General features: G+C 70.7%; 120 protein-coding genes and 1 tRNA gene (2 of these 121 only partly in view). 26 read left to right on the top strand and 95 right to left on the bottom strand.

Annotated features, from left to right (window positions below; translation table 11 throughout):
* On the top strand, positions 1-742 hold the 3' portion of the coding sequence (locus OIE75_RS23005; protein WP_122615802.1) for a nucleotide sugar dehydrogenase. Its footprint begins 467 nt before the window's first position; the window shows 742 of its 1,209 coding nt (coding positions 468-1,209); the start codon falls outside the window, past its left edge; the stop codon is at positions 740-742.
* 106 nt (positions 743-848) lie between these two features.
* On the opposite strand, the gene OIE75_RS23000 is transcribed toward OIE75_RS23005, so the two are convergent.
* The 4 genes from OIE75_RS23000 to OIE75_RS22985 all read right to left on the bottom strand — a co-directional run bounded on the left by OIE75_RS23000 (position 849) and on the right by OIE75_RS22985 (position 5,453).
* Positions 849-1,973, bottom strand: a complete 1,125-nt coding sequence (locus OIE75_RS23000; protein WP_114530049.1) for a GuaB3 family IMP dehydrogenase-related protein — start codon at positions 1,971-1,973, stop codon at positions 849-851.
* A gap of 115 nt (positions 1,974-2,088) precedes the next feature.
* Positions 2,089-3,594, bottom strand: coding sequence for an IMP dehydrogenase (gene guaB, locus OIE75_RS22995; RefSeq protein WP_329471997.1), 1,506 nt, complete (start codon positions 3,592-3,594; stop codon positions 2,089-2,091).
* Between the two features lie 149 nt (positions 3,595-3,743).
* The gene (locus OIE75_RS22990) at positions 3,744-4,331 is read right to left on the bottom strand and encodes a sigma-70 family RNA polymerase sigma factor (RefSeq protein WP_064729392.1); all 588 of its coding nucleotides are present in this window, start codon (positions 4,329-4,331) and stop codon (positions 3,744-3,746) included.
* 510 nt (positions 4,332-4,841) lie between these two features.
* Complete coding sequence (locus OIE75_RS22985; protein ID WP_003948568.1) at positions 4,842-5,453, bottom strand: response regulator transcription factor; 612 nt, start codon at positions 5,451-5,453, stop codon at positions 4,842-4,844.
* A gap of 406 nt (positions 5,454-5,859) precedes the next feature.
* Between OIE75_RS22985 and OIE75_RS22980 the strand changes: the two genes are divergently transcribed.
* Positions 5,860-6,198, top strand: a complete 339-nt coding sequence (locus OIE75_RS22980) for a WhiB family transcriptional regulator (protein WP_307014642.1) — start codon at positions 5,860-5,862, stop codon at positions 6,196-6,198.
* A gap of 72 nt (positions 6,199-6,270) precedes the next feature.
* On the opposite strand, the gene OIE75_RS22975 is transcribed toward OIE75_RS22980, so the two are convergent.
* Positions 6,271-7,221 (bottom strand): LysR family transcriptional regulator, encoded by a 951-nt coding sequence (locus OIE75_RS22975; RefSeq protein WP_307014640.1) that lies wholly within the window; start codon positions 7,219-7,221, stop codon positions 6,271-6,273.
* Positions 7,222-7,303: 82 nt separating this feature from the next.
* Between OIE75_RS22975 and OIE75_RS22970 the strand changes: the two genes are divergently transcribed.
* Complete coding sequence (locus OIE75_RS22970; RefSeq protein WP_329471996.1) at positions 7,304-7,972, top strand: MOSC domain-containing protein; 669 nt, start codon at positions 7,304-7,306, stop codon at positions 7,970-7,972.
* Positions 7,973-8,067: 95 nt separating this feature from the next.
* Positions 8,068-8,841: an SDR family NAD(P)-dependent oxidoreductase gene (locus OIE75_RS22965; RefSeq protein WP_307014637.1), complete on the top strand. Its 774-nt coding sequence runs from the start codon at positions 8,068-8,070 to the stop codon at positions 8,839-8,841.
* A 180-nt stretch (positions 8,842-9,021) separates the two neighbouring features.
* Here OIE75_RS22965 and groL read toward each other — a convergent pair whose 3' ends face one another.
* The 4 genes from groL to OIE75_RS22945 all read right to left on the bottom strand — a co-directional run bounded on the left by groL (position 9,022) and on the right by OIE75_RS22945 (position 13,074).
* On the bottom strand, positions 9,022-10,644 hold the full coding sequence (gene groL / locus OIE75_RS22960) for a chaperonin GroEL (RefSeq protein ID WP_161327667.1): 1,623 nt from the start codon (positions 10,642-10,644) through the stop codon (positions 9,022-9,024).
* A gap of 133 nt (positions 10,645-10,777) precedes the next feature.
* On the bottom strand, positions 10,778-11,086 hold the full coding sequence (gene groES, locus OIE75_RS22955) for a co-chaperone GroES (protein ID WP_003974211.1): 309 nt from the start codon (positions 11,084-11,086) through the stop codon (positions 10,778-10,780).
* A gap of 297 nt (positions 11,087-11,383) precedes the next feature.
* Entirely contained in the window at positions 11,384-12,112 is a 729-nt protein-coding gene (locus tag OIE75_RS22950) for a polysaccharide deacetylase family protein (protein WP_329471995.1), read from the bottom strand.
* The gene (locus OIE75_RS22945) at positions 12,109-13,074 is read right to left on the bottom strand and encodes a polysaccharide deacetylase family protein (protein ID WP_329471994.1); all 966 of its coding nucleotides are present in this window, start codon (positions 13,072-13,074) and stop codon (positions 12,109-12,111) included. Before OIE75_RS22945 ends, OIE75_RS22950 begins: the two co-directional genes overlap by 4 nt.
* Positions 13,075-13,164: 90 nt before the next feature.
* On the opposite strand from OIE75_RS22945, the gene OIE75_RS22940 reads away from it, so the two are divergent.
* Positions 13,165-14,346 (top strand): class I SAM-dependent methyltransferase, encoded by a 1,182-nt coding sequence (locus tag OIE75_RS22940; RefSeq protein WP_307014632.1) that lies wholly within the window; start codon positions 13,165-13,167, stop codon positions 14,344-14,346.
* A gap of 21 nt (positions 14,347-14,367) precedes the next feature.
* Here OIE75_RS22940 and OIE75_RS22935 read toward each other — a convergent pair whose 3' ends face one another.
* The 12 genes from OIE75_RS22935 to tsaB all read right to left on the bottom strand — a co-directional run bounded on the left by OIE75_RS22935 (position 14,368) and on the right by tsaB (position 28,045).
* Positions 14,368-15,618: an RNA polymerase sigma factor gene (locus OIE75_RS22935; RefSeq protein ID WP_329471993.1), complete on the bottom strand. Its 1,251-nt coding sequence runs from the start codon at positions 15,616-15,618 to the stop codon at positions 14,368-14,370.
* A 44-nt stretch (positions 15,619-15,662) separates the two neighbouring features.
* The gene (locus OIE75_RS22930) at positions 15,663-16,019 is read right to left on the bottom strand and encodes a YciI family protein (RefSeq protein WP_307014630.1); all 357 of its coding nucleotides are present in this window, start codon (positions 16,017-16,019) and stop codon (positions 15,663-15,665) included.
* 141 nt (positions 16,020-16,160) lie between these two features.
* Positions 16,161-17,192, bottom strand: coding sequence for an LCP family protein (locus tag OIE75_RS22925; RefSeq protein ID WP_329471992.1), 1,032 nt, complete (start codon positions 17,190-17,192; stop codon positions 16,161-16,163).
* Between the two features lie 211 nt (positions 17,193-17,403).
* Positions 17,404-18,456: a LacI family DNA-binding transcriptional regulator gene (locus OIE75_RS22920; RefSeq protein ID WP_122615789.1), complete on the bottom strand. Its 1,053-nt coding sequence runs from the start codon at positions 18,454-18,456 to the stop codon at positions 17,404-17,406.
* 136 nt (positions 18,457-18,592) lie between these two features.
* Complete coding sequence (locus OIE75_RS22915) at positions 18,593-21,925, bottom strand: SAV_2336 N-terminal domain-related protein (protein WP_329471991.1); 3,333 nt, start codon at positions 21,923-21,925, stop codon at positions 18,593-18,595.
* Positions 21,926-21,927: 2 nt separating this feature from the next.
* Positions 21,928-22,878, bottom strand: a complete 951-nt coding sequence (locus OIE75_RS22910) for an AAA family ATPase (protein WP_122615788.1) — start codon at positions 22,876-22,878, stop codon at positions 21,928-21,930.
* Positions 22,875-25,019 carry a VMAP-C domain-containing protein gene (locus tag OIE75_RS22905; RefSeq protein WP_329471990.1) on the bottom strand — a complete coding sequence of 715 codons (2,145 nt, stop codon included), beginning with the start codon at positions 25,017-25,019 and terminating at the stop codon, positions 22,875-22,877. The genes OIE75_RS22910 and OIE75_RS22905 overlap by 4 nt, the downstream gene beginning before the upstream one ends.
* Before the next feature lie 3 nt (positions 25,020-25,022).
* Positions 25,023-25,418 carry a CU044_2847 family protein gene (locus tag OIE75_RS22900; RefSeq protein ID WP_307014625.1) on the bottom strand — a complete coding sequence of 132 codons (396 nt, stop codon included), beginning with the start codon at positions 25,416-25,418 and terminating at the stop codon, positions 25,023-25,025.
* A gap of 81 nt (positions 25,419-25,499) precedes the next feature.
* The gene (locus OIE75_RS22895; RefSeq protein ID WP_307014624.1) at positions 25,500-25,754 is read right to left on the bottom strand and encodes a hypothetical protein; all 255 of its coding nucleotides are present in this window, start codon (positions 25,752-25,754) and stop codon (positions 25,500-25,502) included.
* On the bottom strand, positions 25,751-26,863 hold the full coding sequence (gene tsaD, locus OIE75_RS22890; protein ID WP_329471989.1) for a tRNA (adenosine(37)-N6)-threonylcarbamoyltransferase complex transferase subunit TsaD: 1,113 nt from the start codon (positions 26,861-26,863) through the stop codon (positions 25,751-25,753). Before tsaD ends, OIE75_RS22895 begins: the two co-directional genes overlap by 4 nt.
* Positions 26,856-27,341: a ribosomal protein S18-alanine N-acetyltransferase gene (gene rimI / locus OIE75_RS22885; RefSeq protein WP_329474035.1), complete on the bottom strand. Its 486-nt coding sequence runs from the start codon at positions 27,339-27,341 to the stop codon at positions 26,856-26,858. Before rimI ends, tsaD begins: the two co-directional genes overlap by 8 nt.
* A gap of 50 nt (positions 27,342-27,391) precedes the next feature.
* Positions 27,392-28,045 carry a tRNA (adenosine(37)-N6)-threonylcarbamoyltransferase complex dimerization subunit type 1 TsaB gene (gene tsaB, locus OIE75_RS22880; protein ID WP_307014620.1) on the bottom strand — a complete coding sequence of 218 codons (654 nt, stop codon included), beginning with the start codon at positions 28,043-28,045 and terminating at the stop codon, positions 27,392-27,394.
* 149 nt (positions 28,046-28,194) lie between these two features.
* On the opposite strand from tsaB, the gene OIE75_RS22875 reads away from it, so the two are divergent.
* Complete coding sequence (locus OIE75_RS22875) at positions 28,195-28,749, top strand: hypothetical protein (protein ID WP_329471988.1); 555 nt, start codon at positions 28,195-28,197, stop codon at positions 28,747-28,749.
* Positions 28,750-28,768: 19 nt separating this feature from the next.
* Here the strand turns inward: OIE75_RS22875 and OIE75_RS22870 are convergent, their stop codons facing one another.
* From OIE75_RS22870 to alr, 4 genes are all read right to left on the bottom strand, one after another.
* Complete coding sequence (locus OIE75_RS22870) at positions 28,769-28,942, bottom strand: hypothetical protein (protein WP_185832419.1); 174 nt, start codon at positions 28,940-28,942, stop codon at positions 28,769-28,771.
* Positions 28,943-29,088: 146 nt separating this feature from the next.
* On the bottom strand, positions 29,089-29,622 hold the full coding sequence (gene tsaE / locus OIE75_RS22865) for a tRNA (adenosine(37)-N6)-threonylcarbamoyltransferase complex ATPase subunit type 1 TsaE (RefSeq protein WP_307014614.1): 534 nt from the start codon (positions 29,620-29,622) through the stop codon (positions 29,089-29,091).
* A gap of 89 nt (positions 29,623-29,711) precedes the next feature.
* Positions 29,712-30,956, bottom strand: coding sequence for an alpha/beta fold hydrolase (locus OIE75_RS22860; protein WP_307014612.1), 1,245 nt, complete (start codon positions 30,954-30,956; stop codon positions 29,712-29,714).
* Between the two features lie 109 nt (positions 30,957-31,065).
* Positions 31,066-32,232 carry an alanine racemase gene (gene alr / locus OIE75_RS22855; protein WP_307014610.1) on the bottom strand — a complete coding sequence of 389 codons (1,167 nt, stop codon included), beginning with the start codon at positions 32,230-32,232 and terminating at the stop codon, positions 31,066-31,068.
* A gap of 89 nt (positions 32,233-32,321) precedes the next feature.
* Here alr and OIE75_RS22850 point away from each other — a divergent pair, with 89 nt between their 5' ends.
* Positions 32,322-32,693, top strand: a complete 372-nt coding sequence (locus OIE75_RS22850; protein ID WP_329471987.1) for a holo-ACP synthase — start codon at positions 32,322-32,324, stop codon at positions 32,691-32,693.
* Positions 32,694-32,854: 161 nt separating this feature from the next.
* Here the strand turns inward: OIE75_RS22850 and OIE75_RS22845 are convergent, their stop codons facing one another.
* Positions 32,855-33,463 (bottom strand): helix-turn-helix domain-containing protein, encoded by a 609-nt coding sequence (locus tag OIE75_RS22845; RefSeq protein ID WP_329471986.1) that lies wholly within the window; start codon positions 33,461-33,463, stop codon positions 32,855-32,857.
* Between the two features lie 72 nt (positions 33,464-33,535).
* On the opposite strand from OIE75_RS22845, the gene OIE75_RS22840 reads away from it, so the two are divergent.
* Both OIE75_RS22840 and OIE75_RS22835 read left to right on the top strand, forming a co-directional pair.
* Entirely contained in the window at positions 33,536-35,002 is a 1,467-nt protein-coding gene (locus OIE75_RS22840; protein WP_329471985.1) for an NAD(P)H-hydrate dehydratase, read from the top strand.
* 196 nt (positions 35,003-35,198) lie between these two features.
* Positions 35,199-35,660, top strand: coding sequence for an ASCH domain-containing protein (locus OIE75_RS22835; protein ID WP_307014603.1), 462 nt, complete (start codon positions 35,199-35,201; stop codon positions 35,658-35,660).
* Positions 35,661-35,672: 12 nt separating this feature from the next.
* Here OIE75_RS22835 and glmS read toward each other — a convergent pair whose 3' ends face one another.
* Positions 35,673-37,520 (bottom strand): glutamine--fructose-6-phosphate transaminase (isomerizing), encoded by a 1,848-nt coding sequence (gene glmS / locus OIE75_RS22830; RefSeq protein WP_307014601.1) that lies wholly within the window; start codon positions 37,518-37,520, stop codon positions 35,673-35,675.
* A gap of 96 nt (positions 37,521-37,616) precedes the next feature.
* Positions 37,617-38,411, bottom strand: coding sequence for a hypothetical protein (locus tag OIE75_RS22825; protein WP_307014599.1), 795 nt, complete (start codon positions 38,409-38,411; stop codon positions 37,617-37,619).
* 229 nt (positions 38,412-38,640) lie between these two features.
* Here OIE75_RS22825 and coaA point away from each other — a divergent pair, with 229 nt between their 5' ends.
* Positions 38,641-39,630, top strand: a complete 990-nt coding sequence (gene coaA / locus OIE75_RS22820; RefSeq protein WP_122615773.1) for a type I pantothenate kinase — start codon at positions 38,641-38,643, stop codon at positions 39,628-39,630.
* 31 nt (positions 39,631-39,661) lie between these two features.
* Positions 39,662-40,603, top strand: coding sequence for a DUF389 domain-containing protein (locus OIE75_RS22815; RefSeq protein WP_329471984.1), 942 nt, complete (start codon positions 39,662-39,664; stop codon positions 40,601-40,603).
* A gap of 78 nt (positions 40,604-40,681) precedes the next feature.
* On the opposite strand, the gene glmM is transcribed toward OIE75_RS22815, so the two are convergent.
* The 4 genes from glmM to OIE75_RS22795 form a co-directional block, all read right to left on the bottom strand.
* Positions 40,682-42,040 (bottom strand): phosphoglucosamine mutase, encoded by a 1,359-nt coding sequence (glmM, locus tag OIE75_RS22810; protein ID WP_234955374.1) that lies wholly within the window; start codon positions 42,038-42,040, stop codon positions 40,682-40,684.
* 157 nt (positions 42,041-42,197) lie between these two features.
* On the bottom strand, positions 42,198-42,710 hold the full coding sequence (gene rpsI, locus OIE75_RS22805) for a 30S ribosomal protein S9 (protein ID WP_043380984.1): 513 nt from the start codon (positions 42,708-42,710) through the stop codon (positions 42,198-42,200).
* 42 nt (positions 42,711-42,752) lie between these two features.
* A complete protein-coding gene (gene rplM, locus OIE75_RS22800) occupies positions 42,753-43,196 on the bottom strand; it encodes a 50S ribosomal protein L13 (protein ID WP_122615770.1) in 444 nt (147 codons plus the stop codon).
* 207 nt (positions 43,197-43,403) lie between these two features.
* A complete protein-coding gene (locus tag OIE75_RS22795) occupies positions 43,404-44,609 on the bottom strand; it encodes a glycosyltransferase 87 family protein (RefSeq protein ID WP_307014597.1) in 1,206 nt (401 codons plus the stop codon).
* A 74-nt stretch (positions 44,610-44,683) separates the two neighbouring features.
* On the opposite strand from OIE75_RS22795, the gene OIE75_RS22790 reads away from it, so the two are divergent.
* The gene (locus OIE75_RS22790) at positions 44,684-45,577 is read left to right on the top strand and encodes a hypothetical protein (RefSeq protein ID WP_307014595.1); all 894 of its coding nucleotides are present in this window, start codon (positions 44,684-44,686) and stop codon (positions 45,575-45,577) included.
* On the opposite strand, the gene truA is transcribed toward OIE75_RS22790, so the two are convergent.
* From truA to map, 8 genes are all read right to left on the bottom strand, one after another.
* Positions 45,578-46,432, bottom strand: coding sequence for a tRNA pseudouridine(38-40) synthase TruA (gene truA, locus OIE75_RS22785; RefSeq protein ID WP_329471982.1), 855 nt, complete (start codon positions 46,430-46,432; stop codon positions 45,578-45,580).
* 164 nt (positions 46,433-46,596) lie between these two features.
* Entirely contained in the window at positions 46,597-47,094 is a 498-nt protein-coding gene (gene rplQ / locus OIE75_RS22780) for a 50S ribosomal protein L17 (protein ID WP_122615766.1), read from the bottom strand.
* Positions 47,095-47,302: 208 nt separating this feature from the next.
* On the bottom strand, positions 47,303-48,325 hold the full coding sequence (locus OIE75_RS22775; protein ID WP_003966937.1) for a DNA-directed RNA polymerase subunit alpha: 1,023 nt from the start codon (positions 48,323-48,325) through the stop codon (positions 47,303-47,305).
* A 139-nt stretch (positions 48,326-48,464) separates the two neighbouring features.
* On the bottom strand, positions 48,465-48,869 hold the full coding sequence (gene rpsK / locus OIE75_RS22770) for a 30S ribosomal protein S11 (protein WP_007443997.1): 405 nt from the start codon (positions 48,867-48,869) through the stop codon (positions 48,465-48,467).
* Between the two features lie 67 nt (positions 48,870-48,936).
* Positions 48,937-49,317, bottom strand: coding sequence for a 30S ribosomal protein S13 (gene rpsM / locus OIE75_RS22765; RefSeq protein ID WP_003974244.1), 381 nt, complete (start codon positions 49,315-49,317; stop codon positions 48,937-48,939).
* Positions 49,318-49,504: 187 nt separating this feature from the next.
* Positions 49,505-49,618, bottom strand: a complete 114-nt coding sequence (rpmJ, locus tag OIE75_RS22760) for a 50S ribosomal protein L36 (protein ID WP_003974245.1) — start codon at positions 49,616-49,618, stop codon at positions 49,505-49,507.
* 68 nt (positions 49,619-49,686) lie between these two features.
* The gene (infA, locus tag OIE75_RS22755) at positions 49,687-49,908 is read right to left on the bottom strand and encodes a translation initiation factor IF-1 (protein ID WP_003948620.1); all 222 of its coding nucleotides are present in this window, start codon (positions 49,906-49,908) and stop codon (positions 49,687-49,689) included.
* 511 nt (positions 49,909-50,419) lie between these two features.
* Entirely contained in the window at positions 50,420-51,256 is an 837-nt protein-coding gene (map, locus tag OIE75_RS22750; protein ID WP_307018080.1) for a type I methionyl aminopeptidase, read from the bottom strand.
* A gap of 282 nt (positions 51,257-51,538) precedes the next feature.
* Between map and OIE75_RS22745 the strand changes: the two genes are divergently transcribed.
* Entirely contained in the window at positions 51,539-51,925 is a 387-nt protein-coding gene (locus OIE75_RS22745) for a hypothetical protein (RefSeq protein WP_307014592.1), read from the top strand.
* Between the two features lie 185 nt (positions 51,926-52,110).
* Here OIE75_RS22745 and OIE75_RS22740 read toward each other — a convergent pair whose 3' ends face one another.
* The 29 genes from OIE75_RS22740 to OIE75_RS22600 form a co-directional block, all read right to left on the bottom strand.
* Complete coding sequence (locus OIE75_RS22740; RefSeq protein ID WP_329471980.1) at positions 52,111-53,304, bottom strand: hypothetical protein; 1,194 nt, start codon at positions 53,302-53,304, stop codon at positions 52,111-52,113.
* An 87-nt stretch (positions 53,305-53,391) separates the two neighbouring features.
* A complete protein-coding gene (locus OIE75_RS22735) occupies positions 53,392-54,042 on the bottom strand; it encodes an adenylate kinase (RefSeq protein ID WP_307014590.1) in 651 nt (216 codons plus the stop codon).
* On the bottom strand, positions 54,042-55,355 hold the full coding sequence (secY, locus tag OIE75_RS22730; protein WP_307014589.1) for a preprotein translocase subunit SecY: 1,314 nt from the start codon (positions 55,353-55,355) through the stop codon (positions 54,042-54,044). The genes OIE75_RS22735 and secY overlap by 1 nt, the downstream gene beginning before the upstream one ends.
* Before the next feature lie 240 nt (positions 55,356-55,595).
* Entirely contained in the window at positions 55,596-56,051 is a 456-nt protein-coding gene (gene rplO / locus OIE75_RS22725; RefSeq protein ID WP_023547373.1) for a 50S ribosomal protein L15, read from the bottom strand.
* A 2-nt stretch (positions 56,052-56,053) separates the two neighbouring features.
* Positions 56,054-56,236: a 50S ribosomal protein L30 gene (gene rpmD / locus OIE75_RS22720; protein ID WP_006140898.1), complete on the bottom strand. Its 183-nt coding sequence runs from the start codon at positions 56,234-56,236 to the stop codon at positions 56,054-56,056.
* A 2-nt stretch (positions 56,237-56,238) separates the two neighbouring features.
* Positions 56,239-56,844, bottom strand: coding sequence for a 30S ribosomal protein S5 (gene rpsE, locus OIE75_RS22715; protein ID WP_004927232.1), 606 nt, complete (start codon positions 56,842-56,844; stop codon positions 56,239-56,241).
* A gap of 43 nt (positions 56,845-56,887) precedes the next feature.
* The gene (rplR, locus tag OIE75_RS22710; protein WP_064729360.1) at positions 56,888-57,271 is read right to left on the bottom strand and encodes a 50S ribosomal protein L18; all 384 of its coding nucleotides are present in this window, start codon (positions 57,269-57,271) and stop codon (positions 56,888-56,890) included.
* Between the two features lie 3 nt (positions 57,272-57,274).
* Entirely contained in the window at positions 57,275-57,814 is a 540-nt protein-coding gene (gene rplF, locus OIE75_RS22705) for a 50S ribosomal protein L6 (protein ID WP_055418362.1), read from the bottom strand.
* Positions 57,815-57,838: 24 nt separating this feature from the next.
* On the bottom strand, positions 57,839-58,237 hold the full coding sequence (gene rpsH / locus OIE75_RS22700) for a 30S ribosomal protein S8 (RefSeq protein WP_064729359.1): 399 nt from the start codon (positions 58,235-58,237) through the stop codon (positions 57,839-57,841).
* Positions 58,238-58,449: 212 nt separating this feature from the next.
* Positions 58,450-58,635 carry a type Z 30S ribosomal protein S14 gene (locus OIE75_RS22695; RefSeq protein ID WP_003948630.1) on the bottom strand — a complete coding sequence of 62 codons (186 nt, stop codon included), beginning with the start codon at positions 58,633-58,635 and terminating at the stop codon, positions 58,450-58,452.
* A gap of 5 nt (positions 58,636-58,640) precedes the next feature.
* The gene (gene rplE, locus OIE75_RS22690; RefSeq protein ID WP_122615762.1) at positions 58,641-59,198 is read right to left on the bottom strand and encodes a 50S ribosomal protein L5; all 558 of its coding nucleotides are present in this window, start codon (positions 59,196-59,198) and stop codon (positions 58,641-58,643) included.
* Entirely contained in the window at positions 59,198-59,521 is a 324-nt protein-coding gene (rplX, locus tag OIE75_RS22685) for a 50S ribosomal protein L24 (RefSeq protein WP_122615761.1), read from the bottom strand. The genes rplE and rplX overlap by 1 nt, the downstream gene beginning before the upstream one ends.
* Positions 59,522-59,523: 2 nt before the next feature.
* Positions 59,524-59,892 (bottom strand): 50S ribosomal protein L14, encoded by a 369-nt coding sequence (gene rplN, locus OIE75_RS22680; protein ID WP_003992364.1) that lies wholly within the window; start codon positions 59,890-59,892, stop codon positions 59,524-59,526.
* A 106-nt stretch (positions 59,893-59,998) separates the two neighbouring features.
* Positions 59,999-60,286 carry a 30S ribosomal protein S17 gene (gene rpsQ / locus OIE75_RS22675; protein WP_122615760.1) on the bottom strand — a complete coding sequence of 96 codons (288 nt, stop codon included), beginning with the start codon at positions 60,284-60,286 and terminating at the stop codon, positions 59,999-60,001.
* Positions 60,286-60,510, bottom strand: coding sequence for a 50S ribosomal protein L29 (gene rpmC / locus OIE75_RS22670; protein ID WP_003998824.1), 225 nt, complete (start codon positions 60,508-60,510; stop codon positions 60,286-60,288). The genes rpsQ and rpmC overlap by 1 nt, the downstream gene beginning before the upstream one ends.
* Complete coding sequence (rplP, locus tag OIE75_RS22665; RefSeq protein ID WP_003974260.1) at positions 60,510-60,929, bottom strand: 50S ribosomal protein L16; 420 nt, start codon at positions 60,927-60,929, stop codon at positions 60,510-60,512. The genes rpmC and rplP overlap by 1 nt, the downstream gene beginning before the upstream one ends.
* A 5-nt stretch (positions 60,930-60,934) precedes the next feature.
* On the bottom strand, positions 60,935-61,765 hold the full coding sequence (gene rpsC / locus OIE75_RS22660; RefSeq protein ID WP_122615759.1) for a 30S ribosomal protein S3: 831 nt from the start codon (positions 61,763-61,765) through the stop codon (positions 60,935-60,937).
* The gene (gene rplV / locus OIE75_RS22655) at positions 61,765-62,112 is read right to left on the bottom strand and encodes a 50S ribosomal protein L22 (protein WP_003974262.1); all 348 of its coding nucleotides are present in this window, start codon (positions 62,110-62,112) and stop codon (positions 61,765-61,767) included. The genes rpsC and rplV overlap by 1 nt, the downstream gene beginning before the upstream one ends.
* A gap of 44 nt (positions 62,113-62,156) precedes the next feature.
* Complete coding sequence (gene rpsS / locus OIE75_RS22650) at positions 62,157-62,438, bottom strand: 30S ribosomal protein S19 (RefSeq protein WP_055418366.1); 282 nt, start codon at positions 62,436-62,438, stop codon at positions 62,157-62,159.
* 12 nt (positions 62,439-62,450) lie between these two features.
* Positions 62,451-63,287 (bottom strand): 50S ribosomal protein L2, encoded by an 837-nt coding sequence (gene rplB, locus OIE75_RS22645; protein WP_019329639.1) that lies wholly within the window; start codon positions 63,285-63,287, stop codon positions 62,451-62,453.
* A 38-nt stretch (positions 63,288-63,325) separates the two neighbouring features.
* On the bottom strand, positions 63,326-63,745 hold the full coding sequence (gene rplW / locus OIE75_RS22640) for a 50S ribosomal protein L23 (protein ID WP_122615758.1): 420 nt from the start codon (positions 63,743-63,745) through the stop codon (positions 63,326-63,328).
* Entirely contained in the window at positions 63,745-64,410 is a 666-nt protein-coding gene (gene rplD, locus OIE75_RS22635; protein ID WP_307014585.1) for a 50S ribosomal protein L4, read from the bottom strand. Before rplD ends, rplW begins: the two co-directional genes overlap by 1 nt.
* A gap of 8 nt (positions 64,411-64,418) precedes the next feature.
* The gene (gene rplC, locus OIE75_RS22630) at positions 64,419-65,063 is read right to left on the bottom strand and encodes a 50S ribosomal protein L3 (protein ID WP_064729355.1); all 645 of its coding nucleotides are present in this window, start codon (positions 65,061-65,063) and stop codon (positions 64,419-64,421) included.
* Positions 65,064-65,079: 16 nt separating this feature from the next.
* Positions 65,080-65,388, bottom strand: a complete 309-nt coding sequence (gene rpsJ, locus OIE75_RS22625) for a 30S ribosomal protein S10 (protein WP_003948644.1) — start codon at positions 65,386-65,388, stop codon at positions 65,080-65,082.
* 580 nt (positions 65,389-65,968) lie between these two features.
* The gene (locus OIE75_RS22620) at positions 65,969-66,394 is read right to left on the bottom strand and encodes a hypothetical protein (RefSeq protein ID WP_329471978.1); all 426 of its coding nucleotides are present in this window, start codon (positions 66,392-66,394) and stop codon (positions 65,969-65,971) included.
* A gap of 83 nt (positions 66,395-66,477) precedes the next feature.
* On the bottom strand, positions 66,478-66,993 hold the full coding sequence (locus OIE75_RS22615; RefSeq protein ID WP_329471977.1) for a hypothetical protein: 516 nt from the start codon (positions 66,991-66,993) through the stop codon (positions 66,478-66,480).
* Positions 66,994-66,997: 4 nt separating this feature from the next.
* The gene (locus OIE75_RS22610) at positions 66,998-67,423 is read right to left on the bottom strand and encodes a hypothetical protein (protein ID WP_329471976.1); all 426 of its coding nucleotides are present in this window, start codon (positions 67,421-67,423) and stop codon (positions 66,998-67,000) included.
* Positions 67,420-68,406: an SUKH-3 domain-containing protein gene (locus OIE75_RS22605; protein ID WP_329471975.1), complete on the bottom strand. Its 987-nt coding sequence runs from the start codon at positions 68,404-68,406 to the stop codon at positions 67,420-67,422. The genes OIE75_RS22610 and OIE75_RS22605 overlap by 4 nt, the downstream gene beginning before the upstream one ends.
* A gap of 11 nt (positions 68,407-68,417) precedes the next feature.
* Entirely contained in the window at positions 68,418-69,065 is a 648-nt protein-coding gene (locus tag OIE75_RS22600) for a hypothetical protein (protein ID WP_307014579.1), read from the bottom strand.
* A gap of 528 nt (positions 69,066-69,593) precedes the next feature.
* Here OIE75_RS22600 and OIE75_RS22595 point away from each other — a divergent pair.
* Positions 69,594-69,950, top strand: coding sequence for a MerR family transcriptional regulator (locus OIE75_RS22595; protein ID WP_307014578.1), 357 nt, complete (start codon positions 69,594-69,596; stop codon positions 69,948-69,950).
* 49 nt (positions 69,951-69,999) lie between these two features.
* Positions 70,000-70,359 (top strand): hypothetical protein, encoded by a 360-nt coding sequence (locus OIE75_RS22590; protein WP_307014575.1) that lies wholly within the window; start codon positions 70,000-70,002, stop codon positions 70,357-70,359.
* 33 nt (positions 70,360-70,392) lie between these two features.
* Here the strand turns inward: OIE75_RS22590 and gdhA are convergent, their stop codons facing one another.
* The 3 genes from gdhA to OIE75_RS22575 form a co-directional block, all read right to left on the bottom strand.
* Entirely contained in the window at positions 70,393-71,754 is a 1,362-nt protein-coding gene (gene gdhA, locus OIE75_RS22585; RefSeq protein ID WP_307014574.1) for an NADP-specific glutamate dehydrogenase, read from the bottom strand.
* 106 nt (positions 71,755-71,860) lie between these two features.
* Complete coding sequence (locus OIE75_RS22580; RefSeq protein ID WP_329471974.1) at positions 71,861-72,100, bottom strand: 4-oxalocrotonate tautomerase family protein; 240 nt, start codon at positions 72,098-72,100, stop codon at positions 71,861-71,863.
* Position 72,101: 1 nt separating this feature from the next.
* A complete protein-coding gene (locus OIE75_RS22575) occupies positions 72,102-72,872 on the bottom strand; it encodes an SDR family oxidoreductase (RefSeq protein WP_329474034.1) in 771 nt (256 codons plus the stop codon).
* Positions 72,873-72,975: 103 nt separating this feature from the next.
* On the opposite strand from OIE75_RS22575, the gene OIE75_RS22570 reads away from it, so the two are divergent.
* The gene (locus OIE75_RS22570; RefSeq protein WP_443078450.1) at positions 72,976-73,872 is read left to right on the top strand and encodes a helix-turn-helix transcriptional regulator; all 897 of its coding nucleotides are present in this window, start codon (positions 72,976-72,978) and stop codon (positions 73,870-73,872) included.
* Here OIE75_RS22570 and OIE75_RS22565 read toward each other — a convergent pair.
* From OIE75_RS22565 to OIE75_RS22555, 3 genes are read right to left on the bottom strand one after another with little or no spacing between them, the layout of a single operon-like run.
* Entirely contained in the window at positions 73,823-74,008 is a 186-nt protein-coding gene (locus tag OIE75_RS22565) for a DUF397 domain-containing protein (RefSeq protein ID WP_329471972.1), read from the bottom strand. The genes OIE75_RS22570 and OIE75_RS22565 overlap by 50 nt on opposite strands.
* 5 nt (positions 74,009-74,013) lie before the next feature.
* Entirely contained in the window at positions 74,014-74,217 is a 204-nt protein-coding gene (locus OIE75_RS22560) for a DUF397 domain-containing protein (RefSeq protein WP_307014568.1), read from the bottom strand.
* Positions 74,214-75,071: a helix-turn-helix domain-containing protein gene (locus OIE75_RS22555; RefSeq protein WP_307014567.1), complete on the bottom strand. Its 858-nt coding sequence runs from the start codon at positions 75,069-75,071 to the stop codon at positions 74,214-74,216. Before OIE75_RS22555 ends, OIE75_RS22560 begins: the two co-directional genes overlap by 4 nt.
* A 158-nt stretch (positions 75,072-75,229) precedes the next feature.
* Between OIE75_RS22555 and OIE75_RS22550 the strand changes: the two genes are divergently transcribed.
* The 4 genes from OIE75_RS22550 (at position 75,230) to OIE75_RS22535 (ending at position 79,950) form a co-directional block, all read left to right on the top strand.
* A complete protein-coding gene (locus tag OIE75_RS22550; RefSeq protein ID WP_329471971.1) occupies positions 75,230-75,661 on the top strand; it encodes an ATP-binding protein in 432 nt (143 codons plus the stop codon).
* A 15-nt stretch (positions 75,662-75,676) separates the two neighbouring features.
* Positions 75,677-77,431 carry an NlpC/P60 family protein gene (locus OIE75_RS22545; protein WP_329471970.1) on the top strand — a complete coding sequence of 585 codons (1,755 nt, stop codon included), beginning with the start codon at positions 75,677-75,679 and terminating at the stop codon, positions 77,429-77,431.
* A gap of 90 nt (positions 77,432-77,521) precedes the next feature.
* A complete protein-coding gene (locus OIE75_RS22540) occupies positions 77,522-78,469 on the top strand; it encodes a LysR family transcriptional regulator (protein WP_307014562.1) in 948 nt (315 codons plus the stop codon).
* Between the two features lie 107 nt (positions 78,470-78,576).
* Positions 78,577-79,950 (top strand): carbohydrate-binding protein, encoded by a 1,374-nt coding sequence (locus OIE75_RS22535; RefSeq protein WP_329471969.1) that lies wholly within the window; start codon positions 78,577-78,579, stop codon positions 79,948-79,950.
* Between the two features lie 107 nt (positions 79,951-80,057).
* Here the strand turns inward: OIE75_RS22535 and OIE75_RS22530 are convergent, their stop codons facing one another.
* From OIE75_RS22530 to OIE75_RS22520, 3 genes are all read right to left on the bottom strand, one after another.
* Positions 80,058-81,224: a hypothetical protein gene (locus tag OIE75_RS22530; RefSeq protein ID WP_329471968.1), complete on the bottom strand. Its 1,167-nt coding sequence runs from the start codon at positions 81,222-81,224 to the stop codon at positions 80,058-80,060.
* Between the two features lie 140 nt (positions 81,225-81,364).
* Entirely contained in the window at positions 81,365-81,997 is a 633-nt protein-coding gene (locus tag OIE75_RS22525) for a response regulator (RefSeq protein WP_307014559.1), read from the bottom strand.
* Positions 81,997-83,286, bottom strand: a complete 1,290-nt coding sequence (locus tag OIE75_RS22520; RefSeq protein WP_307014557.1) for a sensor histidine kinase — start codon at positions 83,284-83,286, stop codon at positions 81,997-81,999. The genes OIE75_RS22525 and OIE75_RS22520 overlap by 1 nt, the downstream gene beginning before the upstream one ends.
* 171 nt (positions 83,287-83,457) lie before the next feature.
* Between OIE75_RS22520 and OIE75_RS22515 the strand changes: the two genes are divergently transcribed.
* From OIE75_RS22515 to OIE75_RS22505, 3 genes are read left to right on the top strand one after another with little or no spacing between them, the layout of a single operon-like run.
* Complete coding sequence (locus OIE75_RS22515; RefSeq protein ID WP_329471967.1) at positions 83,458-84,204, top strand: ABC transporter ATP-binding protein; 747 nt, start codon at positions 83,458-83,460, stop codon at positions 84,202-84,204.
* Positions 84,198-84,341: a hypothetical protein gene (locus OIE75_RS22510; RefSeq protein WP_329471966.1), complete on the top strand. Its 144-nt coding sequence runs from the start codon at positions 84,198-84,200 to the stop codon at positions 84,339-84,341. The genes OIE75_RS22515 and OIE75_RS22510 overlap by 7 nt, the downstream gene beginning before the upstream one ends.
* Positions 84,335-86,782: an ABC transporter permease gene (locus OIE75_RS22505; protein ID WP_329471965.1), complete on the top strand. Its 2,448-nt coding sequence runs from the start codon at positions 84,335-84,337 to the stop codon at positions 86,780-86,782. The genes OIE75_RS22510 and OIE75_RS22505 overlap by 7 nt, the downstream gene beginning before the upstream one ends.
* 109 nt (positions 86,783-86,891) lie before the next feature.
* Here OIE75_RS22505 and tuf read toward each other — a convergent pair whose 3' ends face one another.
* From tuf to OIE75_RS22480, 5 genes are all read right to left on the bottom strand, one after another.
* Positions 86,892-88,085 carry an elongation factor Tu gene (gene tuf, locus OIE75_RS22500; RefSeq protein WP_064729336.1) on the bottom strand — a complete coding sequence of 398 codons (1,194 nt, stop codon included), beginning with the start codon at positions 88,083-88,085 and terminating at the stop codon, positions 86,892-86,894.
* 168 nt (positions 88,086-88,253) lie between these two features.
* A complete protein-coding gene (gene fusA, locus OIE75_RS22495) occupies positions 88,254-90,380 on the bottom strand; it encodes an elongation factor G (RefSeq protein ID WP_125492299.1) in 2,127 nt (708 codons plus the stop codon).
* Positions 90,381-90,419: 39 nt separating this feature from the next.
* Entirely contained in the window at positions 90,420-90,890 is a 471-nt protein-coding gene (gene rpsG / locus OIE75_RS22490) for a 30S ribosomal protein S7 (protein WP_003974303.1), read from the bottom strand.
* Between the two features lie 2 nt (positions 90,891-90,892).
* Positions 90,893-91,264, bottom strand: a complete 372-nt coding sequence (gene rpsL, locus OIE75_RS22485; RefSeq protein ID WP_003948652.1) for a 30S ribosomal protein S12 — start codon at positions 91,262-91,264, stop codon at positions 90,893-90,895.
* A gap of 218 nt (positions 91,265-91,482) precedes the next feature.
* Positions 91,483-92,541 (bottom strand): glycosyltransferase family 2 protein, encoded by a 1,059-nt coding sequence (locus tag OIE75_RS22480; RefSeq protein WP_329471964.1) that lies wholly within the window; start codon positions 92,539-92,541, stop codon positions 91,483-91,485.
* 101 nt (positions 92,542-92,642) lie between these two features.
* Here OIE75_RS22480 and OIE75_RS22475 point away from each other — a divergent pair, with 101 nt between their 5' ends.
* Positions 92,643-93,935 (top strand): hypothetical protein, encoded by a 1,293-nt coding sequence (locus OIE75_RS22475; protein WP_329471963.1) that lies wholly within the window; start codon positions 92,643-92,645, stop codon positions 93,933-93,935.
* Between the two features lie 24 nt (positions 93,936-93,959).
* Here OIE75_RS22475 and OIE75_RS22470 read toward each other — a convergent pair whose 3' ends face one another.
* The 12 genes from OIE75_RS22470 to OIE75_RS22415 form a co-directional block, all read right to left on the bottom strand.
* A complete protein-coding gene (locus OIE75_RS22470) occupies positions 93,960-94,361 on the bottom strand; it encodes a DUF3592 domain-containing protein (protein WP_307014549.1) in 402 nt (133 codons plus the stop codon).
* Between the two features lie 135 nt (positions 94,362-94,496).
* The gene (locus tag OIE75_RS22465; protein WP_307014548.1) at positions 94,497-98,396 is read right to left on the bottom strand and encodes a DNA-directed RNA polymerase subunit beta'; all 3,900 of its coding nucleotides are present in this window, start codon (positions 98,394-98,396) and stop codon (positions 94,497-94,499) included.
* Between the two features lie 97 nt (positions 98,397-98,493).
* Positions 98,494-101,979, bottom strand: coding sequence for a DNA-directed RNA polymerase subunit beta (gene rpoB / locus OIE75_RS22460; protein ID WP_125492303.1), 3,486 nt, complete (start codon positions 101,977-101,979; stop codon positions 98,494-98,496).
* A gap of 588 nt (positions 101,980-102,567) precedes the next feature.
* Entirely contained in the window at positions 102,568-102,957 is a 390-nt protein-coding gene (gene rplL / locus OIE75_RS22455; protein WP_064729330.1) for a 50S ribosomal protein L7/L12, read from the bottom strand.
* Between the two features lie 117 nt (positions 102,958-103,074).
* Positions 103,075-103,605, bottom strand: a complete 531-nt coding sequence (gene rplJ, locus OIE75_RS22450) for a 50S ribosomal protein L10 (protein ID WP_064729329.1) — start codon at positions 103,603-103,605, stop codon at positions 103,075-103,077.
* A gap of 307 nt (positions 103,606-103,912) precedes the next feature.
* Positions 103,913-104,758, bottom strand: coding sequence for a DUF1396 domain-containing protein (locus OIE75_RS22445; protein ID WP_307014546.1), 846 nt, complete (start codon positions 104,756-104,758; stop codon positions 103,913-103,915).
* 128 nt (positions 104,759-104,886) lie between these two features.
* On the bottom strand, positions 104,887-105,723 hold the full coding sequence (locus tag OIE75_RS22440; RefSeq protein WP_329471961.1) for a hypothetical protein: 837 nt from the start codon (positions 105,721-105,723) through the stop codon (positions 104,887-104,889).
* A 144-nt stretch (positions 105,724-105,867) separates the two neighbouring features.
* Positions 105,868-106,593, bottom strand: coding sequence for a 50S ribosomal protein L1 (rplA, locus tag OIE75_RS22435; protein WP_064729326.1), 726 nt, complete (start codon positions 106,591-106,593; stop codon positions 105,868-105,870).
* A gap of 81 nt (positions 106,594-106,674) precedes the next feature.
* Positions 106,675-107,109, bottom strand: a complete 435-nt coding sequence (gene rplK / locus OIE75_RS22430; RefSeq protein ID WP_003974315.1) for a 50S ribosomal protein L11 — start codon at positions 107,107-107,109, stop codon at positions 106,675-106,677.
* A gap of 179 nt (positions 107,110-107,288) precedes the next feature.
* Positions 107,289-108,140 carry a transcription termination/antitermination protein NusG gene (nusG, locus tag OIE75_RS22425; protein WP_307014542.1) on the bottom strand — a complete coding sequence of 284 codons (852 nt, stop codon included), beginning with the start codon at positions 108,138-108,140 and terminating at the stop codon, positions 107,289-107,291.
* A gap of 80 nt (positions 108,141-108,220) precedes the next feature.
* On the bottom strand, positions 108,221-108,499 hold the full coding sequence (secE, locus tag OIE75_RS22420) for a preprotein translocase subunit SecE (RefSeq protein ID WP_307014541.1): 279 nt from the start codon (positions 108,497-108,499) through the stop codon (positions 108,221-108,223).
* 108 nt (positions 108,500-108,607) lie between these two features.
* A tRNA-Trp gene (locus tag OIE75_RS22415) sits at positions 108,608-108,680 on the bottom strand.
* Between the two features lie 271 nt (positions 108,681-108,951).
* Here OIE75_RS22415 and OIE75_RS22410 point away from each other — a divergent pair.
* Both OIE75_RS22410 and OIE75_RS22405 read left to right on the top strand, forming a co-directional pair.
* The gene (locus OIE75_RS22410; protein WP_329471960.1) at positions 108,952-110,178 is read left to right on the top strand and encodes a pyridoxal phosphate-dependent aminotransferase; all 1,227 of its coding nucleotides are present in this window, start codon (positions 108,952-108,954) and stop codon (positions 110,176-110,178) included.
* A gap of 124 nt (positions 110,179-110,302) precedes the next feature.
* On the top strand, positions 110,303-111,220 hold the 5' portion of the coding sequence (locus OIE75_RS22405) for an adenosine deaminase (protein WP_307014538.1). The gene runs 114 nt beyond the window's last position; 918 of the gene's 1,032 nt are visible here — the first part of the coding sequence; it begins with the start codon at positions 110,303-110,305; its stop codon lies off the right edge, out of view.

The following is a 111,220-nucleotide window of genomic DNA, read 5'->3' as shown; positions in this document are numbered from 1 at the left end:
TCCGAAGGTCATCGGCGGCCTCACCCCGGCCTGCACCGAGTCGGCCGCCGCCTTCTACGGCCGCCTCACCGACAAGGTGGTCCGCGCGCGAGGCCCCCGGGAGGCTGAGACGGTGCAGCTCCTGGAGACCAACTTCCGCCACGTCAACATCGCCCTCGTCAACGAGATGGCCGTCCTCTGCGACGACCTCGGCGTCGACCTGTGGGACGTGCTGCGCTGCGCCGAGACCAAGCCCTTCGGCTTCCAGGCCTTCCGCCCCGGCCCCGGCGTCGGCGGCCACTCCGTCCCCCAGGACCTGACCGGCCAGGCCCCCCACAGCCTGCGCATGGTGGAGGTCGCCCAGCGGGTCAACGCGCAGATGCCCCGCTACGTCGTCCAGCGCGCCGCCGCCCTCCTCAACGAGCACGGCAAGTCCGCGCGCGGCGCCCGCGTCCTGCTCCTCGGCGTCACCTACAAGGCCGACCTCGCCGACCAGCAGGCCACCCCGGCCGAGGAGATCGCGACCCGCCTGATGGGGCTGGGCGCCGCCGTCAGCTACCACGACCCGCACATCCCATCCTGGAACGTCGCGGAGCGCCCGGTCCCCCGCGCGGACTCCCTCTACGAGGCGGCCGCCGACGCCGACCTGACGATCCTCCTCCAGCAGCACCGCACGTACGACCTCCAGGGCCTGTCGGTGAAGGCCCAGCTCCTGCTGGACACGCGCGGGGCGACGCCCACGGGGGCGGCGCACCGGCTCTGAGCGCCCGCCGCCGCTGAGCTCCCGCCGCAGCCTCTGAGCGGGACCGCAGACGCGAAGGGGCCCGGAGCAGTCCGCTCCGGGCCCCTTCACTACGCCGTCCGGGTGATTACCGCCGGTGCTGCGAGTCCGCCACGGTGACCTCGACCCGCTGGAACTCCTTCAGCTCGCTGTAACCGGTCGTGGCCATCGCGCGGCGCAGCGCCCCGAAGAAGTTCATCGAGCCGTCCGGGGTGTGGGACGGGCCGGTGAGGATCTCCTCTATGGTGCCGACCGTGCCGAGGTCGACCTTCTTGCCGCGGGGCAGCTCCTCGTTGACGGCCTCCATGCCCCAGTGGTTGCCCTTGCCCGGCGCGTCGGTGGCGCGGGCCAGCGGGGAGCCCATCATGACGGAGTCGGCGCCGCAGGCGATGGCCTTGGGCAGGTCGCCGGACCAGCCGACGCCGCCGTCAGCGATGACGTGCACGTACCGGCCGCCGGACTCGTCCATGTAGTCGCGGCGGGCCGCGGCCACGTCCGCCACCGCCGTCGCCATGGGCACCTGGATGCCCAGCACGTTGCGCGTGGTGTGGGCGGCGCCGCCGCCGAAGCCGACGAGGACGCCCGCCGCGCCGGTGCGCATCAGGTGCAGGGCGGCGGTGTAGGTGGCGCAGCCGCCGACGATGACCGGGACGTCCAGCTCGTAGATGAACTGCTTCAGGTTCAGCGGCTCGTGCGAGCCGGAGACGTGCTCCGCCGAGACCGTCGTACCGCGGATGACGAAGATGTCCACGCCCGCGTCCACGACGGCCTTGGAGAACTGAGCGGTGCGCTGCGGGGAGAGCGCGGCGGCGGTGACCACGCCCGAGTCGCGCACCTCCTTGATGCGCTGCCCGATCAGCTCCTCCTTGATGGGAGCCGCGTAGATCTCCTGGAGGCGGCGGGTCGCGGTCTCCGCGTCGAGACCGGCGATCTCGTCGAGCAGCGGCTGCGGGTCCTCGTGCCGGGTCCAGAGCCCTTCGAGGTTGAGCACGCCGAGGCCGCCCAGCTCGCCGATGCGGATGGCGGTGGCCGGGGAGACGACCGAGTCCATGGGAGCGGCCAGGAACGGCAGCTCGAAGCGGTAGGCGTCGATCTGCCAGGCGATCGAGACCTCCTTCGGGTCCCGCGTACGGCGGCTGGGGACGACGGCGATGTCGTCGAAGGCGTACGCCCGGCGGCCGCGCTTGCCGCGCCCGATCTCGATCTCAGTCACGTCTGTGGCCTTTCCCTGATGCGTTGCAGCGCCTTCCAGTATCCCCGACGGGCACGGCGGGGCACCGCAGAGGGCGGCCCCGGATGGTCCGGGGCCGCCCTCGGGAGGCTGCTGCCTACTTGCTGCGGCTGTAGTTCGGTGCTTCGACCGTCATCTGGATGTCGTGCGGGTGGCTCTCCTTGAGGCCGGCGGAGGTGATCCGCACGAACCGGCCCTTGGACTCCATCTCCTCGATGGTGCCGGCGCCCACGTAGCCCATGGTCTGGCGCAGACCGCCGACGAGCTGGTGCAGCACGTTGCCCAGCGGGCCGCGGTAGGGCACCTGGCCCTCGATGCCCTCGGGCACGAGCTTGTCGTCGGAGGCCACCTCGGCCTGGAAGTAGCGGTCCTTCGAGAACGACTTGCCCTGGCCGCGGGACTGCATGGCGCCCAGCGAGCCCATGCCGCGGTACGACTTGAACTGCTTGCCGTTGATGAACTGCAGCTCGCCCGGCGACTCCTCGCAGCCCGCGAGCAGGCTGCCCAGCATCACCGTGTCGGCACCGGCGGCCAGCGCCTTGCCGATGTCGCCGGAGTACTGCAGGCCACCGTCGCCGATCAGCGGGACTCCGGCGGGCCGGGCGGCGAGGGAGGCCTCGTAGATCGCCGTGACCTGCGGGACACCGATGCCGGCGACGACGCGGGTGGTGCAGATGGAGCCGGGGCCCACGCCCACCTTGATGCCGTCGACACCCGCGTCGATCAGCGCCTGGGCACCGTCACGCGTGGCGACGTTGCCGCCGACGACGTCGATGCCGACGCTCGACTTGATCTTCGACATCCAGCTCAGGGCGTTGCTGTTGTGGCCGTGCGAGGTGTCGACGACCAGGAAGTCCACCCCGGCCTCGGCGAGCGCCTGGGCACGGTCGAGCGCCTCGGGGCTGGCACCCACGGCGGCGCCGACGATCAGGCGGCCCTCCGCGTCCTTCGCGGCGTGCGGGTACTGCTCGGCCTTCACGAAGTCCTTGACCGTGATCAGGCCCTTCAGGACACCGTCGCCGTCGACCAGCGGAAGCTTCTCGATCTTGTGGCGGCGCAGCAGCTCCATGGCCTCGACGCCGGAGATGCCGACCTGGCCGGTGACCAGCGGCATCGGCGTCATGACCTCGCGCACCTGCCGGGAGCGCTCGCTCTCGAAGGCCATGTCGCGGTTGGTGACGATGCCGAGCAGCCTGCCCGCCTCGTCGGTGACGGGTACGCCGCTGATGCGGAACTTGGCGCACAGCGCGTCGGCCTCGGCGAGGGTGGCGTCCGGGTGGATGGTGATGGGGTTGGCCACCATGCCGGACTCGGAGCGCTTGACCAGGTCGACCTGGTTGGCCTGGTCCTCGATGGACAGGTTCCGGTGCAGGACGCCGACACCGCCCTGGCGGGCCATGGAGATCGCCATGCGGGATTCGGTCACCTTGTCCATCGCCGCCGAGAGCAGCGGGATGTTGACCCGCACGTTGCGGGAGATGCGGGACGAGGTGTCGACCGCGTTCGGGAGCACCGCGGAGGCGCCCGGCAGCAGCAGCACGTCGTCGTAGGTCAGCCCGAGTGTCGCGAATTTTCCGGGCACTCCGTCGACGTTGGCAGTCATGACACCTTCCCCAAATGGCCTTGATCGGTGCGGATGTCCATGCTAACGGGAAGCGGACGTGGCTCATTCCACGATCAGGAAGGCCTGCGATCTTCGTAGTTTTGTACGGACAGGTGCCGCCGTCCGTTCACAGCGGCAACCGGCGGAGATCACTGCTCCGCCAGCGCCCGCAATCGGCTCAGCGCCCGATGCTGGGCGACCCGCACGGCACCGGGTGACATTCCCAACATCTGGCCGGTCTCCTCGGCCGTGAGCCCGACCGCGATGCGCAGCAGGAGCAGCTCACGCTGGTTCTCGGGCAGGTTGGCCAGCAGTTTCTTGGCCCAGGCGGCATCGCTGTTGAGCAGCGCGCGCTCCTCCGGGCCCAGGGAGTCGTCCGGCCGCTCGGGCATCTCGTCGGACGGGACGACGGTCGAGCCGGGGTGGCGCATCGCCGCGCGCTGGAGGTCGGCGACCTTGTGGGCGGCGATGGCGAAGACGAACGCCTCGAAGGGCCGGCCGGTGTCCTTGTAGCGGGGCAGCGCGAGCAGCACCGCGACGCAGACCTCCTGGGCGAGGTCCTCGACGAAGTGGCGGGCGTCGCCGGGCAGGCGCGACAGACGGGTACGGCAGTAGCGCAGCGCCAGGGGGTGGACATGGGCGAGCAGGTCGTGCGTGGCCTGCTCGTCCCCGTCGACGGCGCGGTGGACGAGCCCACCGACCGTCCCCTGGTCGCGGGGCGCCTCGTCGTCACGCATCGGTCCATCGTGCCTTGCGGCCGTCCGATCCGTGGCTCCGTGCCCGCTGTTGTGCACCGAAGCGTTATGAGCAGGTGCGCCGGAACTCATCCCCTGCGCCCTCCCCTTCCGCTTGACCGACTGGTCCCCGAGGAACTCCACACCTCAAGGATGCGGCATCGGCGGCGAAACGAGCAGCGGGCACCCGGCGGGTCGCCTTGTCGCCCCCGCTCACCTCGCGATAAGCGGGGAATGTCACGCCCCCGACGGGGCCTTTCCGCGTCCATCGCGTGGGTGCCCCACCGGGCCTCCACCGCACGGGTGCCCCTAGGGCCTGCTGCGACAGTCCCGTCGTCCGCCCGAAGGGCGGGCCGGGCGGCGTCAGGTGCGTGCTCTCGGCGTGCCGGGCGCTGGGCCTCGTACTGGAGGTACTTGGCGCAAGGCCCGGTGCGGCGAGAGTGCGTGCATGGCGTCGCCCGGCTGGGGGCACCTCCCGGCCGGAGACCGGGGAAGGGACTTTCGCAGCAGGCCCTAGCGGACCAGGCCCCACCGGAAGCCGAGCGCCACGGCGTGCGCGCGGTCCGAGGCGCCGAGCTTCTTGAAGAGCCGCCGGGCGTGGGTCTTGACGGTGTCCTCGGAGAGGAACAGCTCGCGGCCGATCTCCGCGTTGGACCGGCCGTGGCTCATGCCCTCCAGGACCTGGATCTCACGCGCGGTGAGCGTGGGCGCGGCGCCCATCTCGGCCGAGCGCAGCCGGCGCGGGGCGAGCCGCCAGGTCGGGTCGGCGAGGGCCTGGGTGACGGTGGCGCGCAGCTCGGCGCGCGAGGCGTCCTTGTGCAGATAGCCGCGGGCACCGGCGGCGACCGCGAGGGCCACGCCGTCCAGGTCCTCGGCGACGGTGAGCATGATGATGCGCGCCCCGGGGTCGGCGGACAGCAGCCGCCGGACGGTCTCGACGCCGCCCAGGCCGGGCATGCGCACGTCCATCAGGATCAGGTCCGAGCGGTCGGCACCCCAGCGGCGGAGGACTTCCTCGCCGTTGGCGGCCGTCGTCACGCGCTCGACGCCGGGCACGGTCGCCACCGCGCGGCGCAGCGCCTCTCGGGCAAGCGGGGAGTCGTCGCAGACGAGGACGGAAGTCATGGCCGTCCTCCGCAGCTCTTGCGCGTCACGTTGAGCCTCCAGGCTGGTACGAAATCGTCACCTGTGCGGTCGACCGTCCCGGACGCCCGCCCGAGCACTTGTTCCTTCAACCGCCTCCGCACTCTCAACGATGGTCACTCGAAAGAGTTACGGGGCTGTGTGTCGTCTTCGGCACTCTACGTGAGGGGGCGGCCACGCAGCAGACATGCGCGTCGGACCCGCGCCGTTTCATCACAACCGGTGCCCCATTTAGCCGCTTTTCTTCCACTTCGGCGGTGTCTGAGGCTAGATTCGCAATGAGTCATATTTTCATCTCCTTAGATCGTAGTTGTACGGTCGTGGATGCTGGGTCGCCGCATCGCCGCATCGCCGGGATTCACCCATATCGGCAACAAGGGGTCACGCAATGGCAGATTTCTCCCGCCTTCCAGGACCGAACGCGGACCTGTGGGACTGGCAGCTCCTGGCTGCGTGCCGCGGGGTGGACAGCTCGCTCTTCTTCCATCCGGAGGGCGAACGCGGTGCGGCACGGAGTGCTCGTGAGAACTCGGCCAAGGAGGTCTGCATGAGATGCCCGGTCCGCGCCGAGTGCGCGGCGCACGCGCTGGCGGTGCGTGAGCCGTACGGCGTGTGGGGCGGGCTGACCGAGGACGAGCGCGAGGAGCTCATGGGACGGGCGCGCCACCGCCTGGTGTCGGCGTCGGCGTCCGGACCGGCCGGCGGGGACGAGTCCGCCCACCACTGAAGGAACGTTTCTTTGCGGGGGTTCTCAGACCAGAGGGTTCTCAGACCAGAGGGTTCTCAGCGCACGGGGTTCTCAGCGCAGGGGATTCTCAGAGGGGTTCGGCCCACGTGCCGCCGACAGGCGCGCGGCCGCACGGGCCAGCTCGTCCAGCGTCGCCGCCACCGCGGGCACCTGGGCCAGGTCGGGCAGGCTGAGCGCGACGATCTCCCGCCGCACCGCCGGCTCCAGCGTCACCGTGCGCACACCGCGGGGCCGTACGGACTCGACGGCGAGCTGGGGCAGGACGGCCACGCCCAGGCCGGCGCCGACCAGGCCGACGACGGCCGGGTAGTCGTCGGTCGCGAAGTCGATGCGGGGGGTGAAGCCGGCTCCCTCGCAGACCTCGACCAGCTGGCCCCGGCAGCGGGGGCAGCCCGCGATCCAGGACTCCCGGGCCAGCTCTCCGATGGCCACGGGCCCGGCGGACTCCGCGCGGGCCAGCCGATGCCCGTCGGGGACCAGCGCCACCAGGCGGTCGGTCAGCAACGGCCGTACGACGAGGTCGTCCCACTCCTCCGCGCCCGCCGCACCCTCGTAGCGGAAGGCGAGCGCCACGTCGCAGTCGCCCTCGCGGAGCAGCTCGACGGAGTTCGGCGGCTCGGCCTCCTCCAGGGAGACCCGGGTGCCGGGGTGCGCGGCACGCAGGGCGGCCAGGGCGTTGGGTACGAGGGCGGAACTGCCGCTGGGGAAGGAGACCAGCCGGACCCGGCCGGCGCGCAGCCCGGCGATGGCGGCGACCTCCTCCTCGGCGGCCGTGAGCCCCGCGATGATCCCGGCGGCGTGCCTCACCAGCGCCTCACCGGCCTGGGTGAGGCGCATCTCACGCCCGGTGCGGACGAGCAGGGGGGTGCCGACGGAGGACTCCAGGGCCTTCATCTGCTGGCTGACGGCGGGCTGGGTGCAGCCCAGCTCGCGCCCGGCGGCGGAGAAGGAACCGGTCGATGCCACGGCGCGCAGCACACGGAGATGACGAGCCTCGATCACACCCACGAGGATAAGTGACCCTTTGAACCGAACGACGAATATCGCGTCGACACTTTGATGAGGATTGTCCTACCGTTCGGCCATGAAGCTTCTGTCTGTCAACCTCGGCCGCGCGAAGACCGTGCCGTACACGGACCACCCGGAGGGCGTCACCGGCATCGACAAGCGCCCGGCCGACGGCCCCGTGCGGGTGGCGGCGCCCGGGCCGACGGGCGTCGGGGCGAGCGGGCTGGCCGGCGACACGGTGTGCGACACCCGTCACCACGGCGGCGAGGACCAGGCGGTCTACGCGGTGGCCCGCGAGGACCTGGACGACTGGGAACGCGAACTGGGCCGTGCGCTGCCCAGCGGCTCGTTCGGCGAGAACCTCACCACCACGGGCCTGGACGTCTCCGGCACCTTGATCGGCGAGCGCTGGCGGGTCGGTCCCGACCTGCTCCTCGAAGTGACCTCCGGGCGCATCCCCTGCCGCACCTTCCAGGGCCACATGGGTGAGCAGCGCTGGGTGAAGCGCTTCACGGAGAAGGCCGCGCCGGGCGCGTACTTCCGGGTGGTGGAGCCCGGCGAGATACGGGCGGGCGACCCGGTCCGCATCGTGCACCGGCCCGACCACGAGGTGACGGTGGCCCTGCAGTTCCGGGCCGTCACCACCCAGCGGGAGCTGCTGCCGCAGCTGCTCGCGGCGGGCGGGGCGCTGCACCCGGAGGCGCTGGCGCAGGCGCGGAAGTACGTGGCGAGGTACGGCGGCTGACCGCTCCTCACCAGTACTTTCTTCACGGTCCCTTCACCGGTGGCGGGACCGGTGAGCGAAGTGGACCTGTCCACTTCTCCGCCTAACCTTGCGCCATGACAACGGCATTGATTACGGGATCGACGGCGGGCATCGGCGCCGCGTTCGCCCGCCGGCTGGCGGCCGACGGACACAACCTGGTGCTGGTGGCCCGCGACACCAAGCGGCTGCACGAACAGGCCACCGAGCTGCACGACCGGCACGGCATCGAGGCGGAGGTGCTGACGGCCGACCTGTCCACGGACGCCGGCATCGAGGCGGTGGCCTCCCGGCTGGGCGAGCGCAGGCACCCCGTCGACCTGCTGATCAACAACGCCGGCTTCGGCAACAAGGGCAAGTTCCTCGACGTCTCCATGGCCGACGAGCTGACCATGCTCAAGGTGCACTGCGAGGCGGTGCTGCGGCTGACCTCGGCGGCGGTGGAGGCGATGCGGGAGCGCGGCCGCGGCGGCGTCGTCAACGTGGCCTCGGTCGCCGCCTTCGTACCGCGCGGCACCTACGGCGCGTCCAAGGCGTGGGTCGTGCAGTTCACCCAGGGTGTGGCGAAGGACCTGGCCGGCAGCGGCGTACGCCTGATGGCCCTGGCCCCCGGCTTCGTCCGCACGGAGTTCCACGAGCGGGCCGGCATGGGCACGGACAACATCCCGAACTGGATGTGGCTCGACGCGGACAAGGTCGTCGCGGCCGCCCTGGACGACCTCTCCCGAGGCAAGTCCCTCTCGATCCCGGACCCCCGCTACAAGACCCTGATGGGCGCGGCGAAGCTGGTACCGCGGGGAATGCTGGGCGGGATCAGCTCACGGACAGGGCGCAAGTACGGGCCGCAGTAGACGAAGGCATCCCCCAGAGGGGCGCCCCGAAGGGGCGCGGGGAACTGCGCGAGCAACCACGACCGTGCCGCACCCGGCACCAGACCCGCCGGGGCAGACGCGGCCCCGCCGCCGGCGCCCCAAAGAAATAGCGCCCAGCCCCCCGCAGGGGACTGGGCGCCGTTCCGCTCAGCGCAGCGCTCAGTGGGCGTGGCCGTGGCCGTGGCCCGCCTCGGCCGGCTCCTCTTCCTTCTTCTCGACGACCAGGGTCTCGGTCGTCAGGAGGAGGGAGGCGATGGAGGCCGCGTTCTCCAGGGCGGAGCGGGTGACCTTCACCGGGTCGATGACGCCGGCCTTGACCAGGTCGCCGTACTCGCCGGTGGCGGCGTTGAAGCCCTGGCCCTTGTCCAGCTCGGCGACCTTGGAGGTGATGACGTAGCCCTCCAGGCCGGCGTTCTCGGCGATCCAGCGCAGCGGCTCGACGGCGGCGCGGCGGACGACCGCGACACCCGTGGCCTCGTCGCCGGTCTTGCCGAGGTTGCCGTCCAGCACCTTGACGGCGTGGACCAGCGCGGAGCCACCACCGGAGACGATGCCCTCCTCGACCGCGGCGCGGGTCGCGGAGATGGCGTCCTCCAGACGGTGCTTGCGCTCCTTCAGCTCCACCTCGGTGGCGGCGCCGACCTTGATCACGCACACGCCGCCGGCCAGCTTCGCGAGGCGCTCCTGGAGCTTCTCGCGGTCCCAGTCGGAGTCCGTGGACTCGATCTCGGCCTTGATCTGGTTGATGCGGCCCTCGACCTCGTCGCGCTTGCCGGCACCGTCGACGATCGTGGTGTCGTCCTTGGTGACGGTGATGCGGCGGGCGGTGCCGAGCACGTCCAGGCCGACCTGGTCGAGCTTGAGGCCGACCTCCTCGGAGATGACCGTGGCGCCGGTGAGGACCGCCATGTCCTGGAGCATCGCCTTGCGACGGTCGCCGAAGCCCGGGGCCTTCACCGCGACGGCGTTGAAGGTGCCGCGGATCTTGTTGACGACGAGGGTGGAGAGCGCCTCGCCCTCCAGGTCCTCGGCGATGATCAGCAGCGGCTTGGAGGCGTTGGCCTGGATGACCTTCTCCAGCAGCGGCAGCAGGTCCGCGATGGAGGAGATCTTGCCCTGGTTGATCAGGATGTACGGGTCTTCGAGGACGGCCTCCATGCGCTCCTGGTCCGTCACGAAGTACGGCGACAGGTAGCCCTTGTCGAAGGCCATGCCCTCGGTGAAGTCCAGCTCCAGACCGAAGGTGTTGGACTCCTCGACGGTGATGACACCGTCCTTGCCGACCTTGTCCATCGCCTCGGCGATCAGCTCGCCGACCTGCTGGTCCTGGGCGGACAGCGCGGCGACGGCGGCGATGTCGGACTTCTCGTCGATCGGCCGTGCCGTGGCGAGGAGGTCCTCGGACACGGCGGCGACGGCCGCGTCGATGCCCTTCTTCAGCAGCGCCGGGGAGGCGCCGGCGGCGACGTTCTTCAGGCCCTCGCGGACCAGCGCCTGGGCGAGCACGGTGGCGGTGGTGGTGCCGTCACCCGCGATGTCGTTGGTCTTGGTCGCCACCTCCTTCACCAGCTGGGCGCCGAGGTTCTCGTACGGGTCCTCGACCTCGACCTCGCGGGCGATGGTGACGCCGTCGTTGGTGATGGTGGGGGCGCCGAACTTCTTGTCGATGACGACGTTGCGGCCCTTGGGGCCGATCGTCACCTTCACGGTGTCGGCGAGCTTGTTGACGCCGCGCTCGAGGGCGCGACGGGCGTCCTCGTCGAACTTCAGGATCTTCGCCATGGGAGCGTGAGCCCTCTTCCGGAAATCTCGGGGTTATACGGCAACTGCGCCCCCGACGCCCGGCTTTTTATGGTCGCGGGAGCCAGGGGCGCAGCTGGAAAGCAAAGTGCTTCGGTGAAGCGAAGTACTACTTCTACTTCTCGACGATCGCGAGCACGTCGCGGGCCGAGAGGACGAGGTACTCCTCGCCGTTGTACTTCACCTCGGTGCCGCCGTACTTGCTGTACAGCACGACGTCGCCGACGCTGACGTCGAGCGGAAGGCGGTTGCCGTCCTCGAAGCGGCCCGGGCCCACGGCCAGGACGACGCCCTCCTGGGGCTTCTCCTTGGCAGTGTCCGGAATGACCAGGCCCGAAGCCGTGGTCTGCTCGGCGTCGAGCGGCTGGACCACAATGCGGTCCTCGAGCGGCTTGATGGCAACCTTGGAGCTGGTGGTCGTCACGATCCGACCTCCCCCTTCGGAGATCTCACGGGGTTAACTGTCTGAGGTGGCGACCAGGTGGATCCGTCGTCGCGGGTGCCGGACCTGCCCGTCGCGTAGTTGGCACTCTCCAGTGGGGAGTGCCAGACCTGAGACTATGACTGCGATTAGCACTCGGTCAAGCGGAGTGCCAATGCCCGCGGCGCGTCGGCGGGGTTTTCATGTGAACGCCGGTCTGTGGAGCGCACTCGGCGTGGGCGTGGGCCTCGCTGGGGGCCGCGCCCCCAGACCCCTCTTTCGGCCTGGACGGCCTCGCCCTCAAACGCCGGACGGGCTGACGGTGAGGTAGTCGTCCAGGGCGGCCACTCTCAGGCCCTGGCCCTCGATCGTCTCCAGCAGATCCGCCGTGCGGGCGGCCGCGGTCACGGACACGATGTCGCCGGCGTGCAGGCGGTGGTCGCCTCGGGTGTAGGTCAGCTCCCCGTCGGTGTTCAGGGCCGCCCGCCACAGGACGACCGCCGTGATGCCGCAGTCGGCCGCGGCGCGCAGGGTCGTGGTGTCGTACTGGCCGTACGGCGGGCGGAAGAGGTGGGGGCGGACGCCGAAGCGGGACCTGAGCTTGGTCTGCTGGCCGCAGATCTCGGCGCGCTGGCCGGCGTAGGGCAGGCCCCGCAGGGAGCGGTGGTCCAGGGTGTGGTTCTGCAGGCTCGCGCCCACCGAGCGCAGCCCGGCGAAGTGGCCGTACGCCGGTCCGGCCACGGTGTCGGTGAGGAACAGGGTGACGGGGAGGCGCCGCTCGCGGACCAGGGCCGTGAAGCGGGGGTCGCGCTCGGCGCCGTCGTCGTAGGTGAGGAAGACGACCCGGTCGGTGGTGCGGACGTGGTCCACGACGGGCGGGAGGTTCCGGTTCTGGTCGCCGCTCCGGTCGCCGCCCCGGGCCGGTTCCCCGGCGGCCGGGTGTCCGGCGGGGCCGGCGAACTGGGCGCATCCGGTGAGCAGTACGGCGGCCAGGGCGGCCACGGCCGGCCGGAACCGCCCTCGCCTCACAGGTAGTCCTCCAGGCGGGCCACCGCGTAGCCCTCGGCGGTGATCCGGTTCAGGAAGCGCCGGGCCATGTCGGTCATCGTGCCGTCCCAGTCCTCGCGGCCCCGGAAGTGGGTGAGGACGATGTCCCCGGGGTGCAGGTCCCGGTCCCACTCGCGGTACTCCCAGTGGTCGACGAACACCTCCTCGCTCCAGATGGGCGCGTACTCGATGCCGCAGTACTTCGCGGCGCGCAGGGTGTCGCGGTTGTAGTTGCCGAAGGGCGGGCGGAAGAGGACGGGGCGCTTGCCGTAGCGCTTCTCCATGACCTCCTGCATGCCGCAGATCTCCCGCTTCTGCTCCGCGTAGGAGAGGCCGGGGAGGTAGGGGTGGCTCAGGGTGTGGTTGTTGAGGGTGACCCCGCGGGCCTGCATCTTCTTGAAGTAGCCGTAGTCGTCCTTGATCTCCTCGTCGGTGAGGAAGACGGTGTACGGGATCTTCAGCTCGCTCATCATCCTCAGGAACGCCCGGTCCTTCTCGGCGCCGTCGTCGATGGTGAGGAAGACGATCTTCTCCTTGGTGGGGATCGTGGTGAAGACCGGCGGGAGGCCGTCCTCCTCCTGGCCCTCGACCTCGAAGCCGTCGCGCGCCTTGATCTCCGGCTTCTTGGCGGGGGGCGCGGGGGCGGTCAGCGGGACCTTTCTGAGGTCCCAGCGCTTGGCGGCGGCGACCCGGGCGGCCTGGGCCGCGCGCAGTCTGGCCGCGTACCCGTCGAGCGCGCGGGCCGGGGGTGCCTGGAGGGGCTCCTGGCCATGGGCACCCCGGACGTCCGAGGTGTCCTGCGCACAGCCGGCGGCGAGGGAGGCCACGGCGAGGACGGCGGTGACAGCGGTGACGGTGGCGGCGCGTCCGCGCGGTCCGGGGGCAGTCGCCGCCCGCAGCACCCGCGACGCCCGGCTTTTGTCATTTTGTACGACTGCTCGCATGGTGCCGGATCCTCGCAGTCCCGGGCCGCCGGACCCCGTCCGACACCGCGCCGGAGGCACACCATCCACCGACTGGCCCACAATGAGGCGGTGAACGACCTCGACGCCCTGCTCTCCCTGCTCACCCCCGAAGGCCGCGCACTCCTCGACGAGGTGCGCGACACCGACCCCGCGCGGGAGTTGGCCGTCGCCACCCGGTTGCGCCGCGAGCACCCGGCAGCGCTGGTGTCGGCCGCGCTCGGACAGGCGCGGCTGCGGCAGCGGGCGGCGGCGAAGTTCGGCGCCGGGGACGCGGGGCGGATGTTCTTCACGGCCAACGGGGTCGAGCAGTCCACGCGGGCGAGCGTGGCGGCGTACCGGGCGGAGCGGTTCGCGGCTCTGGGTGTCACCTCCGTGGCCGACCTGTGCTGCGGGATCGGGGGCGACGCGATCGCGCTGGCCCGGGCCGGCATCCGGGTGCTGGCGGTGGACCGCGACCCGGCGACCGCGGCGGCGGCCCGTGCCAACGCCGAGGCGCTGGGGCTCGCCGAGCTGATCGAGGTGCGCGAGGCGGATGTCGAGGCGGTGGACACCAGCGGGTACGACGCGGTCTTCGTCGATCCGGCCCGGCGCGGCGGCAGGGGGAGGATCTTCGACCCCGAGGCGTACTCGCCGCCGCTGTCCTGGGCCGTCGGCGCGGCTCGCACGGCCTCCCGTGCCGCCGCGCTGAAGGTGGCGCCCGGCATCCCGCACGAGGCGGTGCCGGAGGACGCCGAGGCCGAGTGGATCTCCGACGGCGGGGACGTGAAGGAGGCGGTGCTGTGGTTCGGCGGCGCGGCGGGGGCGGTGCGGGCCACGCTGCTGCCCGGACCCCGCACCCTGCCCGGCACCGGCCTGCCCGACCCGGAGGTCCGCGCACCCGGCCGGTACCTGTACGAGCCGGACGGCGCCGTGATCCGCGCCCACCTGGTCGCCGAGGTCGCCGAACAGGTCGGCGGCGGGCTGCTCGACGCGACCATCGCCTACGTCACCGCGGACGAACTGCTGCCGACGCCGTACGCCACGGCGTACGAGATCACCGACCTCATGCCCTTCAACGTGAAGAAGCTGAAGGCACTGCTGCGGGAGCGCCGCGTCGGCACGCTGACCGTGAAGAAGCGGGGGTCCGCGGTCGAGCCGGAGGAGCTGCGGCGGAAGGTCAGACCGCAGGGGCCGAACGCGGCGACCGTGTTCCTGACCCGGGTCGCGGGAGCGCCGACGATGCTGGTCGGTCAGCCGGTGCGGAAGCCGTAGGACCTGCCCGGCGGACCGGCCCTAACCGCACTCCTCCGCCCGGCGGATCAGCAGTTCGCGCTCGCGTTCGTTGCGGGTCAGGGACGCGGCCCGCTCGAACTCCGTGCGCGCCTCGGCCGGGCGGTCCAGGCGGAGCAGGAGGTCGCCGCGGACGCTGGGGAGCAGGTGGTAGTCGCGCAGCGCCGGTTCGGCGGCCAGGGCGTCGACGAGGGCCAGCGCGGGGGCCGGGCCCTCGGCCATCGACACGGCGACCGCGCGGTTGAGTTCGACGACCGGGGACGGGGCGCGGGCGGCGAGCAGGCCGTAGAGCGCGGCGATGCGCGGCCAGTCGGTCTCCTCGTAGCGGTGTGCCGTCGCGTGGCAGGCGGCGATCGCGGCCTGGAGGACGTACGGGCCCGGGGCACCGGAGCCGGCCGTGGCGTGGGCGTGGTCGAGGGCGGTGATGCCGCGGGCGATGAGCAGCCGGCTCCAGCGGCGGCGGTTCTGGTCGCGCAGGAGGACCGGCTCGCCGTCGGGGCCGGTGCGGGCGGCGGTACGGGAGGCCTGGAACTCCAGCAGCGCCGTCAGACCGTGCACCTCGGGCTCCTTCGGCATCAGGGCGGAGAGGACGCGGGCCAGGCGCAGGGCGTCCTCGCACAGGGCCGGGCGGAGCCAGTCGTCGCCCGCGGTGGCCGCGTACCCCTCGTTGAAGATCAGGTAGATGACCTCCAGGACCGATCCGAGGCGGGCCGCCCGGTCCGGGCCGTACGGCACCTCGAAGGCGACGTTCCTCGTGGCCAGGGTGCGTTTGGCGCGCACGATGCGCTGCGCGACCGTCGGCTCCGGGACGAGGAAGGCACGGGCGATCTCGGGCGTGGTCAGGCCGCCGAGCAGCCGCAGGGTCAGGGCGATGCGGGCCTCGGCGGAGAGCACCGGGTGGCAGGCGGTGAAGACCAGCCGCAGCAGGTCGTCGTCGATGTCGTCCGGGTCGGCGGGCTCCACCGGCGGCGTCTCGGCGGGCAGCTCGCGGCCGATCTCCGCGAGCTTGCGGGCGTAGGTCTCCCGGCGCCGGATCAGGTCGACGGCACGGCGCCGGGCGGTGGCCATGAGCCAGGCGCCGGGATTGTCGGGCACGCCGTCCCTCGGCCACTGCTCCAGGGCGGCGACCAGGGCGTCCTGCGTGAGTTCCTCGGCGATGCCGACGTCCCGCACGAGCCGGGCGACGCCGGCGACGACGCGCGGGGTCTCCAGTCGGAAGACGGTCTCCAGGGCCTCGGTGGGCTGCGGTTCCACAGCCCACCATGCAACACCCTCGAACGGGCCGAGCAAAGCGGAACTCAGCCCTCCATGAGCTGGCGCACCTCGCAGGTGACCGTCCAGTGCTCCTCGTGCACCTTCAGGAAGCGCTTGGTCCACTCGACGGCCTCGGCCTTGTCCTTGGCCTGGAGCAGGGCGTAGCCGCCGATGACCTCCTTGGACTCGGTGAAGGGCCCGTCGGTGACGGACAGCTGCCCGCCCTCGTAGTGGACGCGGGTGCCGTCGGCGGTCGGGGTGAGGCCGGCCGTGTCGAGCAGGACGCCGGCCTTCGTCATCTCCTCCATCAGCTTCTCCATGCGCTGCACCAGCTCGGGGCTGGGGCCGCCGGAGAGGCTGTCGTTCTCCTCGATGCGGATCAGCGACAGGTAGCGGGGCACGGTGACTCCTCGGGTTCGGCGGCCGGGGTCGCTCCCCGGCCTCTCACCCGGTGCGTCGAACGGGCACGGCACGGATCGACATGCGCCGCCGGATTTCCTCAAGAACTTTCCGGAGGCCGCTACGGGACCGCAACGGGACCGCTAGCGCAGCGATTCCCACAGGTCACCGGCGTCCGGCTCGTGGGCGATCACCCGGTTGGGGTCCCAGGGCGCCGGGTCCACCGGCAGGGTCACGGTGCGTACGTCGTCCGCCGCGAGGCCCCCGAGGCTGCGGCCGAGGCCGGTCAGCTCGCCCAGCGAGTCCAGGCCGGTGTCGGTGGTGAGGCTGCCGGTGACCGCGTCCGCGACCTGGTAGAGGCGCGGGGGGTCGGTGAGCAGGTCGGTGGTCGCGATCTGTTCGAGGAGCGCCTTGACCAGGTTCTGCTGGAGCTCTATCCGGGCCAGGTCGCTGCCGCCCGCCAGCCCGTAGCGGGTGCGGGCCAGGCCGAGCGCCTCGGTGCCGTCGAGGTGGTGGGTGCCGGCGTCCAGGTGCAGGTGGCTCTTGTCGTCGTCGATGTCCACGTCCGTGGTGACGGTGACCCCGCCCAACGCGTCGACCAGCTTGGCGAAGCCGGAGAAGTCGATCTCGATGTAGTGGTCCATGCGGACACCGGTGAAGGACTCGACGGTCTTGACCGCGCAGACCGGACCGCCCAGTTCGTAGGCGGTGTTGAACATCGCGTTGCTCGCCTCCCGGGTCGAGTCGCCGGACTCCAGCGGGCAGGAGGGGCGGTCGACGAGCGTGTCGCGCGGGATGCTGACGACCGTGGCGGCGGTGCGGCCCGCGTCGAGGTGGACGACCATCGCCGTGTCGGAGCGGGCGCCCCCGCTGTCGCCGCCGCCGAGTTCCCGGTTCTCCTCGCCGCTGCGCGAGTCCGAGCCGAGGACGAGGATGTTCAGGGCGCCGGTGGGCACCGGGGAGGCGGAGGGCGAGGGGACGGTGGCCGGGCGGGCGGGGCGGTCGTCGCCGAGCGCGCCCTCGATGTCGACGCTGTTGATGTTGCCGTTCAGGTGCCAGTAGGTCCAGCCCACCGCGGCGAACCCGAGCAGCAGCGCCCCGGCCAGTGCAAGGCCGGCCAACTTGAACCCCTTCGAGCGCCCACCGCGCCCGTCCCGCGCGTCCCGCGCAGCCATGCGTCCGCCCCCGCCCCAGCCGGTCCCGTTCGCGTCCCCACGCGAGTGCCCCGTCGGAGGGAACATAAGTCGGAATTGTTGAATCAGGAACGTGCGGGTCGGGATTCTGTGTAAATTCTCAGACTTCGGCGCGGCTCGGACCGGCGCTGAGCGGCTCGGACTGCGGCGCTGAGCGGCTCGGGCTGCGGCGCGGCTCGGGCTGCGGCGCGGCTCAGCCGCTGCCGGGCGGCGCCGTGCTGCTGCGCACCTCCAGGCTGGTGGCCAGCTCCACCCGGGTCGCCGACGCGGAGCCGTCGTCCCGCCCGAGGTCCAGGACCAGCCGTGCCGCCGCCTCGGCCATCTCCATCAGCGGCTGCCGTACGGTCGTCAGCGGCGGCCCCACCCAGCGGGCCACCGGCAGGTCGTCGAAGCCGACCACGCTGAGGTCCTGCGGGATGCGCAGCCCCAGCTCGCGCGCGGCCTCGTACAGGCCCAGCGCCTGGAGGTCGTTGCCCGCGAAGACGGCGGTCGGCCGGTCGGGGCGGCGCAGCAGCTCCAGGCCCCGCCGGTAACCGGCCTCGTGGTGGAAGTCGCCCGTCACGATCAGGTCGGGTTCGACCGGCAGCCCGGCGGTCTCCAGGGCGGCCCGGTAGCCGTCGACGCGGGCGCGGCTGCACATCATCCGGGTGGGTCCGCTGATCGCCCCGATGCGGGTGTGCCCGAGGTCGACCAGGTGCCGGGTGGCGGCGAGTCCGCCCTGCCAGTTGGTGGCGCCGATGGACGGCACGTCGGCGCCGGGGTCGCCCGCCGGGTCCATCACCACGAACGGGATGGAGCGGCTGGTGAGCAGCGCCCGCTGGGACTCGTCGAGGCCGGACAGGACCAGGATCACGCCGTGCGGACGGCGAGCGGCGACCTGGTCGGCCCAGGTCCGGCCGGGCGTGAGGCGCCCCGCGCTCTCGGAGAGCACCACGCTGAGCCCGGTGTCCCGGGCCACGTTCTCCACGCCCCGGATGACCTCCATCGCCCAGGCGCTCTCCAGCTCGTGGAAGACCAGGTCGATCAGCGGCGAACGGGTCGACTCGGCCCGCCGGCGCCGGTAGCCGTGGGTGCGCAGCAGCTCTTCCACGCGGGCCCGGGTCGAGGGCGCGACGTCGGCGCGGCCGTTGAGCACCTTCGAAACAGTCGGCGCCGACACACCGGCCGCACGCGCGATCTCGGCGAGGGTCGCGGTCTGCGGGGACCGCTTTTGCGTCCGGGTTTCAGCGGGCTGCGGGGATGTCATGGCGGCGATCGTAACCCTGCGGGCCCGCTTGACGAAGCCCTCGGCGGGCCGGGGAGCGGATGGTCACACCGGGCACGCATCAAAACATTCGGTGGACACGGCAAAACATTCGACGCCCCTGTCCGGGCCCATCGGTTCAGCCCTCCTCCGTCACCAGTTCGGCCAGTCGGAGGAACGCTTCCGTCGTGGCCGGTCGCAGCCGGTGCAGCTGCCAGCCGGGCGACTGCAGGGCGGGGTCGAAGGGTACGTTCAGCACCTGCCCGGGATCGACGCGCAGCCGCCGGGCGAACGCCGACGGCAGGGGCCGTCCCGTGGGCCCGCCGAGGTCGGTGGCGACGACGATCGTCCGCCGCGCCTGCTCCTCCCGGCCGGCGCCGCGGACGATGGTGAGGGCGCGGACGGCCGCGTCCAGGAACCAGTCCGCGGTCCCGCAGCAGAGGATCAGCCGGTCGGTGTGGTCGAGGACCACGTCGGCCGAGCGGTCGAGCCGCAGCGGGGACCAGTCGGTGAGGACGAAGGGGTAGTAGTGCGCCGTCTGCCCCAGCACGTGCGCGTACTCCTGCTGGTGGGCCGGGTTGGGGCTGAAGTGGCCACTGCGGTGGGCGACCACTTCGAGGCCGGACGGCAGCCGGGTCGTGCGGGCGCGGATCTCCTCGTAGGCCGGTGCGGGCGGCAGGGCCGCCAGGTCGCGTACGACGGCCGGGTTGCGGTCGGTGAGGAAGGCGTCCAGCGATCCCTCGGAGGCGGATCCGTCGAGGGCGAGGACGGGCTCGCCGCGCGCGGCGGCGAGGACGGAGCCGAGCACCATGGTGGTCGTGGCGCGTCCACTGTAGTGGTAGGCGCCGATCAGGGTGAGGCGCCTGCTGTGCGGCAGGGGCGCGCTCCGCACCCGCTCCATACGGTGCTGCGCCTCCCGGCGGCCGGTACCGAAGCGCGGCAGCCGCAGCGTCGAGCGTGGTGCGGGGACGGCGGTGGCGGGCGGGGTGAGCGGCACGCGCGCGGCCGGGCCGCCCTGGGCGCCGCGCGAAACGGCCTCGCCGAGCTGGAGGCGGGTGCGGGCGACGTAACGGGCGAGGACCTCGGCGACCTCGCCCGCCCCGGGCCGCACGGCCGGGTCCGGGTCCATGCAGCGCAGTACGAGGCGGCGCAGCTGCTCCCAGGTGTCGCCCTGCCACAGGTGCATGCCCTCGGGCAGTCCCGGCAGGTCCCAGCCTGCCTTGGTGCTGATGACCTGGAGCAGTTCCCCGAGGGCCCGCACGTTGTCCTCGCGGGTGGGTGCGGCGCCCGAGCCCAGGTACGCGCCGTCGACGGCGCAGTCCGACAGGTCGCCCAGGACGACGGTGCGGCGCAGCACGTACACGCTGTCGGCGTCGAGGGTGGCGGGCACGAGGCCGTTGAGGTGGCAGAGGGCGACCGCGTTGGCGAGGTAGCAGGAGACGAGCAGGCCCTGGAGGATGTCGAAGGGGGCGGTGCCGTCGGTCAGGGCCCGGGTGAAGATCTCCGAGAGCCGCAGCGGCGGGGCGTCGGGCGCCGCCGCGTCCGCGATCGGGGTCATGGCCAGCCAGGGCGGAGCGTCCCGGAGCCCGCTGGCGAGCAGCACGGGCGCGTACTGGCCGTCCAGCCGGGACAGCGCCTCGGCCTCCACCGTGACGAGTCCGGCGTTGACGGCGGGCAGGTCGGGGCGCGGTATCCGCAGTACGGCCTCCCGGCCCCGCCGGTCGACGCCCCGGTAGACGATCGTGCGCCGCCCGCGCCGACGGCCGCGCAGCTCGTACCGGCCGATGCGGCGCGGGTCGTCCTTGGTGAGCGGCTCCCAGTCGTCCCGGCCGGTGCCGGACCCCGGCGAGCCGGGACCGGGGGCGGGGCGCTCGCCGCCGACCGACACCCCGAACCGGGCGAGCAGCCTGCGCTCGACGCTGGTGAACGGCTGCTGGGAGCCTGGCAGGACGTCGGAGCCGTCGGGATGGAGCAGCCAGGCCGGGAAGTCCGGGGAGTTCCCGGCCAGCTCCTCCAGGCGGCGCCCGATCCGGCGGCCGGTGCGCAGGAGTTCGGCCTGCGGGACCGCGTCGAGCAGGACCGTCTTGGAGGTGTCGGTGAAGTCGAAGACCCGGTGCTTGGCGGGCAGCGGCCCCGACACGGGCGCCGGATGCGGGCGGACCAGGCCGCCGAGGAACACCTCCGCCAGGTGGGAGGTGGTGGCCGGCCAAGGCACCGCCGTCTGCACCAGCCGCATCACGGGCACCGACAGCGGGGCCACCGCCGCGAGGTGGGCGGCCAGGCGGTACGCCTCCGGGGTGGCGGCGTCGCGGAAGTGCTGGGCGCTGCTCAGGTCCCGCGCGGGGGCGACGGCGGCGTACCGGTCGGGGCGGACCAGCAGGGGCAGCTCCACGGTGGTGCCCGGCGAGGCGAGCAGGCGGGACCAGACGCCGAGGGAGCCCGCCGTGGGTTCGAGGACGGGGACCGGGATGTCGTCGAACCGGCTCAGCTCGGGCGGCAGCACCGGGTCGACGACCTGCCACGAGGTGTTGGCGCCGCCGACGCGCCGGGTGGTGGCCTGCCAGCGTTCGGCGGAGATGCCGGAGGCCTCCCACATGTCCGGCGGCAGGGTGTGCAGGAGCGCGACGGGACCGCGGGCCGCCCGCTCGGCGAGCAGCGCGTGCATCGCGCCGGACCGCCAGGCGGGGCCCATGCCGTCGCTGACGACCAGCAGCAGGGTGCGGCCGGAGGGGTCGTTGACGGTGCTCAGCGGCAGTTCGGTGCTGCCGGGGCGGAACGGCCGGGCGTGCAGGCGTGGCCGTCCCGGGGTGCGGGTGTCGAGGCCGAGGACGCGGGTGACCGCGAAGGCGCCGAGACGTTCCAGGAGGGTACGCAGTTCGGTGCCGAGGCGGTGCCACAGCAGCATCGACAGACCGTCGTCGACGAGCAGCACGAGGTTGAGCCAGCGTTCGCGCACCGGCCGTACCACCACGTCGGGCAGGTTGGTCTCGGCGAGTGCGGCGGCCGTGCGGTCCTCGTCGATCTCCGTGCGGTGGCGGCTGTCGTGGCGGCGGCGCAGCGGCCTGAGCGACCGTCCGAGCGCCAGTTCGTCGCCGAGCGCCTTCTCCTCCGGGACGCGCACCGGCAGGGCCCGCCGGGGTTCCTGGCCGGTGGTCGCGAACCGGGGCGGGGGCTCGGGGGTGTTGCGGACGCCCGCGTGCAGGGTGCTGGGGCTGGTGAGGTCCGGCAGTTCCGGGTCGCCCGGTTCGGAGGTCCGCTGCGGCGGGGCGGGCCGGTCCGCCGGCTCCGGGGCGTCGGGGGGTTCGTTCGGCTGGGGGCGGGCGGGTGCCTGCCGGTGGAGGGGTGCTTCGGCGCCCGCCGGCAGCCGCCGGGCCAGCCACAGCACGTCGAGGACCTGGTCGGCGTCCAGGTCCACCCGGCAGACGCCGAGCAGCCGCAGCGCCTCGGCCAGCCGCTCTCCCCCGGCCGGCATGGTCACATCGCCCCGGTGAGCTGGTGCAGGACGGCGTCCAGCAGCCCCTCCGCGTCCAGGTCGACGCCGCCGGTGCGCAGGAACACCGCGTTGAGCAACTGGTCGGTGGCGAGTTCACCGAGGGCGCGGCGGCGCAGGAACGCCTCGATCAGGTCGTCCGCCTCCCGCATCGCCTCCGGGCCGAGGTGCGCGGCGACGATGGTGCGCAGCCGCTCCTCGTCCGGCAGCGGCAGGTCGAGCCGCAGACAGCGGCGCAGGAACGCCGGCGGGAAGTCGCGCTCGCCGTTGCTGGTGATGACGACGACGGGGAACTCGGCGCACTGCACGAGCCCCTGGTGCACCCGGACGGTGCCCCGGTGGTCGTGGGTCTGCACCTCGACGTCGGCCATGTCCTCCGGCAGCCGGGTCAGTTCCGGGATGTCGAAGAAGCCCTCCTCGAAGACGGTGAGCAGGTCGTTCGGCAGGTCGACGTCGCCCTTGTCCATCTCGTCGACGAGCAGGCAGCGCGGGCTGGCGGAGGGCACCAGCGCGGTGCCGAGCGGGCCCAGCCGGATGAACGTGCCCACGGGCGGCTCGCGTTCGCCGCGGTCCCGGCTGAGGGTCGTCTCCCGCAGCCGGCCGATGGCGTCGTACTGGTAGAGGGCGTCCTTGACGGTGGAGCGGCTGTTGACCGGCCAGCGCAGCAGTTCGCCCAGGCGCAGCTCGTGGGCGACGGCCCGGGCGAGGGAGGACTTGCCGGTGCCGGCCGGTCCGGTGACCAGCAGCGGACGGCGCAGGTGCAGGGCCGCGTTGACCACGTCGGCGTGCTGAGGCGCGATCACGTAGGGCAGTTCCGGGCGCATGGACCGGGTGGGGACGAAGCGGCGCCACGGCGGCGCCGAGGGCAGGGAGACGGACCGGGGGACGCCGTCGCCGCGGAAGAGGCGCCATTCGGCGTCGGCAGCGGATGTCATGTGCTCTCCTGGGGTTCGGTCAGGTGCAGGCGGGGCACGGTGCGGTCGGCGTCCGCCCAGGCGAGTACCGGGCGGCCGGGGTAGTCGGGCGGGCTGGCCTTGGCTCCCGCGCGGTAGTCGCGTACTCCGTCGGGCATTTCACGGGTGGCGACCCGCTCCATGTGGCGGACGGTGTGGGCGGCCCCGTCGCGGCCGCGGTCCCACACCACCACCGGTATGCCCAGGGCGAGGCAGGTCTGCACGATGCCGTCCCGCGGGCCGGGCGGTACGTCCACACAGACGCGTACGGTGTCGAGCTGGTTGACGAGCCGGGAGTAGATGGTGTCCCGGTCCATCGCCTCGGAGACCACGAAGGTCTTGCCCGAGTCGAGCCGGTCCCAGCGGCTGCGCCAGTGGCCCATGAAGCGCCCGTGCCTGCGCAGCAGTTCGGGGCAGTGCACCACCAGCGGGAACTCCACGCCGAGGACGCCCGGAACCAGCGCTTCCGGGTCCCGTACCGTCCACTCGTCCACGGGCAGGTTGAGGCCCGCCCGGTCGACCAGGACCTCCACGAGGGGCGGCCGTTCGTCACGGGCGGGCGGGGTGAGGGAGTCGAGCACGCGCAGCACCTCGCGGGCCGCCTCGGGCGCGGAGTACGAGCGCACGCTGTCGGTGGAGACCTGGCGCGGTCCGGCGCCCTCGTCGCACCAGATCCGCAGCCGGTGACGGCCCTGACCGGCCGGTGTCACCTGGACCAGTACGCGGACGCGGGCGGCGCGGGCGCGCAGGGAGCGCACCCACTCCTGGGCGTCGGCGCGGCGTTCGCCGAGCGCCGCCCGTTCGATGCCGAGCCGGGTCGCCACCCCGTCCGCCCACAGCCGCAGCTCGGCCCGTCGGGCACCGGGGCACAGCGCGCCGACGTACTCCATCACCCGCAGCAGTGCGGGCACCCTGCGCTCCCCGCTGCCCGCACGGCCGTCGCCGGGCAGCGCCTCCAGCTGGTCGAGGAGGGCCTCCGCGGTGTCGCCGCCGGGCATGGCCGCCAGGTGCGGCAGGGCGGCGCGGACCGCCTCGGGGAACCGGGCGAGCACCTCCGCCTCCATCGTGCGCAGGTGCTTGCGCAGGGCGGTGTGCTCCTGCGGGGACAGCAGCCTGGGGGCGCGGGCCAGTCCGCCCGCGGCCAGCACCCGGTCGGCGTCCTGCGGGGCGCCGCGCCGCAGGTTCCCGGCCAGCGCCGCGAGGGCCCGCGGGTGGGTGAGCAGGAACGCGGCGAACTCCTCGGGCGTGGGCGGGGTGACGTCGCTGCCGGCCGCGACCCCGCAGGCCCGGGCGAGCCGCTGGGCGCCGGCCACCCGGCTGCTCGCCGAGGGGAAGGTGTCCTCGATCGCCTCCATCAGCAGCAGGAAGGCGGGGTCGTCCGGGTCGAGCTGCTCGGACGCCGCGCCCTCCAGCAGGCCCAGCGGGCGCAGTTCGTCCTCGACGCGCTGCCAGGGCACGCCCCAGCTGCGCCGCACCAGGTGCTGGGGGCTGTACGGGAGGGGGGCGCCGGTGCCGGGGTTCCGGGGCGGCATGAAGTGGGCGACGACCAGGCCGACCACGGCCCGCTCGCTCGCGCACCACAGCGGGCCGCCGCTGTAGCCGGGGCCGACCGCCATGCCGGTGGGCGCCCCGTCCAGGTAGGCGCGGGAGCGGCCGGGCGCGTGGACGGTGAGACGGGCGTAGGTGGCGGCCTCGCCGGTGCCGTGCCAGGCGTCCACCTGCTGGCCGGCCGCCATGGCCGCCAGCCGGGGTCCGGCGGGCAGGCCGCCGGGCGGGCCGTCGACCCGGAGTACGGCGAGGTCGCCGAGCCACTCGTCGTCCTGCGGCGGCACCGCCCCGCCCCCCGAGGCGCGCGGGGCGATCCAGTGGGCCACCCGGGCCGGGTACCTCACCGCGGCGTCCCCGTCGTGAACCTCGACGGCGATCTCGTCCGGGCCGGGTGCGCGCGGCTCCAGCATCGGCCTGTCCAAGGCGGCGTTGACCACGTGCGCGCAGGTCAGCACGGTGTCGCCGCCGAGCACGAAGCCCGCCCCCACGGTCCTGCCGCCCTCGGCCCGCCGTATCGACACGACGTACCGGGAGGGATCGCCGGCACCGTCCCCCGCGGTTCCGAACCACCCCACGCCTCACTCCCCGGCGGTCGTCGTGCCGGGATCGGGTGCGGGTCTCCAGCTCGCGGTGACGGTGAGGTGGGCCGTGCCCGTGCCGCCCACGATCCCGAGCTTGAGGTCCTGCCCCACCTGGACGCCGAAGGTGACGCTCAGTTCGGTGGGCGGATCGGGGACGTCCGTGGCCGCGTCGTGGACCTCCTGGATGAGCGGTCCCAGCGGGCTCAGCGCGCCGCGCAGCGCCCCGGTCGCGAACGGGGCGACGGAGCCCCTCTTCCGGGCCACCGGCACCGCCCGGCCCATGCCGTCCGGCAGGTCGTCGTCGTCCGGGACCGGCACCGTGCCGTCCGCGGGCGCCAGCAGGAACCGGACCGGCGTACCGTCGTCGAGTTCGAGGTCAGCTGAAGTGGACACCCTCATATTCTCTTCGGCGGGGCCCGGTTGGGCGGCGCCCTCGGCCAACTCGGTTACCCGATCGATGCATTGCGCACCGGATCAGTCACCGACCGACTCGAACCGCCACCGGTGCACCGCCCTCGTGACCAGATCCCCGTCAGGTTCGGGCAGTTCCGGCAGGTTCGCGTCGTACGGGGCGTCCCACCAGGTGATGACCAGCACCCGGTCCTGCGGGGCACGCAGGGTCTCGCGGCGGAGCGGGGTGCCGGCGAGCGGCTGGGCGCGGGTCCAGGCCAGCAGGTCCGCGCCCCGGCCGGGCACGGCCCGCGCCTCCCACATCAGGGCGACGGTCACGAGTACAGGTTCTCCTTGCTGACCTCGTGGACGTGGTCGTGCGAGTGGCCGCGGCCGTTCCCCGGTACGTGCGGTTCGGTCACCGGCAGCGACGAGTCCGCGGACAGGTCCCAGTCGGAGGCGGCCCGGTTGCGGGCGACCATCTCGGCGCCGAGGGCGGCCACCATGGCGCCGTTGTCCGTGCAGAGCTTGGGGCGCGGCACCCGCAGCCGGATGCCGGCCGCCTCGCAGCGCTCCTGGGCCAGTGCGCGCAGCCGGGAGTTGGCGGCGACGCCGCCGCCGATCATCAGGTGGTCGACGCCCTCGTCCTTGCAGGCGCGCACCGCCTTGCGGGTCAGCACGTCCACGACCGCCTCCTGGAAGGACGCCGACACGTCCCGCACCGGCACCTCCTCCCCCGCCGCCCGCTTCGCCTCGATCCAGCGGGCCACGGCCGTCTTCAGCCCGGAGAAGGAGAAGTCGTACGCCGGGTCCCGCGGACCGGTCAGCCCGCGCGGGAAGGCGATCGCGTTCGGGTCGCCCTCGCGCGCGTACCGGTCGATGACCGGGCCGCCGGGGAAGCCCAGGTTCAGCACCCGGGCGATCTTGTCGAAGGCCTCGCCGGCCGCGTCGTCGATGGTGGCGCCCATCGGGCGGACGTCGGAGGTGATGTCCGTCGAGAGCAGCAGCGAGGAGTGGCCGCCGGAGACCAGCAGCGCCATCGTCGGCTCGGGCAGCGCGCCGTGCTCCAGCTGGTCGACGCAGATGTGCGAGGCGAGGTGGTTGACGCCGTACAGGGGCTTGCCGAGGGCGTAGGCGTACGCCTTGGCCGCCGAGACGCCGACCAGCAGGGCGCCGGCCAGGCCGGGACCGGCGGTGACGGCGATGCCGTCGAGGTCGCGGGCGCTGACCCCGGCCTCCTTGAGGGCGCGGTCGATGGTGGGGACCATCGCCTCCAGGTGGGCGCGGCTCGCCACTTCGGGGACGACGCCGCCGAAGCGGGCGTGCTCGTCGACGCTGGACGCGATGGCGTCGGCCAGCAGGGTGGTGCCGCGCACGACACCGACGCCGGTCTCGTCGCAGGAGGTCTCGATCCCGAGGACGAGCGGCTCGTCGCGTGGGTCAGCCATGGTTGTCGGTTCCTCGTTCGGTTCCCGGTACGGAGGTGGAAGGGTCGGTCAGGCGCATCACCAGGGCGTCCACGTTGCCCGGCTGGTAGTAGCCGCGCCGGAAGCCGATGGGCTCGAAGCCGAACCGCTCGTACAGCCGCTGGGCGCGGGTGTTGTCCACCCGGCACTCCAGCAGCACCTCGGTGCATTCGAAGGCGGTCGCGGCCCGCAGCAGCTCGGTCAGCAGCCGCGCGCCGAGGCCGGTCCCCCAGTGGTCGCGGGCGACGGCGATGGTCTGCACGTCGCCCTGCTCCCCGGAGGTGACGAGGCCGGCGTAGCCGACGAGGTGGCCGTCCTCCTCGGCGACCAGGTACCGCCGGGTCGCCCCGGGGCCGCGCGCGTGGGCCAGCTCGGACCAGAACATGCCCCGCGACCAGGCGTCCTCCGGGAACAGCTCCCGCTCCAGGCGGAGCACGGGGTCGATGTCCCACCAGCGCATCTCGCGCAGCCCGGCGTCCACGGTCGGGGTCACGGGTTCGGTCGCTCCGGTCACTTGGGGGTGACCACCTTGTAGTTCTTGGGGACCTGGGCGTCGGGCCTGCGCAGGTACAGCGGCCGGGGCTCGGGCAGCTGCTCGCCCGCGGCGAGCTTCTCGGCGGCCAGGCACGCGAGGGCGGCGGCGGACACGTGCTCGGGCTCGTGCGCCTTCGGGAAGGTGTCCGGGTACAGCAGCGCGCCCGCGCCGACGGCCGGGACTCCGGCCACCTGCCCGGCGATGTCGGCGGGGCGGTCGACGGCCGGGTCGGTGAGGCGGGTGCGGGAGTCGGCGTAGCGCGCCCAGTAGACCTCCTTGCGGCGGGCGTCGGTCGCCACCACGAAGGGTCCCTCCAGGTCGGCGGCGTAGGCGAGGCCGTCCAGCGTGCACACGCCGTGCACGGGCACCCCGAGCGCGAGCCCGAAGGTGTCCGCGGTCATCAGTCCGACGCGCAGCCCCGTGTACGGGCCGGGGCCGATGCCGGCGACGACCCCGGTGACGGCGTCGAGCCGCAGTCCGGCCTCGGCGAGCACCCGGTCGACGGCCGGCAGCAGCAGCTCACCGTGCCGGCGTGCGTCCACCTGGCTCGACGAGGCGATGACGTCCGTACCGTCGTGCAGCGCGACGGTCACGGCGGGCGTGGCGGTATCCAGAGCGAGCAAGAGCACGCAAACAGCCTACGGCGCCGAGCACCCCTGGGCGGACGCCCGGTGGACGGCCCGTGCACACCCGTGTCGCACAGCGAGGTCACCACGTCACGGACTGCTACCGTCGCCCGGGAACGCAGGCACGACGTACGACGACGAGGTGGTCGCCCGTGGCAAGCAGCAGCGCCGGTTTCGTCACCGGCCTCACCGCGGCCGCCCTCGCGACCATCGGCTACCTCGCCCACCAGGCGTCGGCCAACGTCCCGGCCGACCTCGGCCGGACCCGGGTCGACAGCACACCCGCCCCGGGCGCCTCCAAGGCACCGCGCGACCGCGGGCACCCCGAGGCACTGCCGACCGGATCCGGCCAGGGTGAGCGGGTGGTGTACTCGGTGGACGACGACCGGGTGTGGCTGGTCGACGCGGGCGGCAAGGTGCGGCGCACCTTCCGGGTCACGCCCAGCCCGGTCGACCCGGCGCCGGGCACCTACGCGGTCACCTCCAGGTCCAACCGGGTCACCGGGTCCGACGGTGTCCCGGTCGAGCACGTCGTGCGGTTCACCAGCACCGAGGGCGTGGTCATCGGGTTCAGCGCGGCGCTCGACGGCTCGACGGCGAAGCCCGATCCGGGCGAGCGCACCGGCGGCATCCGGGAGTCGCGCGCGGACGGCGACGCGATGTGGCGGTTCGCGACGATCGGGCAGCCGGTCGTCGTCGTTCCCTGAGACGCGGGACCTTGGCAGGTCAGGCGGCCTCGCGGTGCTCCCGGACGGGCCCGCGGGCCTCCGGTTCGGGTGCGCGCGGCGGCGTCGAGACCGCCGCGGCGGCGGCGCAGGACGCCAGCAGTTCGCTCATGGGCACCCCGCTGAGCGCGGGCGACTGCGGCCTGCGGCGGGCCTGCGGCTCGGTCTGGGACATGGACGCCTCCTGAAGGTCGGGGGCGGGCGTGGTTAGGTATGCCTAACCACGAGCTGGGTACCATGTGACCACGCGCAAGACCCGGAACGCAATATTTTGCCGACGCCTTGTCGGAACATCCCCGGCGGCCTCCGCCGGGGCCGCGCTCAGCCCGCGAGCACGCTCGTGTCGGCCTCGGCCCAGCGCGCGCCGACGCCGGTCACCGTCACGTGCCGCACCTCGTCCGTGGTGTCGCCGACGGCGCGGTGGATCCACAGCTGCAACCGGTCGTCGGTCAGCTCCTCGACCTTGCCCTCGCCCCATTCCACGACGATCACCGAGTCGGGCAGGGAGACGTCCAGGTCGAGGTCCTCCATGTCGTCCAGGCCGCCGGACAGCCGGTAGGCGTCCACGTGGACGAGCGGCGGGCCGTCACCGAGCGAGGGATGTACGCGGGCGATCACGAAGGTCGGGGAGGTGACGGCGCCGCGCACCCCCAGGCCCTCACCGAGCCCCCGGGTCAGCGTCGTCTTGCCCGCGCCCAGCTCCCCGCTGAGCATCACCAGGTCACCGGCGCGCAGCAGCTTGGCGAGCCTGCGGCCCAGTTCCCGCATCTGCTCGGGGGAGGTGACGGTGATCTCGCTTTCGGGAGCGGGTCCGTCGGACTCAGCCGGGATGCGCGACTTCGCGGATTCTTCCATCGTCACTCACTCGCAGTAGTACGTTGTCACACCCCGCAAGGGGCCGGTTCGGGCTGGACCGCAGCCGCAAGGCTGGAAGCCGCTTCCGCTCAGGAAGAGGCGGAGTCACAGCCATCCACGGTAGCCGTGGACGGCACCGCCCCCGCGCGGGCGAGCAAATCAGCGAGGCGGTCGGTGACGATTTCCGGGTGCTCCAGCATGACCAGGTGCCCGGCGTCCGGCACCAGTACCAACTCGGCGCCCGGCATGATGTCGGCGATCGCCTCGCTGTGCTCGCTGGGCGTCACCAGGTCCCGCACCCCGGCCAGCACCAGGACCGGCAGGCCGGCGAAGTGGGCGAGGGCCTCGGTCTTGTCGTGGTCGTTGAAGGCCGGGTAGTACTCGGCGACCACGTCGATCGGCGTCGACTCGATCATCCGCTCGGCGAACCGGGCCACGGCCGGGTCGACGTCCCGGCTGGCGAACGAGTACCGCTTGATGATCCCGGCGAACAGGTCCGCCGTCGCCCGCCGCCCCTTCTCCACCAGCTCGACCCGCTGCCCCAGCGCCTTCAGCACGCCCGGCAGCACCCGCCGGACCGCGTTGACACCGGCCACCGGCAGCCCGAAGTTGACCTCGCCGAGGCGGCCGGAGGAGGTGCCGACCAGGGCGACGCCGACGACCCGCTCGCGGACCAGGTCGGGGAAGGCGTCGGCCAGGGCCATCACGGTCATGCCGCCCATGGAGTGCCCGACCAGCACGATCGGCCCCTCGGGCACGGCCGCGTCGATGACGGCCTTCAGGTCCCGGCCCAGCTCCTCGATGGTGACCGGGCGGCCGTCCCGCTCCTGGGCCACGCCCCGCGCGGACCGGCCGTGGCTGCGCTGGTCCCAGTGCACGGTGCGGACGACGCCCCTCAGGGCGGCCCGCTGGAAGTGCCAGGAGTCCTGGTTGAGGCAGTAGCCGTGACTGAAGACGACGGTCACCGGAGCGGGCTCCTTGCGGCCGAACAGCCGCCGTCTGCGCCGGGTGAGCGCGGACTCCGCAGCCGGTTCGACGTCGTCCACCTCGTAGTACAGCTCGGTGCCGTCGTCGGCGTACGCCTTGCCGGGGTTGCCGCGCAGTCCGCCGTACGGTCCCGCCGAGTCCAGGGCGAGCCGGGCCTTCTGGCGCATCCCGCGGCCGACCGTCAGCCGCTCTATCGCCACACCGGCCGCCGCGCCCGCCGCGACCACGCCTATGGCGACGCCGGCGATGCCGGTCGCCCTGCGCCAGCCGCCGGCGGCGGCCTCGGTGGCCGCTTCCGTGGCGGAGGCGACGGCCGACGCGACGGCCTCCGCGTTGCTCTCGCTCACGTACACCGCTCCTCTTCGCCGGGCCGCTGTGCGGATACCCACTGGTTGCCGATTCACCTGACCGCGCGCCACGCCGTGTGCGGGCGGCGCGTCATCCCCTACGGACGCGTCACTCGTTCACATAGACGCGCGGCACGCGGGATCCGATCCGGGTGACGATCTCGTACCCGATGGTTCCCGCCGCCTGCGCCCAGTCCTCGGCGGTGGGCTCGCCGCGGTCGCCGGGCCCGAACAGCACCGCGTCGGCGCCCGGTTCGGGCCGGTCGCCGCCGAGGTCGACGACGAACTGGTCCATCGCGATCCGTCCCGCGACGGTGCGCCACTTGCCGTCGACCAGGACGGGGCCGGTGGAGGAGGCGTGGCGCGGGATGCCGTCCGCGTAACCGAGGGGGACGAGGCCGAGGGTGGTGTCGCCGGGGGTCGTGTAGTGGTGCCCGTAGCTGACGCCGTGGCCGCCGGGGACCTGCTTGACCAGGGCCAGCGCGGCGGTCAGCGTCATCACGGGCCGCAGTCCGAGGTCGGCGGGGGTGCCGATCTCGGGGCTGGGCGAGACGCCGTACATCGCGATGCCGGGCCGCACCAGGTCGAAGTGGGCCTCGGGGAGGGTGAGCGTGGCCGGCGAGTTGGCGATGTGCCGCACGTCGGGGCGTACGCCCTGCCGCTCGGCGTACGCGGTCATCTCCTGGAAGAGGGTGAGCTGGGCGGCGATGGAGGGGTGCCCGGGCTCGTCGGCGCAGGCGAAGTGCGACCAGAGCCCGGTGACCCGGAGCAGGCCCTCGGCCTCGGCGCGCAGGGCCTGACGGACCAGTTCCGCCCAGTCCGCGCCCGGCTGGCAGCCGCCCCGGCCGAGCCCGGTGTCGGCCTTGAGCTGCACGAGCGCGGGGCGTCCGGCGAGCCGTGCCGCCGCGGTGACCTCCGTCAGGGCCCACAGGGCACTGACGGAGACGTCGAGACCGGCCTCGACGGCCTCCCGCCAGGGGCCGCCCGGCGTCCACAGCCAGCACATGATCCGTACGTCGTCCGGCAGTCCGGCCTCCGCGCGCAGGGCGAGCGCCTCCTGCGGAGTGGCCGTGCCCAGCCAGGTCGCGCCCGCCTCGACGGCCGCGCGGGCGCAGGGTGCCGCGCCGTGGCCGTATCCGTCGGCCTTGACGACGGCCATGAGAGCCGCCCCGGGGGCCCGTTCGCGCAGGGCACGGACGTTGGCCCGCAGGGCGGCCAGGTCGATCTCGGCCCGGGCCCGCAGTACCGCGTCCCGCCGAGCAGCTGTCTCACTCATCGTGCCCACAGTCTCTCAGAGCCCCCGGCCGTCGCCGTGTGCCCGGCGTCACCGCCGGGCGGCGGCCGGCAGTGGTTAGGGTGCCCGGCATGAGCATCATCGGGGTCGGGATCGACGTGGCCGAGATCGAGCGGTTCGGGGCGTCGCTGGAGCGCACACCGGCCATGGCGGAGCGGCTCTTCCTGGAGAGCGAGTTGCGGCTGCCGAGCGGGGAGCGCCGGGGCGTCGCCTCGCTCGCCGCCCGCTTCGCGGCGAAGGAGGCGCTGGCCAAGGCGCTGGGCGCGCCGGCCGGCCTGCTCTGGACGGACGCCGAGGTGTACGTCGAGGACTGCGGCCGGCCGCGGCTGCGGGTGACGGGGACGGTGGCGGCGCGGGCGGCGGCGCTGGGGGTGGCGTCGTGGCACGTGTCGCTCAGCCACGACGCGGGGGTGGCCTCGGCGGTGGTGATCGCGGAGGGGTAGCGCCGTCTCCACGGGTACCCGGGGGGCCGTCCCCGGGGCACTTCTCCACGGGTGCTCAGGGGCCGTCCCCGGGGCACTTCTTTTTGGGTGGCTCAGGGGCCGTCCCCGGCACTGATCCAGGGTGCCCAGAAGCCGTCCCCGGTCGGCTTCTCCAGGGGCCCCTAGGCCCCGCCCCCGGTCGGCCGGACCCGGATGTGCATGCGCTCGCCCTGGGCGCCGTACAGGGCGATCCACTCGACCGGCCGGTCCCCCGCGTTGGCGATGCCGTGCGGGACGCGGGTGTCGAACTCCGCGGTCTCGCCGGCCGTCAGGACGAGGTCGTGGTCGCCGAGGGCGAGGAGCAGGCGGCCGGAGAGGACGTAGAGCCACTCGTGGCCCTCGTGGGACCCCTGTTCGGGGCGCGGGCTCCCCGGGGTCCGCGGGACGGCCGGGGCGGGGAGGATCTGCTTGTAGGCGTGCAGCCCGTCGTTCGGGTTCCGGGTGAGCGGGACCCAGGTCTGGCCGTGCCGGGTGAAGGGCCGGGGGTGGACGCGGGGGTCGCCGGTGCTGGAGCCGACCAGCTCGTCCAGGGGCAGGCGGTGGGCCCTGGCCAGCGGCAGCAGGTGCCGCAGTCCGGGCTCCCGGCGCCCCGACTCCAGCCGGGACAGCGTGCTCACGGAGACGCCGGTGGCCGCGGCGAGTTGCGCCAGGGTGAGCCCGCGGGCCTGCCGGATCGCTCGCAGCCGGGTCCCCAGCGAGGTCATGACCTGTGCCGTCTCCTCGTCGCCCATGGGACAACTCTCCCGCACATCGCGGGCACCGGGCTCGTGCGTGTTCGGGGTGTACGGGGAAGACTCGACGGCATGCGGACTGCGTACAGCGTGGAGACGGTCAGGACGGCGGAACGCCAGGAGATGGCACGGCTGCCGGAGGGGGCGTTGATGCAACGGGCCGCCGCCGGGCTCGCCGCCGCCTGTGCCGAGGTGCTCGGGCGGGTGGCGGGCCGGGTCTACGGCAGCCGGGTGGTGCTGCTGGTCGGCAGCGGGGACAACGGCGGTGACGCCCTGTACGCCGGGGCGCGACTGGCCCGGCGGGGGGCGGGGGTGACGGCGGTGCTGCTGGCGCCGGACCGCGCGCACGGACCGGGGCTGGCCGCGTTGCGCCGGGCGGGTGGCCGGGCGGTGGCGGGCGGGCCTCAGACCGGTGCCGGGTCGGCCGTGGAGCTGGTCACGCGGGCCGACCTGGTCGTCGACGGGATCGTCGGGATCGGCGGCAAGGGCGGGTTGCGGGAGGGGGCGGTGCCGCTCGCGGACGCGGCCGCGCGGTCCCGGGCCGCCGTCGTCGCCGTCGACCTGCCGAGCGGGGTCGACGCGGACACCGGGGAGGTGCGGGGGGCCGCGGTCCGCGCCGACCTGACGGTCACCTTCGGGGCGCACAAGCCGGGGCTGCTGGTCGATCCGGCGCGGGAGTACGCCGGTTCGGTGCGGCTGGTGGACATCGGGCTGCCGCTGCCGGGTGAGGCGGCCGAGCTGGAGGCCCTGCAGCACGCGGACGTGGCCCGGCTGCTGCCGGTGCCGGGCGCGGAGAGCGACAAGTACCGGCGGGGGGTCGTGGGGGTCGCCGCCGGGTCGGCCCGTTATCCGGGCGCGGCGGTGCTCGCCGTCGCCGGTGCGCTGCGGGGCGGGGCCGGGGCGGTGCGGTACGTCGGTCCGGCGGGGGACGCGGTGATCGCCCGCTTCCCGGAGACGCTCGTGTCCGAGCGGGGCCCGAAGCGGGCGGGGCGGGTGCAGGCGTGGGTGGTCGGGCCGGGGGCCGGTGACGACGCGGGGACGGTGGCCGAGGTGCTGGCCGCCGAGGTGCCGGTGCTGATCGACGCGGACGGGCTGCGGCTGGCCGACGCGGACGCGGTGCGGGCACGCACGGCGGCGACCCTGATGACGCCGCACGCCGGGGAGGCGGCGGCGCTGCTCGGGGTGGGCCGGGAGGAGGTCGAGGGGGCGCGGCTGGCCTCGGCGCGGGAACTGGCGGCGCGGTACGGGGCGACGGTGCTGCTGAAGGGCTCGACGACGGTGGTGGCGGGGGCGGACGGAGGGCCGGTCCGGGTCAACCCGACGGGCACGTCGTGGCTCGCGACGGCCGGGAGCGGGGACGTGCTCTCCGGGCTCGCGGGCTCCCTGCTGGCGGCGGGCCTGTCGGCCCTGGACGCGGGGAGCGCGGCGGCGTACCTGCACGGCCTGGCGGGCCGGTTCGCGGCTCGGGGGGCGCCGGTGGGGGCGCACGACGTGGCGGCGGCGATCCCGCGGGCGTGGCGGGACGTGCAGGAGGGCTGAGCGGGGGGGGCGTACTCCCGGAAGACGGTCCGGAATGCGCTCCGGAAGACGGTCCGGAAGACGGTCCGGAAGGCGCTCCGGAAGGCGGTCCGGAAGGCGGTCCGGAAGGCGGTCCGTAAGCCGCTCCGGAAGACGGTCCCGTAGGCGGTCCCCGGAAGCGGCCCGACCGCCGCGGTGCCCTGAGTAGGGTGGCCGCATGATCCCCGGTCAGGACCCCGTGCCCGCGGACCTCGGCGCGCTGCCCAAGGTCGAGTTCGCCTTCCCCGGCCCCCTGCGCGACCGGCTCGTCGCGGCGGTGCTCGACGGATCGAAGACCTCCACGACCGGCCTGCTCCTCGACTACGAGCACGAGGACGAGCCGCTGCCGCGGGCCGGCGACCGCGGGGTGCTCGTCGACTCGCACGAGCGCCCGGTGGCCGTCGTCGAGGTGACCGAGGTACGCGTGGTCCCGCTCGGCGAGGTGGATCTCGCCCACGCGGTGGACGAGGGCGAGGGGTACACCAGCGTGGCCGAGTGGCGGGCGGGCCACGAGGGGTTCTGGCACGGCGAGGAGATGCGCGCGGCCCTGGACGACCCGGAGTTCACCGTGGACGACACGACGCCGGCGGTCCTGGAACGCTTCCGGGTCGTCACCGTGCTGCCCGCCCCCGCCCGCTGAGGCGCCGCTCCGTCACTCCACCGTCACGGACTTCGCCAGGTTCCGCGGCTGGTCCACCTCGTTGCCCCGGGCCGTCGCCAGCTCGCACGCGAAGACCTGCAACGGCACCGTCGCCACCAGCGGCTGGAGCAGGGTCGGCGTGGCCGGGATGCGGACCAGGTGGTCGGCGTACGGGACGACCGCCTCGTCGCCCTCCTCGGCGATCACGATGGTGCGGGCGCCCCGGGCCCTGATCTCCTGGATGTTGGACACGATCTTGTCGTGCAGAACGGAGCGCCCGCGCGGCGACGGCACGACCACGACGACCGGCAGGTCCTCCTCGATCAGCGCGATCGGCCCGTGCTTCAGCTCCCCCGCCGCGAAGCCCTCGGCGTGCATGTACGCCAACTCCTTGAGCTTCAGCGCGCCTTCGAGGGCGACCGGGTGCCCGACGTGCCGGCCCAGGAACAGCACCGTGTTCTTGTGGGCGAGGGAGCGCGCCAGCTCGCGCACGGGCTCCATGGTCTCCAGCACCCGCTCGACCGCGCCGGAGATCCGTGAGAGGTCGCGGACGACGTCGCGGATCTCGTCGCCGTACTTGGTGCCCCGCACCTGCCCGAGGTAGAGGGCGACCAGGTAGCAGGCGACCAGCTGGGTGAGGAACGCCTTGGTGGAGGCGACGGCGACCTCGGGTCCCGCGTGCGTGTAGAGCACCGCGTCGGACTCGCGCGGGATGGTGGAGCCGTTGGTGTTGCAGATGGCCAGCACCTTGGCGCCCTGCTCGCGGGCGTGGCGCAGGGCCATGAGGGTGTCCATGGTCTCGCCGGACTGGGAGATCGCGACGACCAGTGTCTGCTGGTCGAGGATCGGGTCGCGGTAGCGGAACTCGCTGGCCAGCTCCACCTCGCAGGGGACCCGCGTCCAGTGCTCGATGGCGTACTTGGCGATCAGCCCGGCGTGGAAGGCCGTACCGCAGGCGACGATGACGACCTTGTCGACCTCGCGCAGCACCCCCGGCGGGATGCGCACCTCGTCCAGGCTCAGCGTGCCGGACCCGTCGATGCGGCCCAGCAGGGTGTCGGCGACCGCCTTGGGCTGCTCGGCGATCTCCTTGAGCATGAAGTAGTCGTAGCCGGCCTTCTCGGCGGCCGAGGCGTCCCAGTCGACGTGGTACGAGCGGACCTCGGCGGGGCTGCCGTCGAAGCCGGTGACCGTCACACCGTCCCGGCGCAGCTCGACGACCTGGTCCTGGCCCAGCTCCAGGGCGTCCCGGGTGTGCGCGATGAAGGCCGCCACGTCCGAGGCGAGGAAGGACTCGCCCTCCCCCACGCCCACCACCAGCGGTGAGTTGCGGCGGGCGCCGACGACCACGTCCGGCGCGTCCGCGTGCACCGCGACCAGGGTGAACGCGCCCTCCAGCCGCCGGCACACCAGCCGCATCGCCTCGGCGAGGTCGGCGCAGGCGGAGAACTCCTCGGCGAGCAGGTGGGCGACGACCTCGGTGTCGGTCTCGGAGGGCAGTTCGTGGCCGCGCTCTGCCAGCTCGGCCCGCAGGGGCGCGAAGTTCTCGATGATGCCGTTGTGCACCACGGCCACCCGGCCGGCGTTGTCGAGGTGCGGGTGGGCGTTGGTGTCGGTGGGGCCGCCGTGGGTGGCCCAGCGGGTGTGGCCGATGCCGGTCGCGGCGGACGGCAGCGGGTGTTCGGACAGTTCCTTGTCGAGGTTGACGAGCTTGCCGGCCCGCTTCGCGGTGGCGAGGCCGCCGTCCGCGAGCACGGCGACGCCCGCCGAGTCGTATCCCCGGTACTCGAGCCGCTTCAGTCCGGCCATGACGACATCGAGCGCCGGCTGCGACCCCACGTATCCCACGATTCCGCACATGACCGGCAGCCTACGATCAGATTCGATCCCGAACCGGCCTTGTCGTGCCCGAAATCGGAAATTCCCGCCGGGGTACGAACACCCCGGCGGCCGGATTCAGCCCAGCTTGGCGAGCTGCGCGTCGCTGATCTCCGTGGGGAACGGGAAGTCCTTGCCGGTGCCGGCGGCGGCCAGATTGAGGACGGTGAAGGTGGCGACGGTGGAGCCCTTGCGGGTGACGGACACCTTGACCGGGAACTCGTCACCGTCCTCGCCGACCATCGTCATCGTCATGGCGACGGCCTCGTCCGCCCCGCCGGTCGCCTCTCCCTGCGCCACCTTGGCGATCTTGGCCGGTTCACCCATTGCGGTGAAGGTGAAGCCGCCGGCGCAGGTGCCGGCCGCCTCCTTCACGTCCTTCAGCACCGCCTCGGCACCGCCGTCGTCGTAGGTCGCCAGCGTCACCAGCGCCTTGTCCAGGTCGAACGCGGCGCCGATGGCCTCCTCGGTGCCCGCGTCGCCGGACGGCTTCTTCGGACCCTCGGTCCAGCTCCGCTTGACGGCCGCCGCCGGCTCGCCCAGGGGGACGCCGGTCTCGGCGAAGGCGAGCGGCTCGCACTCCGCCTTGTCGCCCTTCACCTTGTCCTTGGCCACGTCGTCGGCCGCCGACACCTTGGTGACCTTGCCGTTCTTGACGTCCGCCTGCGCCAGGGCCGCCTTCTCCAGCTCGGCCGCGGTGAGCGCCGGGGCCCCGGAAGCGGCCGCGCCGCCCGCGTCCTTGCCGTCGCCGGACGCCTTGCCGCCGCTGCCGTCGCCACCGCCGTCGTCGGAGGACCCGCAGGCGGTGACGAGCAGGGCCAGGGCGGCGGCGGAGGCCGCGAGCGCGGTACGGCGGATGACGGTCAGTCTCACGTCGGGCTCTTTCTTCCAGATGGCGGATGTGCTCGAAGGTCCACACAGGCGTCAGGACACACATCCGTACAAACGTGCGATGACTCTAGACACAGCGGACTGACAGGTGATCAGGACTGCGCCACCCGATATCCGACCGTGACGCCCACGTGATCTCCGCCGCGACGGCCCGGCGCGAGCGTGACACAGCCCACCTGCCACCCCGTTCGAACTCCGTTAACAATGGACTGTGATCTCTCCGGTCCCCTCGATACCGCGGAGCGCCCACCGGCACCGGCCGGAGGCGACTCCCTACGTCGACCTCACCCGCACCGAGTGGAGCGCGCTGCGCGAGAAGACGCCGCTGCCGCTGACCGCCGAGGAGGTCGAGAAGCTGCGCGGCCTCGGCGACGTCATCGACCTCGACGAGGTGCGGGACATCTACCTCCCGCTGTCCCGGCTCCTCAACCTCTACGTCGGCGCCACCGACGGCCTGCGCGGCGCCCTCAACACCTTCCTCGGCGCGCAGGGCTCCCAGTCCGGCACCCCGTTCGTCATAGGGGTCGCCGGCTCGGTCGCGGTCGGCAAGTCCACCGTCGCCCGCCTGCTCCAGGCGCTGCTGTCCCGCTGGCCCGAGCACCCGCGCGTCGAACTGGTCACGACCGACGGCTTCCTGCTGCCGACGCGGGAGCTGGAACAACGCGGCCTGATGTCCCGGAAGGGCTTCCCCGAGTCGTACGACCGCCGGGCCCTGACCCGCTTCGTCGCCGACATCAAGGCGGGCAAGGCGGAGGTCACGGCACCCGTGTACTCCCACCTCATCTACGACATCGTCCCGGACCAGAAGCTCGTCGTCCGCCGCCCCGACATCCTGATCGTCGAGGGCCTCAACGTGCTCCAGCCCGCGCTGCCCGGAAAGGACGGCCGCACCAGGGTCGGGCTCGCCGACTACTTCGACTTCAGCGTGTACGTCGACGCCCGCACGGAGGACATCGAGCACTGGTACCTCAGCCGCTTCCGGAAACTGCGCGAGACCGCCTTCCAGAACCCGTCCTCGTACTTCCGCAAGTACACCCAGGTGTCGGAGGAGGAGGCCCTCGACTACGCCCGCACCACCTGGCGCACCATCAACAAGCCCAACCTGGTGGAGAACGTGGCCCCCACCCGGGGCCGGGCCACCCTCGTCCTGCGCAAGGGCCCCGACCACAAGGTGCAGCGCCTCAGTCTGCGCAAGCTGTGACGCGGGGCCCGGTCGACGGTAGAAATACCGGATGCTGCACCTGCGCCTGATCACCCCGGCCGACCGGACCGACGAGGTGGTCCGCCTGATCGACCGTACCGTCGGCACCACTCATCTCGTCGTCCTGCCGGGCGTCGCCCGCGAGCCCGAGGGGGACGTCGTCATGTGCGACGTGGCCCGCGAGGCGGGCGACGAACTCATCGGCGGCCTGCGGTCGTTGGGCATCGACAGCTGCGGCGCGATCACCGCGGAGAACATCGACCTGTCCCTCTCCGAGCGCGCCGACAAGGCGGAGAAGGACGCCCCGGGCGAGCCCGCCGACGCGGTGCTGTGGGAGCAGTTGGAGGAGGCGACGCACGAGGAGTCGACCCTCTCCGTCACCTACGTCGCCTTCATCACGCTGGCCACGATGATCGCGGCCTGCGGTGTGGTGCTGGACAACGCGATCCTGATCGTGGGCGCGATGGCGGTCGGCCCGGAGTTCGGCCCCCTCGCCGGCGTCTGCACCGCGATCGTCCAACGGGCCCCGCGCCTGGCCCTGCGCTCACTGACCGCCCTGCTGGTGGGCTTCGCGGTGGCGATGACGGTGACGGTGGGCTTCAGCTGGATGATGGACGCGTTCGACCTGTTCAGCGAGGCCGCGCTGGAGGGCGACCGCCCCAACACCGAATTCGTCTACGCCCCCGACTGGTTCTCTTTCGTGGTGGCGCTCCTGGCCGGGGCCGCGGGGACGCTCTCCCTGACGTCCGCCAAGTCGGGCGCCCTGGTCGGCGTCGCCATCTCGGTGACGACCGTCCCGGCGGCCGCGAACGCGGCCGTGGCCTTCTTCTACGAAGACGGCTACCAGGCCCGGCACTCGAGCGAGCAGCTCCTGCTCAACCTGGCCGCCATCATCCTGGCCGGCACCCTGACCCTGCTCACCCAGAAGGCCTCGTGGGCAACTCGGCGACGCCGGATGACGAAGCCCACCTAGGGGCGCGGGGAACTGCGCGACCAGCCACGACGGCGCCGCGGCCCGCAAACCACAGAACCCCCACCCCCAGTCCGGCGATTACCCCAGCGCGGACTTGACGGAATCCGCCAGCCGCCCGGCAACAGACCGAGCCTGCTCGATGTCCGCCGCCTCCACCATCACCCGCACGAGCGGCTCGGTCCCGGACGACCGCAACAACACCCGCCCGGTGCTGCCCAGCTCCCGCTCAGCCTCGGAAACCGCCGTCGCCAACTCGGCAGAGGTAGTCACCCGCGACTTGTCCACGTCCGGCACATTGATCAGCACCTGCGGCAGCCGCTCCATGACGCCCGCGAGGTCCCGCAGCGTGCGCCCCGTCTGCGCGACCCGCGCCGCCAGCATCAGCCCGGTCAGCGTGCCGTCACCGGTGGTGGCGTGGTCGAGGATGATGACGTGCCCGGACTGCTCGCCGCCGAGGGCGTAGCCGTGCTCCTTCATCTCCTCCAGGACGTACCGGTCGCCGACGCCGGTCTGCACGAACCGGATGCCCTCGCGCTCCATGGCGAGCTTGAAGCCCAGATTGGACATGACCGTCGCGACGACCGTGTCCGAGCGCAGCGCCTCCCGCTCCCGCATGGCCAGCGCGAGCACGGCGAGGATCTGGTCGCCGTCCACCTCCGCGCCGGTGTGGTCCACGGCCAGGCAGCGGTCGGCGTCGCCGTCGTGGGCGATGCCGAGGTGCGCGCCGTGCTCGACGACGGCGGCCTTGAGCAGGTCGAGGTGGGTGGAGCCGCAGCCGTCGTTGATGTTGAGGCCGTCGGGCACCGCGCCGATGGTGACCAGCTCGGCACCGGCCCGCGCGAACGCCTCCGGCGAGACCCGGGAGGCCGCGCCGTGCGCCTCGTCGAGGACGATCTTCAGACCGTCGAGCCGGTTCGGGAGGACGCCGACGAGGTGGGCGACGTACTGGTCGAGCCCCTCGTCGTAGTCCCGCACCCGGCCCACGCCGGCGCCGGTCGGGCGGTCCCAGGGGGCGCCGGTGCGGTGCTCCGCGTAGACGGACTCGATCCGGTCCTCCAGCTCGTCGGCGAGCTTGTGGCCGCCGCGAGCGAAGAACTTGATGCCGTTGTCCGGCATGGCGTTGTGGCTGGCGGACAGCATCACGCCGAGGTCGGCGCCGAGCGCGCCGGTGAGGTGGGCCACCGCGGGCGTCGGCAGCACGCCGACCCGGAGCACGTCCACGCCGGCGCTGGCCAGACCCGCGACGACGGCGGCTTCCAGGAACTCGCCGGAGGCGCGCGGATCCCGGCCGACCACCGCGGTCGCCCGGTGTCCGGCGAAGGTGCCCGCCTCGGCCAGTACGTGCGCCGCGGCCACGGAGAGTCCGAGCGCCAGCTCGGCCGTCAGATCCGCGTTGGCGACGCCGCGCACGCCGTCCGTGCCGAAGAGTCGTCCCACTTGTCCTCCTGAGGAAACGTCAATTCCGAACACAAGCATTTCAGCTTCTGAACGCTTGAACGTCTTGTGCCGTTATACGCCCAACGACGGGGATAAACGAACGCCCCGGCAGCACAGTGGCGTGCCGCCGGGGCGTTCGGAGTACAGCCGGTGCGACTTAGCGCTTGCTGTACTGCGGAGCCTTGCGGGCCTTCTTCAGACCGGCCTTCTTGCGCTCGACCGCACGGTCGTCGCGCTTGAGGAAGCCGGCCTTCTTGAGCGGACCGCGGTTGTTGTCGACGTCGGCCTCGTTCAGGGCGCGGGCGACACCGAGACGGAGCGCGCCGGCCTGGCCGGAGACACCGCCACCGGCGATGCGGGCGATGACGTCGTAACGGTCGTCCAGCTCGAGCACCTTGAAGGGCTCGTTGACCTCCTGCTGGTGCACCTTGTTGGGGAAGTAGTCCTCAAGGGTGCGGCCGTTGATCTTCCACTTGCCGGTGCCCGGGACGATCCGGACGCGGGCGATGGCGTTCTTGCGACGGCCCAGGCCGGCGGCCGGCTGGGGCTCGCCGAAGGCGGAGGCCATGGACTCCGAGGTGTACTCACCCTCGACGGGGACCTCGGACTCGGTGGTGTAGCTGTCGATGTCGATCTCTTCGAGCGGCTGCTCGGCAGTGGTCTCGGCCACGATGCTCCTCAGATTCTCTTCAGTCTTAGGGGGTGGCCGGAGTTACTGCGCGACCTGGGTGATCTCGAACGGCTGCGGCTGCTGCGCGCCGTGCGGGTGCTGGTCACCCTTGTAGACCTTCAGCTTCGAGAGCATCTGACGGCCCAGGGAGTTCTTGGGGAGCATGCCCTTGACGGCCTTCTCCACCGCCTTCTCCGGGTTCTTGTCCAGGAGCTCGTCGTAGCGCACGGAGCGCAGACCGCCCGGGTAGCCGGAGTGGCGGTACGCCATCTTCTGGGTCCGCTTGTTGCCGGAGAGGTGCACCTTGTCGGCGTTGATGATGATGACGAAGTCACCGGTGTCGACGTGGGGCGCGTAGATCGGCTTGTGCTTGCCGCGCAGGATGGAGGCCGCAGTGGTGGCCAGACGACCCAGGACGACGTCCTGAGCGTCGATGACGTGCCACTGGCGCGTCACATCGCCGGGCTTGGGGCTGTACGTACGCACGGTTCGTAGCCTTCGCTTCTTCAGTGAGTGGTCCTGACATGGTCACCGAAGACGATCACGACAGCCCTGACCGCACCGCGGTGACGCATACCGCGTGCTGGTCGCTGGTCATCGGTCCCGGTGGACCGGTGTAAGGGCCCCTCACGTGAGAATGAGCAAGCCAATACACATACGACTGTGCAGAATACCCGGGCGGACACGGCCGGGTCAAAACGGGGTCGCGGGGGCCCGCGCGGGCTCCGGCGACCGCCCGGACGGAACCCGGCCTCCGGCGTCCGGCGCACCGGACCGGCCCTGCCGCGCCACCGTCACCGCCAGCAAGCACAGGGTGAACGCGTCCCGGAAGGCCCGGCGCCGCTCCGAATCCAGCCAGGGCCAGGTCAGCCCCGGTACCTGAGGCACCAGGGAGATCCAGAACCACACCCCGCGGGCCACCGATCCACCGTACGGCAGCCCGGCGAGCAGCAGCGGCAGGGCGACCAGGAGGTAGTGGTCGTAGGAGGGCCGGGAGACGAGGAACGCCGAGAGCATCAGTCCGGCGCCGGTCTCCGCGAGCCGCAGCGGACCGGGGTCGGCACGGCGCCAGCGCCGGTACGCGCAGAGCACCCCGGCGCAGGCCGCCGCCACCGCGAGCCCCTGCGCGAGCCCCTGCGGCACCCCCAGCCGGGGCAGCACGGCCGCCGGGGAGGCCTCGTAGAGCCGCACGAAGCCGTCGTCGCCGTGCAGCAGGAAAGGCAGGGTGCGGGTGAAGAAGCCGGCCGGGTCGGGCATCGCCAGCGCCGCCGCGCCGGAGGCCAGCGTGGGCACCAGGACGGCCGCCGCCAGCGCCCGCCACCGCCCGGCGAACAGGAAGAGCAGCAGGACGGGCGCGAGCAGCGGCTTGAGCGCGACCGCCGCGCCGACGACCGCGCCCGCCGCCGTCCACCGGCCCCGGCTCGCCAGCAGCAGGGACAGCGGGAGCGCCACGGTCGCCGTCACCGTCCAGTTGCCGAGCCGCACCAGGTGCCCGAACGGCGCGAAGCCCACCGCGAGGCCGGTCAGCCCGAGGACCGCGAGCCGGCTGCCGAGCGGCACGCGGTGCAGCCGCAGCGCACAGGCCCAGGCCAGCGCCAGCAGGGCCGTCACCGCGCACGGGACCAGCACCCGCAGCACGGCCCCGGGCAGCAGCGCCTGCGGGACGGCGGCGAGGACCGCGCTCGGAAAATAGAGGAAGTGCGGATCGTCGTACGGGGAGCCGCCGGCCAGCCAGGTGCGGGCGGCCCGCACGACGATCGCGTTGTCCATCCCGCCGTCCGAGGTCACACGTGCCGCGTGTGCCGCGCAGGCCGCCAGCACGGTCACGAGAACCGCCCACAGGTGCCCTCCCGCAGGCCGCACCAACCACCCGGAGATGTCGCTTTTGCCCGTCCGCATGCACGGAACGCTAGGCGCTGCGGGCCCCGGGGACGCGCACCAGCACGCCGCTCGGCCCGTCTAAGATGCGCCCCATGAGCTTTGGGCAGGGGGGACCTCAGTCACAGTGGGATCCCTGGACACCGCAGTCGCAGCAGCAGCAACAGCAGCCCTGGAACAGTGGTGAAAGCGACAACACCCCGGACTGGGCGGCCCTCGCCGAGGCCTCCGAGGCCCGTGCCAAGCGCCGCAGGCTGTTCCTCATCGGCGGGGGCGCGCTGGCCACCGTGGCGATAGCCAGTGCCGTCGCCGTGGCCGTGGTCTCGGCGAACGGCTCCGGCCAGGCCTCCGACAGCCCGTCCTCGCAGCTCCCCGGGACGGCCGACATCCCGAGCGCGACGGCCACCGCCCCCTCCTTCGCGCCGACCAGCGCCCCGCCGCCGCTGGACCCGAAGGACTTCGTCTCCAGCGTCAAGAAGGACAAGGCCCCGCTCAGTCCGGACCTGCTCTTCCCCGGCACGCAGCTGACCATGGGCGAGACGGTCTACAAGAAGGGCCCGACGGCCGACACCCGTACCTGCGGCTCCGCCGCCCAGGGCACCCTGCCGAAGGTCCTGAACGACAATGACTGCACCCGCCTGATCCGCGTCACGTACACCCAGGGCGACACCGCCGTGACCGTCGGCGTGGCCGTCTTCGACACCGAGGCGCAGGCCGCCAAGGCCAAGAAGCAGGCCGACAAGAAGAGCATCGTGCGCTCGCTGTCCGGCGGCGGGGTCAAGTCCTTCTGCACCGGCGCGGTCTGCCGCTCCACCACCAACTCCTACGGCCGCTACGCCTACTTCACCGTCGCGGGCTCCACCAGCGGCAAGGACGTCACGGAGAAGTCCACGGAGGTCTTCCGGGCCGGCGACGACCTCGCCGAGTTCGTCTTCCGGCAGATCCGCGGGCGCGGCGAGGCGCAGGCGTCGGCGGCGGCTCAGGGCTGATCAGCAGCAGCCGGCCCCGGGCAGGGACCGCTTGTTGCGGGCCTCCTTGTTCCGGGCGGCGAGCAGCTCGTCCGCTGGGTAGCCGACCTCCTCCAGCGTCAGCCCGTGCGGCCGTACGACGTGCACGGCCGAGTCGCGGACCCCGGCGGCCAGCACCTTCGCCGGCCAGTCGGGTGCCCGGTGGCCGTCGCCGACGAACAGCAGCGCCCCGATGAGGGAGCGCACCATGTTGTGGCAGAAGGCGTCGGCCCGCACGGTGGCGCTGATGATCCCGTCCTCCCCGCGCACCAGGCTCAGCTCCTGCAGCGTCCTGATGGTGGTGGCCCCCTCCCGCTTCTTGCAGTAGGCGGCGAAGTCGTGCTCGCCCAGCAGTCCGCGGGCGGCCTCGTTCATGGCGTCCACGTCGAGCGGCCAGTCGTGCCACAGGACGTGGCCGCGCAGCAGCGGGTCGACGCCGCCCGGGTTGTCGGTGACCCGGTAGGCGTAGCGCCGCCAGACCGCGGAGAACCGGGCGTTGAAGCCGCTGGGCGCCTCACGCAGGGCCCAGACCCGCACGTCCCTCGGCAGCCGCCCCGCGAGCCGCTTGAGCAGCTTCTCGTGGTGCTCGGCCCACACCTCGCGCTCCAGGTCCACGTGGGCGACCTGCCCCCGCGCGTGCACCCCGGCGTCGGTGCGGCCCGCCACGGTCAGCTCGTACGTCCTGGGCGACCGCGTGACCGTCCGCAGCGCGTCCTCGATCTCCCCCTGCACGGTCCGCCGCCCCCCGGCCTGCTTGGCCCAGCCGGAGAACTCGCTGCCGTCGTAGGAGAGATCCAACCGCACCCGGACGTACCCGGCCTCAACTTCGTCACTCACCCTGAGATCCTCTCAGCAACACGAAAGCGGGCCCGCCCCTCGAAAGGAACGGGCCCGCAACGCCCTCAAGGGGCGCGGGGCTGTGCTCGACATGCGGCTCCGCCGCGTGCGCGCGACAAGCCACGACGAAGCCGCAGCCGCCGTCGCACAGCCCGGGCAGACGCTTACGCGTCCTTCGACTCCTCGGCGGCGTCGTCGGCCTTGGTCGTGTCGACCTTGGTCTCGGCGGCCTCGGTGGTCTCGGCGTCCTTGGCGGCACGCTTGGTGGCGGCCTCGGCCTCGCCGGTCGCCTGCTGCGCCACCGTCAGCGCCTCGACCAGCTCGATGACGGCCATGGGCGCGTTGTCGCCACGGCGGTTACCGATCTTGGTGATGCGCGTGTAACCACCGGGGCGGTTCTCGTAGCGCGGGCCGATCTCGGTGAAGAGCGTGTGGACGACGCTCTTGTCCGTGATCACCTGGAGCACCTGACGGCGGTTGTGAAGGTCGCCCTTCTTCGCCTTGGTGACCAGACGCTCGGCGTACGGGCGCAGGCGGCGGGCCTTCGCCTCGGTGGTCGTGATCTTGCCGTGCTCGAAGAGCGACTTCGCGAGGTTCGCGAGGAGCAGCTTCTCGTGCGCGGCGCTGCCGCCCAGACGGGCACCCTTGGCAGGCTTCGGCATGGTGTTTCTCCTAGGTGTCTGCCCCGGCCGTATCAGGTACCGAGGTCAGTATCCGAGCAGGCGGTCGCCTGTCGGAGATCCGGGCACAGGTCCCGAAGGGACCGTGCCCGGAAGGGGCGCGGGGCGATGTCGATGTGCGACTCCGTCGCGTGGGCGCGATCAGGCACAGCGCACCCGCACCCGAGTACGAACCGGAAGGCCCGAGCTCTTAGTACTGCTCGGTCTCCACGAACCCGGCGTCCGCGTCGTCGTCGGCGCCGAAGGCGTCCGCGGCGGCGGTCGGGTCGAATCCGGGAGGCGAGTCCTTCAGCGCAAGCCCCATACCCGCGAGCTTGGCCTTGACCTCGTCGATGGACTTCGCACCGAAGTTGCGGATGTCCAGGAGGTCGGCCTCGGAGCGAGCGACGAGCTCACCCACGGAGTGGATGCCCTCACGCTTGAGGCAGTTGTACGAGCGGACGGTCAGCTCGAGCTCCTCGATCGGGAGCGCGAGGTCGGCCGCCAGCGCGGCGTCCGTCGGGGACGGACCCATGTCGATGCCCTCGGCGTCGATGTTCAGCTCGCGGGCGAGACCGAACAGCTCGACCAGGGTCTTGCCGGCCGACGCCATGGCGTCACGCGGACGCATGGCCTGCTTGGTCTCGACGTCGACGATCAGCTTGTCGAAGTCGGTCCGCTGCTCGACACGCGTGGCCTCGACCTTGTACGTGACCTTGAGCACCGGCGAGTAGATCGAGTCGACCGGGATGCGCCCGATCTCCTGACCGACCTGCTTGTTCTGCACGGCGGAGACGTAGCCGCGACCGCGCTCGACGGTCAGCTCCATCTCCAGCTTGCCCTTGCCGTTGAGCGTGGCGAGGACGAGGTCGGGGTTGTGCACCTCGACACCGGCCGGGGGCGCGATGTCGGCGGCGGTGACCAGACCCGGGCCCTGCTTGCGCAGGTACATCACGACCGGCTCGTCGTGCTCGGACGACACGACCAGCTGCTTGATGTTGAGGATCAGGTCGGTGACGTCCTCCTTGACGCCCGGCACGGTGGTGAACTCGTGCAGGACACCGTCGATCCGGATGCTGGTGACAGCAGCGCCGGGGATCGAGGAGAGGAGCGTACGACGCAGGGAGTTGCCGAGGGTGTAGCCGAAGCCCGGCTCCAGCGGCTCGATGACGAACCGGGAGCGGAACTCGTCGACGACCTCTTCGGTCAACGAGGGACGCTGAGCGATCAGCATGTGGTGATCCTTCAGTCAGGGGCGCCCGCTATTTGACGCCCGACCAGTACTGCAAGGGTACGGGCGATACGACCCGAAGGAGCCGTACCGCCCGGAAACCCTGGTGAAGCGGGTGAAGCGATGTCGCGGTGAAGCGAGATCAGACGCGACGGCGCTTCGGGGGACGGCAGCCGTTGTGCGGGGTGGGCGTGACGTCCTGGATCGAGCCGACCTCGAGGCCGGTCGCCTGCAGGGAGCGGATGGCGGTCTCACGACCGGAACCCGGGCCCTTGACGAACACGTCGACCTTGCGCATGCCGTGCTCCTGGGCGCGGCGGGCAGCCGACTCGGCGGCCATCTGCGCGGCGAACGGCGTGGACTTCCGGGAGCCCTTGAAGCCGACGTGGCCGGCGGAGGCCCAGGAGATCACGTTGCCGGTCGGGTCCGTGATGGACACGATCGTGTTGTTGAACGTGCTCTTGATGTGCGCGTGGCCGTGAGCGACGTTCTTCTTTTCCTTGCGGCGCACCTTCTTGGTCGCGCCCTGACGTCCCTTGGGGGGCATGTCGTTCTCCTACGGGAGGTGGTCGGTCCTACAGCGAAGACCGCTGGACGGCGAAGTCCGCTGCGGACTACTTCTTGCCCGGCTTCTTCTTGCCGGCGATGGCGCGACGCGGGCCCTTGCGGGTGCGGGCGTTCGTGCTGGTGCGCTGACCGCGGACGGGCAGGCCACGGCGGTGGCGCAGACCCTGGTAGGTACCGATCTCGACCTTGCGGCGGATGTCGGCCTGGACCTCGCGGCGAAGGTCACCCTCGGTCTTGATGTTGTTGTCGACGTACTCGCGGATCGCGACGAGCTGCTCCTCGGAGAGGTCCCGAACACGGGTGTTCGGGTCCACGCCGGTGGCGGCGAGCGTCTGCTGCGAGAGGGTCCGGCCAATGCCGAACACGTAGGTGAGGGCGATCTCGACGCGCTTTTCGCGCGGGATGTCAACACCGGAAACGCGTGCCATTCAATGGCTCCAGTTGATTGTCGGAGGTCTTCCACAGAACCGGTCCCCGGCCGCCGTATGAGGTACGGATCGGGTCCCCGGCCTCCGAACCGGGGGTGTCGGACGCCTGGGCGCCCGGGTTCTGCGTATGAACATGTTCAGCTCGCGTCGCGCGAAGTCCTGCGAATCGCGGAGGGACGGTCGAGCGTCAGCCCTGGCGCTGCTTGTGGCGCGGGTTGTCGCAGATGACCATGACCCGACCGTGACGGCGGATCACCCTGCACTTGTCGCAGATCTTCTTGACGCTCGGCTTGACCTTCATGGGTGTGAGGTTCTCCGGGTCAGTTGCCGGCGGTCCCCGGGCCTGACGGCCTGGGACGTGGGCAAGATCTACTTGTACCGGTAGACGATCCGGCCACGCGTCAGGTCGTACGGAGACAGCTCCACCACGACCCGGTCGTCAGGGAGGATGCGGATGTAGTGCATGCGCATCTTGCCGCTGATGTGTGCCAGGACCTGGTGGCCGTTCTGGAGCTCGACCTTGAACATGGCGTTCGGAAGAGACTCGACGACAGTGCCCTCGATCTCGATGGCACCTTGCTTCTTGGCCACGCTTCGCCCTTCGAATCGACTACCTTGATCGACTCTCTTCGCACCGTACGAGCGCATGCAGACATGCGGGTGCACGAGAGCCGACGAGTCAGTCTACGTCAGCAGCCCCGGAAAGGCGAAACGGGGAAGTCTGCCCCGGATGCGAGATCGTTATGCAAGGGCCCCACCGTCAGCACCGACCCCTCACGCCAGCGGGCCCGGCGCAGCCGTGACACCCGGCTCCGCCGGCTTCGCCCTGACGCCGACCGATCCCTTTACGCCCTCTCGCGGGCTCGGCGCCGGGGGCGCCTCACAAGCTTCGAGCGGCTGCGCCGGCCTCCGACCGGCGGTCGTGGCTCGGGCCGACGTCACGCCAACGGGTCCGGCGCAGCCGTGACACCCAGCTCCGCCAACTTCGCCCTGCCCCCGACCGATCCCCCACGCCCCTCTCGCGGGCTCGGCGCCAGGGGCGCCTCACAAGCTTCGAGCGGCTGCGCCGGCCTCCGACCGGCGGTCGTGGCTCGGGCCGACGTCACGCCAACGGGTCCGGCGCAGCCGTGACACCCAGCTCCGCCAGCTTCGCCCTGCCCCCGTCGGGCGACGTCAGCACCAGGGGCCCCTGGTCCGTCAGGGCGACCGAGTGCTCCCAGTGGGAGGACCAGGTGCCGTCCGTCGTGATGACCGTCCAGTCGTCCGACAGGACCTCCGTGCGGGGGGTGCCGAGGGAGATCATCGGCTCGATGGCGAGGCAGAAGCCGGGGACCAGCTTCGGGCCCTTGCCGCGGCGGCGGTCGACGTAGTTGAGCAGGTGCGGGTCCATGTGCATCTCGGTGCCGATGCCGTGGCCGCCGTACTCCTCGATGATCCCGTACTTCCCGCCGCCCGGCTTCGGCTGGCGGCGGATGTACGTCTCGATGGCCCGGGAGACGTCCACGAGCCGGTTGCCCTGCTTCATGGCGGCGATGCCCGCCCACATCGACTCCTCGGTCACCCGGGACAGCTCGACCAGCTCCGGGGAGTGACCGGAGCCGACGAAGGCCGTGTAGGCCGCGTCGCCGTGCCAGCCGTCGATGATCGCGCCGCAGTCGATGGAGATGACGTCGCCGTCCTTGAGGACCACGTCGTCGGAGGGGATGCCGTGGACGACGACCTCGTTCACGGACGTGCAGATGGTCGCGGGGAAGCCGCCGTACCCGAGGAAGTTCGGCTTGGCGTCGTGCTCCGCGAGCACCTTGCGGGCGACCTGGTCCAGGTCCTTGGTCGTGGCGCCGGGCACGGCGGCCTCGCGAGTGGCCGCGTGGATGGCGGCTACGACCAGCCCCGCCTCACGCATCTTGGCGATCTGCTCGGGGCTCTTGATCTGCACCATCTGGGCTGCTGCCTCCTGCCGCGGGTTCATGTCTACCCCCACCACGATACGTGGCCGCGCGAGCCGGAGCCGGAGGGGACGGACACCCCGGACGGGCCTCGCTCGGCCGGCCCGCGAGCGGCCTCAAGCTGTAATCGGACCCACACCCTCCGCTACAAATTCCGTTGACGAACCCAACTGGCCTCTCTAGCCTCGCAGTTAACACCGGGCGAACACCGGGTGCCAGCACGTCGTTCCATACGCTCCGGACCGGATACACGGTCCCCAGAAACAGAGGTACAAGTGATCAAGAGAACTCTGTCCCGCCTGGCCGTGACCGGTGCCGCCGCCACCCTGATCGGCCTCACCGCAGCCTCGCCCGCCCTGGCCGACAACGAGGGGCCTCTCTGGTACGGCAACCGGGGCACGGTGACGTTCAACGACGATGGTGACGACATCACGGTCTGCGACAAAAACGCTGACGGCTACGGCGTCACGGGGTACTTGGAGCGACTCAACAGCGACGGTACCGGCGTGGTCTGGGTCATCAAGGAAGACGACGGCGGAGACGCCGGCTGCGACCGGTCCAACACCGGCTACGACATGATAGGCAACATCCAGCACGGTCTGGCCGTCTGCTGGCACGGCACCGGCTCCTGCGTCCGCTCGAACTGGACCTTCGACGAGTAGGCCTGTTCGGCACCGACAGGTTTGACGTCTCTACGGAGACCTCGACGGTGTGGCGGTGTGCGTGCACGCCGCATATCTGCCCAGACGCTCCGGCCGGTGCAGACGATCAGTCGATTCGTCTGCACCGGCCGGAGCTCTTGGTGTGGCCGGTCCCGGACGCGCATCCGCCCGGGACCCCAAGACGGTCAGCGCTCGGTGAAGACCGGGTTCCAGCGGCCGACGTATTCGACTTCGGCTTTGCGGAAGCCCGAGAGCGGTGTCACCTCGTCGCCGTCCAGGCTGACCAGGACCAGCTGGTTGCGGAACTCACCCTTGCCGGGTTGGCACTGGCTGGGCTCGCACCGCCAGGCGATGAGGTGGGTGTTGTCCGCCCACGCGAGAAGCTGCTGCCCGGGTACGACCGCGGTCCGCTTGCCGGTCTTCGCGTCCAGAACCGCGGAGACGATCTGGCCGTCCTTGTTCCCCGCGAAGCCGCCAGTCACAAGGTTTCCGTCCGGGGACGTAGCCGCCGGTGGAAAGATCTGATCGGTCTTCTGCTCCGGAAGCGGCTTCAGCCTGCCGTTCACGTCGTAGTAGTTCCTGCCCGGCTGGTCGAGCCTCTGCTCCCACAGCAGCTTGCCGTCACCGCTCCAGCTGAAGTCCTGACGCCCGGTGCCGACCATGGCCGCAAGGCTGTCCTTCTTGGCCGGCCGCTCACTGAACTCCGCCTGGCCGGAGTCGACATCGATGACATAGAAGCCGGTACGGCTCTGCTTCGGCCCCGGCATCTCCTGACCGTCGCCCTCCACACGCACCGGCGTGTCCTGGAAAAGGCCGTCCGGATGGTGGCTGTACGTCGTCGCCACCAGGCGCTCGCCGTCCGGCGAGAACTGCACACCGCCAACGCCCTTGTCGACCTCGATCCAGCGCTGGACCTTGCCCGTCGAGAGATTCATCAGACCGATGCGACTGACGGGCAGATCGCCCTCCAGCACCGCGGCGGTCTTCATCCCGGGAGCGACGTCGAGCCAGGCCCAGTCGGTCTTCTCGTACCGCTTGCTCGCGGCGCTGTACAGACTCCACTCACGCCCGTTCACCGCATTCCCGTCCGGCTGCCGCACGAGCTTCGTCGTGTAGTACGCCGAGACGGCGACCTGCCCTGCGGCTATCAGCTCGCGCGGCGGGGACTGATCTGGACGGGCCACCACGTCCGAGGCCTCGGGCTGTCCTTCCGTCGCTTCCGGGCCACCGCCCGTCAGGGCCAACGAGACCCCGATGACCGCCGCGGCCACGACGACCGCGGCGACCGCCAGGCTGCGCCCCCTGCGGCGGAGCAGCGACGGCTGCTCCCGCCCGGTGGAATCGTCGGACTGTGGCAACTGTTCGAGCTTGATGGCCATACCCCCCTTGGCAAAGCACTTCTGGGAACCCCAGGAAGTAAGGCAGCGGCCCCCCGGCGGGGGGCCGCTGCCTTACGTTGCAAGCTGTTACGAACCGGACAGCGCCGCCATGGCCCGCTTCGTGACGTCCGCCACCTTCCCCATCGCGGAGACCGTGGTCACAAGGCCCTGGGCCTTGTAGTAGTCGATGATCGGCTCGGTCTGCGTGTGGTAGACCTCCAGCCGCTTGCGGACCGTCTCCTCGGAGTCGTCGTCCCGCTGGTACAGCTCGCCGCCGCAGACGTCGCAGACGCCTTCCTTCTTCGGCGGCGTGTACGTTACGTGGAAGACGTGCGCCGAGTTGTTGCGGCAGACCCGCCGGCCCGCGATCCGCTTGACGACCTCGTCCTCCGGGGCCTCCAGGTCCAGCACCGCGTCGAGCTTCATGTCCTCGGTCTCGAGCAGCTCGTCCAGCGCCTCGGCCTGAGAGACGTTGCGCGGGAAGCCGTCCAGCAGGAAGCCGCGCTGGGCGTCCGGCTGCTCCATGCGGTCTTTCGCCATGGCGATGGTGACCTCGTCCGGCACGAGGTTGCCGGCGTCCATGTACGACTTGGCGAGCTTGCCCAGTTCGGTCTGCTGGCTGATGTTCGCGCGGAACAGGTCGCCCGTGGAGATGTGCGGGATGTTCAGCGTCTCGGCAAGGCGGGTGGCCTGCGTACCCTTTCCGGCGCCCGGCGGCCCGACGAGGACGATTCGCATCAGCGGAGGAACCCTTCGTAATTGCGCTGCTGGAGCTGGCTCTCGATCTGCTTCACCGTCTCGAGACCGACACCCACGATGATCAGGATGCTGGTCCCGCCGAACGGGAAGTTCTGGTTTGCCCCGAAACCGGCCAACGCCATTGTCGGTACGAGAGAGATCAGGCCCAGATACAGCGAACCCGGCCAGGTGATCCGGTTGAGTACGTAGCTCAGATACTCAGCGGTCGGTCGGCCAGCCCGGATGCCCGGGATGAACCCACCATACTTCTTCATGTTGTCCGCGACTTCCTCGGGGTTGAACGAGATGGCCACGTAGAAGAAGGCGAAGAAGACGATCAGGAAGAAGTACAGGATGATGTGGGGCGCCGCCCCGGTGTCCGCGAGGTTCTTGTTGATCCAGGTGGCCCAGCCCGACGTCGAGTTGGAGAACTGGACAACCAGCGCCGGGATGTAGAGCAGCGACGAGGCGAAGATGACGGGGATGATGCCCGCCTGGTTCACCTTGAGCGGGATGTACGTCGACGTCCCGCCGTAGGAGCGACGGCCGATCATGCGCTTCGCGTACTGCACCGGAATGCGGCGCTGGGCCTGCTCCACGAAGACCACGAGGCCGATCATGACCAGGCCGACGGCGACGACGGTGCCGAACTCGATCCAGCCGTCCGCCAGGCTGCCCTCCTGCTTGATGGCCCACAGAGCGGAGGGGAAGGTCGCGGCGATCGAGATGAACATCAGGATCGACATGCCGTTGCCGATGCCGCGGTCGGTGATCAGCTCACCGAGCCACATGACGGCGGCCGTTCCGGCGGTCATGGTGACGACCATGACGACGGTGGTGAAGATCGCCTGGTCGGGGACGATGTCACCGCCGACGGTGCAGCCGGAGAAGAGCGCGCCGCTGCGGGCGGTCGCGACGAGGCCGGTGCCCTGGAGGATGGCGAGGGCGATGGTCAGGTAGCGGGTGTACTGCGTGATCTTCGCCGTACCCGCCTGACCCTCCTTCTTCAGAGCCTCCAGACGCGGGATCACGACGGTGAGCAGCTGCAGAATGATGCTCGCCGTGATGTACGGCATGATGCCGAGCGCGAAGACCGTGATCTGCAGCAGCGCGCCACCGCTGAACATGTTGATCATGCCGAGGGGACCCTGGTTGCCGGACGCCTGGTCCACGCACTCCTGGACGTTCTTGTAGTCGACGCCTGGGATGGGGATGTGGGTACCGAGCCGGTAGACCACGATCATGCCGAGCGTGAAGAGCAGCTTCTTGCGCAGGTCGGGCGTCTTGAACGCCCGGGCGAACGCGGTGAGCACGGTGCCTCCTGCGACCCCCGCGCTACTGCGTCAAGGGTGACGGTCTTGAGGTTCGACTGACGACAAAGTAAGTAACGGTGAACTGCCGCTCAGGGTGCCCCATGTGACGCACCCGTGAAAGAGGGCAGCGCAGGCCACCTTACCGGCGGGAGCACTTCCCTTGGAACGACCAACCGGGGATACCCCTTTTGTGGGGTATCCCCGGTGGGATCGCTCAAGTCATCGAGACGCCTGAAGGGTTCAGACGAGCTCGGTGACGGTACCGCCGGCGGCGGTGATCTTCTCCTTGGCGGAGCCGGAGACGGCGTCGACCGTCACCTGCAGCGCCACGGAGATCTCGCCCTGGCCGAGGACCTTGACGAGGCTGTTCTTGCGAACGGCACCCTTGGCCACCAGACCCTCGACGGTGACCTCGCCACCCTCGGGGTAGAGCGCGGCCAGCTTGTCGAGGTTCACGACCTGGAACTCGGTCTTGAACGGGTTCTTGAAGCCCTTCAGCTTCGGGAGACGCATGTGGAGGGGCATCTGGCCACCCTCGAAGCGCTCCGGAACCTGGTAACGGGCCTTCGTGCCCTTGGTACCACGACCAGCCGTCTTACCCTTCGACGCCTCACCACGACCCACACGGGTCTTGGCGGTCTTGGCGCCCGGGGCGGGACGGAGGTTGTGGATCTTGAGCGGGTTCTGCTCCGCCATGATCAGTCGACCTCCTCGACCGACACGAGGTGGCGGACGGTGTGCACCATGCCGCGGAACTCGGGGCGGTCCTCCTTGACGACCTGCGTGTTGATCCCCTTGAGACCAAGGGAACGCAGGGTGTCACGGTGGTTCTGCTTGCTGCCGATGTAGGACTTGACCTGCGTGATCTTGAGCTGCGCCATGATTACGCACCCGCCCCGGCACGCGCACGGAGAAGAGCCGCGGGGGCCACGTCCTCGAGCGGCAGACCGCGGCGGGCCGCGATCTCCTCGGGACGCTGGAGACCCTTCAGGGCCTCCACGGTCGCGTGCACGATGTTGATCTGGTTGTCGGAGCCGAGCGACTTCGACAGCACGTCGTGGATACCGGCGCACTCGAGCACGGCGCGCACCGGACCACCGGCGATAACGCCGGTACCCGGGGACGCGGGCTTGAGCAGCACGACGCCGGCAGCCTTCTCACCCTGGATGGGGTGCGGGATGGTGCCCTGGATGCGGGGGACCTTGAAGAAGTGCTTCTTGGCCTCCTCAACACCCTTGGCGATGGCGGCCGGCACCTCCTTGGCCTTGCCGTATCCGACACCCACGGTGCCGTCACCGTCGCCCACCACGACCAGCGCGGTGAAGCTGAAGCGACGACCACCCTTCACAACCTTGGCGACGCGGTTGATCGCGACTACGCGCTCAACGTAAGCGGTCTTCTCGGCGGCAGCTGCGCCGCCGTCACGGCCCTTCCGGTCCCGCCGCTCGCCGCCACCGGCACCGCCACCGCGGCGCTGGGGTCCAGCCATTGGAATTACCTCTCTCTGTTTCCGCTAGCGATACGGAACCGGCTCAGAACTTCAGTCCGGCTTCGCGGGCGGCGTCGGCCAGAGCGGCGATGCGCCCGGCGTACTGGTTACCACCACGGTCGAACACGACGGCCTCGACACCCGCGGCCTTGGCACGCTCGGCAACCAGGGCGCCGACCTGCTTGGCCTGCGCGGACTTGTCGGCCTCGCCACCACGGATCGAGGTGTCCAGGGTCGACGCCGAGGCCACGGTGTGGCCCTTGATGTCGTCGATGACCTGGGCCACGATGTGGCGGTTGGAGCGAGTAACGACCAGACGCGGACGCTCCGCCGTACCCGAGAGATTCTTGCGAATCCGGATGTGACGGCGCTTGATCGCGGCGCGCTTGTAGGCGTCGCCCTTGAGGATCTTCTGCCCGTATGCCATGGCTTACTTACCCGCCTTTCCGACCTTGCGGCGGATGACTTCGCCCTCGTACTTGACGCCCTTGGCCTTGTACGGGTCGGGCTTGCGCAGCTTGCGGATGTTGGCCGCAACCTCGCCGACCTTCTGCTTGTCGATGCCCTCGACCGAGAAACGGGTCGGGGACTCCACCTTGAAGGTGATGCCCTCGGGGGCCTCGACCAGGATCGGGTGGCTGTAGCCGAGGGAGAACTCCAGGTTCGAACCCTTGGCGAGCACGCGGTAACCGACACCGCTGATCTCGAGCTTCTTCACGTAACCCTGGGTCACGCCGGTGATCATGTTCGCCACCAGCGTGCGGGACAGGCCGTGCAGGGCCTTGCTCTGACGCTCTTCGTTGGGGCGGGTGACGTTCAGAACGCCGTCCTCACCCTTGGCGATGTCGATCGGTGCCACGACGGTGTGAGTCAGCGAGCCCTTCGGGCCCTTGACCGAGACCGTACGGCCGTCGATGGTGACGTCCACGCCGGCGGGAACCGCGATGGGGAGCTTGCCGATGCGCGACATAGCTGTTTCCTCCGTTCCCTTCCGCTACCAGACGTAGGCGAGGACTTCCCCACCCACGCCCTTCTTGCCGGCCTGCTTGTCGGTGAGGAGCCCGTGCGACGTGGAGATGATCGCCACGCCCAGGCCGCCCAGCACCTTCGGCAGGTTGGTGGACTTCGCGTACACCCGGAGACCGGGCTTGGAGATCCGCTTGATGCCCGCGATGGAGCGCTCACGGTTCGGGCCGAACTTCAGCTCGAGGACGAGGTTCTTGCCGACCTCGGCGTCCTCGGTCTTCCAGCCCGTGATGAAGCCCTCCTGCTGGAGGATCTCCGCGATGTGAGACTTGATCTTGGACGCCGGCATCGACACGGAGTCGTGGTACGCCGAGTTCGCGTTCCGCAGACGCGTAAGCATGTCTGCGATCGGATCAGTCATGGTCATGAATTGGCCTTCGGCCTCTCTCGCCGGGGTTTCCTGGTGCGCCATCCCTCTCCCCGATCCGAGACGGGACGGGTGCGGCGCGGTGGACCTACGGCGTAGTAAGTCGTTTAGGGCGTGGCAGACGCCCAACCCCACAAGCCTAAGGCATGCGAGGGTGGGCCTCTGCCGACCCAGATGCTTACCGAGAGCCTGAGTAACCCGGGATTACCGGACTACCAGGAGCTCTTGGTCACGCCCGGCAGCTCGCCACGGTGAGCCATCTCACGAAGGCACACGCGGCAGAGGCCGAACTTGCGGTACACGGAGTGCGGGCGGCCGCAGCGCTGGCAGCGGGTGTAGCCACGCACACCGAACTTGGGCTTGCGAGCAGCCTTAGCGATCAGAGCCTTCTTCGCCATCTCGCTCACGCCTCCTTGAAGGGGAAGCCGAGGTGACGAAGGAGCGCGCGGCCCTCAGCGTCGTTGGTCGCCGTGGTCACCACGGTGATGTCCATACCCCGGACGCGGTCGATCTTGTCCTGGTCGATCTCGTGGAACATGACCTGCTCCGTGAGACCGAAGGTGTAGTTGCCACGGCCGTCGAACTGCTTGGGGGACAGACCACGGAAGTCGCGGATGCGCGGCAGCGCGAGCGACAGGGTGCGGTCCAGGAACTCCCACATGCGGTCGCCACGGAGCGTGACGTGGGCACCGATCGGCTGGCCCTCACGCAGCTTGAACTGCGCGATGGACTTGCGGGCCTTGGTGACGGCCGGCTTCTGACCGGTGATCGTGGTGAGGTCCTTGATGGCACCCTCGATCAGCTTGGAGTCGCGGGCGGCGTCGCCCACACCCATGTTGACCACGATCTTGACGAGGCCGGGGACCTGCATGACGTTCTCGTAGGAGAACTCCTCACGCAGCTTGCCCGAGATCTCCTCGCGGTACTTCGTCTTCAGACGCGGAGTGGTGGTGGTAGCCATCAGATGTCCTCACCCGTCCGCTTGGCAACGCGGATCTTGTTGCCCTCGTCGTCGAAGCGGTAACCGACGCGCGTGACGACCTTGTTGCCGTCCTTCTCCACGACCAGCTGGACGTTGGAGATGTGGATCGGGGCCTCGGTGGTCACGATGCCGCCGGCCTGCGAACCGCGAGCGGTCGGCCCGGCCTTGGTGTGCTTCTTGACCCGGTTGACACCCTCGACCAGGACGCGGTCCTCGCGGGGGAAGGCCGCGATGACCTTGCCCTGCTTGCCCTTGTCCTTACCGGTGATGACCTGGACCAGGTCGCCCTTCTTGATCTTCATGCTCACAGCACCTCCGGCGCGAGGGAGATGATCTTCATGAACTTCTTCTCGCGCAGCTCACGGCCCACCGGGCCGAAGATACGGGTGCCGCGGGGGTCGCCGTCGTTCTTCAGAATGACGGCGGCGTTCTCGTCGAAGCGGATGTACGAGCCGTCCGGACGGCGGCGCTCCTTGACGGTGCGAACGATGACGGCCTTGATGACGTCACCCTTCTTCACGTTGCCGCCGGGGATCGCGTCCTTGACGGTGGCGACGATGACGTCACCGATGCCCGCGTAGCGGCGACCGGAGCCACCGAGTACACGGATGCAAAGGATTTCCTTCGCACCAGTGTTGTCGGCGACGCGCAGTCGCGACTCCTGCTGGATCACGTCTATCTCCTGATTGTCTGCCGGTTCCCGGCAGGGGCCCCCTCACCAAGGAGGTGGAGCCCCTGCCGAGCCTGGCGGAACTGACCTGCGGGTTTGCCCGCAGGAATTACTTGGCCTTCTCGAGGACCTCGACGACGCGCCAGCGCTTCGTCGCGGACAGCGGCCGGGTCTCCATGAGGAGGACGCGGTCGCCGACACCCGCGGCGTTCTGCTCGTCGTGAGCCTTGAGCTTGCTGGTACGACGGATGACCTTGCCGTACAGCGCGTGGGTCACGCGGTCCTCGACGGCGACGACGACGGTCTTGTCCATCTTGTCGCTGACGACCAGACCCTGACGGGTCTTGCGGAAGCCGCGGGCGGCCTTCGTCTCTTCAGTCACGTTGCTCTCGCTCATCAGGCGCTCTCCACCGTCTCGATGCCCAGCTCGCGCTCACGCATCAGGGTGTAGATCCGCGCGATGTCCTTGCGGACGGCCTTGAGCCGACCGTGGTTCTCGAGCTGGCCCGTCGCCGCCTGGAAGCGGAGGTTGAACAGCTCTTCCTTGGCTTCGCGGAGCTTCGCCAGAAGCTCCTCGTCACCCAGTTCGCGCAGCTCGGACGCCTTGGTACCGGCCGACATCACGCTTCACCTGCCTCGCGCTTGACGATCCGGCACTTCATCGGCAGCTTGTGGGCCGCACGGGTCAGCGCCTCACGGGCGATCTTCTCGTTGGGGTAGGACAGCTCGAACATGACCCGGCCCGGGTGCACGTTCGCGATCCACCACTCCGGGGAACCCTTACCGGAACCCATGCGGGTCTCGGCCGGCTTCTTCGTGAGCGGGCGGTCCGGGTAGATGTTGATCCAGACCTTGCCGCCACGCTTGATGTGGCGGGTCATCGCGATACGGGCCGCCTCGATCTGGCGGTTGGTCACGTACGCGGGCGTGAGGGCCTGGATGCCGTACTCGCCGAACGCAACCTGCGTACCGCCCTTGGCCATGCCACGGCGCTTCGGGTGGTGCTGCTTGCGGTGCTTGACCCTACGGGGGATCAGCATTTCGGTCAGGCCTCCGTTCCGGTGCTCTCAGCCGGAGCGGCAGCGGCGGGCGCGTCGGCCTTGGGAGCCTCGGCGGCCGGAGCCGACTGCTGCTGCGGCTTGCGCCCACGACGCTCGCCACCGCGGCCACCGCGGGCCGGGCGGTCGCTGCCGCCACGGGCCGGACGGTTACCGGCGCGGGCGGCCGCGTTCTCGGCGCGGACCTCGGCGATGTTCTTGACGTCGCCCTTGTAGATCCAGACCTTCACGCCGATGCGGCCGAAGGTCGTCTTGGCCTCGAAGAAGCCGTAGTCCACGTTCGCGCGGAGCGTGTGCAGGGGCACACGGCCCTCGCGGTAGAACTCCGAGCGGGACATCTCGGCGCCACCGAGGCGGCCACCGCACTGGATCTTGATGCCCTTGGCGCCGGCCTTCATCGTGCCCTGCATGCTCTTGCGCATGGCGCGACGGAAGGAGACGCGGGAGGACAGCTGCTCGGCGACGGCCTGGGCCACCAGCTGAGCGTCCGTCTCGGGGCTCTTGACCTCGAGGATGTTCAGCTGGACCTGCTTGCCGGTCAGCTTCTCCAGGTCACCGCGGATGCGGTCGGCCTCGGCGCCACGGCGGCCGATGACGATGCCGGGACGAGCGGTGTGGATGTCCACACGCACGCGGTCACGGGTGCGCTCGATCTCCACCTTCGAGATGCCGGCGCGCTCCATGCCGGACGTCATCATCCGACGGATGGCGACGTCTTCCTTGACGTAGTCCTTGTACAGCTTGTCGGCGTACCAACGCGACTTGAAGTCGGTCGTGACACCGAGCCGGAACCCGTGCGGGTTTACCTTCTGGCCCATTACCGGGTTCCTTCCTTGCTGCTGACGACCACGGTGATGTGGCTGGTCCGCTTGCGGATCCGGTAGGCACGGCCCTGGGCGCGCGGCCGGAACCGCTTCAGGGTCGGGCCCTCGTCGACGTAGGCCTCGGAGATGAAGAGGCTGTCGGCGTCGGTGTGGTCGTAGTTGTGCGCGGCGTTGGCGATGGCGCTGTCCAGCACCTTGCCGACCGGCACGCTCGCGGCCTGCGGGGCGAAACGCAGGACCGCCTGAGCCTCCGTGGCATCCATGCCACGGATGAGGTCCACCACGCGGCGGGCCTTCATGGGCGTGACGCGGATGTACCGCGCCTGGGCCCTGGCTTCCATGGTTGTCCCTTCAGTGTTTGTCATGATCATTCACACCCCGCTGACTAGCGGCGCTTCGACTTCCGGTCGTCCTTGACGTGACCCCGGAAGGTGCGCGTCGGCGAGAACTCGCCGAGCTTGTGGCCGACCATGGACTCGGTGACAAACACCGGGATGTGGGTCTTGCCGTTGTGCACCGCGATCGTGTGGCCGAGCATCGCCGGGACGATCATCGAGCGACGGGACCAGGTCTTGATGACGTTCTTGGAACCGGCTTCGTTCTGCGTGTCCACCTTCTTGATCAGGTGGTCGTCGACGAAGGGTCCCTTCTTCAAGCTACGAGGCATCTCAACCCGTCCTTAGCGCTTCTTGTTCGTCTTGCGGCGGCGGACGATGTACTTGTTCGACGCCTTCTTGGGCGAACGAGTACGGCCTTCCTTCTTGCCCCACGGGGACACGGGGTGACGACCACCGGAGGTCCGGCCCTCACCACCACCGTGCGGGTGGTCCACCGGGTTCATGACCACACCACGGACGGTCGGGCGAACGCCCAGCCACCGCTTACGGCCCGCCTTGCCCCAGTTGATGTTCGACTGCTCGGCGTTGCCGACCTCGCCGACGGTGGCGCGGCAGCGCACGTCGACCAGGCGGATCTCTCCGGACGGCATGCGCAGGTGGGCCATCTGGCCCTCCTTCGCGAGCAGCTGCACGGAGGCACCGGCGGAACGGGCGAACTTGGCACCGCCACCGGGACGGAGCTCGATCGCGTGGATCGTGGTACCGACCGGGATGTTGCGGAGCGCCAGGTTGTTGCCCGGCTTGATGTCGGCCCCGGGACCGTTCTCGACGCGGTCACCCTGCTGCAGGTTGCGCGGGGCGAGGATGTAGCGCTTCTCGCCGTCGGCGTAGTGCAGCAGCGCGATGCGCGCGGTGCGGTTGGGGTCGTACTCGATGTGCGCGACCTTCGCCGGCACGCCGTCCTTGTCGTGCCGACGGAAGTCGATCACACGGTAGGCGCGCTTGTGTCCGCCACCCTGGTGGCGAACGGTCACACGACCGGCGTTGTTACGGCCGCCCTTGCTGTGCAGCGGGCGGACCAGCGACTTCTCCGGCGTGGACCGCGTGACCTCGACGAAGTCGGCGACGCTGGAGCCACGACGGCCCGGCGTAGTCGGCTTGTACTTGCGGATTCCCATTTCTCAGTCCTCGTCCGATATCGGACGATCCGACCCGCTTACGCGGTCGGACCGCCGAAGATGTCGATACGGTCGCCCTCGGCAAGGGTCACGATCGCGCGCTTGCTGTCGGCACGCTTGCCGAAGCCCGTGCGGGTGCGCTTGCGCTTGCCCTGGCGGTTGATCGTGTTGACCCCGGTGACCTTGACCGAGAAGACCGCCTGGACGGCTTCCTTGATCTGGGTCTTGTTGGAGCCCGGCGCGACGATGAACGTGTACTTGTTCTCGTCGAGGAGCGCGTAGCTCTTCTCCGACACGACCGGCTTCAGCAGCACGTCACGGGGGTCCGTGAACGCCTTGCTGGCGGGGGTCACGACGGTGTTCTTGCCCTCGGCCTCGTGGCGACGCGCCTTGGCGACGCGCGCGGCCTTGGCGGCCTTGGCCGCCTTGGGGGCGATGCTCGGGTGACGCGTAGCCATCAGGCTTCGCTCCCTTCGGTGGCAGTGGCCTGACCGGCAGGCGCGCCGGACACGAAGGACTCGAAGGCGGCCTGGGTGAAGACCACGTCGTCCGAGACGAGAACGTCGTACGTGTTCAGCTGGCCCGGCTCCAGGATGTGGATCTGGGGCAGGTTGCGGGCGGACAGCCACGCGGCCTCGTCGGCGCGGTCGACGACCAGGAGCAGGTTCTTGCGCTCCGAGATCTTGCCGAACAGCGTCCGGGCGGCCTTCGTGGACGGGTTGTCGCCCTCGATGACGCCGGTGACGACGTGGATGCGGTTGTGGCGGGCCCGGTCGGTGAGGGCGTGGCGCAGGGCCGCGGCCTTCATCTTCTTCGGGGTCCGCTGCGAGTAGTCACGCGGCTGCGGGCCGTGGACGACGCCACCGCCGGCGAACTGCGGCGCACGGGTCGAACCCTGGCGGGCGCGGCCGGTGCCCTTCTGGCGGTACGGCTTCTTGCCGCCACCACGGACCTCGCCGCGACGCTTGGTCTTGTGCGTGCCCTGGCGGGCAGCGGCGTTCTGCGCGACGACGACCTGGTGGATCAGCGGGATGCTGATCTTCTCCACGCCGAAGATCTCCGCGGGGAGCTCGACGCTTCCGGTCTTCTCGCCTGCAGGCGAAAGGATGTCAACAGTGCTCATCGGTTACCTCAGGCCCCCTTGGCCGCGGTGCGGACCAGGACGAGGCCGCCGTTCGGACCGGGAATGGCGCCCTTGATGAGCAGCAGACCCTTCTCCGCGTCAACGGCGTGGACGGTCAGGTTCTGGGTGGTGACCCGCTCGTTGCCCATGCGGCCCGCCATGCGCATGCCCTTGAAGACACGGCCGGGGGTGGCACAGCCACCGATGGATCCGGGCATGCGGTGCACACGGTGGGCACCGTGCGACGCCTTGCCACCCTTGAAGTTGTGGCGCTTCATGACGCCGGCGAAGCCCTTGCCCTTGCTCTTCGCGGTGACGTCGACCTTCACGCCGGACTCGAAGGCCTCAGCGGTGATCTCCTGGCCGAGGGTGTAGTCGCTGGCACCAGCGGTACGGATCTCGACGAGGTGGCGACGGGGGGTGACGTCGGCCTTGGCGAAGTGGCCCTTGAGGGGCTTGTTCACCTTGCGCGGGTCGATCTCGCCGAAGGCGATCTGGACCGACTCGTAGCCGTCGACGTCGTTCGTGCGGACCTGGGTGACGACGTTGGGGCCGGCCTTGACGACGGTGACCGGAACAACACGGTTGTTCTCGTCCCACACCTGCGTCATGCCGAGCTTCTCGCCCAGGATGCCCTTGATCTGCTTGGTCATCTTCAGATCACCGCCCTCAGAGCTTGATCTCGATGTCGACACCGGCCGGGAGGTCGAGTCGCATCAGAGAGTCAACGGTCTTGGGGGTCGGGTCGAGGATGTCGATGAGGCGCTTGTGCGTGCGCATCTCGAAGTGCTCGCGCGAGTCCTTGTACTTGTGCGGCGACTTGATGACGCAGTACACGTTCTTCTCAGTGGGCAGCGGCACCGGGCCCGCGACCGACGCACCAGTACGCGTCACCGTCTCGACGATCTTCTTCGCCGAGGAGTCGATGACCTCGTGGTCGTAGGCCTTGAGCCGGATGCGGATCTTCTGTCCCGCCATGGCTACTCAGTAGTCCTGTCTCTCGTAACGCTCTGGACCCGGCTGCCCTTGTGTCTCCACGCCCCGCCTCCGACCCACGCGGTCGGGCGTGTCGCACTCTCGCTGACACAGATGTCCCTTGTTCGAACATCCCTGCCCTGGGAGGTGCGGGCCCTTCCGGAACCGCGGACCGGGGGCGAGAAGCCCACCGGGTGCCTGGCCGGTACCCCGCTGACACTTCCCGGAAGATTCCCGTACGTCCGCCCCTGAACAGGGACGACGAGTACTGTGGGACTCGCTTCCGGTCCTCCCGGCGGGAGGCGCGCAGCATCGGCACTCGACCGAGCAACCCCGCTAGTCTGCCATACGGGGGGTTGCGCTGGCCAATCGAAGCGGGTGACTGTACCCCACAGCGGCGGGGGGTACACCTCACGGGCGGCCGACCTGCCTCGTCGGTCAGACGCCCACGGGTCGGGAGCGGCGTGACCGAACGGTGCTCCGACCGGACGAGCCGGGCCTCGAGGTCTGCGCCCCTGTCTCACCTGGCCCGTGCCCTGCTTGGGCTTGGACGACCGGTGCGGGTCCACACAGTCGACCAAAATCAGGCAACCTCCGGAAACTCGGCCTCCAGGAGCCAGTACTCACTTCCCTCAGCGCCGACGGCGAGGGCGCGGTGACCACGCAGTGACCTGGCGATGAAGAGAAGCTCACCCGGCTGGTCCTCGGTGGCCGAGACCGACGTGCGCTCGGTCAGCCTCACCTGGACCCATCCCAACTCCATACCGGCGGCGGCCAGAAATGAACCGTCCCCGGCCACGATCCCCCCGGCCATCGCACGCGCTTTCCATCGCTGGTCCACGACCCTGCTCGCGTCGGCCTCGCCCCGACGGATGCGCTCGACAGGCTCGGCATCGAGGTGCACCACGCTACGGAAGACCTCCGGGACTGTCGGCCCACCCTGTCCCTCATACATTCCCAGCACCTCGAGGCCGGCATTCCGCAAGCGGGATTCGACTTTCTCATTCACTACGCGAACCTTCTCTGTCAGTTCTGGAAAAAGAAATGTTGGTCCCCGCCGGGTTTGTCCAGCGCCCTAGAGGCGAGGCTCCGCTACGGCCACTCTCCGCCGTCGTCCTCCGCGTCAGCGGCATAGTCGCGTACCACCACGACAAGTTGGACTGGAACATCGGTGTCGTCGTGCTTGGCGCCGGCCAGGACGACCTTGTCCGCGACCCGCCACGCAGAATGCTCGATGTAGTCCGCGCCATTCGTCAGGTCCTCGTCGGAGCTCTCCAGTCTGGCTCCGAGGTGTCCTGACTTCAATTGCGCCACGAGACCAGGAAGCCTCGCGGAAGCCGCGTCGTAGAGGTCGTCAAAATAGGTGTCAGGGTCAGGTCGTTCGTCATCGACGTCGCGGTGCCAGACCGTGAACTCCACCTGTACCGCGGGCCCGTCTCCCTGGATCCACACCCGGGCGTCGCCGCGTCGCCAGGCCGTCGCCCATTCCTTCGCAGGATTCCGGCGCTCACCCGTCCAGCCCCCGGCATCGAGCACGGCTGCCACCTCCGGTCCGGAGAGTTCATCGAGTTCGGACAGCCGGTTCAGTTCCGCACTTATGTCAGTCATGTACTCATTCCGTGAATCGCCAGGTATCCCATTTGCCCGCTAAATACGAAGCGATTGTCCGTCTCTTGAGCCAGAGGGGCAGTCGTCGGAACGGCACGAAGGTCATGGTGTCGGCGATGGCGTACCCGGCGATGCCTCCGCGGCCGGGGCCCGCCGCCCGCAGCGCGGCGTACAACTCTGGCGTCAACTCGCCGTTGAGCCGGGCCGCGGTGCCCGCTGCGGTGTAGGCGAAGCCGCGCTGGGCTGCATCCGGCAACTTCATGGCGCGGATGATCCGCGGCGATGCCTCCTGCAGTGGGCAGTTGAAGGCCAACCCGATCGCCGCGGTGCCGAGGCTTCGCTCTCCTCTTTCGAATGCCGCGTCCCATTCGGCGGGGTCGTCGATGCCGAGTAGGCCCTCGCCCGTTTCCCAGTTCGGTTCGGCTGTCACGGTGCGCTCGGGCCCTTTCGCACGGTCGTCGGCCGGTTCCTCCTGGTGATGCGCTCCATCGCCTGGTCCGGGGAGGCGGCCAGCAGCCAGACGTCGTCCATGCCCTCGTACACCGCACCGTCCTCGGCCATGGTCAGGTGCGAGTTGCGGCGGCCGTGCATGCCGATGGGGTAGAGGGCCGCACCCGCCCGGTCGGACAGGTCTTCGATGATCTCCGTGTCCCAGAAGGCCAGCAAGGGGTCCAGGGAGAACTCCCTCCACGGCATCTCGTCCCATGGCTCGCGGTGCGGGACTCGCAGTGCGCCGAATTCCGCCAGGAAGCGGCGAGCGGCGTCGTGGAGTTCGAAACCGCCGGTCTCCAGCAGGAGGCTCTCCCAGGTGTCCGTGGGGACGGCTCTGCCGGGAGACCAGCCGGCCGCCCGCAGCACCCGGTCCGTCTCCGCCGGCCAGCGGGGCGACGTGGTGTCCGGGGCGGGGTCCACCGTGTCCACGCGCCGCCAGAAGGCGTGGTCGTCCGCTGCGCCTCCGCTCGGCTTCCAGAGCGCGGACGCGGTGGCCTGCATGTCCACCAGGCGGTCCAAAGCCTGGTCCGTGGTCGTGGAAAGGAACTCCGCCCGGTCGCGCAGCAGGTGGAGTGACCCGTCCTCGCCGAGGCCCAGGAGTGTGGCGCCTTCGTCCGCCGTGCCCACGGGGTAGAGGGGCGCGCCCGCTTCGCGGCTCGCCCTCGCGAAGCGTTCGTCCTGCCACTCGGCCGTCAGAGGGTCGAAGCTGATGGCCGACGAGGTGGCGATCGTGTCGGCCGGCCAGCCGTACGTCACCAGGCCGCCGAACTCGGCGAGGAACCGGCGCGCGGCCTCGTGAGGTGCGAAGCCGCCGCGCTCGCGCAGGACCGACTCCCAGGTGACCGTCGGCACCGCGCGGCCCGGGCGCCAGCCCGCTCTGCGCAGCACGGTCTCCGTGCGCGTCGACCATCGCTGACTCATGGGGTGAGGGGTCAGTCCGCGAACCGGAACGAAGACGTGATCGCGTCGAAGATGTCGAAGAAGGAGTCCGCCAGGTCGAGGACCTGGCTGCTGCCCGCCACCAGGGCGACCTTGCCCTCCTGGCCGGGGACCGGGATGTACGTCTGCATGAGGACCGCGCGGACCGTGCGGTTCAGGGCGTCGTCCGGGACCGGGATGTCCTCCACGCCCTGGGTGCGGGCGGCGGGGCCCACGCCGGGGATGTCGACCGTGGTGACCTTGCGCCAGGAGTCGCCGGGCTTCTTCGGTTCCTTGACGGCGAGTTGCGAGGCTATGGCGGCCGGGTCGGTGGGGAGGGGGTCGCCGGACGACGTGCGGCCACCTACCAACGACACCGTCACCGAGCCCGTGATCGGGGTGTCGCCGCCGAAGCTCTCCGCCATGCAGCCGCAGTACAGGGCGCCCGACTTCCACGCGTCCGAGGCCGCCTTCTGGAGGAAGGTGACGTACGCGGAGCGGGAGGGGGCCAGCTCCGGGTGCCTGCGGACGCGGTCGTCGACCATGCGGCGGATCGAGTCGTCCCGGGACTCCGGGCGGACGTCGAACTCCCACCAGGACTCCGGCACCTTGATCCGGAACCCGCCTCGCTCGACGGTCAGTGCCTCCGTGTAACGGGCCATGACGTAACCGGCCTCCCCGTTCGTCGTTCGATGATCCGTGCCGCCATCGTCCCACCGTTCGAGTGGCCGGGAGGAGCGGCAGATGTCGCCGGACGGCGCTCGCGTCAGATAATCGCCCCCCCGTTTGGAGCAAAATCTGTCGTGACCGCTGTAGACATGCGGCAGCACCTGGGGTTAGTCTCCTCGTGTAGCCAAGAAGTCAGTGAGGCGCGGCAGAGACGAACTGCCCGCATGTGAGAAGCACGCAGGACCGGTAACACCGAGAGGTACGACAGAGAGAAGGAGGAGGACGCCATCAGGATCGCCCGGGCGAGAACGTTCTCACCGGGTACCGCAGGCCCCGGAACGGAAGGTGGTCCCACGGTCACGCATCCGCGATCCCTTGTCCGCCCGCCCCTCGACGAGGGCCGGAGCGGAAACAGAAGGCCGGCAGTGCAGTAAGCCGGCAGATGGTGTTACAAATCCCTCGGGGCCTTGGTGCCGTACGGCACCAAGGCCCCTCGACGCATTCCGCCAACAGAGGTGCAGATGACCGCAGACACACCGCTCGACCGACTCGACGACGACGACTACCCCGCGTACACCATGGGACGGGCGGCCGAGATGCTCGGCACCACGCCCGCCTTCCTGCGGGCCCTCGGCGAAGCCCGGCTGATCACGCCCCTGCGCTCCGAGGGCGGCCACCGTCGCTACTCCCGCTACCAGCTGCGTATCGCCGCTCGCGCCCGCGAGATGGTTGACCAGGGAACTCCCATCGAGGCGGCTTGCCGCATCATCATCCTGGAAGACCAGCTCGAAGAGGCCCAGCGCATCAACGACGAGCTGCGGCGCCGCGATGCCGGGACCGCCGCGGACACGGCCGGGAGTGCTCGTCCTGCCCGCTGATACCACCGAATGGTCCGCCCGGCCGGACCGGCGGATAAAATCCGTTCTCATGCAGAAGCCTGACGAGCTGCTCATCGACATCGCCGCCCTCGTGGAGTCCGGGCAGAGCAGCCAGATGTCCCTGACCGTGGTCACCCACGGTGCCGTCATCACCGGCCGCCTGGCCCCCGAGAGGGTCTGGAGGCGGCGGGTGTCGGAAGTGCTGACGGACTCAGCCGACCTGGGCGACTTCTCCGCCGTCTTCGACGGTCAAGCGGAGAAGGCCGGGCCACCCACGCACCTGCACTTCCATGTCGCCCGGATCCTCCAGGGCACCATGGGAATCCCGGAAACGGGCGGTATGTACCGCGTGGCGATCGAGGACGTCAGTGCCTGGACCGTGGGTGACTTCAGCTACTCCGACCACTGAACCCGGTCCCCGTCGGGCGGGGTGGGTGATTTCTCAGACCACGCCCTGCGCCAGCATCGCGTCCGCCACCCTCTCGAAGCCCGCGATGTTGGCGCCGGTGACGTAGTCGCCCGGGGCTCCGTAGCGGGTGGCGGTCTCGTGGCAGGTGGTGTGGATGTTGGTCATGATGTCCGCGAGTTCGTCCTCGACGCGGGCCGCCGGCCAGGACGTGCGGGCGTGGTTCTGGGCCATCTCCAGGGCGCTGACCGCGACACCGCCGGCGTTGGCCGCCTTGCCGGGGCCGAAGGCGACGCCGGCGGACTGGAGGAGGTGGACGGCGTCCGGGGTGGTCGGCATGTTGGCGCCCTCGGAGACCGCCTTCACGCCGTTGCGGATCAGAGCCGTCGCGCCCTCGGCGCCGAGTTCGTTCTGCGTGGCCGACGGGAGGGCGACGTCCGCCGGGACCTCCCAGACGCTGCCGCCGGGGACGAAGCGGGCGGAGGCGCCGCGGCGTTCGGCGTACGTGTCGACGCGGCCGCGTTCGACCTCCTTGACCTGCTTGAGCAGGTCCACGTCGATGCCCTTCTCGTCGACCACGTAGCCGGACGAGTCCGAGCAGGTGACCGGGTTCGCGCCCAGGGCGGTCAGCTTCTCGATGGTGTAGATCGCGACGTTGCCCGAGCCGGACACCACGGTCGTCTGGCCCTCCAGGTCCTCGCCGCGCTCGCGCAGCATCGCCGCCGCGAAGAGGACGTTGCCGTAGCCGGTCGCCTCCGGACGGATCAGGGAGCCGCCCCAGCCCGCGCCCTTGCCGGTGAGGACGCCGGCCTCCCAGCGGTTGGTGATGCGGCGGTACTGGCCGAAGAGGTAGCCGATCTCGCGGCCGCCCACGCCGATGTCGCCGGCCGGCACGTCGGTGTGCTCGCCGATGTGCCGGTACAGCTCGGTCATGAACGACTGGCAGAAGCGCATGACCTCAGCGTCACTGCGCCCGCGCGGGTCGAAGTCGCTGCCGCCCTTGCCACCGCCGATGCCCAGGCCGGTCAGGGCGTTCTTGAAGATCTGCTCGAAGCCCAGGAACTTGATGACGCCCAGGTTCACCGAGGGGTGGAAGCGCAGGCCGCCCTTGTACGGGCCCAGCGCGCTGTTGAACTCGACGCGGAAGCCCCGGTTCACGTGCACCCGGCCCCTGTCGTCCTGCCACGGGACCCGGAAGACGATCTGGCGCTCCGGCTCCACCAGCCGCTCCACCAGCCCCGGCTCGGCGTACTCGGGGCGTGCCTCGAGTACCGGCGCGAGCGTCTCCAGGACCTCGCGGGCCGCCTGGTGGAACTCGGGCTGGGCCGGGTTGCGGTGCTCGATCTCCGTGAGGAGGCGGGCAAGCGTGGTCTTCGTGTCGGGTCGCGTCGTCGTCACGTGGACCTCTCTGGTATCGGTGGCACCGTTCCGGGTCAGTGTTACGTGCAGGTAAACGTCCTGGCCAGCACCTGGCCACGGTATGAGACGAAGCCCTCCCCGGCCGTCACGCCCCGCCGCCGCCCCCAACGTCCGTGCCCGTGCCCGTGCCCAGCATCGCCGCCGTGAGGACGTTCCCGGCGACGCCCCAGCCGCCGTCCGGGACCTCCTCGACGAGGACGACGGTGGTGGGGCGGGCGCGTTCCCCGTATATCTCCGCGTAGAGGTCCGTGGTGCGCTCGATCAGCTTCTTCTTGTCGGCCGCGGTGAGGGTGCCCGCGGGGACCTTGAACTCGGCGAAGGGCATGTCAGACCAGCCCTCCGTTGGCGCGCAGGACCTGACCGTTCACCCAGTGACCCGCCGGGCTGCCCAGGAAGGCCACCACCTCGGCGATGTCCTCGGGGCTGCCCAGCCGCTCCAGCGGGGGGATCTTCGCGAGGCGGTCGATCTGCTCGGGGGTCTTGCCGTCCAGGAAGAGATCGGTCGCCGTCGGGCCGGGCGCGACCGTGTTCACGGTGACGTCCCGGCCGCGCAGTTCCCGCGCCAGGATCAGCGTCACCCCCTCCACCGCCGCCTTGCTCGCCACGTACGCCCCGTACTCGGGGAACTGCGTGCCGACCACGGAGGTCGAGAAGGTCACCAGCGAGCCGCCCGCGCGCAGCCGCCGGGCGGCCTGCTGGGCGACGACGAAGGTGCCGCGGATGTTGGTGCGGTGCATGGCGTCGAGGGCCGCCAGGCCCAGGTCGGCGACGGTCGACAGGGTCATCCGGCCGGCGGCGTTCACCACCACGTCCACCCCGCCGTACTCCCGCTCCGCCCGGTCGAACAGCGCGGCGACCTCCTTCTCGTCCGCCACGTCGGCCTGTACGGCGACCGCCCGGCCGCCGGCCGCGGTGATCGCCGCGACCGTCTCCTCGGCGGACGCCGCGTCGCGTGCGTAGTTCACGACGACCGCCAGGCCGTCCCGTGCGAGCTTATGGGAGACGGCCCGGCCGATGCCGCGGGAGCCTCCGGTGACGACGGCGACCCGGGGGCCGGGGGCCGGGTCGTGCCGGGTGGGCTGTGTGCTCGTTGTCATGTCGGTCATGTCTTCACCCTGCGCCGCCCCGGCCCACGCAACCAGGGGATGTCATCCCCTGGGTGGGCGACCCGGCCGGGCGCAGAATGGGTGCATGGGCGCCGTGAACCACACCGAGCTGGGAGCCTTCCTCCGGTCCCGGCGTGAACGCATCCGGCCGGCCGACGTGGGGCTGTCCTCCGGGCCGCGCCGCCGGGTCCCCGGGCTGCGCCGCGAGGAGGTCGCCCAGCTCGCCGGGGCTTCGGTGGACTACTACAACGAGCTGGAGCGGGGTGCCGGGTCTCAGCCGTCGGAGCAGATGATCGCCGCGCTGGCGCGGGCGCTGCGGCTCTCCGCCGACGAGCGGGACTACCTCTACCGGCTCGCCGACCGGCCGGTGCCCGTGCAGGGCGGGGCCGCCTCGCACATCCACCCCGGCATGCTCGACCTGCTCGGCCGGATGACCTCGACCCCGGCCCAGGTGATCACCGACCTGCACGTCACCCTCGTACAGAATCCGCTGGCCGTGGCGCTGCTCGGGGACCAGTCCGGGCTGCGGGGGCCAAGGGCCAGCTTCGTGCACCGCTGGTTCACCGAGCCCGCGGCGCGGGAGCTGTATCCCGAGGCCGACCACGAGAGCCAGTCCCGCGCCTTCGTCGCCGACCTGCGGGCCGCCGCCGCGCGCAGGGACGCGCGGGATCCGGAGGCCGGCTCCATGATCCGTACGCTGCTCGACGTCTCACCCGAGTTCGCCGCGCTGTGGGCCGACCACGACGTCGCCTTCCGGCGCGACGACCGCAAACGGCTCAACCACCCCACGCTGGGCCTGATCGAGGTCAACTGCCTCAACCTGTTCAGCGAGGACGGGCGTCAGCGGCTGCTCTGGTTCACACCGGCGGTGGGGACGGAGAGCGCCGGGCTGCTGGAGCTGCTGGCGGTCGTCGGGACGCAGGAGGTCGCACCGTCCGCGGTCAGTCCTGCGACGCGTACGGCAGGAAGGTCGCCCAGGCGGTCGGGGTGAGCGCCAGGCGGGGGCCCGCTTCCACGTGCTTGGAGTCGCGGACGTGGATCGTGCCGGGGGTCTTCGCGATCTCGACGCAGGAGTTGCCGTCGTTGCCGCCGCTGTAGCTGCTCTTGAACCAGACCAGTTCGGTCATGCGGGTCACTTCTCGCCCAGCAGTCGTGCTGACGGCAGGAAGGTCGCCCAAGCGGCAGGAGCGAGTGCCAGGTGCGGGCCGCCCTCGGCGCACTTCGAGTCGCGGACGTGGATCGTGCCGGGGGCCTTCGCGATCTCGACGCATGATTCGCCGTCCGTGCCGCCGCTGTAGCTGCTCTTGAACCACGCCAGTTCGGCCTCGCGGATCATGTTTCTCCCAGCAGTTGTTCGATGAAGGCCAGCGACTCTCGAGGCGAGAGCGCCTGTGCTCGGATCGTGCTATACCGCAGCTCGACGATTCGCAGTTGTTTCGGGTCAGTGATCGGCCGTCCATTGAACGCTCCGTCGGAGCGTGCGACCACTGCACCGTCCTGGAACTTCAACAACTCGATCCTGCCGTCCAGCCCGGGGTGGGCGTCCGTGTTCGTCGGCATGACTTGGAGCGTTACGTGGTGCAACCGCCCTACCTCCAGCAGGCGTTCGAGCTGTCGCCGCCACACCATTGTGCCTCCAACCTCCCGTCGCAGCGGCGCCTCTTCCAGCACGAAGTGCATCGACGGCGCGGGGTCGCGTTCGAAGACGGACTGCCGCGCCAACCGAGCGGCCACCATGCGCTCCACGTCATCCGGGGAGTACGGCGGCTGCCGCGCCTCCATCAGAACGCGCGCATGCTCCGGCGTCTGCAGCAGCCCCGCGACGATGTTGCACTCGTACACACCGATCTCAACCGCGTTGGCCTCCAGCCTCCCCAGCTCCCGGATCTTCTTCGGATACCGGACCTTCTTCACGTCCTCCCACGCCGCCGCGATCAACCCACCCGCGTCCAGCACCGCGTCCGCCCTGTCCAGGTACTCCTGCCGGGGAATCCGCTTGCCGCCCTCGACCTTGTAGACGAGGTCCTCCCCGTACCCGACCGCCTCCCCGAAGTCGGCGGCCCGCATCCCCACCGCCTCGCGACGGAGCTTCAGCTGGCGCCCCACCGTGGCGATGACGGCGACGCCCCACTCGTCGTCGGGGTCCACCTCCCAGCCCGTCTCGCCCTGCTCGCCCGTCTCGACCGTCATCCCGCGCCCCTTCGTCGTACTGGCCGTGTCGCCCTCAGCGCCCTACCCGTACGCCCCGCCCCGACAGCCCCGACAGCGGTGGACAACCAGCGGACAGTGACTGTACGTACCCGCTGAGTCACTTCTCACCGTACGCACGCACCACCACGCTGAGTGACGTGAACCAGAAATCCGCCGAACTCACGACGCCCGTACGCAACTTCAGCGTGCAGCTCTCCCCCACGCCGCGCGGGGCGCGTCTCGCCCGTCTGCTCGCGGCCGAGCAGCTCCGGAGCTGGGGCCTGCCCCAGGACCCCGCACGCCAGCTCGTGGCCGAGCTGGCGGCCAACGCGGCGGAACACGGACGCGTCCCCGGGCGCGACTTCCGGCTCACGCTGTACGTCGTCGGCGACTTCCTGCGCATCGAGGTCACCGACACCCGGGGCGAGCGGCTCCCCTGCCCGCGGACGCCCGCCCCGGACGCGGAGTCGGGGCGCGGCCTGCTGCTCGTCGAGGCGCTGGCGCACCGGTGGGGTGTCGTGGAGGGGCGCTTTCCGCGGAAGACGGTGTGGGCCGAACTGAGCTGCACGGCAACGGAGTACACCCCGTGAAGGATCATGTCCGGCATGACCCACACCTCACGGCGTAACGTGCTCACCTTCCTCGCCGCCTCGGCCGCCACCGTCCCCCTGGCCGGCGCGGCCGTCGCGTCACCCGCGCGTGCCGCCGGGCAGGGCGCGGCCGCACCGGCGGTCGCGCCGACCGCCCTGACCGCGGCCCGCTCCTCCGTGACGACGGCGCCGCTGGGGCCCGACTGGTTCGGTCACCTCACCCTGGCGTCCCGGCTCACCGCCACCGTGCTGCCGGGCACCCCCGCCCGCACCGAGGTCACCTCCGGCGGCAGACGCGTCGCGCTGCTGACCCACGGGGCCCGCAGCGTCCTGGTGCCCGGCCCGCGGCGGACGTTCACCGAGAACAAGAAGCCGTTCGTGGACGACTTCGTCCGGACGCTGCCCGACCCGGCGCTGCCCGCGGCCGACCGGGCGTACTGGGGCACCTCTCCCGGCGGCGGGAGCTGGTCCACCCTCGGACCGGTGGACGCCGACTACTCGGTGAGACCGGGGGCCGGGGCCATCGCCCTCAGCACCGACTACGCCAGCCGTCACGCCACCCTGCGGGACGACGGGATCACCGACGTCGACGTGCGCTCCGTCGCGCGGTTCGACAAGGTGCCGACCGGTGACGCCTGCTCGTACGCCCTGTCGTTCGGGTACCAGGACACCCACAACAACTACCGGGCCCGGCTCTCCTTCACCACGTCCGGGGCGGTGCAGTTCCGGGTGGAGAAGGAGGTCGACGACACCGTCACCCAGCTCGCGGCGGAGGTGACGCTCGCCACCGGTGTGCCGGCCGGTACCGACTGGACGATACGGGTGCGGCGCGAGGGCACCGGGATCCGCGCCAAGGCCTGGCCCTCGGCCGGCGCCGAGCCCTCCGGGTGGACCTTCGACGTCACCGACGCCACCTTCGGCAAGGGCCGCGTCGGCCTGCGCGCCCTCGCCAACCGCGGCTGCGCCAACCTGCCGGTGACCCTGCTCGTCAGCCGGTACGAGGTGACGGCCGCGGACTGGGCGGCGCCGCCCGTCGTCACCCACTCCTCCTGGGTGCGGGTGCTGCCCGAGCCCTTCGACGGGGTCTGGACACCGGAGCTGGAGGAGGTCGTGCGCGGCTGGTGCGGCTCGACGGCGCCGGACCTCCTGGCGTACGCCGCCATGTTCCTGGCCGGAGCCGCCCCCGTGGACGCCGGTGCCGGGCCGGCGGAGGGCAGGCGGGTGATGGGCGAGGCGGGCTACGGCTACCTGGATCCGCGGGGCTACCGCTACGAGGGCGCCGACTTCCACGAGTACATGCACAGCGGCTGGACCTTCCCAGACGGCACCTACACCGGCCCGTCCGCCAAGCAGGCCGGGAACCTGGACTGCTCGGGGTACACCCGCATGGTCTACGGCTACCACCTGGGCGTACCGCTGGCGGCGGGCCAGGACACCTCGGGCACCCGGCTGCCCCGCAAGTCCCGGGACATGGCCGACCACGCGCCCGGGGTGCGCGTCGCGCGGACGGACGGTTCGAAGCCGCCGGCGGCCGAGCAGCTCCAGCCCGGCGACCTGGTCCTGTTCAACGCCGACTCGGGGGACGACACCGAGACCGCCACGGCGGACCACGTCGGCATCTACCTCGGCGAGGACGGCGCGGGCGGGCGCCGCTTCCTCTCCAGCCGCAAGACGGCGAACGGGCCGACCATGTCCGACCTCGGGGGCGCCTCGCTGCTGGACGGCACCGGCACGTACGCGCGGACGCTGCACACGGTGCACCGCGTCTGAGGCGTCCGGTCGCCCTCCGCGGGCGAGGCGACCCATTCTGGTCTGTACCAGCCTCTTGCCCCCGCCCCTCCCCCGCCGCAAGCTCCCCCTATGGAGCTGGAGTTGCGGCATCTCAGGACGGTCCGGGCCATCGCCGACGCCGGCAGCCTCACCAGGGCGGCGACGGCGCTCGGACTCGCGCAGCCCGCGTTGAGCGCCCAGCTGAAGCGGATCGAACGGGCGCTGGGCGGGGCGTTGTTCGTCCGGGGGCGGCACGGGGTGCGGGCCACCGCGCTCGGGGAGCTGGTGCTGGAGCGCAGCCGGATCGTGCTGCCCGCGGTGACCGAGCTGCAGCAGGAGGCGGCCCGGTTCGCGCGGGCCCCGCGGACCGCGCGGCACCTGCGGCTGGGCGGCACCCACGGGCCGCTCCTCGGCGCCCTGGTGGACCGGCTCGCCGACGTGGCACCGGACGCCCGGATGACGACCTGCACCTCCTGGTCGGAGCGGGAGCTGGCCGAGCAGCTGGCCGACGGTCGGCTGGACTTCGCGCTCGCCGGGACCTGCGGGTCGGCGGCCCCGCCCGGCGCCGAGGGGCTGGTCTGGCGGGAGGTCGCCGTCGACCCGGTCTTCGTGATGATGCCCGGCGGCCACCCGCTCGCCGGCCGGCCGGAGGTGGACCTGACCGAGCTGGCGGGCGAGGAGTGGGCCTGCGTACCCGGCGACGGCTGCTTCGGCGACTGCTTCACCGCCTCGTGCGCCCGCGCCGGGTTCACCCCGCGCCGCATGTACGAGACCGACACCGCGTCCCTCGTCCACCTGGTGCAGGTGGGCCGGGCGGCCGGCCTGTGCCGGGCGACCTTCCCGACCACCCCCGGCATCGTCACCCGCCCGCTCACCGGCACCCCACTGGCCTGGCGGCACCTGCTGGGCTGGCACGAGGTGACGCAGCAGCGGGACACCGCCGCGACCGTGCTGGCGCAGGCGCGGATGGCGCACGCAGGCGTGGCGGCGGGCAGCGACACCTACACCGAGTGGATGGCGGCGCACCGCGTACCGTGACGGCGCTTTCCATAACGCCGGGGAGAGGGCCGGCCGACGTCTTATGGACACCGGTCGTCCCTCCCTACGGTTTCGGCACCTCCCCACCGAGACCGAGGAGATCCCCCATGCCCCACCGACACCGACAGACCAGAGCCGTGGGTGCCGCCGTCGCCGCGACGGCCGCCCTGCTCGTGGCCGGGCTCAGCGGCTCCGCGAGCGCCGGGACGGCACCCTTCCCCGCCGCGCCCACGGCCGCCGAGGCGCTGCGCGCCGACGCCGCCCCGCCCGCCCTGCTCCGGGCCATGGAGCGCGACCTCGGCCTCGACCGGGAGCAGGCCGAACGCCGGCTCGTGAACGAGGCCGAGGCCGGTGCCGTCGCGGGCCGGCTGCGGGCCGACCTCGGCGGCGACTTCGCGGGCGCCTGGGTGCGCGGCGCCGAGTCCGGCACGCTGACCGTGGCGACGACGGACGCGGCCGACGTGGCGGTGATCGAGGCGCGGGGCGCGGTGGCCGAGGTCGTCCGGCACTCGCTCGCCGACCTGGACGCGGCCAAGTCCCGGCTGGACCGGGCGGCCGCGCACCGGGACACCACCGACGCGCCGGTCCGGTACGTCGACGTACGCACGAACACGGTCACCGTGCAGGCCGTACGCCCGTCCGCGGCCCGCGCCCTCCTCGACGCGGCCGGTGTCGGCGCCGGGCTCGCGCGCGTGGAGACGTCGGCCGAGCGGCCCCGCCCGCTGTACGACCTGCGGGGTGGCGAGGCGTACTACATCAACAACAGCGGGCGCTGCTCGATCGGCTTCCCCGTCACCAAGGGCACCCAGCAGGGCTTCGCCACCGCCGGTCACTGCGGCCGGGCGGGCGCGAGCACGAGCGGCGCGAACCGGGTGGCCCAGGGCACCTTCCAGGGGTCGGTCTTCCCCGGCCGCGACATGGCCTGGGTGGCCACCAACTCCCAGTGGACGGCCACGCCCTACGTCAACGGGGCGGGCGGTCAGAACGTGCAGGTCGCCGGGTCGACGCAGGCCCCGGTCGGCGCGTCCGTGTGCCGTTCCGGTTCCACCACCGGCTGGCACTGCGGCACCATCCAGCAGCACGACACCAGCGTGACCTACCCCGAGGGGACCATCAGCGGCGTCACCCGCACCACGGTGTGCGCCGAGCCCGGCGACTCTGGCGGCTCGTACATATCCGGCAGCCAGGCGCAGGGCGTCACCTCGGGCGGGTCGGGCAACTGCGGCAGCGGCGGCACGACCTTCTTCCAGCCGGTCAACCCGCTGCTCCAGAACTACGGCCTCACCCTGAAGACGACCGGGGGCGGCGGCGAGGACCCGGGCGAGCCCGGAGAGCCCGGCGGCACCTGGGCGGCCGGCACCGTCTACCAGGCGGGCGACACGGTGACGTACGGCGGCGCCACCTACCGCTGCCTCCAGGGCCACCAGGCCCAGCAGGGCTGGGAGCCGTCGAACGTGCCGGCGCTGTGGCAGCGGGTGTGAGCGGCTGAGAGCCCCACGAGTCCCACGCGGGATGACGGGGGACGACGAGGGACGGGCCCGGGTGCGCGCAGGGAGAGCGCACCCGGGCCCGGTCGCGCCGTGCGGCGTCAGGTGCGGGTGACCTCGCCGCAGGAACCGTCCGGTGTGAGGGGCTCGGTGCGGTCGTACGGGTCGATCGCGGGCCCGGTGGGCCGCTCGCCTTCGGGGCGGTCGTCGGCGAACCCGGGGTGCAGGTAGCCGTCGTGGACATCGCAATTGGTGTTGTTGTGCTCGGCGAAGTACTTCTCCAGCACCAGCTTGCCCTCGGTCACGTCCCAGGCGGCCGGGTCGTTGAGCGTCAGGGTCAGTTCGCGGCGGACGATGGTGCGGGCCACCGGGCCGTCGGGGTCGTCGGTCCGCACCAGCGGGTAGACGAAGGTGTAGTCGGCGTTCACCTTCACTTCGCCGGGCTCCCCGGCGGCGAGCGTCATGCGGCCGCGGACCTTGACCACGTCGCCGGCCGGGCGGGTCTCGGCCGGGTCGAACCGGGTGAAGAGCAGCAGCGGGTCGTGCTCCTCGTCCGGTTCCCGCAGCGAGCGGCGCAGGTCGGGCAGCAGCTTGGGCTGCTTCGGGTCGAGGACGGCCAGCGCCTTGTCCGGCCGGCCGCCGCGCAGGACGGCGGGGTCCAGGTTGGCGGCGACCAGCAGATCCTTGGTGCGGCGCAGCGCGAACGCCACGTCGTCCTCGCTCATCCCGGAGAGCGCCTTCGCCTTCGGGACCTCGATGGCGTCGGCGCCCTCGGCCCACTGTTCGGCGGGCGAGCCGCGGAAGGGGTGCTCGGGCGTGGCCCGGCCGGAGTCGGCGGGGTCGCCGGGGGCGCCGGTCGGCCGCGCGGTCTCGGCCGCCAAGGGCTGTCCGGAGCCGCCTTCGTCGTCCGGCAGCACCAGCGAGGGCCGTACGGCGACGACCGCGAGCGCCGCCAGGACCAGTACGCCGACGACCGCGCCCATCCGCCGCTTCCGGGAGCCGCCCGCCGACGGCGCCGGGCCGGTACGCCATCCCGGCGGGGACGGCGGCCCCTGGTCCTTACGCCCGCCACGAGGGTCGGCACGCCGGGCCGCCTCGTCCTCCTCCCGCAGCCGCCGGGCCACCATCCGGGCACGCGCGGAGGGCTCCTTGGGCGCGGAGGTGCCACCGCCTTCGGTGGCCTCCCGCAGGAACGACTCCAGTTGCTCGTCGGACAGGGAGGACGACGGTTCGTCGTCGGAACGGTCGGGGGGCGGGACGGTACTCACGGACTCACTTTCCGGTGCGGGGCGGCGGCCGGCGGGAACTTCCGGCGATCAATCGTGCCGTCCCGAACAGGAGAAGTGCAGGGCCACGATGGGTTCGTGACCCAATCACAACCCCCGTCGCGGGCAGGCGAACGGCCGCCTCACGCCCGCAGATACGCCAGGACCGCCAGCACCCTGCGGTGGGTATCGGTCGCCGGAGGCAGGTCGAGCTTGGTGAGGATGCTCCCGATGTGCTTGCCCACCGCGGCCTCGGAGACGACGAGTTGGCCGGCGACCGCCGCGTTGGACCTGCCCTCCGCGACCAGCGCGAGCACCTCCCGCTCACGCGGGGTGAGCCGCTCCAGCGGGTCCCGGCGGCGGCGCAGCAACTGGCGTACCACCTCCGGGTCGACGACCGTGCCGCCGTCCGCGACCTCGGTCAGCGCCTCGACGAACTCCTCGACCTGGCCGACGCGGTCCTTCAGCAGGTAGCCGACACCCGTTCCGTCACCGGAGTCCAGCAGCTCGGCGGCGTAGGTCCGCTGCACGTACTGGCTGAGGACGAGGACGGGCAGGGCCGGGCTCCGCTCCCGCAGCCGCACCGCCGCGTGCAGGCCCTCGTCCTGGAAGCCGGGCGGCATGCGGACGTCGGTGACCACGACGTCCGGGGCGTGCTCCGCCACCGCCGCGACCAGCGCCTCCGCGTCCCCGACGGCGGCCACCACCTCGTGCCCGCAGCGGGCGAGCAGGCCGGTCAGCCCGTCCCGCAGCAACACGCTGTCCTCGGCCAGCACTACGCGAAGCGTTCGGTCCACTCGCAAGGAATCTCCACGCGCAACAGGGTCGGTCCGCCCGGCGGGCTGGACAGGGAGAGTCTGCCATCCAGCACCGACACCCGGTCGGCGAGACCGGTCAGCCCACTGCCCGCCCCGGCGTCGGCGCCGCCCCGGCCGTCGTCCCGGACCTCCAGGAACAGCCGTCCGTCGAGGTGCCCGCCGGTCACCTCCGCGCGGTCGGCGCCGCTGTGCCTGCCGACGTTGGCGAGGGCCTCGCGGACCACGAAGTAGGCTGCGGCCTCCACCGCCTGGGGCAGCCTCCCGGCCAGCTCCAGGGTGACGTCGACGGGCACGGCGGACCGGTCGGCGGCGTCGGCCACCGCGGCCTGAAGGCCGTAGTCGGCGAGGACCTTGGGGTGGATGCCGTGGATCAGCTCCCGCAGTTCCTCCAGCGCCTTGCCCGCCTCACCGTGCGCCTTGGCGAGCTGATCGGCCAGCGGGCCGGGCGGCGCGTCCAGCCGGGCCAGGCCGAGGGCCATCGTCAGGGCCACCAGACGCTGCTGCGCCCCGTCGTGCAGATCGCGCTCGATACGGCGCCGCTCCGACTCGAACGCGTCCACCAACCGCACGCGCGAGCGGGTCAGTTCGACGACCCTTGCGCCCAGGTCGCCGTCGCGCGGGGCGATCAGGACCCGGGTCAGCTCGGCCCGCGCACCGGCGGCCAGACCGAGCGCGTAGCCGCCCAGGGCGAGGAGCAGCAGGCCCAGCAGCGCGGCGCCGAACGCGGTCGGCCAGGTGGTGACCGTCCACGTCTTGAGCACCTTCGCCTCCTCGCCGCCGCCGACGGTCGCCATCAGCAGCGGGGTGGCCACCATGGACAGCGGTGTGGCCAGGGCCGCGGTGACGACCACGGCGTCCACCGGCCAGAGCAGACCGGCGAACAGCAGGGCGTGGCCCAGCTCCCGCCAGGTCGCCCGCTCCCGCAGCCGGGTGGTCAGCCAGGGCCACAGCCCCGGGACGGCCGGCCGCCGGTGCCGGTCCGGGGCGGGGTCGCGGTCGACGATGCGCAGCCGGTACCGCTCCAGGTGGGCGACGGGTATGCCCGCGAGGACGGTGAGGACCAGCAGCGGCAGGCCCACCACGACGACGGCGAGGACACCGGCGACGGTGGCGGCGGCCACGATCCCCACCAGGGTCACGGCACCGGCCACCGCCCCGGTCACCAGGTGGGCGACCGCGCGCCAGGGCCACGCCGACAGCAGGAAGCCGGGTCCGGACATGGCCTGCCACACGTTCCGAGGGTGCATGCGGATCACCGTAGAACTCCCCTCCGCGGCCGGACCATCGGCCCAGGGGGCGCTTCGGGGGTATGGCCCGCCCTACCCCGTATCTCGCCTCTGCCTCACTGCGCCGCAGGGGTCGCGGACGGTTTCGTGGAGTCACCAGCGCAGAAGGCGACGAAGGTTGAGTGGGGACACATGAACAACAGCGCGGTCCACGCGGTCCGGTTGCGGGCCGTCAGCAGACGGTACGGGGCGGGCGACCGCACCGTGACGGCCCTCGACGACGTCTCCCTGGCCTTCCCCAGGGGTAGCTTCACCGCCGTCATGGGCCCCTCCGGCTCGGGCAAGTCGACCCTCCTGCAGTGCGCAGCCGGTCTCGACCGGCCCACGTCCGGGTCGGTCGTCGTCGGGGACACCGAGCTGACCCGGCTGAGCGAGACCAGGCTGACGCTGCTGCGCCGCGAGCGCATCGGCTTCGTCTTCCAGGCGTTCAACCTGCTGCCGTCGCTGACCGCCGAGCAGAACGTGGCGCTGCCGCTCCGGCTGGCCGGACGCCGGCCCGGCCGCGCGCAGGTGCGCGAGGTGCTGCGGCGGGTGGGACTCGGCGACCGGGCCGGACACCGGCCCAGCGAGCTGTCCGGTGGCCAGCAGCAGCGCGTCGCCCTGGCCCGCGCCCTGATCACCCGCCCCGACGTGCTCTTCGGCGACGAGCCGACCGGCGCCCTGGACTCGCGGACCGGCCACGAGGTGCTGACGCTGCTGCGCGGCATGGTCGACGAAGCGGGCCAGACCGTCGTCATGGTCACCCACGACCCGGTCGCCGCCTCCTACGCCGACCGCGTGGTCTTCCTGGTCGACGGTCACGTCCACGGCGAACTGACCGGCGCGAACGCCGACGACATCGCGTCCCGCATGACCCGGCTGGAGGCCGTGCCGTGCTGAACCCCGCCATGGACGCACCCGCCCGAGGTCCGGAGCGGTTCGTCCCCTTCGCCGACCGCATGGCCGGCGAACCGGCCGGTGCGGGCGCCGACGCCGTCACCACCCCCATGACCCGGCTGGAGGCCCTCCCGTGCTGAGTGTCGCCCTGCGCACCCTGCGCACCCGCTGGGCCACCTTCGCCGGCAGCTTCGTCGCGCTGTCGCTGGGCGTCGCCCTGCTCGCCGTGACGGGGCTGGCCCTCGCCTCGTCGCTGGACGCGCCCGACCGGGAGCCGGAGCGGTTCGCCGCGGCGTCGGTCGTGGTGCGCGGCCAGGACACCCTGCGGGTCCCCACGCCGGTCGGCGACCGCACGCACGAGCTGGCCCGGCCGCGTGCCGTGCCGGCCGGGACCGTCGCGGAACTGGAGCGGCTCGGCCGGGTCGTCGCGGACCGGTCCTTCCCGGTACGCGCCGAGGGCGGGCCCGGTGACCTGGTGGGCCACCCTTGGTCCACCGCCGCGTTCGCCCCGTACGCGATCGACGCGGGCCGCGCGCCACGCACCGACGGCGAGGTCGCCGTCACCGGCGGCTGGGCCGCGCCGGGCGAGCGGCTGCGCACCGACCGCGGTGTCGTCCGGGTCGTGGGCACCGTGCCGGACCATGGCTTCGAGAACGCCGTCTTCTACACCGACGCCGAGGCCGCGCGGCTCTCCCCCGTCAGCCTTCAGCTCACGGTCGACGCGGACGCCTCGGCCGTGCGGGACGCGGTGCGCGGCAGCCCGGGGGTGCGCGTCCTCACCGGGGACGACCGCAGGCTCGCCGACGCCGATCCGGACCGGGACCGCGAGGCACTGACGGCGATGAACGCCATGTTCGGCACGGCCGGCGGCGTCACCGCCTTCGTGTCGGTGTTCGTCGTCGCCTCCACGTTCGCCTTCACCGTGGCGCAGCGGCGCCGGGAGTTCGGGCTGCTGCGCACCGCCGGGGCGACACCCGGGCAGCTCCGCGCGCTGGTGACGGCCGAGGCCCTGGGGGTGGGCGTGCTCGCCTCCGCGGCCGGCTGCGGGCTCGGCGCGTGGGGTGCGCCGCACCTGGCCGCACGGGTGGTCGACAGCGGCCTGGCACCGGCCTGGTTCACCATCGGCGACCACACCTGGCCATACCACATGGCCTTCTGGACGGGGCTCCTCGTCGCCCTGTGCGGCGTGCTCGCCGCGGCCTGGCGGGCGGGCCGCACGGCCCCGGCACAGGCGCTGCGCGAGGCGTCCGTGGACACCGGCGCGATGACGTGGGGCCGGTGGCTGTTCGGCGGGGGCCTGCTGCTGACCGCCCTGGTGACGCTCGGCATCGCGCTGGCCGGGGACCCCGGCGGCCTGCTGCACCGCAAGACGTACGTGAGCCGTCCGATGCTGCTGATCACCGCGGTGGCGATGCTCGCCCCCGTCGTGGTGGGACCGCTGTCGCGGCTCCTGGCCCGGCTGCCCGGCGCGACGGGCCTGCTGGTGCGGGAGAACGCCGCCGCCGGGGTGCGCCGTACGGCCGCCGTCGCGGCGCCCGTGCTGGTGACGGTCGCCCTCGCGGGCTCGCTGCTCGGTGCCACCGCGACGCTCGACGAGGCCGAGGCCGCCGAGACGCGCGAGCGGACCGCCGCCGCCTTCGTGGTCACGGCGGCGGGCGGCGCGGGCCTGGACGCCCGGGCCGTGGACCGGCTGCGCTCGGTACCCGGCACTGTGGTCTCGCCGACCGCGTCCAGCGCGGTGTACGTCCTGGAGGAGGGCACCGCGCTCATCAGGTCCGACGCGCGTGCCGTCGCCGACCCCGAGGCCCTCGCCGCCACCACCCGGCTGCCGCTCACGCAGGGCAGGACGACCGAGCTCGACGACGCCTCGATCATCGTCAACGGGGAGTGGGAGCGGCACTCCGTGGGCCGGAGCGTGCGGGTGTGGCTCGGGGACGGCACCCGCAGGACGCTGCGCATCGCCGCCGTGATGGCGACCGGCACCGGCGGCAACGGCGTCTACGTCACGCGGGCCAACGCCCCCGGCGCCCCGGTCGACCGGGTGGACGTCGCCCTCGCGGACGGCGCCGACGCCGGGGCCGTGGCCACCGGGCTGCGCGAGGCGGTGGGCGCGACCGGCGGGCGGGTGTCGAGCCGGGACGAGTGGGTCGCGGCCGCCTCCCCGGGGACCAACGGCACGACGCGGGCGGGTCTCCTCCTGGTGCTGGGCATCGCCCTGCTCTACACCGGGATCGCCCTGGTCAACACCATGGTGATGGCCACCGCCGACCGGGGGCGCGAGCTGGCGGTGCTGCGGCTGGCCGGGGCCACCCGATGGCAGGTACTGCGGATGGTCGGTGCCGAGTCGCTGCTGGTGGTGGCGGTCGGCGGGCTGCTCGGGCTGGTGGTGGCCGGGCTCAACCTGGCGGGGATGTGGGGTGCGCTGGCCCTGCTCTCGGTGGACACCACCATCGAGCTGCCGTGGGCGGCCCTCGGCGGGGTGGTGGTCTCCTGCGCCGTCTTCGCGGTGATCGCCTCGGTGGTCCCGGCGGGGCTCGCCACGCGGCGCCGCGCGGTGGAACTCGCGGGGACGCGCGAGTAGCCCCACCGCTCCCCCGGACATGCGAAGGGCCCGTACGACCGGAGTCGTACGGGCCCCTCTCAGGCATCAGCCCATGTCAGGTCGGTGGACCGACAAGCAAGCGGAGAGCTTACTTGTTGATCTTGGTGACCTGGCCGGCGCCCACGGTCCGGCCACCCTCACGGATGGCGAACTTCAGGCCCTCTTCCATGGCGACGGGCTGGATGAGCTCCACCTTCATCTCGGTGTTGTCACCCGGCATGACCATCTCGGTGCCCTCGGGGAGGGTCACGACGCCGGTCACGTCCGTCGTACGGAAGTAGAACTGCGGACGGTAGTTGTTGAAGAACGGCGTGTGGCGGCCACCCTCGTCCTTGGACAGGATGTAGGCCTGCGCCTCGAACTCGGTGTGCGGGGTGACCGAGCCCGGCTTGATGATGACCTGGCCGCGCTCGACGTCCTCGCGCTTGATGCCGCGGAGCAGGAGGCCGACGTTCTCACCGGCCTGGCCCTCGTCGAGCAGCTTGCGGAACATCTCGATGCCGGTGACCGTGGTGGTGGTCTTCTCGGTCTTGATGCCGATGATGTCGACGGTCTCGTTGACCTTGAGGATGCCGCGCTCGATACGACCGGTGACGACGGTGCCACGACCGGTGATCGTGAAGACGTCCTCGATCGGCATCAGGAACGGCTTGTCGACGTCGCGCTCGGGCTCCGGGATGGACTCGTCCACGGCCTTCATGAGCTCGAGGACCGAGTTGCCCCACTCCTTGTCGCCCTCGAGGGCCTTCAGAGCGGAGACCTTGACGACCGGAAGCTCGTCGCCCGGGAACTCGTACTCGGAGAGGAGCTCACGCACCTCGAGCTCGACGAGCTCCAGGATCTCCTCGTCGTCCACCATGTCGGCCTTGTTCAGGGCGACGACGATGTACGGAACGCCGACCTGGCGGGCCAGGAGCACGTGCTCCTTGGTCTGCGGCATCGGGCCGTCGGTCGCGGCGACCACGAGGATGGCGCCGTCCATCTGCGCCGCACCCGTGATCATGTTCTTGATGTAGTCCGCGTGACCGGGGCAGTCGACGTGGGCGTAGTGACGCGTCTCCGTCTGGTACTCGACGTGCGCGATGGAGATCGTGATACCGCGCTGGCGCTCCTCAGGAGCCTTGTCGATCTGGTCGAAGGCCGAGGCCTCGTTCAGGTCGGGGTACGCGTCATGCAGCACCTTGGTAATGGCGGCCGTGAGGGTCGTCTTACCGTGGTCGATGTGACCGATGGTGCCGATGTTGACGTGCGGCTTAGTCCGCTCGAACTTCGCCTTCGCCACTGGGGTCCTCCTGTGGAGTGGTTCTGTACGCCTTACTCATCGGCGCCAGGTGATCTTTGCTGGAAAGCCCGGGTGCCGGGGCATTCCGCCGGGTTGTGGCGGAATGCCCCATGCAGGCTCCGGGGTCAAGCCTAAAGCGTGAGAACGGGGTCCGGTAAACGGACTCTGTTACTCGCCCTTGGCCTTCGCGATGATCTCCTCGGCGACGTTCCGGGGAACCTCGGCGTAGGAGTCGAACTGCATCGAGTAGCTTGCGCGACCCGACGTCTTGCTGCGGAGGTCTCCGACGTAGCCGAACATCTCCGACAGCGGCACGAGGCCCTTCACGACGCGGGCACCCATCCGCTCCTCCATGGCCTGGATCTGGCCACGGCGGGAGTTGATGTCACCGATGACGTCGCCCATGTAGTCCTCGGGCGTGGTGACCTCGACGGCCATCATCGGCTCGAGGAGCACGGGCGAAGCCTTGCGCGCGGCCTCCTTGAAGGCCTGCGAACCGGCGATCTTGAAGGCGAGCTCGGAGGAGTCGACCTCGTGGTAGCCACCGTCGATGAGCGTGACGCGGACGCCCGTCATCTCGTAGCCGGCCAGGATGCCGAACTGCATGGCCTCCTGAGCACCGGCGTCCACCGAAGGGATGTACTCCTTCGGGATGCGGCCACCGGTCACCTTGTTCACGAACTCGTACGAGGCGTCGCCGCCCTCGATCGGCTCGATCGCGATCTGCACCTTGGCGAACTGACCGGTACCACCGGTCTGCTTCTTGTGGGTGTAGTCCACGCGCTCGACGGCCTTGCGGATCGTCTCACGGTACGCGACCTGCGGCTTGCCGACGTTGGCCTCGACCTTGAACTCACGGCGCATGCGGTCGACCAGCACCTCGAGGTGCAGCTCGCCCATACCGCCGATGATGGTCTGGCCGGTCTCCTCGTCCGAGTGGACCTGGAAGGAGGGGTCCTCCTCGGCCAGGCGCTGGATCGCGACGCCGAGCTTCTCCTGGTCGCCCTTCGACTTGGGCTCGATGGCGACCTGGATGACCGGCGCCGGGAAGTCCATGGACTCCAGGATGACCGGGCTCTTGTCGTCGGACAGCGTCTCACCGGTGGTGGTCTGCTTCAGGCCCATGACGGCGACGATGTCGCCGGCGCCCACCGACTCGATCTCCTCACGCTTGTTCGCGTGCATGCGGTAGATCTTGCCGATGCGCTCCTTCTTGCCCTTGACGGAGTTCAGCACCGCGGTGCCGGACTGCAGGCGGCCCGAGTAGACCCGGACGAAGGTGAGCTTGCCGAGGTGCGGGTCGCTCATGATCTTGAACGCGAGCGCGGCCAGCGGCTCTTCCTCGGACGGCTTGCGCTTGACGACGACCTCGGGGTCCTTGACGTCGTGGCCCTCGATGGCCTCGACGTCGAGCGGGGTCGGCAGGTAGCGCACGACCGCGTCGAGCAGGGGCTGGACGCCCTTGTTCTTGAACGCGGTGCCGCAGAACACCGGGGTGACCGTGGTGTCGCTGGACTTGCCGGACGCGATGGTGACACGACGGATCGCGGCGTACAGCTGCTCCTCGGTGGGCTCCTGGCCCTCGAGGAACATCTCCATGATCTCTTCGTCGTTCTCCGCGACGGCCTCGACCAGCTTGCCGCGCCACTCCTCGGCGGCCTCGGCGTGCGTGGCCGGGATGTCGACGGTGTCGTACATCTCGCCCTTGGCGGCCTCGGCGGACCACACGAGCGCCTTCATGCGGACCAGGTCCACGACGCCCTTGAAGTCGGCCTCGGCACCGATCGGGAGCTGCATGACGAGCGGCTGGGCGCCCAGGCGGTCCGAGATCATCTCCACGCAGCGGTGGAACTCGGCGCCGGTGCGGTCCAGCTTGTTCACGAAGCAGATGCGGGGCACGCCGTAACGGTCGGCCTGACGCCACACCGTCTCGGACTGCGGCTCGACACCGGCGACACCGTCGAACACGGTCACGGCACCGTCGAGCACACGCAGGGAACGCTCCACCTCGACGGTGAAGTCGACGTGCCCCGGGGTGTCGATGATGTTGATCGTGTAGTCGTTGTCCTCGAGCGGCCAGTGACAGGTGGTCGCAGCAGACGTGATCGTGATGCCACGCTCCTGCTCCTGCTCCATCCAGTCCATCGTGGCGGCGCCGTCGTGGACCTCACCGATCTTGTAGCTGACGCCGGTGTAGAACAGGATCCGCTCGGTGGTGGTCGTCTTGCCCGCGTCGATGTGGGCCATGATCCCGATGTTGCGGACCTTGGCCAGGTCAAGTGAAGTGGTAGCCATAAGGCTTCAGTCTTCTCTCGGTCTCGATGGGGGTAGCGACTACCAGCGGTAGTGCGCGAAGGCCTTGTTGGACTCGGCCATCTTGTGCGTGTCCTCGCGCTTCTTCACAGCGGCACCGAGGCCGTTGGAGGCGTCGAGGAGCTCGTTGAGCAGACGCTCGGTCATGGTCTTCTCGCGACGGGCGCGGGAGTAACCGACGAGCCAGCGCAGCGCGAGGGTGTTGGCGCGACCGGGCTTGACCTCGATCGGCACCTGGTACGTCGCACCACCGACGCGGCGGGACTTGACCTCGAGGGTCGGCTTGATGTTCTCGAGAGCGCGCTTCAGCGTGATGACCGGGTCGTTGCCGGTCTTCTCGCGCAGGCCCTCCATGGCGCCGTAGACGATGCGCTCGGCGGTGGAGCGCTTGCCGTTCAGCAGCACCTTGTTGATCAGGGAGGTCACCAGAGGAGAACCGTAGACCGGGTCGATGATGACCGGGCGCTTCGGGGCGGGGCCCTTACGAGGCATTCTTACTTCTCCTTCTTGGCGCCGTAGCGGCTGCGGGCCTGCTTGCGGTTCTTGACACCCTGGGTGTCGAGCGAACCGCGGATGATCTTGTAGCGAACACCCGGCAGGTCCTTCACACGGCCGCCGCGCACGAGCACGATGGAGTGCTCCTGCAGGTTGTGCCCCTCACCCGGAATGTAAGCGGTGACCTCGATCCCGCTGGTCAGACGCACACGCGCGACCTTACGCAGGGCCGAGTTCGGCTTCTTCGGGGTGGTCGTGAACACACGCGTGCAGACGCCCCGGCGCTGAGGAGAACCCTCGAGTGCGGGCGTCTTGTTCTTCTCGACCTTGTCCTGCCGGCCCTTCCGGACCAGCTGCTGGATCGTAGGCACTACTTCTCCGGTTTCTGTGTGCCGAATGGTGAAGCTAACCTGGAACGTCGCCGACCCACGCGGTCGGGTGTGTCGAAGCCGCGAACCCCTGCCGCCAGGCGGGAGAGAGCGCGGATTGCGGTGGCCGGTCACGACCCTCACCGCGGTGGAAGACACGCACGAGGGCCAGGGCACACCCCAGGCACAAGGTCTGAGCGTACCTACCGCATTCGCTGCGGTCAAAACAAATGGGCGGCGCGGTCGTCCGTACCCGATTCGTCCCTCTGTGTCCCGATCGATCCGCCGCCGGGTGCGGGCGCGGGGACCGGTACGGGCGCGGGCGCCGCCGTGTCGTCCCGGACGAAGTACGTCGGCCGGTTCTGCACCGCCGTGTATATGCGCCCGACGTACTCACCGAGCAGACCGACGCAGATCAGCTGCACCGCCCCGATGAACACGATGCCGGTGAAGAGCGAGGTCCAGCCGGGGACCGTGCGGCCCAGCGCGAAGGCGGTCAGCGTGTAGACCAGCAGCCCCAGGCAGACCACGAAGGCACCGGCGCCCAGCCAGGTGGCGATGCGCAGCGGGGCCGCCGAGAAGCCGGTGACGCTGTCGACGGCGAGGCGGATCATCCGGCCCAGCGGGTACTTCGTGCGGCCGGCGGTGCGCGGCGCGCGCTCGTACGTCACCCGGCCGCTCGGGAAACCCAGCCACGGCACGAGGAGCCGGTAGACCCGCTGCTGGTCCGGCAGGGCCTTCAGCGCGTCCACGGCGGCCCGGCTGAGCAGCCGGAAGTCGCCGGCCTGCGCGAGCACGGACGGGCCCGCCAGGCGCCGCATCAGGCGGTAGTAGACGCCCGCCGACCACCGCTTGAACCCGGAGTCGCTGCGGCGGTCGGCCCGCACGCCGTAGACGATGTCCAGGCCCTGCGTACGGGCCAGCTCCAGCATCTCCGGGATCTTCTCCGGCGGGTCCTGGAGGTCGGCGTCGAGACTGACGACGTAGGCGCCCACGGCCCGGTCCAGGCCCGCGGTCAGAGCCGCCTGGTGTCCGGAGTTGCGCCGCAGCGCGACCACGCGCAGCTCCGGCCAGCCCAGCCGGAAGGCGGCCAGCAGCTCCGCCGTGCGGTCGCCGCTGCCGTCGTCCACCACGACGACCTCGTGCCGCACGCCCAGCTCCGTCAGGACCGGGCGCAACCTGCTGACCAGCGCGGGCAGGACCTCCTCCTCGTTGTACATGGGTATGACGACCGACAGCACGACGGGTTCGTGCTGCTCCGCGTCCGGTTCCTCGGGCACCGCGCCTCCCCTCCCCCTGACACTGAGCACAGATGTGCGACTCTTGTGCGATCTTATGGCAGCAATTGACGGTTGAGGGTGGGCCAAGGGGGATGACAGCCATGGACACGGCTGCCGACGACACGGTGACCGACGGGTCGGACGGCGCACGCACGGCACGGCCCGACGGGCCCCGGGAACGCCCCTGGGCGACCTGGCCGCCCCGGCTGCCGGACGGCGCCCGGCCCTATCTGGCCCCGCTCCTCCTGTACGGCGTCACCAAGCTGGTCGGCCTCGGCGTCTTCGCCACCCTGCTGACGTACGCCGGGGACTTCCGCGAGAAGAACCCGCGCTTCGGCGGCGGCGCCCACTGGTGGGACGTCCTGGCCACCTGGGACGGCTGGTGGTACCTCCAGGTCGCCGAACACGGCTACCACCCCTCCCTGGTCCGGCTCGACTCCGACGGCCTGTTCACGGTCCAGCAGAACTCGGTGGCGTTCTTCCCCCTCTACCCGGCCCTGATCCGCATGGTCTCGGAGTCCACCGGCCTCGGCCTGTACGGCTCCGGGATCCTGGTCTCGGTCGTCTCGTCGTTCATCGCGGCGGCGGGCATCTACGCGGTGATCTCGCTGCTCGCGGGGGCGCGCGCGGGCACCATCGCGGCCGGCCTGTGGGCCGTGGCCCCCGGCGCGGGCGTCGAGTGGGCCGTCTACTCCGAGTCCCTGTTCGTCGCCATCGCCGCCTGGGCCTGCTACGCCGTGATGACCCGGCGCTGGGTGGCGGCCGGCCTGCTCGCCTTCACCGCGGGCCTGAACCGCCCCACCTCAGCCGTGCTCATCGGCGCCGTGGGACTCGCCGCCCTGGTGACGCTGGCCCGCCCGGAGTCCCGGCGCGAACACGGAATACGCGGCCCGGTGTACGCCATGCTCGTCGCCCCGATCGGCCTGCTCGGCTACATCGCCTGGGTCGGCTGGAGCACGGGCGAGGCCACCGCGTACTTCACCCTCCAGCGCGAGGGCTGGGCCCACTTCTTCGACTACGGCGCCTACACCCTGGACGTGCTGCGCAACCTCACGGTGGGCAAGGGCGACTACCACTTCGCCTTCTCCACCCCGGACCTGCTCTCCCTCCAGCTGGTCCTGGCGCTGCCCTTCCTGATCGCCCTGATGCTGCGCAAGCGGCCCCCGCTGGTCCTGGTCGCCTACACCCTGGCCTCCGTCATCACGGTCCTGGGCACCCAGCAGATGTTCGGCAACACCATGCGCTACCTGCTCCCCGCCTTCCCCCTGCTCCTGGCCCCCGCCGCGGCCCTGAGCCGCCTGAAGCTCCCGAGCCTGGTCGTCTTCTTCACCACGGCGTCCCTCGCCTCCGGCTGGTACGCCCACTACGTCATCTTCGAACTGGGCGTGCCGTAGGCACCCCGCGGTGCGGCGGCGCCGTCACAGCGTGAAGAGGAGCCCCGTCACCGCCGCCGCCCACATCGCGCCCATGACGGCCGTCAGGGCTGTGTCGTACCCCACCCGCCGGGCCGCCTCGAACAGCAGCAACGCGCGCTCCGGCCTCCCCGGCTCATGGACGACCTCCACCACGTCACCCACCTCCACCGGGGGGACGGAGTACCTCGACGAGCGGACCGTGTGCTCCTGGCCGGCTCCTGTGGAGTACGTACAGACGGCGCCCACGTAGCCCCCGCTCGGCCAGTAGTGGCTGACGCATTCGCCCTCGACGCGGGTACCCGCGGACTCCAGCCGCTTCGCCTTCCGCAGGGCGTACAGGTTGGTGCACAGCACCAACGCCGAGCCGCACACCATGACGACGAGGAATATTCTTATCGCGAGCATGGACAACTCCCCAGGGCCGGCGGTCGGGTGGCGGGCGGAACGAACGACGCCTCGTGATTCTTCCCTGCGGTCCGCGCACGCCGAAGGGCGGTCACCCCGTACGGGGTGACCGCCCTTCGCTCAATCTGCTACCGCCTACTGGTTGTACGGACCGTAGTCGTAGTCCTCCAGCGGAACGGCCTGGCCGGAGCCCGTGCCGAACGGCGAGTAGTCGATGTCGTCGTAGCCGACGGCCGAGTACATCGCGGCCTTGGCCTCCTCGGTCGGCTCGACCCGGATGTTGCGGTAGCGGGACAGGCCCGTACCGGCCGGGATGAGCTTACCGATGATGACGTTCTCCTTGAGGCCGATGAGGCTGTCGGACTTGGCGTTGATCGCCGCGTCCGTCAGGACCCTCGTCGTCTCCTGGAAGGAGGCGGCCGACAGCCAGGACTCCGTGGCCAGCGAGGCCTTGGTGATACCCATCAGCTGCGGACGACCGGAGGCCGGGTGACCGCCCTCCTGGACCACACGACGGTTCTCGGTCTCGAACTTCGTGCGCTCGACCAGCTCGCCGGGCAGCAGCTCCGCGTCGCCCGACTCGATGATCGTCACGCGGCGCAGCATCTGCCGGATGATGATCTCGATGTGCTTGTCGTGGATCGACACACCCTGCGAGTTGTAGACCTTCTGGACCTCGCCGACCAGGTGGACCTGGACGGCACGCTGACCCAGGATGCGCAGCACGTCGTGCGGGTTGGTGGCACCCACGGTGAGCTTCTGGCCCACCTCGACGTGGTCGCCCTCGCCCACGAGCAGACGGGCACGCTTCGAGATCGGGAACGCCGTCTCGTCGCTGCCGTCGTCCGGGGTGACGACGATCTTCTTCGTCTTCTCGGTCTCCTCGATCCGCACGCGGCCGGAGGCCTCGGAGATCGGGGCGACACCCTTCGGGGTACGGGCCTCGAAGAGCTCGACGACACGCGGCAGACCCTGGGTGATGTCGTCACCGGCCACACCACCGGTGTGGAAGGTACGCATCGTCAGCTGGGTGCCGGGCTCACCGATGGACTGGGCGGCGATGATGCCGACCGCCTCACCGATGTCGACCAGCTTGCCGGTGGCCAGCGAGCGGCCGTAGCACATGGCGCAGGTGCCGACCTGGGACTCGCAGGTCAGGATCGAGCGGGTCTTGACCTCCTCGACGCCGTGGGCGACCAGGGCGTCGATCAGGACGTCACCGAGGTCGACGTTGGCCGGCGCGATCACCTTGCCGTCGATGACGACGTCCTCGGCGAGCATGCGGGCGTAGACGCTGGTCTCGACGTCCTCGGCCTTGCGCAGCGTGCCGTCCGCGTCGCGCGTGGCGATCGGCAGCTTGAGACCGCGCTCGGTGCCGCAGTCCTCCTCGCGAATGATGACGTCCTGGGAGACGTCGACCAGACGACGCGTGAGGTAACCCGAGTCGGCGGTACGCAGAGCGGTGTCCGCCAGACCCTTACGGGCACCGTGCGTGGAGATGAAGTACTCCAGCACGGACAGGCCCTCACGGAAGGAGGCCTTGATGGGACGCGGGATCGTCTCGTTCTTCGCGTTCGACACCAGACCACGCATACCGGCGATCTGACGCATCTGCATCATGTTTCCGCGGGCACCCGAGTTCACCATCATGGAGACCGGGTTGGTCTTCGGGAAGTTGTCGTTCATCGCCTCGGCGACCTCGTTGGTCGCCTTGGTCCAGATCGCGATGAGCTCCTGCGTGCGCTCTTCCTTGGTGATCAGACCGCGCTCGTACTGCTTCTGGACCTTCTCGTCCTGCGCCTCGTAGCCCTTGACGATCTCCTTCTTCGCGTCGGGAACGACGATGTCGGAGATGGCGACGGTGACGCCGGAACGGGTGGCCCAGAAGAAGCCGGCCGCCTTCAGGTTGTCGAGCGTCGCCGCCACGATGACCTTCGGGTAGCGCTCGGCGAGGTCGTTGACGATCTCGGAGAGCTGCTTCTTGCCGACCTCGTAGTCGACGAACGGGTAGTCCTCGGGCAGCAGCTCGTTGAAGAGCGCACGGCCCAGCGTGGTCTTCAGGGTGAAGGTGTCACCCTGCTGCCACTCCGGCTCCCCCTCCTCGCGGGCCGGGGGTTCGAAGCCGCGGGGCGGGATGGTTCCCACCGGGAAGCGGATGTCGATCTTCGCCTGAAGCGTCAGGTCTCCGGCGTCGAACGCCATGATCGCCTCGGCGGAGGAGCCGAAGGCACGGCCCTCGCCCTTGGGGCTACGCCCCTCGGAGTCGGTGGTGAGGAAGAACAGACCGAGGACCATGTCCTGGGTCGGCATCGTCACCGGACGGCCGTCGGCCGGCTTGAGGATGTTGTTCGAGGACAGCATCAGGATGCGGGCCTCGGCCTGCGCCTCCGCGGAGAGCGGCAGGTGGACGGCCATCTGGTCACCGTCGAAGTCCGCGTTGAACGCGGTGCAGACGAGCGGGTGGATCTGGATGGCCTTGCCCTCGACCAGCTGCGGCTCGAAGGCCTGGATGCCGAGGCGGTGCAGCGTGGGCGCACGGTTCAGCAGAACCGGGTGCTCCGCGATGACCTCTTCCAGCACGTCGTACACGACCGTGCGGCCGCGCTCGACCATGCGCTTGGCGCTCTTGATGTTCTGCGCGTGGTTCAGGTCGACCAGGCGCTTCATCACGAACGGCTTGAAGAGCTCCAGCGCCATGGCCTTGGGCAGACCGCACTGGTGCAGCTTCAGCTGCGGGCCGACGACGATGACGGAACGCGCCGAGTAGTCGACTCGCTTGCCGAGCAGGTTCTGACGGAAGCGGCCCTGCTTGCCCTTGAGCATGTCGGACAGCGACTTCAGCGGACGGTTGCCGGGGCCCGTCACCGGGCGACCACGACGGCCGTTGTCGAAGAGCGCGTCGACGGCCTCCTGGAGCATGCGCTTCTCGTTGTTCACGATGATCTCGGGCGCGCCGAGGTCGAGAAGCCGCTTCAGGCGGTTGTTGCGGTTGATGACGCGGCGGTACAGGTCGTTCAGGTCGGAGGTCGCGAAGCGGCCACCGTCCAGCTGCACCATCGGACGCAGGTCCGGCGGGATGACCGGCACGCAGTCGAGCACCATGCCCTTGGGGCTGTTGCTGGTCTGCAGGAACGCGGAGACGACCTTGAGGCGCTTGAGCGCACGGGTCTTCTTCTGGCCCTTGCCGGTACGGATGATCTCGCGGAGGCGCTCGGCCTCCTCGTCGAGGTCGAAGGACTCCAGGCGCTTCTGCAGCGCGGCGGCGCCCATCGAGCCGTCGAAGTAGGTGCCGAAGCGGTCGCGCAGCTCGCGGTAGAGCAGCTCGTCGCCCTCCAGGTCCTGGACCTTGAGGTTCTTGAACCGGCTCCACACCTCGTCGAGGCGGTCGATCTCGCGCTGCGCACGGTCGCGCAGCTGCTTCATCTCGCGCTCGGCACCCTCGCGCACCTTGCGGCGCACGTCGGCCTTGGCGCCCTCGGCCTCCAGCTCGGCCAGGTCGGTCTCGAGCTTCTTGGCGCGGGCCTCCAGGTCGGAGTCGCGGCGCTGCTCGATCTGCTGGCGCTCGACGGAGACGTGGGCCTCCAGCGACGGCAGGTCGCGCGTACGGCGCTCCTCGTCCACGAAGGTGATCATGTACGCGGCGAAGTAGATGACCTTCTCGAGGTCCTTCGGCGCCAGGTCCAGCAGGTAGCCCAGGCGCGACGGGACGCCCTTGAAGTACCAGATGTGGGTGACGGGAGCGGCCAGTTCGATGTGGCCCATCCGCTCACGGCGCACCTTGGCGCGCGTGACCTCGACGCCACAGCGCTCGCAGATGATGCCCTTGAAGCGGACGCGCTTGTACTTGCCGCAGTAGCACTCCCAGTCCCGGGTCGGACCGAAGATCTTCTCGCAGAAGAGTCCGTCCTTCTCGGGCTTGAGGGTGCGGTAGTTGATGGTCTCGGGCTTCTTGACCTCGCCGTGGCTCCACTGACGGATGTCGTCAGCGGTGGCCAGACCGATCCGGAGCTCATCGAAGAAGTTGACGTCGAGCACTATGCGTCAATCCCTCTCAGGGTTGTAAGTCTGTGGTCTGAAACGGGGGTCGCGGGGTCGGCGGGGCCTCTGCGGAAGAGGCCCCGCCTGACTCCCGTCAGACCTCTTCGACGCTGCTCGGCTCGCGCCGGGACAGGTCGATGCCAAGCTCCTCCGCGGCGCGGAAGACGTCCTCGTCGGTGTCACGCATCTCGATGGACATGCCGTCCGAGGACAGCACCTCCACGTTGAGGCACAGGGACTGCATCTCCTTGATGAGCACCTTGAAGGACTCGGGGATGCCGGGCTCAGGGATGTTCTCGCCCTTGACGATGGCCTCGTAGACCTTCACGCGGCCGGTCACGTCGTCGGACTTGATCGTCAGCAGCTCCTGGAGGGCGTACGCGGCGCCGTATGCCTCCAGCGCCCACACCTCCATCTCACCGAAGCGCTGGCCACCGAACTGGGCCTTACCACCCAGCGGCTGCTGGGTGATCATCGAGTACGGGCCGGTCGACCGGGCGTGCAGCTTGTCGTCGACCAGGTGGTGCAGCTTGAGGATGTACATGTACCCGACCGAGATCGGGTCCGGGAACGGCTCACCGCTGCGGCCGTCGAACAGCCGCGCCTTGCCGGTCGGGAGCACCATGCGCTCGCCGTCGCGGTTCGGGATGGTGTGCTGGAGCAGGCCGGCCAGCTCGTCCTCGCGCGCACCGTCGAAGACCGGGGTGGCGACGTTGGTGCCGGGCTCGACCTTGTCGGCGCCGATGGCCTGGAGGCGCTGCGCCCACTCCTCCGCGAGGCCGGAGACGTCCCAGCCGCGGCTGGCGAGCCAGCCGAGGTGGATCTCCAGGACCTGTCCCGGGTTCATTCGGGACGGGACACCCAGCGGGTTGAGGATGATGTCGACGGGCGTGCCGTCCTCCAGGAACGGCATGTCCTCGATCGGGTTGATCTTGGAGATGACGCCCTTGTTGCCGTGGCGGCCGGCGAGCTTGTCACCGTCGGTGATCTTGCGCTTCTGCGCCACGTACACGCGCACCAGCTGGTTCACACCGGGGGGAAGCTCGTCGCCCTCCTCGCGGTCGAAGACGCGGACGCCGATGACCTTGCCGATCTCACCGTGCGGCACCTTCAGGGAGGTGTCGCGCACCTCGCGCGCCTTCTCACCGAAGATCGCGCGGAGCAGGCGCTCCTCCGGGGTCAGCTCGGTCTCACCCTTGGGCGTGACCTTGCCGACGAGGATGTCGCCGGCGACGACCTCGGCACCGATACGGATGATGCCGCGCTCGTCGAGGTCGGCGAGGACCTCCTCGGAGACGTTCGGGATGTCCCGGGTGATCTCCTCGGGGCCGAGCTTGGTGTCACGGGCGTCGACCTCGTGCTCCTCGATGTGGATCGAGGAGAGGACGTCGTCCTGCACGAGGCGCTGCGACAGGATGATCGCGTCCTCGTAGTTGTGACCCTCCCACGGCATGAACGCGACCAGCAGGTTCTTGCCGAGCGCCATCTCGCCGTTCTCGGTGGCCGGACCGTCGGCCAGGACCTGGCCCTCGATGATCCGGTCGCCCTCGGCGACGATGACCTTCTGGTTGACCGAGGTGCCCTGGTTGGACCGGGAGAACTTGGCCAGGCGGTACGTGATGTACGTGCCGTCGTCGTTGGTGGTGGTGATGTAGTCGGCGGAGACCTCCTGGACCACACCCGCCTTCTCGGCCTTGACCACGTCACCGGCGTCGGCGGCGGAGCGGTACTCCATGCCGGTGCCGACGAGCGGGGACTCGCTCTTGATGAGCGGCACGGCCTGACGCATCATGTTCGCGCCCATGAGGGCACGGTTGGCGTCGTCGTGCTCCAGGAACGGGATCATCGCGGTCGCGACCGACACCATCTGGCGCGGCGAGACGTCCATGTAGTCGACGTCGTCACCGGGGACGTAGTCGACCTCGCCGCCACGACGGCGGACCAGGACGCGGGCCTCGGAGAAGCGCATGTCGTCGTTGAGCGTGGCGTTGGCCTGCGCGATGACGAAGCGGTCCTCCTCGTCGGCGGTCAGGTAGTCCACCTCGTCGGTGACCTGGCCGTCGACGACCTTGCGGTACGGCGTCTCGATGAAGCCGAACGGGTTGATCCGGCCGTACGAGGCGAGCGAACCGATCAGACCGATGTTCGGGCCTTCGGGCGTCTCGATCGGGCACATGCGGCCGTAGTGCGACGGGTGAACGTCACGGACCTCGAAGCCGGCCCGCTCACGGGAGAGACCACCCGGGCCGAGGGCGTTCAGACGCCGCTTGTGCGTCAGCCCCGACAGCGGGTTGTTCTGGTCCATGAACTGGGACAGCTGGCTGGTGCCGAAGAACTCCTTGATGGAGGCGACGACCGGCCGGATGTTGATCAGGGTCTGCGGCGTGATCGCCTCGACGTCCTGGGTGGTCATGCGCTCGCGCACGACGCGCTCCATACGGGCGAGACCCGTACGGACCTGGTTCTGGATCAGCTCGCCGACGTTGCGGATGCGGCGGTTGCCGAAGTGGTCGATGTCGTCGGTCTCGACGACGATCTCCCGGCCCGACTCGCCGACCGTCTCGGTCTCACCGGCGTGCAGCTTCACCAGGTACTTGATGGTGGCGATGACGTCGTCGGTGGTGAGCACGCCGGCGTCCAGCGGCTCGTCCGCGCCGAGCTTCTTGTTGACCTTGTAGCGGCCGACCTTGGCGAGGTCGTAGCGCTTCGGGTTGAAGTACAGGTTCTCCAGCAGCGTCTGCGCGGCCTCACGGGTGGGGGGCTCGCCCGGACGCAGCTTGCGGTAGATGTCGAGCAGCGCGTCGTCCTGGCCCTGGGTGTGGTCCTTCTCCAGGGTGGCGCGCATGGACTCGTACTCGCCGAACTCCTCGAGGATCTGCTCGGTGGTCCAACCGAGCGCCTTGAGCAGGACGGTCACGGACTGCTTGCGCTTGCGGTCGATGCGGACACCGACCATGTCGCGCTTGTCGATCTCCATCTCCAGCCAGGCACCCCGGGACGGGATGATCTTGGCGGAGAAGATGTCCTTGTCGGACGTCTTGTCGATGGAGGAGTCGAAGTAGACGCCGGGCGAACGGACCAGCTGCGAGACCACGACACGCTCGGTGCCGTTGATGACGAAGGTGCCCTTGTTGGTCATGAGCGGGAAGTCGCCCATGAAGACCGTCTGGGACTTGATCTCGCCGGTCTCGTTGTTGGTGAACTCGGCGGTGACGAAGAGCGGGGCCGCGTACGTGAAGTCGCGGTCCTTGCACTCGTCGATGCTGTTCTTCGGAGGCTCGAAACGGTGGTCGCGGAACGTCAGCGACATCGACCCGGAGAAGTCCTCGATCGGCGAGATCTCCTCGAAGATCTCTTCCAGACCGGACTTGGTGGGGACGTCCTGACCGGACTCCAGAGCCGACTCGACGCGAGCCTTCCACGCGTCGTTGCCGAGCAGCCAGTCAAAGCTCTCGGTTTGCAGCGCGAGAAGGTTCGGAACCTCGAGGGGCTCCTTGATCTTTGCAAAGGAGATGCGCAGCGGGGCGGTGCTGGCAGCGTTGTTCGTATTCGCGGTCGAGGCATTGCGCGAGGCGGCCAAGAGGGGGTCCTTCCGAGGGCTCGGACTCACTACGCGCGTACCGGTCCCTCTTCCGTGCACTAAGACAGGGGGTGCCAGATGTGGCTAAAGAGCCAGGTCGGGCATGCTCTGGTCGTCAGTGCTCGGGCGAGGGCGGACCCCTGGTGACGGGCAGGGGGCAGCTAACAGGCAGCGCAAAGGGTCAGTGTAGCCACTTGGCACACTGATGTCCAGTGCGGTTCTCGGGGACCGTGTTCACTCCTCGTTGTTCTCACCACCTGTGCGGCAAGGCCTCGCCCTCAACGCACCCAGATACTGCCCTCTTCGCCGTCGATCCATGCCTCGGATTCGGATCCTTGTGACGACGCCCTGAGAATTGCGCGCTGCGTGCGGTTCGTCAAGGCCCCCCTTGCCCAAACCGGTTGTCGCCAGGGGCTCTCAGGGCCCAGGCGACGGCACAACGAAGATCACCATACTCTCCGCCGTCACGCGTGCAAGGCAGCCGCCGCCGGACCCCCGGAACGCCGAAGAGCGACCACCCGGATGGATGATCGCTCTTCGGTGCTACGGCGTTACAGACCCTGACGGATCCGTGGTGCCTTCGTGGTCTTACTTGACCTCGACGGAGGCGCCGGCGCCCTTGAGGGACTCGGCGGCCTTCTCGGCGGCGTCCTTGGCGACCTTCTCGAGGACGGGCTTCGGGGCGCCGTCCACGAGGTCCTTGGCCTCCTTCAGACCCAGGGAGGTCAGCTCGCGCACGACCTTGATGACCTGGATCTTCTTGTCGCCGGCACCCGTGAGGATGACGTCGAACTCGTCCTGCTCGGCCTCGGCCTCGGCAGCGGCGCCACCAGCGGCACCACCGGCGACGACGACCGGCGCGGCAGCGGCGGCGGTGACGTCGAACTTCTCCTCGAAGGCCTTCACGAACTCGGAGAGCTCGATGAGGGTCATCTCCTCGAACTGGGCGAGCAGGTCGTCCTGGCTGAGCTTCGCCATGATGGCGGTCCTTCCACTAATTCGGCAGGTGCCGGATGTACGGGGTGAGGCGGGCGTACGTCGGCCCGCTGCGATCCGTGCCGCGCTCAGGCGGCCCGGATCAGAAAGCGAGCCGAATTACTCGGCACCGCCCTGCTCGTCCTGCTTGGCACGGAGCGCGTCCACGGTGCGGACGAGCTTCGAGGGCAGCGCCTGGAAGACGGAGGCAGCCTGGGACTGCTTCGCCTTGAAGGCACCGGCCAGCTTGGAGAGCAGAACCTCGCGGGACTCGAGGTCCGCAAGCTTCTTGATCTCGTCGGCGGACAGCGCCTTGCCGTCAAGGACACCGCCCTTGATGACGAGGTTGGGGTTGTCCTTGGCGAAGTCGCGCAGACCCTTCGCCGACTCCACCGGGTCACCGGTGATGAAGGCGACAGCCGTCGGACCATTGAAGTGGTCGTCCAGCGTCGAGATCCCGGCCTCGTTGGCCGCAATCTTGGTCAGCGTGTTCTTCACCACGGCGTACTGGGCGTTCTCACCGAGCGACCGGCGCAGCGTCTTGAGCTGCGCCACGGTGAGACCGCGGTACTCGGTCAGCACGGCGGCGTTGGAGCTGCGGAACTTGTCCGTCAGCTCGGCAACCGCGGCAGCCTTGTCGGGCGTCGCCATAGAGCCTCGGCCTCCTTCCGGGTGATTCGGACCGCGCGGACCCGAAGGAGGACTGGGGAAAACGAAACGCCCCGGCGCAGGCGCACGGGGCGTGGCTCGACCGTCGCTCACGCGCACGAGGCGCGGACTCCGGGAGCTCATCCACAGTCACCTGCGCGGGTCGTCCGCAGTTCAGCGGATCCTTCGGCCACCGTGTCCTCCAACGAGCACACGGCAACGACCAGCGGTCTTTGGCTTCTGTGGAAGCGTACGGGACCGGGGCAGTGTCAAGCAAATCCGCCCCTGCCGCCACCCCGGAGGGGGCGGCTCAGCCCTGCTGGGACTCCTTCATCATCTCGGCCAGGTCGACGGTGTCCTTGGCCGGCGGGGCGGTGACCTTCACCGGCTCGTTGAACCCCAGGAAGGTGATGGTCATGTCCAGCGGGCCCTTGGCGGCGTCGCCGCGCATGCGGAACTGCTTGGTGTGCTCGTCGCCGTCGATCCACGTGTCCATCGTGAGCTTGTCGAGGCCCATCTTCTCGTACTGCTCGAGGCTCTTCCGGCGCTTCTCCCGGGTGGCCTCGTCCTCGTCGGCGAGGGACTTCTCCAGGTCGGCGAGGGTGATCGTGCCCTTGTAGTGGGTGGTCTCGACGCCGTCGACGGTCTCGGCACCGACCTTCTCGACGTCCTTGGCCCCGGTGAGGAAGGTGGACTCGGTCGCCGGGTTCTTGTCGGCCTGGGAGGCGCCGCCCAGCTGGTCCAGTTCCTCGCCGTCGGCGCCCAGCGCGGCCAGGTCGAACTTCATCCAGCTCTTGCCGTCCATCTCCTTGGCGGCCTCGGCGCCGCCGCCGATGTACATCGCCTTGTCGACGAGCCGGATCTCCGCGCTCTGGCCGCCGCCCTGGTCCAGCGCCGTCATCTTCATGCTCATCGCGAGCGTGGGCTTGATCCGCATCTGCGCCTCGGCCTTGACGCGGCCCTCCTCGGGCGCCCGGCCGGTCATCCGGTAACGGATGGAGTCGATCTCCTCGGTGTTCTTCGCCGCCTTGGCGACGGCCGCCGCGGGCGTCATCTCCGGGGACTCGTCGGTCCCGCCGGAACAGCCCACGGCTCCGGCGGCGAGGAGCAGCGCGGCCGCGGAGGCGCCCACGGGCACACGTACGGAAGACTTCATCGGTATCCCCCCACAGGATTCAAGGAGTACAGGTGACGCGCAGCAGACGCACAGCCGGCGCACATCGGATCTCCACATCAAGGACGCGAGCGTATCCGAGATGGTTCGAATGATCTTGTGATTTCCCGCTAGCGGTCCTGCGCCGCCAGCAGTTCCTTGAAGTCGGCCGTGTCCGCGGCCGGGGGGCGCTCGGCGGAGACCTCGACGCCGTAGTCGCTGTAGTACGCGGTCTGCGTCAGCTCCCCGGTCTTCGTCCGCCCCCGCTCGACCTTCTTGACCAGCAGGTTCCGGTCGTCGACCCAGATGTCGACGGTCTGGGCGGTGGGCCCGCCGACCGTGCCGGACCAGTGGGTGGCGCGTCGGCCGCGCGTCTTCTCCTCACCCACTTTGCGCACGTCCTTGGCGGTCAGCAGCTGCTTCACCGCCTGGTGGGGCGTGGTGTTGCGCATCTGGTCCGCGAACCCGGCGCCCGCGCCGCCGCCGAGGTCCTCCAGGTCGGCGTAGACGTACTTGATCCAGTGCCGGCCGCCGACCCGGGCGGCGAACTCGTCGCCCATGCGGGCGTAGTAGGCGTCGGCCAGGTACCGGGCCTCCATCGCGGTGGTGCCCAGCCGGCGCATCGTCTCGGCGGTGGTGCCGCCGGTGTACGTGATCATGAGGGTGCCGGTGAGGCCGTCGTGCCAGCCGAGGGCGCCGGTGGCCTCCAGGGACAGCTCGCTGCCCATCACGGTCGTGGACTCCACCCGCGCCGAACCCGCCCGGCCGGTCGCCCGCTCGACGGCGTGCAGGGCGTCGGCCGAAGGACCGGTGAGGGCCGGAGGGCCGGAGGACGCCGGCGTTGAGGACCGCGGAGCCGGGGAGGCCGGGGCGGCGGGGTCCCCGGAGGACGTGCAGGCGGTGACGCCCGCCAGCATGACCGACACCGCGACCGAGACGACCGTACGGCGTACCGTCGTGCCCCTCATCCGCCCACCCCCTGTGCCCCGTGCGCCCCCTGCGCCTCGTGCGGGGGTCCCCTGCCCGCACGCTAGCCCAGGGTCGCGGGAAAAGGGACGGGCCCCGCACCTCGGAGGTGCGGGGCCCGTGAACCGGTTGGGCGAGCCGTTGGCTCAGACCGCCGCCGGGTCCTCCTCGGTGAGGAGGTTGCGGGTGCGGTTGGAGTCGACCGGGATGCCGGGGCCGATCGTGGTGCTGATCGCGGCCTTCTTGATGTACCGGCCCTTCGCGGCGGACGGCTTGAGACGGAGGATCTCCTCCAGCGCCGCGCCGTAGTTCTCCACCAGCTTGGTGTCGTCGAACGACGTCTTGCCGATGATGAAGTGCAGGTTCGAGTGCTTGTCGACGCGGAACTCGATCTTGCCGCCCTTGATGTCGTTGACAGCCTTGGCGACGTCCGGGGTCACGGTGCCGGTCTTGGGGTTCGGCATGAGACCACGGGGACCGAGCACGCGGCCGAGGCGGCCGACCTTGCCCATGAGGTCCGGGGTGGCGACGACGGCGTCGAAGTCCAGACGGCCCTTCGACACCTCGTCGATCAGTTCGTCGGCGCCGACGATGTCGGCGCCCGCGGCACGCGCGGCCTCGGCACGGTCGCCGGTCGCGAAGACCAGGACCCGGGCGGTCTTGCCGGTGCCGTGCGGGAGGTTCACGGTGCCACGGACCATCTGGTCGGCCTTGCGCGGGTCGACACCCAGGCGGAAGGCGACCTCGACGGTGCCGTCGAACTTGCTCGTGGAGGTCTCCTTGGCGAGACGGACGGCCTCGAGCGGGGCGTAGAGCTTGTCCCGGTCGATCTTGGCGTCCGCAGCGCGGAGAGACTTGCTGCGCTTGCTCACTACTGCTCCTGTTGGCTTCTGAGGAGTCGTGGTGCGGGCCGAGCCGGCCCTGCCACTACTGCTTGCTTACGGGGGTGGAGGTCAGCCCTCGACCGTGACGCCCATGGAACGGGCGGTACCGGCGATGATCTTCTCCGCCTGGTCCAGGTCGTTGGCGTTGAGGTCGGGCATCTTGGTGGTGGCGATCTCACGGACCTGGTCACGCGTGATCTTCGCGACCTTGGTCTTGTGCGGCTCGCCGGAGCCCTTCTCCACACCCGCGGCCTTGAGGATCATCTTCGCGGCCGGCGGGGTCTTGGTGATGAAGGTGAAGGAACGGTCCTCGTAGACCGTGATCTCCACGGGGATGACCCAGCCACGCTGCGACTCGGTCGCGGCGTTGTAGGCCTTGCAGAACTCCATGATGTTCACGCCGTGCTGACCCAGCGCGGGGCCGACCGGCGGAGCCGGGTTGGCGGCACCGGCCTGGATCTGGAGCTTGATGAGCCCCGTGACCTTCTTCTTCTTGGGAGGCATAGCTCTCCGGGTCCTTTCGATTCGGGTCCTGCCCGCGTTCGGGAGCTACCCGGACACAGGCATACCGCACAACGATAGCGGGTATAGATGCGCGGCCAAAAACCGAGCAGGTCAGGCGCCCGCTCGCACGAGGGCCTGACCTGCTCGGACGCTGTGGCTCCAGCCGAACCTGTGACGAACTAGTTCTTCTGGATCTGGTCGAAGCTCAGCTCGACCGGGGTCTCGCGGCCGAAGATCTCGACGAGGCCCTTGACCTTCTTCGAGTCCGGGTTGATCTCGTTGATCGTGGCCTGGAGCGTGGCGAAGGGGCCGTCGGTGACGGTGACCGAGTCGCCGACCTCGAAGTCCAGGACCTGGACCTCGACCTTCCGCTGCGGCGCCGGCTTGCCCTCGGCCTCGGCGGCCTCGCGGGCGGCCTTCTCCTCGGCCTCCGGGGCGAGCATCTTGACGATCTCGTCCAGTGTCAGCGGGTAGGGGTCGTAGGCGTTGCCCACGAAGCCGGTGACGCCGGGGGTGTTGCGGACGACGCCCCAGGACTCGTTGGTCAGGTCCATGCGGACCAGGACGTAGCCCGGCAGCTTGTTCTGGCGGATCGTCTTGCGGTCGCCGTTCTTGATCTGGACGACCTCTTCCTGCGGCACCTCGGCCTGGAAGATGTAGTCCTCGACGTTCAGCGAGACGGCGCGCTGTTCGAGGTTGGTCTTCACGCGGTTCTCGTAACCGGCATAGGTGTGGATCACGTACCACTCGCCGGGGAGGACGCGCAGTTCGCGGCGGAGCGCCTCGATCGGGTCCAGCTCGGGCTCGGCCTCCGCGGCCTCGTCCGCCTGCTCGGCGGTGTCGTCGTCCGCGGCTTCCGCGGTCTCGTCCTCGGCCTCTGCGGTCTCGTCCGCGTCGACGACGGTGTCGTCGGCAGCCTCGGCCTCGGCGGAGGCCTGGGTGTCCTCGTTGCCGGCGCCCTCGACGGTGCCGGGCTCGTCCTCGACGGACTCGACCGGCTCGAAGGCGTCGTTCACGTTCGGGTCAGACACGGTGGCTGCTTCTTCCTGGATACATAGGGGTGGAACACGCGAAAGGGGCGCCGGGTACCTCGGCGCCCTTCGCTCTCGACTCAGCCGAAGACGTACTTGGCGGCGTGAGAGAAGCCATAGTCAATCAGAGTCACCAGGCCGATCATGATGACCACGAAGATGATCACCACGGTGGTGTACGTAGTCAGCTGATTCCGGGTCGGCCAGACAACCTTGCGGAGTTCCGCGACGATCTGGCGGTAGAAGAGGGCGAGCCGCTTGAGGGGGCCCTTCTTGCCGCGCTTGCCGCCCTTGCGGGACTTCTTGTCCGCCTCGTCCTGGGCATCAGGCATGTCGATGGAGCCCACGGCGTCCGTCACTCGTCCTCACCTGATTCCGGGTCGTGGCCGTGCCGCGCCCGGTTGGAGCCGCACGGCGGTGCATTGCTGTACGTACATGCGCACACATCCTGGCGATGGTGTGTGTAGCAGGGCCGGAGGGACTTGAACCCCCAACCGCTGGTTTTGGAGACCAGTGCTCTACCAATTGAGCTACGACCCTTTGTGTGTCCACCAACGTACCGCATCCACTCGGATGCTTGGTGTGCACCGAATGATCGCGGGCTGCTGAAGGCCAACGAGGTGAGAGTGTACGTGCTCACGGGCCGGGCGTCGAACAGAATGGGGCGGCGAGGCGCCCCGCCAGGGGGCCTCGGCCGAAGATCGCCCAGGCGGGCGCGGGGTTCCGGACTGTTGTTCTGGACCGTGCCCCGTCCTGTTCAGTCCGTGAAACCCGTGTGCCGGTGCGGTTTCCGGTCTGGAACGATGGGGCCATGAGCGCTGCAACCCCTCCCACCGAGCGCCGGGTCTCCGCCCGAGTCGGCGCGATCTCCGAGTCCGCGACCCTCGCCGTGGACGCCAAGGCCAAGGCCCTGAAGGCCGCCGGGCGTCCGGTGATCGGCTTCGGCGCCGGTGAGCCCGACTTCCCGACGCCGGACTACATCGTCGAGGCCGCCGTCGAGGCGTGCAAGAACCCGAAGTACCACCGCTACACGCCGGCCGGCGGGCTGCCCGAGCTGAAGGCCGCCATCGCCGCGAAGACGCTGCGCGACTCCGGCTACGAGGTCGACCCGTCGCAGATCCTCGTCACCAACGGCGGCAAGCAGGCCATCTACGAGGCGTTCGCCGCGATCCTCGACCCGGGCGACGAGGTCATCGTCCCGGCGCCGTACTGGACGACATACCCGGAGTCGATCCGGCTGGCCGGGGGCGTGCCCGTCGAGGTCGTCGCCGACGAGACGACCGGCTACCGGGTGAGCGTGGAGCAGCTGGAGGCCGCGCGCACGGACAAGACCAAGGTCGTCCTCTTCGTCTCGCCGTCGAACCCGACGGGGGCCGTGTACAGCGAGGCCGAGACCGAGGCGATCGGCCAGTGGGCCGTCGAGCACGGCCTGTGGGTGCTCACCGACGAGATCTACGAGCACCTCGTCTACGGCGACGCCTTCTCGGTGTCCATGCCGGCGCTGCTGCCCGAGCTGCGCGACAAGTGCATCGTGGTCAACGGTGTCGCGAAGACGTACGCGATGACCGGCTGGCGGGTCGGGTGGGTCATCGGCCCGAAGGACGTCGTCAAGGCCGCGACGAACCTCCAGTCGCACGCCACCTCCAACGTGTCCAACGTGGCCCAGGCGGCGGCCATCGCCGCGGTCTCCGGCGACCTGGACGCCGTGGCGAAGATGCGGGAGGCCTTCGACCGGCGCCGCCAGACCATCGTGCGGATGCTCAACGACATCGACGGCGTGGTGTGCCCGGAGCCCAAGGGCGCGTTCTACGCCTACCCGTCGGTGAAGGCGCTGGTCGGCAAGGAGATCCGCGGCAAGCGTCCGCAGGACACGGTCGAGCTGGCCGCGCTGATCCTGGAGGAGGCCGAGGTCGCGGTGGTGCCGGGTGAGGCGTTCGGTACGCCCGGGTACCTGCGGCTGTCGTACGCACTCGGCGACGAGGACCTCGTCGAGGGCGTGAGCCGGATCCAGAAGCTGCTGGCGGAGGCCCGGGACTGACCCCACCCGCTGCCGCGACAGAGCACTCCGGAACGTTCCGGAGTGCTCTGTTTGTTTGTGCGAGCAAGACCACGTACGGGGAAAGTGCTGTCGGGTCGGGCGTGTCGTGCGGCAGGATCGCGGAATGGAGCGTGTACGTGATGTCTCTGAACTGCCGAAGGCCCATCTCCACCTGCACTTCACCGGGTCGATGCGGCCCGCGACCCTGCTGGAACTGGCCGACAAGCACGGTGTACGACTGCCCGAGACGCTGACCGAGGCACTGGGCCGCGGTGAGTCGCCCAAGCTGCGGGCGACGGACGAGCGGGGCTGGTTCCGCTTCCAGCGGCTGTACGACGCGGCGCGGTCGTGTCTGCAGGAGCCGGAGGACATCCAGCGGCTGGTGCGGGAGGCCGCGGAGGAGGATGTGCGGGACGGGTCGGGGTGGCTGGAGATCCAGGTGGACCCGACGTCGTACGCCCCACGGCTGGGCGGGCTGATCCCGGCGCTGGAGATCATCCTGGACGCGGTGGAGACGACCGTGCGGGACACGGGGATCGGGATGCGGGTGCTGGTGGCCGCGAACCGGATGAAGCATCCGCTGGACGCGCGGACGCTGGCCCGGCTGGCGGTGCGGTACGCGGACAAGGGTGTGGTCGGGTTCGGCCTGTCCAACGACGAACGGCGGGGCATGGCCCGCGACTTCGACCGGGCGTTCGCGATCGCGCGCGAGGGCGGGCTGCTGTCGGCGCCGCACGGGGGTGAGCTGACCGGGCCGGCGTCGGTGCGGGACTGCCTGGACGACCTGGAGGCGGACCGGATCGGGCACGGGGTGCGGGCGGCGGAGGACGCGCGGCTGCTGAAGCGGCTCGCCGACCGGCAGGTGACGTGCGAGGTGTGTCCGGCGTCGAACGTCGCCCTGGGCGTGTACGAGAAGCCGGAGGACGTGCCGCTGCGGAAGCTGTTCGAGGCCGGGGTGCCGATGGCGCTGGGCGCGGACGATCCGCTGCTGTTCGGGGCGCGGCTGGCGGCTCAGTACGAGTTCGCCCGGGAGCACCACGGG

The sequence above is a fragment of the Streptomyces sp. NBC_01723 genome (assembly GCF_036246005.1).
Taxonomy (GTDB): Bacteria; Actinomycetota; Actinomycetes; order Streptomycetales; family Streptomycetaceae; genus Streptomyces.
This window is presented reverse-complemented; position numbering and strand designations above follow the sequence as displayed.

Bases quoted from the DNA above. Each gene is read 5' to 3' on its own strand.
- rpsJ (WP_003948644.1), bottom strand. From the start codon at position 65,388: ATGGCGGGACAGAAGATCCGCATCCGGCTCAAGGCCTACGACCACGAG.
- OIE75_RS22870 (WP_185832419.1), bottom strand. From the start codon at position 28,942: ATGTCCCAGACCGAGCCGCAGGCCCGCCGCAGGCCGCAGTCGCCCGCG.
- OIE75_RS22735 (WP_307014590.1), bottom strand. From the start codon at position 54,042: ATGCGAATCGTCCTCGTCGGGCCGCCGGGCGCCGGAAAGGGTACGCAG.
- OIE75_RS22545 (WP_329471970.1), top strand. From the start codon at position 75,677: ATGACCCACACCTCACGGCGTAACGTGCTCACCTTCCTCGCCGCCTCG.
- OIE75_RS22440 (WP_329471961.1), bottom strand. From the start codon at position 105,723: ATGAGGGGCACGACGGTACGCCGTACGGTCGTCTCGGTCGCGGTGTCG.
- OIE75_RS22605 (WP_329471975.1), bottom strand. From the start codon at position 68,406: ATGAGTCAGCGATGGTCGACGCGCACGGAGACCGTGCTGCGCAGAGCG.
- rplE (WP_122615762.1), bottom strand. From the start codon at position 59,198: ATGGCTACCACCACCACTCCGCGTCTGAAGACGAAGTACCGCGAGGAG.
- OIE75_RS22580 (WP_329471974.1), bottom strand. From the start codon at position 72,100: ATGCCCTTCGCCGAGTTCAAGGTCCCCGCGGGCACCCTCACCGCGGCC.
- OIE75_RS22540 (WP_307014562.1), top strand. From the start codon at position 77,522: ATGGAGCTGGAGTTGCGGCATCTCAGGACGGTCCGGGCCATCGCCGAC.
- OIE75_RS22565 (WP_329471972.1), bottom strand. From the start codon at position 74,008: ATGACCGAACTGGTCTGGTTCAAGAGCAGCTACAGCGGCGGCAACGAC.
- OIE75_RS22600 (WP_307014579.1), bottom strand. From the start codon at position 69,065: ATGGCCCGTTACACGGAGGCACTGACCGTCGAGCGAGGCGGGTTCCGG.
- fusA (WP_125492299.1), bottom strand. From the start codon at position 90,380: ATGGCTACCACTTCACTTGACCTGGCCAAGGTCCGCAACATCGGGATC.
- rpsH (WP_064729359.1), bottom strand. From the start codon at position 58,237: ATGACCATGACTGATCCGATCGCAGACATGCTTACGCGTCTGCGGAAC.
- groL (WP_161327667.1), bottom strand. From the start codon at position 10,644: ATGGCGAAGATCCTGAAGTTCGACGAGGACGCCCGTCGCGCCCTCGAG.
- rplO (WP_023547373.1), bottom strand. From the start codon at position 56,051: ATGGCGGAGCAGAACCCGCTCAAGATCCACAACCTCCGTCCCGCCCCG.
- tsaE (WP_307014614.1), bottom strand. From the start codon at position 29,622: ATGGAAGAATCCGCGAAGTCGCGCATCCCGGCTGAGTCCGACGGACCC.
- OIE75_RS22915 (WP_329471991.1), bottom strand. From the start codon at position 21,925: ATGCCGGCCGGGGGAGAGCGGCTGGCCGAGGCGCTGCGGCTGCTCGGC.
- OIE75_RS22925 (WP_329471992.1), bottom strand. From the start codon at position 17,192: ATGGCTGCGCGGGACGCGCGGGACGGGCGCGGTGGGCGCTCGAAGGGG.
- OIE75_RS22840 (WP_329471985.1), top strand. From the start codon at position 33,536: ATGCGGACTGCGTACAGCGTGGAGACGGTCAGGACGGCGGAACGCCAG.
- OIE75_RS22795 (WP_307014597.1), bottom strand. From the start codon at position 44,609: ATGCGGACGGGCAAAAGCGACATCTCCGGGTGGTTGGTGCGGCCTGCG.
- OIE75_RS22445 (WP_307014546.1), bottom strand. From the start codon at position 104,758: ATGAAGTCTTCCGTACGTGTGCCCGTGGGCGCCTCCGCGGCCGCGCTG.
- rplX (WP_122615761.1), bottom strand. From the start codon at position 59,521: ATGAAGATCAAGAAGGGCGACCTGGTCCAGGTCATCACCGGTAAGGAC.
- OIE75_RS22470 (WP_307014549.1), bottom strand. From the start codon at position 94,361: ATGCTCGCGATAAGAATATTCCTCGTCGTCATGGTGTGCGGCTCGGCG.
- OIE75_RS22575 (WP_329474034.1), bottom strand. From the start codon at position 72,872: ATGACAACGAGCACACAGCCCACCCGGCACGACCCGGCCCCCGGCCCC.
- OIE75_RS22845 (WP_329471986.1), bottom strand. From the start codon at position 33,463: ATGGGCGACGAGGAGACGGCACAGGTCATGACCTCGCTGGGGACCCGG.
- glmS (WP_307014601.1), bottom strand. From the start codon at position 37,520: ATGTGCGGAATCGTGGGATACGTGGGGTCGCAGCCGGCGCTCGATGTC.
- OIE75_RS22555 (WP_307014567.1), bottom strand. From the start codon at position 75,071: ATGACGGTCGAGACGGGCGAGCAGGGCGAGACGGGCTGGGAGGTGGAC.
- rplV (WP_003974262.1), bottom strand. From the start codon at position 62,112: ATGGAAGCCAGGGCCCAGGCGCGGTACATCCGCGTCACGCCCATGAAG.
- guaB (WP_329471997.1), bottom strand. From the start codon at position 3,594: ATGACTGCCAACGTCGACGGAGTGCCCGGAAAATTCGCGACACTCGGG.
- OIE75_RS22945 (WP_329471994.1), bottom strand. From the start codon at position 13,074: ATGCGAGCAGTCGTACAAAATGACAAAAGCCGGGCGTCGCGGGTGCTG.
- tsaD (WP_329471989.1), bottom strand. From the start codon at position 26,863: ATGGCTGACCCACGCGACGAGCCGCTCGTCCTCGGGATCGAGACCTCC.
- OIE75_RS22695 (WP_003948630.1), bottom strand. From the start codon at position 58,635: ATGGCGAAGAAGGCTCTGATCGCTAAGGCTGCTCGCAAGCCCAAGTTC.
- OIE75_RS22920 (WP_122615789.1), bottom strand. From the start codon at position 18,456: ATGACATCCCCGCAGCCCGCTGAAACCCGGACGCAAAAGCGGTCCCCG.
- OIE75_RS22595 (WP_307014578.1), top strand. From the start codon at position 69,594: ATGACCGCAGACACACCGCTCGACCGACTCGACGACGACGACTACCCC.
- OIE75_RS22560 (WP_307014568.1), bottom strand. From the start codon at position 74,217: ATGATCCGCGAGGCCGAACTGGCGTGGTTCAAGAGCAGCTACAGCGGC.
- OIE75_RS22910 (WP_122615788.1), bottom strand. From the start codon at position 22,878: ATGACATCCGCTGCCGACGCCGAATGGCGCCTCTTCCGCGGCGACGGC.
- rpsM (WP_003974244.1), bottom strand. From the start codon at position 49,317: ATGGCACGCGTTTCCGGTGTTGACATCCCGCGCGAAAAGCGCGTCGAG.
- rplR (WP_064729360.1), bottom strand. From the start codon at position 57,271: ATGGCATACGGGCAGAAGATCCTCAAGGGCGACGCCTACAAGCGCGCC.
- rimI (WP_329474035.1), bottom strand. From the start codon at position 27,341: ATGCGCTGGTGGGACATCGACCCCGTGCTCCGCCTGGAGCGGGAGCTG.
- OIE75_RS22790 (WP_307014595.1), top strand. From the start codon at position 44,684: ATGAGCTTTGGGCAGGGGGGACCTCAGTCACAGTGGGATCCCTGGACA.
- rpsG (WP_003974303.1), bottom strand. From the start codon at position 90,890: ATGCCTCGTAAGGGCCCCGCCCCGAAGCGCCCGGTCATCATCGACCCG.
- OIE75_RS22850 (WP_329471987.1), top strand. From the start codon at position 32,322: ATGAGCATCATCGGGGTCGGGATCGACGTGGCCGAGATCGAGCGGTTC.
- alr (WP_307014610.1), bottom strand. From the start codon at position 32,232: ATGAGTGAGACAGCTGCTCGGCGGGACGCGGTACTGCGGGCCCGGGCC.
- rplF (WP_055418362.1), bottom strand. From the start codon at position 57,814: ATGTCGCGCATCGGCAAGCTCCCCATCGCGGTTCCCGCCGGCGTGGAC.
- rpsS (WP_055418366.1), bottom strand. From the start codon at position 62,438: ATGCCTCGTAGCTTGAAGAAGGGACCCTTCGTCGACGACCACCTGATC.
- map (WP_307018080.1), bottom strand. From the start codon at position 51,256: ATGGTGCAGATCAAGAGCCCCGAGCAGATCGCCAAGATGCGTGAGGCG.
- OIE75_RS22535 (WP_329471969.1), top strand. From the start codon at position 78,577: ATGCCCCACCGACACCGACAGACCAGAGCCGTGGGTGCCGCCGTCGCC.
- rpmD (WP_006140898.1), bottom strand. From the start codon at position 56,236: ATGGCGCAGCTCAAGATCACGCAGGTCAAGTCCTACATCGGCAGCAAG.
- OIE75_RS22835 (WP_307014603.1), top strand. From the start codon at position 35,199: ATGATCCCCGGTCAGGACCCCGTGCCCGCGGACCTCGGCGCGCTGCCC.
- OIE75_RS22985 (WP_003948568.1), bottom strand. From the start codon at position 5,453: ATGACTTCCGTCCTCGTCTGCGACGACTCCCCGCTTGCCCGAGAGGCG.
- OIE75_RS22815 (WP_329471984.1), top strand. From the start codon at position 39,662: ATGCTGCACCTGCGCCTGATCACCCCGGCCGACCGGACCGACGAGGTG.
- rpmC (WP_003998824.1), bottom strand. From the start codon at position 60,510: ATGTCGGCCGGTACCAAGGCGTCCGAGCTGCGCGAACTGGGTGACGAG.
- rplB (WP_019329639.1), bottom strand. From the start codon at position 63,287: ATGGGAATCCGCAAGTACAAGCCGACTACGCCGGGCCGTCGTGGCTCC.
- rplJ (WP_064729329.1), bottom strand. From the start codon at position 103,605: ATGGCGACGCCCGACAAGGCTGCCGCGGTTGCCGAGCTGACGGACAAG.
- rpsK (WP_007443997.1), bottom strand. From the start codon at position 48,869: ATGCCCCCCAAGGGACGTCAGGGCGCGACCAAGAAGGTGCGCCGCAAG.
- OIE75_RS22990 (WP_064729392.1), bottom strand. From the start codon at position 4,331: ATGCGTGACGACGAGGCGCCCCGCGACCAGGGGACGGTCGGTGGGCTC.
- OIE75_RS22590 (WP_307014575.1), top strand. From the start codon at position 70,000: ATGCAGAAGCCTGACGAGCTGCTCATCGACATCGCCGCCCTCGTGGAG.
- OIE75_RS22410 (WP_329471960.1), top strand. From the start codon at position 108,952: ATGAGCGCTGCAACCCCTCCCACCGAGCGCCGGGTCTCCGCCCGAGTC.
- rplD (WP_307014585.1), bottom strand. From the start codon at position 64,410: ATGAGCACTGTTGACATCCTTTCGCCTGCAGGCGAGAAGACCGGAAGC.
- rplQ (WP_122615766.1), bottom strand. From the start codon at position 47,094: ATGCCGAAGCCTGCCAAGGGTGCCCGTCTGGGCGGCAGCGCCGCGCAC.
- rplL (WP_064729330.1), bottom strand. From the start codon at position 102,957: ATGGCGAAGCTCAGCCAGGACGACCTGCTCGCCCAGTTCGAGGAGATG.
- rplW (WP_122615758.1), bottom strand. From the start codon at position 63,745: ATGGCTACGCGTCACCCGAGCATCGCCCCCAAGGCGGCCAAGGCCGCC.
- rplP (WP_003974260.1), bottom strand. From the start codon at position 60,929: ATGCTGATCCCCCGTAGGGTCAAGCACCGCAAGCAGCACCACCCGAAG.
- rpsE (WP_004927232.1), bottom strand. From the start codon at position 56,844: ATGGCTGGACCCCAGCGCCGCGGTGGCGGTGCCGGTGGCGGCGAGCGG.
- rpsQ (WP_122615760.1), bottom strand. From the start codon at position 60,286: ATGAGCGAGAGCAACGTGACTGAAGAGACGAAGGCCGCCCGCGGCTTC.
- rpmJ (WP_003974245.1), bottom strand. From the start codon at position 49,618: ATGAAGGTCAAGCCGAGCGTCAAGAAGATCTGCGACAAGTGCAGGGTG.
- OIE75_RS22475 (WP_329471963.1), top strand. From the start codon at position 92,643: ATGGACACGGCTGCCGACGACACGGTGACCGACGGGTCGGACGGCGCA.
- OIE75_RS22615 (WP_329471977.1), bottom strand. From the start codon at position 66,993: ATGACTGACATAAGTGCGGAACTGAACCGGCTGTCCGAACTCGATGAA.
- OIE75_RS22965 (WP_307014637.1), top strand. From the start codon at position 8,068: ATGACAACGGCATTGATTACGGGATCGACGGCGGGCATCGGCGCCGCG.
- rpsC (WP_122615759.1), bottom strand. From the start codon at position 61,765: ATGGGCCAGAAGGTAAACCCGCACGGGTTCCGGCTCGGTGTCACGACC.
- OIE75_RS22970 (WP_329471996.1), top strand. From the start codon at position 7,304: ATGAAGCTTCTGTCTGTCAACCTCGGCCGCGCGAAGACCGTGCCGTAC.
- rplK (WP_003974315.1), bottom strand. From the start codon at position 107,109: ATGCCTCCCAAGAAGAAGAAGGTCACGGGGCTCATCAAGCTCCAGATC.
- rplC (WP_064729355.1), bottom strand. From the start codon at position 65,063: ATGACCAAGCAGATCAAGGGCATCCTGGGCGAGAAGCTCGGCATGACG.
- OIE75_RS22775 (WP_003966937.1), bottom strand. From the start codon at position 48,325: ATGCTGATCGCTCAGCGTCCCTCGTTGACCGAAGAGGTCGTCGACGAG.
- OIE75_RS22980 (WP_307014642.1), top strand. From the start codon at position 5,860: ATGGCAGATTTCTCCCGCCTTCCAGGACCGAACGCGGACCTGTGGGAC.
- OIE75_RS22520 (WP_307014557.1), bottom strand. From the start codon at position 83,286: ATGCACCCTCGGAACGTGTGGCAGGCCATGTCCGGACCCGGCTTCCTG.
- OIE75_RS22740 (WP_329471980.1), bottom strand. From the start codon at position 53,304: ATGGCCATCAAGCTCGAACAGTTGCCACAGTCCGACGATTCCACCGGG.
- OIE75_RS22515 (WP_329471967.1), top strand. From the start codon at position 83,458: ATGAACAACAGCGCGGTCCACGCGGTCCGGTTGCGGGCCGTCAGCAGA.